Annotated in this window: 92 protein-coding genes and 1 tRNA gene (1 of these 93 cut by a window edge); 41 read left to right on the forward strand and 52 right to left on the reverse strand. The window is 61.9% G+C overall.

Annotated elements, in window-relative coordinates:
- Both VR71_RS19430 and VR71_RS19435 read left to right on the forward strand, forming a co-directional pair.
- On the forward strand, positions 1-1,923 hold the 3' portion of the coding sequence (locus tag VR71_RS19430; RefSeq protein ID WP_045682087.1) for a Hint domain-containing protein. Its footprint begins 330 nt before the window's first position; 1,923 of the gene's 2,253 nt are visible here — the last part of the coding sequence; the start codon falls outside the window, past its left edge; it ends in the stop codon at positions 1,921-1,923.
- 374 nt (positions 1,924-2,297) lie between these two features.
- Positions 2,298-6,581, forward strand: coding sequence for a Hint domain-containing protein (locus VR71_RS19435; protein ID WP_045682088.1), 4,284 nt, complete (start codon positions 2,298-2,300; stop codon positions 6,579-6,581).
- A gap of 32 nt (positions 6,582-6,613) precedes the next feature.
- Here the strand turns inward: VR71_RS19435 and VR71_RS19440 are convergent, their stop codons facing one another.
- The 3 genes from VR71_RS19440 to VR71_RS19450 all read right to left on the reverse strand — a co-directional run bounded on the left by VR71_RS19440 (position 6,614) and on the right by VR71_RS19450 (position 9,354).
- Positions 6,614-7,390 (reverse strand): gamma-glutamyl-gamma-aminobutyrate hydrolase family protein, encoded by a 777-nt coding sequence (locus tag VR71_RS19440; protein ID WP_045682090.1) that lies wholly within the window; start codon positions 7,388-7,390, stop codon positions 6,614-6,616.
- A gap of 181 nt (positions 7,391-7,571) precedes the next feature.
- Positions 7,572-7,766, reverse strand: a complete 195-nt coding sequence (locus VR71_RS19445; RefSeq protein ID WP_045682093.1) for a DUF2256 domain-containing protein — start codon at positions 7,764-7,766, stop codon at positions 7,572-7,574.
- A gap of 1 nt (position 7,767) precedes the next feature.
- Positions 7,768-9,354: an FAD-binding domain-containing protein gene (locus tag VR71_RS19450; RefSeq protein ID WP_296429959.1), complete on the reverse strand. Its 1,587-nt coding sequence runs from the start codon at positions 9,352-9,354 to the stop codon at positions 7,768-7,770.
- Between VR71_RS19450 and pepN the strand changes: the two genes are divergently transcribed.
- Entirely contained in the window at positions 9,353-11,905 is a 2,553-nt protein-coding gene (gene pepN, locus VR71_RS19455) for an aminopeptidase N (protein ID WP_045682095.1), read from the forward strand. The two genes, VR71_RS19450 and pepN, sit on opposite strands and share 2 nt — an antisense overlap.
- A gap of 63 nt (positions 11,906-11,968) precedes the next feature.
- On the opposite strand, the gene VR71_RS19460 is transcribed toward pepN, so the two are convergent.
- Entirely contained in the window at positions 11,969-12,619 is a 651-nt protein-coding gene (locus VR71_RS19460) for a transglycosylase SLT domain-containing protein (protein WP_045682097.1), read from the reverse strand.
- A 153-nt stretch (positions 12,620-12,772) separates the two neighbouring features.
- On the opposite strand from VR71_RS19460, the gene VR71_RS19465 reads away from it, so the two are divergent.
- The gene (locus VR71_RS19465) at positions 12,773-14,056 is read left to right on the forward strand and encodes a hypothetical protein (protein WP_296429961.1); all 1,284 of its coding nucleotides are present in this window, start codon (positions 12,773-12,775) and stop codon (positions 14,054-14,056) included.
- 12 nt (positions 14,057-14,068) lie between these two features.
- Here VR71_RS19465 and VR71_RS19470 read toward each other — a convergent pair whose 3' ends face one another.
- Both VR71_RS19470 and VR71_RS19475 read right to left on the reverse strand, forming a co-directional pair.
- A complete protein-coding gene (locus VR71_RS19470) occupies positions 14,069-14,437 on the reverse strand; it encodes a hypothetical protein (RefSeq protein WP_009815608.1) in 369 nt (122 codons plus the stop codon).
- Positions 14,438-14,483: 46 nt separating this feature from the next.
- Positions 14,484-14,798: an arsenate reductase family protein gene (locus VR71_RS19475; protein ID WP_040650810.1), complete on the reverse strand. Its 315-nt coding sequence runs from the start codon at positions 14,796-14,798 to the stop codon at positions 14,484-14,486.
- Between the two features lie 207 nt (positions 14,799-15,005).
- Here VR71_RS19475 and VR71_RS19480 point away from each other — a divergent pair, with 207 nt between their 5' ends.
- Complete coding sequence (locus VR71_RS19480; RefSeq protein WP_008280689.1) at positions 15,006-15,212, forward strand: cold-shock protein; 207 nt, start codon at positions 15,006-15,008, stop codon at positions 15,210-15,212.
- A gap of 145 nt (positions 15,213-15,357) precedes the next feature.
- On the opposite strand, the gene VR71_RS19485 is transcribed toward VR71_RS19480, so the two are convergent.
- From VR71_RS19485 to VR71_RS19535, 11 genes are all read right to left on the reverse strand, one after another.
- Positions 15,358-15,642 (reverse strand): hypothetical protein, encoded by a 285-nt coding sequence (locus VR71_RS19485; RefSeq protein WP_009815611.1) that lies wholly within the window; start codon positions 15,640-15,642, stop codon positions 15,358-15,360.
- A gap of 102 nt (positions 15,643-15,744) precedes the next feature.
- Positions 15,745-16,257: a hypothetical protein gene (locus VR71_RS19490; protein WP_045682102.1), complete on the reverse strand. Its 513-nt coding sequence runs from the start codon at positions 16,255-16,257 to the stop codon at positions 15,745-15,747.
- A gap of 77 nt (positions 16,258-16,334) precedes the next feature.
- Complete coding sequence (locus tag VR71_RS19495; protein WP_045682104.1) at positions 16,335-17,204, reverse strand: sulfotransferase domain-containing protein; 870 nt, start codon at positions 17,202-17,204, stop codon at positions 16,335-16,337.
- Positions 17,201-18,031: a sulfotransferase domain-containing protein gene (locus VR71_RS19500; RefSeq protein WP_045682105.1), complete on the reverse strand. Its 831-nt coding sequence runs from the start codon at positions 18,029-18,031 to the stop codon at positions 17,201-17,203. Before VR71_RS19500 ends, VR71_RS19495 begins: the two co-directional genes overlap by 4 nt.
- Positions 18,032-18,127: 96 nt before the next feature.
- Positions 18,128-19,294, reverse strand: coding sequence for a porin (locus VR71_RS19505; RefSeq protein WP_296429965.1), 1,167 nt, complete (start codon positions 19,292-19,294; stop codon positions 18,128-18,130).
- Between the two features lie 189 nt (positions 19,295-19,483).
- A complete protein-coding gene (locus tag VR71_RS19510) occupies positions 19,484-19,870 on the reverse strand; it encodes a carboxymuconolactone decarboxylase family protein (protein ID WP_045682109.1) in 387 nt (128 codons plus the stop codon).
- Positions 19,871-19,993: 123 nt separating this feature from the next.
- Entirely contained in the window at positions 19,994-21,169 is a 1,176-nt protein-coding gene (locus tag VR71_RS19515; protein ID WP_009815617.1) for a porin, read from the reverse strand.
- 207 nt (positions 21,170-21,376) lie between these two features.
- Positions 21,377-22,699, reverse strand: a complete 1,323-nt coding sequence (locus tag VR71_RS19520; RefSeq protein WP_045682111.1) for an FAD-binding oxidoreductase — start codon at positions 22,697-22,699, stop codon at positions 21,377-21,379.
- A gap of 81 nt (positions 22,700-22,780) precedes the next feature.
- On the reverse strand, positions 22,781-23,566 hold the full coding sequence (locus VR71_RS19525; protein ID WP_045682113.1) for a dimethylarginine dimethylaminohydrolase family protein: 786 nt from the start codon (positions 23,564-23,566) through the stop codon (positions 22,781-22,783).
- A gap of 24 nt (positions 23,567-23,590) precedes the next feature.
- Positions 23,591-24,778, reverse strand: a complete 1,188-nt coding sequence (locus VR71_RS19530; RefSeq protein ID WP_045682115.1) for a pyridoxal phosphate-dependent aminotransferase — start codon at positions 24,776-24,778, stop codon at positions 23,591-23,593.
- Complete coding sequence (locus VR71_RS19535; RefSeq protein WP_045682193.1) at positions 24,775-25,416, reverse strand: TetR family transcriptional regulator C-terminal domain-containing protein; 642 nt, start codon at positions 25,414-25,416, stop codon at positions 24,775-24,777. The genes VR71_RS19530 and VR71_RS19535 overlap by 4 nt, the downstream gene beginning before the upstream one ends.
- 92 nt (positions 25,417-25,508) lie before the next feature.
- On the opposite strand from VR71_RS19535, the gene VR71_RS19540 reads away from it, so the two are divergent.
- From VR71_RS19540 to VR71_RS19560, 5 genes are all read left to right on the forward strand, one after another.
- Entirely contained in the window at positions 25,509-26,306 is a 798-nt protein-coding gene (locus VR71_RS19540) for an ABC transporter ATP-binding protein (RefSeq protein ID WP_009815622.1), read from the forward strand.
- A 39-nt stretch (positions 26,307-26,345) separates the two neighbouring features.
- On the forward strand, positions 26,346-27,107 hold the full coding sequence (locus VR71_RS19545; RefSeq protein WP_045682116.1) for a transporter substrate-binding domain-containing protein: 762 nt from the start codon (positions 26,346-26,348) through the stop codon (positions 27,105-27,107).
- 5 nt (positions 27,108-27,112) lie between these two features.
- A complete protein-coding gene (locus VR71_RS19550) occupies positions 27,113-27,865 on the forward strand; it encodes an ABC transporter permease (RefSeq protein WP_045682119.1) in 753 nt (250 codons plus the stop codon).
- Positions 27,862-28,647, forward strand: coding sequence for an ABC transporter permease (locus VR71_RS19555; protein ID WP_009815625.1), 786 nt, complete (start codon positions 27,862-27,864; stop codon positions 28,645-28,647). The genes VR71_RS19550 and VR71_RS19555 overlap by 4 nt, the downstream gene beginning before the upstream one ends.
- A 125-nt stretch (positions 28,648-28,772) precedes the next feature.
- The gene (locus VR71_RS19560) at positions 28,773-29,636 is read left to right on the forward strand and encodes a DUF2189 domain-containing protein (protein WP_045682121.1); all 864 of its coding nucleotides are present in this window, start codon (positions 28,773-28,775) and stop codon (positions 29,634-29,636) included.
- A 5-nt stretch (positions 29,637-29,641) separates the two neighbouring features.
- On the opposite strand, the gene VR71_RS19565 is transcribed toward VR71_RS19560, so the two are convergent.
- Entirely contained in the window at positions 29,642-30,229 is a 588-nt protein-coding gene (locus VR71_RS19565) for a riboflavin synthase (protein WP_045682123.1), read from the reverse strand.
- Positions 30,230-30,367: 138 nt separating this feature from the next.
- On the opposite strand from VR71_RS19565, the gene VR71_RS19570 reads away from it, so the two are divergent.
- The 3 genes from VR71_RS19570 to VR71_RS19580 all read left to right on the forward strand — a co-directional run bounded on the left by VR71_RS19570 (position 30,368) and on the right by VR71_RS19580 (position 34,925).
- Positions 30,368-31,660, forward strand: coding sequence for a capsular biosynthesis protein (locus tag VR71_RS19570; protein ID WP_009815628.1), 1,293 nt, complete (start codon positions 30,368-30,370; stop codon positions 31,658-31,660).
- A gap of 98 nt (positions 31,661-31,758) precedes the next feature.
- Positions 31,759-32,907, forward strand: a complete 1,149-nt coding sequence (locus tag VR71_RS19575) for a polysaccharide biosynthesis/export family protein (RefSeq protein ID WP_040650253.1) — start codon at positions 31,759-31,761, stop codon at positions 32,905-32,907.
- Complete coding sequence (locus VR71_RS19580; RefSeq protein WP_045682125.1) at positions 32,904-34,925, forward strand: capsular polysaccharide biosynthesis protein; 2,022 nt, start codon at positions 32,904-32,906, stop codon at positions 34,923-34,925. Before VR71_RS19575 ends, VR71_RS19580 begins: the two co-directional genes overlap by 4 nt.
- 16 nt (positions 34,926-34,941) lie before the next feature.
- Here VR71_RS19580 and VR71_RS19585 read toward each other — a convergent pair whose 3' ends face one another.
- The 4 genes from VR71_RS19585 to VR71_RS19600 are packed head-to-tail and all read right to left on the reverse strand — an operon-like array spanning position 34,942 to position 37,898.
- Positions 34,942-35,877 (reverse strand): OmpA family protein, encoded by a 936-nt coding sequence (locus VR71_RS19585; protein WP_045682127.1) that lies wholly within the window; start codon positions 35,875-35,877, stop codon positions 34,942-34,944.
- A gap of 6 nt (positions 35,878-35,883) precedes the next feature.
- Positions 35,884-36,456, reverse strand: a complete 573-nt coding sequence (locus VR71_RS19590; protein ID WP_045682129.1) for a peroxidase-related enzyme — start codon at positions 36,454-36,456, stop codon at positions 35,884-35,886.
- A 3-nt stretch (positions 36,457-36,459) separates the two neighbouring features.
- On the reverse strand, positions 36,460-37,179 hold the full coding sequence (locus VR71_RS19595) for an N-acetyltransferase (RefSeq protein ID WP_045682131.1): 720 nt from the start codon (positions 37,177-37,179) through the stop codon (positions 36,460-36,462).
- Complete coding sequence (locus tag VR71_RS19600; protein ID WP_045682133.1) at positions 37,176-37,898, reverse strand: molybdopterin-binding protein; 723 nt, start codon at positions 37,896-37,898, stop codon at positions 37,176-37,178. The genes VR71_RS19595 and VR71_RS19600 overlap by 4 nt, the downstream gene beginning before the upstream one ends.
- 45 nt (positions 37,899-37,943) lie before the next feature.
- Between VR71_RS19600 and sfsA the strand changes: the two genes are divergently transcribed.
- Together sfsA and map are read left to right on the forward strand one after the other, a co-directional pair.
- The gene (gene sfsA / locus VR71_RS19605; RefSeq protein ID WP_045682134.1) at positions 37,944-38,675 is read left to right on the forward strand and encodes a DNA/RNA nuclease SfsA; all 732 of its coding nucleotides are present in this window, start codon (positions 37,944-37,946) and stop codon (positions 38,673-38,675) included.
- 40 nt (positions 38,676-38,715) lie between these two features.
- On the forward strand, positions 38,716-39,528 hold the full coding sequence (map, locus tag VR71_RS19610) for a type I methionyl aminopeptidase (protein ID WP_009815636.1): 813 nt from the start codon (positions 38,716-38,718) through the stop codon (positions 39,526-39,528).
- A gap of 168 nt (positions 39,529-39,696) precedes the next feature.
- Here the strand turns inward: map and VR71_RS19615 are convergent, their stop codons facing one another.
- Positions 39,697-41,121: an FAD-binding oxidoreductase gene (locus VR71_RS19615; RefSeq protein ID WP_045682136.1), complete on the reverse strand. Its 1,425-nt coding sequence runs from the start codon at positions 41,119-41,121 to the stop codon at positions 39,697-39,699.
- Positions 41,122-41,249: 128 nt separating this feature from the next.
- Here VR71_RS19615 and VR71_RS19620 point away from each other — a divergent pair, with 128 nt between their 5' ends.
- Genes VR71_RS19620 through VR71_RS19630 form a run of 3 tightly spaced genes read left to right on the forward strand, consistent with a single transcriptional unit; the run spans position 41,250 to position 42,789 of the window.
- Positions 41,250-41,702 carry a DUF3429 domain-containing protein gene (locus tag VR71_RS19620; RefSeq protein ID WP_045682197.1) on the forward strand — a complete coding sequence of 151 codons (453 nt, stop codon included), beginning with the start codon at positions 41,250-41,252 and terminating at the stop codon, positions 41,700-41,702.
- Positions 41,702-42,169 (forward strand): ribonuclease HI, encoded by a 468-nt coding sequence (gene rnhA / locus VR71_RS19625; RefSeq protein ID WP_045682138.1) that lies wholly within the window; start codon positions 41,702-41,704, stop codon positions 42,167-42,169. Before VR71_RS19620 ends, rnhA begins: the two co-directional genes overlap by 1 nt.
- Positions 42,166-42,789: a trimeric intracellular cation channel family protein gene (locus VR71_RS19630; protein ID WP_045682140.1), complete on the forward strand. Its 624-nt coding sequence runs from the start codon at positions 42,166-42,168 to the stop codon at positions 42,787-42,789. Before rnhA ends, VR71_RS19630 begins: the two co-directional genes overlap by 4 nt.
- Before the next feature lie 3 nt (positions 42,790-42,792).
- On the opposite strand, the gene VR71_RS19635 is transcribed toward VR71_RS19630, so the two are convergent.
- From VR71_RS19635 to def (VR71_RS19655), 5 genes are read right to left on the reverse strand one after another with little or no spacing between them, the layout of a single operon-like run.
- Positions 42,793-43,032 (reverse strand): GlsB/YeaQ/YmgE family stress response membrane protein, encoded by a 240-nt coding sequence (locus VR71_RS19635; RefSeq protein ID WP_009815641.1) that lies wholly within the window; start codon positions 43,030-43,032, stop codon positions 42,793-42,795.
- Positions 43,033-43,035: 3 nt separating this feature from the next.
- Entirely contained in the window at positions 43,036-43,278 is a 243-nt protein-coding gene (locus VR71_RS19640) for a hypothetical protein (protein WP_045682199.1), read from the reverse strand.
- 4 nt (positions 43,279-43,282) lie between these two features.
- A complete protein-coding gene (gene fmt, locus VR71_RS19645) occupies positions 43,283-44,191 on the reverse strand; it encodes a methionyl-tRNA formyltransferase (protein WP_045682142.1) in 909 nt (302 codons plus the stop codon).
- Between the two features lie 57 nt (positions 44,192-44,248).
- On the reverse strand, positions 44,249-44,743 hold the full coding sequence (def, locus tag VR71_RS19650; RefSeq protein WP_296429967.1) for a peptide deformylase: 495 nt from the start codon (positions 44,741-44,743) through the stop codon (positions 44,249-44,251).
- A 3-nt stretch (positions 44,744-44,746) separates the two neighbouring features.
- Entirely contained in the window at positions 44,747-45,265 is a 519-nt protein-coding gene (gene def / locus VR71_RS19655) for a peptide deformylase (protein ID WP_045682144.1), read from the reverse strand.
- 98 nt (positions 45,266-45,363) lie between these two features.
- Between def (VR71_RS19655) and VR71_RS19660 the strand changes: the two genes are divergently transcribed.
- The 4 genes from VR71_RS19660 (at position 45,364) to VR71_RS25275 (ending at position 50,737) form a co-directional block, all read left to right on the forward strand.
- Entirely contained in the window at positions 45,364-46,536 is a 1,173-nt protein-coding gene (locus tag VR71_RS19660) for a MalY/PatB family protein (RefSeq protein WP_045682146.1), read from the forward strand.
- A 19-nt stretch (positions 46,537-46,555) separates the two neighbouring features.
- On the forward strand, positions 46,556-47,569 hold the full coding sequence (locus tag VR71_RS19665) for an NAD-dependent epimerase/dehydratase family protein (RefSeq protein WP_045682148.1): 1,014 nt from the start codon (positions 46,556-46,558) through the stop codon (positions 47,567-47,569).
- Between the two features lie 109 nt (positions 47,570-47,678).
- Positions 47,679-48,722, forward strand: a complete 1,044-nt coding sequence (locus VR71_RS19670; protein ID WP_045682150.1) for a patatin-like phospholipase family protein — start codon at positions 47,679-47,681, stop codon at positions 48,720-48,722.
- Positions 48,723-48,856: 134 nt separating this feature from the next.
- Positions 48,857-50,737 (forward strand): GSCFA domain-containing protein, encoded by a 1,881-nt coding sequence (locus VR71_RS25275; RefSeq protein ID WP_296429969.1) that lies wholly within the window; start codon positions 48,857-48,859, stop codon positions 50,735-50,737.
- A 125-nt stretch (positions 50,738-50,862) separates the two neighbouring features.
- On the opposite strand, the gene VR71_RS19680 is transcribed toward VR71_RS25275, so the two are convergent.
- From VR71_RS19680 to VR71_RS19690, 3 genes are all read right to left on the reverse strand, one after another.
- A complete protein-coding gene (locus tag VR71_RS19680) occupies positions 50,863-51,153 on the reverse strand; it encodes a hypothetical protein (protein WP_045682152.1) in 291 nt (96 codons plus the stop codon).
- 51 nt (positions 51,154-51,204) lie between these two features.
- Positions 51,205-51,290, reverse strand: a tRNA-Leu gene (locus VR71_RS19685).
- 71 nt (positions 51,291-51,361) lie between these two features.
- The gene (locus tag VR71_RS19690) at positions 51,362-51,841 is read right to left on the reverse strand and encodes an Lrp/AsnC ligand binding domain-containing protein (protein ID WP_037273900.1); all 480 of its coding nucleotides are present in this window, start codon (positions 51,839-51,841) and stop codon (positions 51,362-51,364) included.
- Positions 51,842-51,946: 105 nt separating this feature from the next.
- Between VR71_RS19690 and putA the strand changes: the two genes are divergently transcribed.
- The 3 genes from putA (at position 51,947) to VR71_RS19705 (ending at position 56,609) form a co-directional block, all read left to right on the forward strand.
- Positions 51,947-55,378, forward strand: coding sequence for a bifunctional proline dehydrogenase/L-glutamate gamma-semialdehyde dehydrogenase PutA (gene putA / locus VR71_RS19695; protein ID WP_045682159.1), 3,432 nt, complete (start codon positions 51,947-51,949; stop codon positions 55,376-55,378).
- Between the two features lie 119 nt (positions 55,379-55,497).
- A complete protein-coding gene (locus VR71_RS19700) occupies positions 55,498-56,244 on the forward strand; it encodes a rhomboid family intramembrane serine protease (protein WP_045682161.1) in 747 nt (248 codons plus the stop codon).
- Positions 56,241-56,609, forward strand: coding sequence for a GFA family protein (locus VR71_RS19705; RefSeq protein ID WP_009815654.1), 369 nt, complete (start codon positions 56,241-56,243; stop codon positions 56,607-56,609). Before VR71_RS19700 ends, VR71_RS19705 begins: the two co-directional genes overlap by 4 nt.
- Before the next feature lie 29 nt (positions 56,610-56,638).
- Here the strand turns inward: VR71_RS19705 and VR71_RS19710 are convergent, their stop codons facing one another.
- Together VR71_RS19710 and VR71_RS19715 are read right to left on the reverse strand one after the other, a co-directional pair.
- Complete coding sequence (locus VR71_RS19710) at positions 56,639-57,424, reverse strand: inositol monophosphatase family protein (RefSeq protein ID WP_045682162.1); 786 nt, start codon at positions 57,422-57,424, stop codon at positions 56,639-56,641.
- A gap of 65 nt (positions 57,425-57,489) precedes the next feature.
- Positions 57,490-59,796, reverse strand: coding sequence for a DNA topoisomerase IV subunit A (locus VR71_RS19715; protein WP_045682164.1), 2,307 nt, complete (start codon positions 59,794-59,796; stop codon positions 57,490-57,492).
- Positions 59,797-59,955: 159 nt separating this feature from the next.
- On the opposite strand from VR71_RS19715, the gene VR71_RS19720 reads away from it, so the two are divergent.
- The 6 genes from VR71_RS19720 (at position 59,956) to VR71_RS19745 (ending at position 64,183) form a co-directional block, all read left to right on the forward strand.
- Positions 59,956-60,576: an SH3 domain-containing protein gene (locus tag VR71_RS19720; protein WP_009815657.1), complete on the forward strand. Its 621-nt coding sequence runs from the start codon at positions 59,956-59,958 to the stop codon at positions 60,574-60,576.
- Positions 60,577-60,615: 39 nt separating this feature from the next.
- A complete protein-coding gene (locus VR71_RS19725; RefSeq protein ID WP_009815658.1) occupies positions 60,616-61,446 on the forward strand; it encodes an SDR family oxidoreductase in 831 nt (276 codons plus the stop codon).
- Positions 61,447-61,547: 101 nt separating this feature from the next.
- The gene (locus VR71_RS19730; protein WP_040650262.1) at positions 61,548-61,754 is read left to right on the forward strand and encodes a twin transmembrane helix small protein; all 207 of its coding nucleotides are present in this window, start codon (positions 61,548-61,550) and stop codon (positions 61,752-61,754) included.
- 4 nt (positions 61,755-61,758) lie between these two features.
- Positions 61,759-62,331 carry a cob(I)yrinic acid a,c-diamide adenosyltransferase gene (locus VR71_RS19735; RefSeq protein ID WP_045682166.1) on the forward strand — a complete coding sequence of 191 codons (573 nt, stop codon included), beginning with the start codon at positions 61,759-61,761 and terminating at the stop codon, positions 62,329-62,331.
- Positions 62,332-62,498: 167 nt separating this feature from the next.
- A complete protein-coding gene (locus tag VR71_RS19740; protein ID WP_045682167.1) occupies positions 62,499-63,257 on the forward strand; it encodes an electron transfer flavoprotein subunit beta/FixA family protein in 759 nt (252 codons plus the stop codon).
- On the forward strand, positions 63,257-64,183 hold the full coding sequence (locus tag VR71_RS19745) for an FAD-binding protein (RefSeq protein WP_045682205.1): 927 nt from the start codon (positions 63,257-63,259) through the stop codon (positions 64,181-64,183). The genes VR71_RS19740 and VR71_RS19745 overlap by 1 nt, the downstream gene beginning before the upstream one ends.
- A 49-nt stretch (positions 64,184-64,232) precedes the next feature.
- Here VR71_RS19745 and VR71_RS19750 read toward each other — a convergent pair whose 3' ends face one another.
- The gene (locus VR71_RS19750; protein ID WP_045682169.1) at positions 64,233-65,066 is read right to left on the reverse strand and encodes a DUF6473 family protein; all 834 of its coding nucleotides are present in this window, start codon (positions 65,064-65,066) and stop codon (positions 64,233-64,235) included.
- A 161-nt stretch (positions 65,067-65,227) separates the two neighbouring features.
- Here VR71_RS19750 and VR71_RS19755 point away from each other — a divergent pair, with 161 nt between their 5' ends.
- Complete coding sequence (locus VR71_RS19755) at positions 65,228-66,103, forward strand: 3-hydroxybutyryl-CoA dehydrogenase (protein ID WP_045682171.1); 876 nt, start codon at positions 65,228-65,230, stop codon at positions 66,101-66,103.
- A 3-nt stretch (positions 66,104-66,106) separates the two neighbouring features.
- Here the strand turns inward: VR71_RS19755 and VR71_RS19760 are convergent, their stop codons facing one another.
- From VR71_RS19760 to VR71_RS19790, 7 genes are read right to left on the reverse strand one after another with little or no spacing between them, the layout of a single operon-like run.
- A complete protein-coding gene (locus VR71_RS19760; protein WP_009815665.1) occupies positions 66,107-66,994 on the reverse strand; it encodes a lysophospholipid acyltransferase family protein in 888 nt (295 codons plus the stop codon).
- Between the two features lie 48 nt (positions 66,995-67,042).
- A complete protein-coding gene (locus VR71_RS19765) occupies positions 67,043-67,318 on the reverse strand; it encodes an HPr family phosphocarrier protein (protein ID WP_009815666.1) in 276 nt (91 codons plus the stop codon).
- A gap of 16 nt (positions 67,319-67,334) precedes the next feature.
- A complete protein-coding gene (locus VR71_RS19770) occupies positions 67,335-67,727 on the reverse strand; it encodes a PTS sugar transporter subunit IIA (protein ID WP_009815667.1) in 393 nt (130 codons plus the stop codon).
- A 14-nt stretch (positions 67,728-67,741) separates the two neighbouring features.
- On the reverse strand, positions 67,742-68,671 hold the full coding sequence (gene rapZ, locus VR71_RS19775; protein ID WP_009815668.1) for an RNase adapter RapZ: 930 nt from the start codon (positions 68,669-68,671) through the stop codon (positions 67,742-67,744).
- Between the two features lie 11 nt (positions 68,672-68,682).
- Entirely contained in the window at positions 68,683-69,120 is a 438-nt protein-coding gene (locus tag VR71_RS19780; RefSeq protein WP_045682208.1) for an HPr kinase/phosphorylase, read from the reverse strand.
- Between the two features lie 4 nt (positions 69,121-69,124).
- On the reverse strand, positions 69,125-70,840 hold the full coding sequence (locus VR71_RS19785) for a sensor histidine kinase (RefSeq protein WP_009815670.1): 1,716 nt from the start codon (positions 70,838-70,840) through the stop codon (positions 69,125-69,127).
- A complete protein-coding gene (locus VR71_RS19790) occupies positions 70,840-71,541 on the reverse strand; it encodes a response regulator transcription factor (RefSeq protein ID WP_040650264.1) in 702 nt (233 codons plus the stop codon). Before VR71_RS19790 ends, VR71_RS19785 begins: the two co-directional genes overlap by 1 nt.
- Before the next feature lie 367 nt (positions 71,542-71,908).
- Between VR71_RS19790 and VR71_RS19795 the strand changes: the two genes are divergently transcribed.
- Positions 71,909-73,507 carry a phosphoenolpyruvate carboxykinase gene (locus tag VR71_RS19795; RefSeq protein ID WP_045686250.1) on the forward strand — a complete coding sequence of 533 codons (1,599 nt, stop codon included), beginning with the start codon at positions 71,909-71,911 and terminating at the stop codon, positions 73,505-73,507.
- 65 nt (positions 73,508-73,572) lie between these two features.
- Here VR71_RS19795 and VR71_RS19800 read toward each other — a convergent pair whose 3' ends face one another.
- The 4 genes from VR71_RS19800 to VR71_RS19815 form a co-directional block, all read right to left on the reverse strand.
- Positions 73,573-74,742 carry a DNA recombination protein RmuC gene (locus VR71_RS19800; RefSeq protein WP_045686251.1) on the reverse strand — a complete coding sequence of 390 codons (1,170 nt, stop codon included), beginning with the start codon at positions 74,740-74,742 and terminating at the stop codon, positions 73,573-73,575.
- On the reverse strand, positions 74,739-76,574 hold the full coding sequence (gene mutL, locus VR71_RS19805) for a DNA mismatch repair endonuclease MutL (protein WP_045686252.1): 1,836 nt from the start codon (positions 76,572-76,574) through the stop codon (positions 74,739-74,741). Before mutL ends, VR71_RS19800 begins: the two co-directional genes overlap by 4 nt.
- Before the next feature lie 125 nt (positions 76,575-76,699).
- Complete coding sequence (locus VR71_RS19810) at positions 76,700-78,031, reverse strand: ammonium transporter (RefSeq protein WP_045686253.1); 1,332 nt, start codon at positions 78,029-78,031, stop codon at positions 76,700-76,702.
- 25 nt (positions 78,032-78,056) lie between these two features.
- Positions 78,057-78,395 carry a P-II family nitrogen regulator gene (locus VR71_RS19815; RefSeq protein WP_009815676.1) on the reverse strand — a complete coding sequence of 113 codons (339 nt, stop codon included), beginning with the start codon at positions 78,393-78,395 and terminating at the stop codon, positions 78,057-78,059.
- Positions 78,396-78,650: 255 nt separating this feature from the next.
- Between VR71_RS19815 and VR71_RS19820 the strand changes: the two genes are divergently transcribed.
- Positions 78,651-80,798, forward strand: a complete 2,148-nt coding sequence (locus tag VR71_RS19820; protein ID WP_040650266.1) for a transglycosylase domain-containing protein — start codon at positions 78,651-78,653, stop codon at positions 80,796-80,798.
- 54 nt (positions 80,799-80,852) lie between these two features.
- Here the strand turns inward: VR71_RS19820 and VR71_RS19825 are convergent, their stop codons facing one another.
- On the reverse strand, positions 80,853-81,458 hold the full coding sequence (locus VR71_RS19825) for a phospholipid-binding protein MlaC (protein WP_296430645.1): 606 nt from the start codon (positions 81,456-81,458) through the stop codon (positions 80,853-80,855).
- Positions 81,448-82,248, reverse strand: a complete 801-nt coding sequence (locus VR71_RS19830) for a VacJ family lipoprotein (protein ID WP_296430646.1) — start codon at positions 82,246-82,248, stop codon at positions 81,448-81,450. The genes VR71_RS19825 and VR71_RS19830 overlap by 11 nt, the downstream gene beginning before the upstream one ends.
- 218 nt (positions 82,249-82,466) lie before the next feature.
- Between VR71_RS19830 and VR71_RS19835 the strand changes: the two genes are divergently transcribed.
- The 6 genes from VR71_RS19835 to VR71_RS19860 all read left to right on the forward strand — a co-directional run bounded on the left by VR71_RS19835 (position 82,467) and on the right by VR71_RS19860 (position 88,670).
- Positions 82,467-84,158, forward strand: a complete 1,692-nt coding sequence (locus VR71_RS19835; protein WP_045686254.1) for a type I secretion system permease/ATPase — start codon at positions 82,467-82,469, stop codon at positions 84,156-84,158.
- Positions 84,155-85,462 carry an HlyD family type I secretion periplasmic adaptor subunit gene (locus VR71_RS19840; protein ID WP_045686255.1) on the forward strand — a complete coding sequence of 436 codons (1,308 nt, stop codon included), beginning with the start codon at positions 84,155-84,157 and terminating at the stop codon, positions 85,460-85,462. The genes VR71_RS19835 and VR71_RS19840 overlap by 4 nt, the downstream gene beginning before the upstream one ends.
- A gap of 431 nt (positions 85,463-85,893) precedes the next feature.
- Complete coding sequence (locus VR71_RS19845; protein WP_045686256.1) at positions 85,894-86,355, forward strand: RidA family protein; 462 nt, start codon at positions 85,894-85,896, stop codon at positions 86,353-86,355.
- Positions 86,352-87,119 (forward strand): glycerophosphodiester phosphodiesterase family protein, encoded by a 768-nt coding sequence (locus VR71_RS19850; protein ID WP_045686257.1) that lies wholly within the window; start codon positions 86,352-86,354, stop codon positions 87,117-87,119. The genes VR71_RS19845 and VR71_RS19850 overlap by 4 nt, the downstream gene beginning before the upstream one ends.
- Before the next feature lie 67 nt (positions 87,120-87,186).
- The gene (locus tag VR71_RS19855; protein WP_045686258.1) at positions 87,187-88,371 is read left to right on the forward strand and encodes a GNAT family N-acetyltransferase; all 1,185 of its coding nucleotides are present in this window, start codon (positions 87,187-87,189) and stop codon (positions 88,369-88,371) included.
- Positions 88,368-88,670 carry a 4a-hydroxytetrahydrobiopterin dehydratase gene (locus VR71_RS19860; RefSeq protein WP_009815686.1) on the forward strand — a complete coding sequence of 101 codons (303 nt, stop codon included), beginning with the start codon at positions 88,368-88,370 and terminating at the stop codon, positions 88,668-88,670. The genes VR71_RS19855 and VR71_RS19860 overlap by 4 nt, the downstream gene beginning before the upstream one ends.
- A 70-nt stretch (positions 88,671-88,740) precedes the next feature.
- On the opposite strand, the gene VR71_RS19865 is transcribed toward VR71_RS19860, so the two are convergent.
- The 5 genes from VR71_RS19865 to VR71_RS19885 are packed head-to-tail and all read right to left on the reverse strand — an operon-like array spanning position 88,741 to position 91,803.
- Complete coding sequence (locus VR71_RS19865; protein ID WP_009815687.1) at positions 88,741-89,121, reverse strand: hypothetical protein; 381 nt, start codon at positions 89,119-89,121, stop codon at positions 88,741-88,743.
- A 13-nt stretch (positions 89,122-89,134) separates the two neighbouring features.
- Positions 89,135-89,437 carry a flagellar biosynthesis anti-sigma factor FlgM gene (flgM, locus tag VR71_RS19870; protein ID WP_009815688.1) on the reverse strand — a complete coding sequence of 101 codons (303 nt, stop codon included), beginning with the start codon at positions 89,435-89,437 and terminating at the stop codon, positions 89,135-89,137.
- Positions 89,438-89,497: 60 nt separating this feature from the next.
- On the reverse strand, positions 89,498-90,196 hold the full coding sequence (gene flgA, locus VR71_RS19875; protein WP_045686259.1) for a flagellar basal body P-ring formation chaperone FlgA: 699 nt from the start codon (positions 90,194-90,196) through the stop codon (positions 89,498-89,500).
- Positions 90,193-91,269 (reverse strand): flagellar assembly protein T N-terminal domain-containing protein, encoded by a 1,077-nt coding sequence (locus tag VR71_RS19880; RefSeq protein ID WP_296430648.1) that lies wholly within the window; start codon positions 91,267-91,269, stop codon positions 90,193-90,195. Before VR71_RS19880 ends, flgA begins: the two co-directional genes overlap by 4 nt.
- 15 nt (positions 91,270-91,284) lie before the next feature.
- Complete coding sequence (locus tag VR71_RS19885; RefSeq protein WP_045686261.1) at positions 91,285-91,803, reverse strand: LPP20 family lipoprotein; 519 nt, start codon at positions 91,801-91,803, stop codon at positions 91,285-91,287.
- Positions 91,804-91,967: 164 nt separating this feature from the next.
- Between VR71_RS19885 and VR71_RS19890 the strand changes: the two genes are divergently transcribed.
- A partial coding sequence (locus VR71_RS19890) for an FHIPEP family type III secretion protein (protein WP_045686262.1) occupies positions 91,968-92,997 on the forward strand: 1,030 nt, incomplete at its 3' end.

Raw genomic sequence — 92,997 nt, forward strand, 5'->3', positions numbered from 1 at the left:
CTGGTGCAGGACACCAATGGCAATCTCTTTCTGGCGCCGCCGCTCAATACCACGCCGGCGAATGCCGCGAATATCGCGGCCATGACCGCGCGCCCGATCGAGTCTGTCACCTTCAACTCGGTCAACACCTCCACCAATACCAATCTCGGGGCTGACCGGGCTGACATCGGCATTGATGATGGCATCGTGCAGGGCACCGGCGGCGCTGATCTCATCAACAGCGGCTATACCGAGCCGGTCGCCTCTGGCTCTGACCGGGTGGACAACAACGACGCACCGGGCGGCGGCAACGACGATGTCATCAACGCGGGCGCGGGCAATGACACCGTGCTGGCGGGGCTGGGCAACGATTCGGTCCAGGGCGGCACCGGCGCCGACAGCCTGAGCGGCGAGAGCGGCAATGACACGCTTTTGGGCGAGGGCGGCACCGATACGCTGATCGGTGGCGCGGGGGATGACAGCCTCGACGGCGGCACAGGCAATGACACGCTTTATGGCGATGGCGGCACTGCCGCACGCTGGAGCTATCAGGTCTATACCCGCGATTTCACATCGGCCAACGGGCAGGCGTTCGACATCGAGAGCGGCACGTTGGCTGGCTCTGGCACCTCTGCCGCGTTCGACGTCACAGGCCACGGCCAACAGGCGACAGGTCAGGGCGATCCGAACGATTACGGCGTCATCTATAGCTCGAACCTCATTGCCACGGCGGACGGGGTTTACCGCTTTGCCACCACCTCGGACGATGGATCGACCATCCGCATTCTCGACGGCAACGGCGATCCTGTCACCTTCACCAATCAGAACGGCACGACGGGATCGTTTCTCGACAACGATTTCCATCAGGGCGCGACGACCCGTTGGGGCGAGGTGACGCTTGAGGCGGGCCAGAGTTACACCATCGAGGTGCGCTACTGGGAAAACCTCGGCGGCAATGTGCTCTCGGGCACCGTGACCTTGCCGGGGGGGGCGGTGCAGGATCTGGCGACCAGCCCCTTGATCGTGGGCAGCGATAGCATTGCGGGCAATGATTACCTCGATGGTGGCGCGGGGGCGGACCTGCTCTTTGGCGAGGGCGGCACTGACACGCTGATCGCAGGCGAGAATGACACGCTATATGGCGGCGATGGCGATGACCTCTTTGTCATCGGCTCGCCCGCCGAGACCGGCACCGGCACGATCACCATCGTCGGTGGCGAAGGCAGCGAAACCGGCGGCGACACGCTCTTTCTGTCGCCCGAGGCGCGCAAGGCAGACATCACATTCTCCAACCCCGACGATGCGGCGGGTGGGCTATCAGGCAGTTTCACCCTGACTGACGGCACGGTGGTGAATTTCTCCGAGATCGAGAACATCATCTGTTTCACCCCCGGCATCCGCCTTCTGACGCCCAACGGCGAGCGCAACGTAGAGACCTTGCGCGCCGGGGATTTGGTACTCACCCGCGATCACGGCCCGCAACCCGTCCGTTGGACCGGCCGCCGGACGGTGCCGGGACTTGACCGCTTTGCGCCGGTGCGCGTGGCCGCGCATGTGCTTGACGGGGCGCGCGCGCCGCTCCTGGTCTCGCCGCAGCACCGCTTTCTGTTTACCGGCTACAAGGCCGAGTTGCTCTTTGGCTGCGATGAGGTGTTGATTGCCGCCACGCATCTGGTGGATGGGCAGGCCGTCACGCGGGTCGCACAGGCGGCGGTGACCTATATCCATATCATGTTCGACCAGCACGAGGTGATCTATGCCGAAGGCGCCGCAACCGAGAGCTTTCATGCAGGCGCTGTCGGACTTTCGGCCATTTCGGACCAGGCGCGCGAAGAGATGTTCGCGGTTTTTCCCGAGTTGCGCAGCAATCCCAACGCCTATGGCGACACCGCGCGGCCCTGCCTCAAGCGGCACGAGGCACGGCTTTTGCAACCCTGCGGATGAGATCCCTAAATTCTGCCAAACCCGTGCCGTTAAATAGTCTGACTCCAGACAAAGTTAGAGCAAGCCAGGCCATTAACAGAATTCCAAAGGGTTTTTCCTAAGATCAACGGGGCCATTTGGCGCCGGTCTGTGTGGTGTGCGGAAAGTGAGGTGAAATGAAATACGCGGTAGAGACAGCAGTTGGAATGCAGCCCGCCACGGGCGGGCGTGAGGCATTTTGCGCCCGACAGTCCGACGTCAGAGCAGGTCCGCCTGAGACGACCGCCGGATGACAGGATGGCATCCGACCTGCCCACTCTTCCCGCCCGACTTGAAACGACCCCGCAGAGCGACACCGTCGCGCCCCGCCCCGACAGACAGCGAGCATCTTGACCATGGCTACGACATTTGACCTTTTCTACCTTGGGGTTGCACCGCAGATCGACACGGTCGAGGGAAATCTAACCTCCGAAAATCATACAGCCCTGAACGGACAGGTGTTCGGCAGCGCGCTCGCTCCGGTGTCGAGCACTCTGACGTCGCTCTCTCCCGCAAAAACTCTTCTGGGTCTTGTCGACTCCTACACCGGCGGGGCCACGTCCAGCGCCTATGACTCGAACAATTTCTCGAGCAACGAACAATTCATCATCGGCGGCGTGACCTACACGCATGACGCGACGATGCGCTACACCAATTCGGTGATCACCTATACCGATGGCACCACGGCCATTGTCGAAGCCATTGTCATGCAGGACACCAATGGCAATCTCTATCTGATCCCACCGCCCTCCGGGCCAAACACCTATTCTGCCGCGCTCGAGGCCAAGCCGATTCTTTCGGTGACCCTCGGCACCGCAGCGCCCGCGAACGGCACGGATGTCTTTGGCATGACCGCAGATCGGTATGATCTGACCCTGTCGGATTACATGGTCGAGGGAACGGCAGGCAATGATCTGATCAACGCCGCCTATCTGGGTGACCCCGAAGGCGACAGGATTGATGACACAGACAATCTCGCCGGGACCAATGACGACCTGGTCTTTGCCGGTGCCGGCAATGACACCGTGCGCGCGGGTGCGGGCAACGACACGGTTTACGGCGAGGACGGCAACGACCTGCTGGATGGCGGCGCGGGCAACGATTTGCTCCAAGGCGGCAACGGGAACGACACGCTGATCGGCGGTGCCGGGGCGGACACGATGATTGGCGGCGTCGGGCTTGACATCGTCGACTACTCCACCTCCGGCGCGGCGGTGACGGTCGATCTTGCGGCTGGCACCGCAACCGGGGGGGATGCCACAGGCGACGTTATCAATCAGGGCATTGATGGGATAATCGGCTCGGCCTATGACGACACGCTCATCGGCTCGGATGCCAGCAGCACCTCCGGGACGGACATCTACACCACCTATATTGATGGCGGCGCGGGCAACGATTTCATCGACGGGCGCAACGGCGGGGACAGCCTTCTTGGCGGCACCGGCAGTGACACGATCCTCGGCGGCGGCGGCAATGACCTGATCGACGGCGGCGCGGATGGCGACTGGCTCGACGGCGGCGATGGCACCGACACGATCTTTGGCGGCGCGGGCGATGACACGATTCTGGTCGCAGGCGACAATGACAGCATCTTTGGCGGCGATGGCGCCGATCTGATCCATGCCACGGCGCTCAATCTCTCGGGCATCAGAAACTTCACCGTCGACGGCGGCTCAGGCGGCGTTGACAATGACACGCTCGATCTCTCTGAGCTGATCGCCGACGGTTGGGTCATCACTGGCATGACCCAGAATGCCGAGAACAACGGCAATCCCGGATTCAGCGGCCAAATCCAGCTCACGCGCGGATTCGAAGGCGCGACCATCAACTATACCGATATCGAAAACCTGATTCTCACCAATTCCGATTACATCGTCGAAGGCACGGCAGGCGCGGATCTGATCGACGCCTCCTATGCCGGTGATCCCGAAGGGGACAAGATCGACAATCTCGACCACTCCGATGGCAGCAATGCGGATTCGGTGCTGGCGGGGGCTGGCAATGACACGATCGTCGCCGGGGCTGGCAATGATACCGTGCTGGGCGAGTCCGGGGCCGAGGTCATCTTTGGTGGCGAAGGCGATGACTCGCTCTTCGGCGGGGCCGAAAATGACACCATCGCAGGCGACGCGGGCAACGATCACCTGTTCGGCGAAGGCGGCGACGATCGTTTCACCCTGCAAAACGGCTTTGGCGCGGATACCATCACCGGCGGCGAGACCGACGAGACGGCAGGCGACACGCTGGACCTCAGCGGCGTCACCGGGCCGCTCACGCTTAATCTGTCCAATGCCGTTTCCGAGAGCGGCACGGTCAGCGATGGCACCGCAACCGCCAGTTTCTCCGAAATCGAGAACATCCTTCTCGGGGCTGGCACTGATACGCTGGTGCTGGCCGATGGCTCGGGCAGCGACGCGGTCACCGGGTTCACGGCCCCCACCGACACTGGCAATGGCACCTATACCAGCGGCGATCTGCTGGATGTGTCGGGTCTGACCTCAGATGGCACCACCCCTGTCACCACGGCCGATGTGACCGTGACAGATACCAATGGCGACGGCACTGGCGATGCGATCCTGACCTTCCCGAACGGCGAGAACCTGACGCTGATCGGCGTGCCGATGACCGATGTCGACAGCACCGCCGCCCTCGTGGCGATGGGCATTCCCGACGCGCGTGATTTCGTGATTGAGGGCAGTGCCGGTGCCGACCTCATCAACGTCGATTACACCGGCGATCCCGAAGGCGACCGGGTGGACGCCGGGGATGCCGCCAACGGCTCTCAGGATGACGTGATCTTCGCGGGCGCGGGCAGTGACAGCATCGATTCCGGGCTTGGCAACGATCTGATCAATGCAGGCGCGGGCGATGACGAGATTTTCCTCGACGGCAGCCTGCAAAACGACACCATCATCGGCGGTGAAACCGAAGAGACCGTGAGCGAAGACGACCGGATCAACTTTTCCGCCATTTCCGACGGGCTGCTGATCAACTTCACCGCACCTGAAACCGGCACCATCACCGATGGCACCTCTGTCACCGAGTTCTCGGAGATCGAGCGTTTTCAGATGGGCACTGGCGCGGATACGGTGATCGGCTCTGACGGGGTTGAGGAAATCATCGGCAACTACGGCGATGACAGCATTCTTGCAGGCGGCGGCAACGACACGATCTTTTCCGGCTTTGACAATGACTATGTCGATGGCGGCGCGGGCGATGACTCGATCCTCTCCTCCTCGGGGGCGGATACGGTCTCGGGCGGCGCGGGCAACGATCAGATTGACCTCGGGCCGGGCGACGGCGAAACCGATCTTTTGATCTTTTCGGATGGCGATGGCGCTGATGTGGTCTCTAGCTTTGAGATCCCCATCGACAACGGCGACGGCACCTTTACGGGCCGCGATCAGCTTGATGTGTCGAACCTCACGGACGCGGCGGGCAACCCGGTCAACGTTGCAGATGTCACGGTCGGCAGCGATGGCAGCGGCAATGCCGTCCTCAGCTTTCCGAATGGCGAGAGCATCACCTTGGTCGGGGTCGATCCCGCCTCGGTGTCTAGCCACGATGCATTGGCCGCCATGGGCATTTTCCAGCCCGATTACATCGTGCAGGGCACGGCTGGCGATGATGTGATCGACGCAAGCTATAGCGGCGACCCCCAAGGCGACCAGATCGACAATGCCGACAGTCGCAACAATGACAACGCCGATGTGATCGACGCAGGCGCGGGCAATGACGTGATCATGGCCGGACTTGGGGCTGACACCATCTTTGGCGGCGCAGGCAATGACACGGTGTCTGTGGGTCAAGGCGACAGCGTCCAAGGTGGCGATGGCGACGATTTCTTTACCCTGACCGATACCGGCGAGACTGAGACCGGCGCAATTTCGATCCTTGGCGGCGAAGGCGACGAGACCATAGGCGATACGCTCTGGCTGGGCGAGACCGCGAAGAAATCCGATATCACCTTCTCCAATTCGGATGATGCGACGGGCGGGCTCTCGGGCAGCTTTGCGATGGTCAATGGCACGGTCGTGACCTTCTCCGAGATCGAGAACATCATCTGCTTTACCCCCGGTGCGCGGATCCTCACCCAATGGGGGGAGCGTCCGGTCGAGAGCCTGCGCTTGGGCGATATGGTGGTGACACGCGACCACGGGTTGCAACCGGTGCGATGGGTGGGCAAACGCACGGTGGCCGGTCTGGGCGATTTCGCCCCCATTTCCGTCGCCTCCAGCGTGATGGGCGGGCGAGACGCGCTCTTGGTCTCGCCGCAACACCGGCTGCTCTTTACCGGCTATCAGGCCGAATTGCTCTTTGGCGAGAGCGAGGTTCTGATTGCGGCCAAGCATATGGTGAACGGGCGTGATGTGACGGTCAGCCCCTGCGACGAGGTGACCTATATCCACGTCATGTTCGATCGCCACGAGATCATCTTTGCCGATGGCCTCGGCACCGAGAGCTTTTATGCCGGGGACATGGCGCTGACCGCCGTCGATGCCGCCGCGCGTGAAGAGCTGTTCGCCATCTTTCCGGAATTACGCAGCGCACCGGGCCAGCACCGCGACACCGTGCGCCCCTGCCTGCGCCGTCACGAGGCGCAGCTTTTGTGCGGCTTGGGCGAACGAGAGGTTGCCTGAGCCCGCTCAGGTCGACGATTTAGGCCGGCGATTCAGGCCGAACGGCGCAGCGGGGCTGTGTGCCCCGCGGCCCAGACCCGCACCGCATCGCCAAAGGCGGTAAAGAGCGGGCGACTGACCGGATCATGCGCGGCATTATATTCGGGATGCCATTGCACCGACAGGGTAAAGCCCGGTGCGCCGTCGATATAGAGCGCCTCGGGCGTTTCATCCTGCGCCCAACCGTCGATCACCACCCCTGCACCGGGACGCAGGATACCCTGACCGTGCAGCGTGTTGGTCATCACTTCCTCCGCCCCCATCAGCCGGTGAAACACCCCGCCCGGCGCAAACCGCACCTTGTGGCGCAGCGCGAATTGCTCGTCCATCGTGCCCTCGGGGGGCATGCGGTGATTGTCGCGCCCCGGCAGATCGCGGATTTCGGGATGCAGCGTGCCACCCATGGCGACATTCATCTCTTGAAACCCGCGGCAAATACCAAGGATCGGTTGCCCCCGCTCGATACAGGCACGCGCCAGCGGCAAGGTGATCGCATCGCGGGCACGATCGAATGCGCCATGCGCTTCGGTTGCAGCCTCACCATATTCCTCGGGATGCACATTGGGTCGCCCGCCCGTCAGCAGAAATCCATCACAGATCTCCATCAATTCTGCCACCGAAACATAGCGCGGGTCTGCCGGGATGATCAGCGGCATACAGCCCGCCACATCGGCCATCGCAGAGGAATTGATCGTGCCGCCCGCATGGGTCGGATAGCGATTGTCGATCTGATATTGGTTGGCGATGACACCAACGACCGGGCGTTTCATTTTCGTCTTTCTGGGTTGCGCCACACTTTCATTCATTTGCCTAAATTATAGTGCGAAATGGAATAACAAAACATCAATTCCCGCACATATTTCCGTGCGATGATGCGGATTTGCCCAAAAACCCTGCACCGTTTGTTGATCTTTCGGCGGCAAACTGGCCGCTGTGGGCGGGGCTACCCCGTCACCGGTCAAACGCATCCCGACCGGCCGGGTTCTCCCCGTCCACACCAGCCGTCTTGCGGCTGCGCCGACAGCGTTTGCTGCAATGGCGCACCTCGTCCCAGACGCGCGCCCATTTGCGCCGCCATTCCATCGGCCGCCCACAGGTGGCGCAGGTCTTGACCGGCAGATCGGATTTTCGGCGCGCGCGCGGCATATCAGAGATCCAAACGCAATTGCGCCGTCGCCGCCTTGGGCTTGGCCCGCCTTGGGCGTTTGCGGCTGGCATGGCGGGTCACGATCCGCGCTGTCTCTGCATCGCCGCGGTGCGCCCGCCGACAGGCCCAGACCGCCTCGCGCGCCACCCGCGCCGCCTCGACCGGATCGACAATCGGCGCGGGGTATCCCCGCCCCAACAGCGCCTCCGCCTCTGACCACGCCCACGGGCGTTGCAGATACGCATCCGGCACATGTGCCAGTTCCGGTAGCCAACGGCGAGTGAATTCCCCGCTCGGGTCCTGATCCAGCCCCTGTTTCACCGGGTTGTAAATCCGGATCGTATTCATCCCCGTGGTGCCCGATTGCATCTGCACCTGTGGCCAGTGAATCCCCGGCTCGTAATCCGTAAAGGCTCGCGCCAGAACCGGCCCGGTGCTGCGCCAATCCAGCCACAGGTGATAGGACGCCACCGCCATCAGCATCGAACGCATGCGGAAATTGAGCCAGCCCGTCGCCCTCAGGGACCGCATGCAGGCATCGACAAAGGGCAGGCCCGTCTCCCCCTTCGACCATGCCGCCAACCGCACGGCATCGGCCACGCGCGGGCGCAGCCCTTCATAGGCCGGGTGCAGGCAGCGGCGCTCGATCTCCGGCTCATCTTCCAGCTTTTGCATGAAATGATCCCGCCATGCCAATCGCGCCTGAAACGACCGCATCGAGCGCGCCCAATCCGGCCCCCGCCCGGTGGGGGCCGCTGCCCCCGCCTGCACCGCCTCGCGCAGCGACAGCGTGCCAAAGGCCAGATGCGGGCTGATCCGCGAACAGGCCCGCGCGCCTTGCAGCGGCGAAGACATCGCCCGCTGATAGCTCTCGCCGCGTGTGCTCAGGAAGGAGGTAAGCGCCCGTACCCCGTCACCGCGCCCACCCTTTTGCCGCAGCGGGCAAGCCTCCATCAGCCCCAAAGCCTCGGGGCTTGGCAGGTCATCACTGGCCACCGCCGCCCCTCGGGCACCCTGCACCGCCCCTAGCACCGGCGCGCGCATGACCCTATCGCGCGCGCCCTGCCAGGCATCGCGACTGCTCAGCCGCCGCACCACGCCCGATTGCGGCATCTCGTGCCAGCGCACCCCCTGCCCCCGCGCCCACTCCGCCACCTGCCGGTCGCGCGCATAACTCCAGAGATTGCCGGTTTCCTCATGGCTCACCAGATGCGCCACGCCCTGATCGGCGCGCAGCGCCTCGAGCACCGTCACCGCATCGCCCACCCGCAAGACGAGCGACAGTCCCAGCGCCGCCAGATCCGAGCGCAGGCTCTCCAGACACTCGCAAATAAACGCATACTGCCGCTCTGAGGCATCGGGCTCTGCCCATGCCTCCGGCTCGACGATATAAAGCGGAATGATCGGCCCCAACCGCGCGGCATGGCTCAGCGCCGGATGATCCTGCACCCGCAAATCGCGCTTGAACCAGAGAATGACCGGGCGTTCCATGCCACACGAAATAGCGGTGGACCGCCCGAAGGAAAGCCCATTGCAGCCCCCTTGCCCAACGCCTACCTTCGCGCCAAAGCCAAAGGAGAGCGCCATGAAAGATGCAGCCCCGCAGCCCGTTTATCTCGAGGATTACACACCCCCTGCCTATCTGGTGGACGCGGTGCATCTGACCTTCAGGCTTGCGCCCAAAACCACCCGCGTCCTCAGCCGCATCGAATTTCGCCCCAATCCAGAGGCCACGTCGCGCGATTTTTTCCTGCATGGCGAGGCGCTTACCCTCATCTCCGCCCACATCAACGGGGCCGAAATCACACCAGAGCTGACAGCCCAAGGCCTCCGCGCCCAAGTGCCCGACGCGCCTTTCGTGTTTGAGGCGGAGGTCGAGATTGACCCAGAGGGCAACACCGCCCTCGAAGGGCTATACATGTCGAACGCCATGTATTGCACCCAATGCGAGGCCGAAGGCTTTCGCAAGATCACCTATTACCCCGACCGCCCCGATGTCATGAGCATCTTCACCGTGCGGATTGAGGGCGACGCGCCGGTCATGCTCTCCAACGGTAACCCGACCGACAGCGGCGCAGGCTGGGCCGAATGGCACGATCCATGGCCGAAACCGGCCTATCTCTTTGCGCTCGTCGCGGGCGATCTGGTGGCGCATCCCGATACCTTCACCACCCGCTCTGGCCGCGAGGTCGCGCTCAACATCTGGGTTCGACCGGGGGATGAGGACAAATGCGCCTTTGGCATGGAGGCGCTCAAGAAATCCATGGCTTGGGATGAAGAGGTCTACGGGCGCGAATATGACCTCGATCTCTTCAATATCGTCGCCGTGGACGATTTCAACATGGGCGCGATGGAGAACAAGGGTTTGAACATCTTCAACTCCTCGTGCGTCTTATCCACTGCAGAGACCGCCACAGATGCCAATTTCGAACGTATCGAGGCGATCGTCGCACATGAGTATTTCCACAACTGGACCGGCAACCGCATCACCTGCCGCGACTGGTTCCAGCTTTGCCTCAAAGAGGGGTTGACGGTCTATCGCGACAGTCAGTTCACCTCTGACCTGCGCTCCGCCCCAGTCAGACGCATCTCGGATGTGATCGCCCTGCGCGCCCGCCAGTTCCGCGAGGATAACGGTCCGCTGGCGCATCCTGTGCGCCCTGAAAGCTTCATTGAAATCAACAACTTCTACACCGCAACCGTCTATGAAAAAGGTGCCGAACTGATCGGTATGCTCAAACGCCTCGTGGGCGATGCGGCTTATAAAGAGGCGCTCGATCTCTACTTCACCCGCCATGACGGACAGGCCTGCACCATCGAGGACTGGTTGCAAGTCTTCGAGGATGTCACAGGCCGCGACCTGAGCCAATTCAAGCGCTGGTATTCCGAGGCGGGCACGCCGCGCCTGCGCGTTACCGAAGAGTTCAACAATGGCCGCTACACGCTTCATTTCGAACAGAAAACCCCGCCCACACCGGGACAGGAGGAAAAACACCCCCGCGTGATCCCGATTGCCGTGGGCCTGCTCGGCCCCAATGGCGACGAGGTGCAGGCAACCTGCGTGCTGGAAATGACGCAGCCCCGCCAGAGCTTCAGCTTCGATGGATTAGCATCGCGCCCGATCCCCTCGATCCTGCGCGATTTTTCCGCCCCGGTGATCCTCGAGCGCGAGAGCAGCAATCAAGAGCGCGCCTTTCTTCTGGCGCATGACACCGACCCGTTCAACAAATGGGAGGCGGGGCGCGCCCTGGCCCGCGCAGGCCTCATCGCCATGATCACCGAGGGTGCTGCCCCCGATCCTGCCTATCTCGATGCGATTGCCCGCGTGGCGCGCGACGACACACTCGATCCCGCCTTCCGCGCGCTGGCCCTCGGCCTGCCCTCCGAGGATGATCTTGCACAGGCGCTGTTTGACGCGGGGCACACGCCTGACCCGCAAGCGATCTGGCAGGCGATCGAGACCCTGCGCGACGCCCGCGCCGCAGCGCTCGAAAGCATCGCACAGGATCTCTACACCCGCCATCAGGTCACAGCCCCCTACCGGCCCGACCCCGATCAGGTCGGCGCGCGGGCGCTGGCCAATGCGGCGCTGGCGATGCTCAGCCGCCGCGATGGCGGGGCCCGCGCGCAGGCGCAATATGACGCCGCCGACAACATGACGCAGCAATTGGCGGCGTGGTCCTGCCTGTTGCAGGCGGGGGCCGGCGACCGCGCCACCGGGGCATTTTATACCCAGTGGAAACACGACCGGCTGGTGATCGACAAATGGTTCAGCCTGCAGATCATGCAGGCCGCACCAGAGCACGCGGCAGAGGTGGCCGAGCGGTTGACGCGCCATCCCGATTTCACGCTGCGCAACCCAAACCGTTTCCGCGCCACGCTTGGCGCGCTCAGCAGTTCGCCCGCAGGCTTTCACCACGCCTCGGGACGCGGCTATCGCCTGCTGGCGGATATGCTCATCCGGCTCGATCCACTCAACCCTCAGACCACGGCGCGGATGTGCTCGGCCTTCGAGACATGGCGCCGCTACGATCCGGTGCGTCAGGGCATGATCGCGGCAGAACTCGACCGCATCCTCGCCACCCCGGATCTCAGCCGCGACACGACCGAGATGGTCGGGCGAATACGGGGGGATTGAGAGGCGGCATTGCCCCCGCGTCTTGTTCGGCGCGGGGCGCTGAGCCTCAAGCCACCGCGCGCCCTAATCCTCGACCTGCGCCACCCGTACCGGCCGCGCCCTTGGCCGTACCGAGGACAGCGGCTTGCAATAGGTCTGCGCCCGCGTCCAGCGCTGCATATCCTCACGCATGTTCACATTGCTCAGCGGTCCCCAATCGGCCGCCACCCCGCGCCGCCCCTCAGAGACGACACCGTCGCGCAGCACCGTATGCGCCATGATCCGGATCGCACAGCTTAGGTTGTCTGGCCCGTTGCGTAATGCCTCGCCACTGCCGGCCCGGCATTTATAGCCCCGCGCCGTCGCGGGCAGGATCTGCAACAGCCCGTGCCACCGCCCACCGCCTCCGACAGCTTTGGGATTATAGGTGCTTTCATACTTGGCGAGCGTTGACAGAAAGCCCACCCAAAAGGCGCGGCGGCGGGTCTCGCCGCCCGTGGCATAGGCGGGGCACCAACTGGCAATATCGCGCGGCACAGTCCGTACCAGCGGGGCGCCATGCGCCTTCAGCGCCGAGAGCGCGCTGCGCGTCAAGAGCGGCGCGTCGCTGCGATGCTCCCAGCGCGTGCGCGGAATATTGCCATCGCGGACAGGCGGAGCGAGCGGAACAAACCCGGAAACTCCCTCCTGAGCGACGCTCGGAAGAGAGAAAAACACAATGAAAACAATCGTCATAATTCTCTTCATCCGGCAATTTTGGCGCAAAGCGGATGACATGGCAATGTCCCCGTGCCGCTCGCTCATATTCCCTGCCTTCACCCAAGCATTGCCCTTTTTTGGTCGAAATCGAGAGGCAGATTCAGGGATAACATGCGAACCGGAGTCATCATGCCGTTTGAACCCATTGCCAAGCCAGAACCAAGCGAGCCCGCCCCGCGCAAGCGGCGGTCACAGGCAGCAGGACGCTGGCCGGATCTCTTGGGACTTTTGCGGCGCAAACCCGAGACAGACCTCGACAGCTTGTCCAAACGAATCCTGCTTCCCTCCCTGCCGGTGACGGATGAGGAAATGGCCCGCGCCATGCATCAGGACCGGGGGCAAAAGCTCGCCCGTCAAGAAATGTGGCCGGAACTGGCGCAGGTGATCGAATATACCGATGCCGCGCGGCTGCGCACCCCCGGCGGCGAAAACGCGACAACGCTTCTGGCCGTGGGCGCGCGCGCCGATGTGGTGTCCGCCGCCGAGGACGCGCTGCATGATGGGTCAGAACCGGACCCCTTCGGCATCGACGCGCTCGAAGAAATGCAGTCAGACTGTTCCGACAGCTACCCCTGTGCCCTGATCGTGGCGCTGGCGCATATCGACATCGGCTGGGCGTGGCGCGCCACCGCGACCGACCGCACCCGCGCGGCGCATGAATTGCGCTTTCTCGAACATTTCAAACGCGCCGAGGATATGCTTGCGCCCTTCGACGGGGTTGATCTCGATGCGCCCTCCTTGGCCGCCGCGCAATGCGCGCTTCTGGCGGCGCGGCGACAGCCCCGGATGCGCGTGGCGGACGATTACGAGCGTCTGATCGACCTTGATCCCGACAGCCCGCGCCACATGCGCGCCCTTGGCGAGGCGCTCTTGCCCGCGCGCTATGGCAGTTACGAGATGCTCGATCTCGAAGCGCGGCGCACGGCCTCACGCACCGGTGAGATTTGGGGCGCTGGGGCCTATGCGTGGGTCTATCTCGACGCTCTGGCGCTAGATCCCGATGCGATGGCCCGCTTGGACGCGGATTTCTTTGTGGACGGGCTGCGCGACATCGTGGCGCGGCGTCGCGATCAGCATGTGATCAACCAACTTTCGGCCTTTTGCGGCATCGTCATGGCCCCCAAGACCGGCAAACAGCGCGTCTCAGCCCCACAAGAGGCCGCGCGCCGCCGTATTCACGACTGTCTGGATTGGCTTCTGGAGAACCATTTGCAGGAATTGCATCCGCTCATCTGGTCGCAAACCCTGCTCAGCCCCGGCCTGACACCGTCGCTGCCCTCGCGCCGCGCGCTGGTTCTCAAGGGCCGTCAAACCGCTCTGCGCATCATCGCCCAATGCTTTGAAGAGGACATCGCGGACGGCAGTTCCATCGCCTTTTCCAGCTCCGGCATGTACCGCTTGCCCGCACTCTGAGAGCAGACGCGCTCAGAAATGCGCCTTTGGCTCATCCGGTTTGCCCGCCGCGATGGCCAGAATCCCGGCCAAGCCGGTAAAGCCCAGCGGGAACATGGTAAAGACGTTGAAGCCAAAGGCGTAATACATCAGCCCCGCCGACACGAGCAGCAACAGCCCACCCCATAGCGCACGCATCTTGGCCATCGCCCCCCCGGCAATCGCCAAAAGTGGCGCCAGAAAGCTCGCGGTGCGGATCAGCGCCGGATCATGCACCTGATAGAACAATCCGTCCACCTCGCCGACCCGGTTGATCACCTCGGTATAGCCATAGCTGAAAAACCCGACCAGCACCGCCAGACAGCCGCCGATTACCCCCAACACCATTGCCGCACTGCGCATTCACCCGCCTCCTTAACCTCGCCCCGATATAGGCGGTCACGCCGCCTTAACCAAGGAGCGCCTTCTGTGTCTCCTTGCTCCAGCCCAGATAGAGCGTGCCGTCATCGTCAATCAACGGGCGTTTCATCAACGCCGGATACTCGGCCAAGACTGTGAGAGTATCGCGCGCCCGCTCGTCTTCGCTCAGCCCCCGCCACGTCGTTGACTGACGATTCACCAGCGCATCCCCGAACTGCGCCAGTGCCGCCTCTGCCACATCCTTGGGCAAGCCTTGCGCCCGGACATCGTGAAACGTCACGTTTTCAAGCGCTTTCAATGCCTTGCGGCAGGTATCACAGGTTTTCAATCCGTAGAGGATCATCGCACAGTCCTTCATTTTTGCGTCATTATCGGTCAAAACCCCGCCCGTTATGGAGTTTTGCTTGATTTTTACAATGGCGATGCAATCATCGTCCTCGTAACGATGGGCATTCAGATTCCGCCTTTGCAACGCTTGGCCGGTCCCTGAGGGTCCGGAGTCACATGGCCCGGCATATTCCCGGGGAAGCGACGCAAAAGGAGAAGCGGAATGCCAACCGGCACCGTGAAATGGTTTAACACCACCAAAGGTTATGGATTCATCGCCCCTGATGGCGGCGGCAAGGATGTGTTTGTGCATATCTCTGCGGTCGAACGTTCGGGGCTGACAGGGCTCGCAGACAATCAAAAGGTCGGTTTCGAGCTTCAGGAAGGGCGCGACGGGCGGCAAATGGCATCTGATCTGCGGCTGCTTTAACGCATGTGACATCCTTTTGCAGTCCGGTGGGGTACCGTGCCAGCGGTCCCAAACCCGATGCAGCCAGAACGGTCAAGAAAACAAAACAGGGCGCGCCGAGGCCCGCCCTGTTTGGTGACTTTTTCTGCCACGGGCCTTTCAGGCCTCAGTAACAGCCCTTTGCCCCTTCTGGGCAATTGAGATGCGACGTGGCGCTATAGGTTTGATGCCGGACCTTGGTCACAGGATGGCGCAGCGCCTGTTGATAGCTCTGCGTCTGATTGGGTTGACCGCAACAGATCACGCCGCTGATCGTTACCGGCTGCAATCCGGCAGGGCAATAATTGGCTTGGGACTCATAGGCATAGACCTTGGCACTCTGCGCCATGGCCGGCGCGGCCAGTCCCGCAAGCGTCAGAGCTGAGATGATGGATTTCGTGGAATTACGCATCGTAACCTCTTGGGCAAACCGTGGAACATACTCCGGCAACCGTATGGGATAACCGTCTTCTGTCAATTTCTTTCCCGGCAAAAGAGGCGATTCAGTGTGATTTTAGCCCTCTGTTGCGGGCTTCGGTGCCCCGGCACCCGGTCCGGTCTGCGTGAACGTCACGACAAAATGCCCAACATCCCCTTCGACATGCACCACTTGGCGCGGCAGACGGATCACCGGCGCGGCCTTGGCATAGGCCGCCTGCCAGACCCGCTCGGTCAGCACGCAGCCCGCTTCTTTCCCTGCGTAATCAAGCGCGGGCGGCACCTCGCGCATGAATACCAGCCCACGCACCAGCGCATGATTTCCCAGATAGACCGCGCCCGAGCCCATGACATCGACGGCCTTGCCCTTGGTCAGCACCGATTGCTGATGGCTCTGCGCCCAGACACCGCAGACCAGCACGCGGCCCTGATGCTCTCGCAGATCCGCCGCCACACTCAGCCCACCACCGGAATCGTAATGGCCCCCAGAGACCACCGGATCAGCGCCCAGCCGCGCCACCATCTGCGGACCCACCGCCGTGCACCCGGCCAGCGCCACAGCTCCAAGGATCAAACTCTTGCGCATCATCTCAGACCCTCCCGTCAGGCGGTTGATATTCGTGCTTCAACATAGCGACACGGCCCGCGATTGCCAGCTATGCGGCTTCAGGCCCGCGCGGCAACAGCAGCAATTTCCTTGAGCATCTCAGGATACCACCGCTCCAGCGTCGGCAAAAACGCTTCGTGCAATCGCGCCACCTGCGCCGGCGTCAAATCCTCGCGCCAGACCCCGGCCTGCCCTTTGGCAAAGAACGCGGTCATGCCCTTGGGCTTTTCCGCGAATCCCAGCGTCTCTTCCTGCCGCTTCATCGCCTCGAAACTCGTGGCCTTGATGGCGCGCGCCAGCTTGGGACCGTCCACCTTGACCCTGAGGAATTTCTCCAGCAGGCCGCGCATCGCCTTACCGGGATTGTGCAGCATATCCTCGTATCGCACCACATGGATCGGCAAGCCCGGCGCATTGGTCCAGACGCGGATATGATCGTCCCAACGGCCAAGCAGGTCGATGATGCCATTCGGTGTGCCGGTGATCGTGTCGGCGTTGCACATCCGTTCAATCGCCAGATCCAGATCGCAATTCTGATGCCGGGCAAAGGACGGGGCCAGATCGAACGGGTTGCGGATGATATAGATCGCGGCGGCGGTCAATTCGGGCGGGATCACATCCTGATCGAAAATCCGAACCGTCTGGCAATGGGTCTTGACGAAATGATGGTCCGGTTTTGAGCCCGCAATCAGGCGCAGCGCGCGGCCCCGCACCCGCATCCAGTCTTCTACCCCCTGCCCTCGAAACGGTCCGCCATTGGCCGCGTCAAAGAAATCCTGCCGCGTGTCGCCAGTCGTAAACTGTCTCAAGTTGTTGATATCCGGCGCTTTTCCTGCGGGCATGAAATACTGCGCCAAGAGGCTACGCATCCATGTATTGCCCGACTTGGGATAGCTCGCCAGCCAGATGATCCGCCGCAAATCGTTCATTCCAGATACCCGTATCGCTTCATCGTCTGCCCCATCTTGGTGCGGATCATCTCCGCCAGCGCCGGGTCGAGATCGGTTTTCCACTGATCCTTCTGCCCCTTGCCAAAGAATTTCGCGCTCTGTTCGGGCCGCTCGATGAACCCCTGTTCGTCTTCCTGCCGCGACAACTCGTCAAAGCTGGAGAACCGGATCGCCCGTTGCAGGCGCTCCTTGTCCACCGGCACGCACACCAGATCCAGCACCTTGGCGAACTGCGTCTCGGGATCGTCCAACAGATCCTCGTAGCGCACAAGCAGGCGCTTCCACGGGGCATAGGCCATCCAACTCTTGACATGCAACTCCCACGAACTGAGGTATTGCGCCACGGATGTCTCTGTCGGCAGATTGCCATTGTCGGGATGGCAAATCTTATGGGCCGCGTCCTCCTGCGTGATGCCGTAATGGCGCGCATAGGACAGCACCATATCCAGCGGATTGCGGATGATATAAATCGCAGAGCGTGTGTAGCGGTCGGGGATCAGGTCGATCTTCTCCGGAGCCACCCGCGCGTTATGCGTTTTAACGAAATTGACATCGGCATTGTTGGCGACGATGGCGCGCAGGACCGGATCACGCAGACGCAAACACAGCGCCAGATCCTGCGGGTCAATCTCGCGCCCGGCAACCCGGTTGTACATCTTGACGACGGCGTCGCCCACGGCAAAGCGGTGCGCCTGATTGATCGGCACCGGCTCTTGCGCGTTCATAAGATAATTGGCGAGGAACAGCCGCGTCCACGTATTCCCGGACTTCGGATAAGAGGCCAGCCAAATGATGCTTCGCTTCATGCCCCGTCGGCCTCCGCAGTTTGCTCACATATGCGGCACACATAGAAAAGGCGGGGGGAAAAGTCACCCCCCGCCCCTTGTCTTGTTACCGGTCGATTAGAACGACAGGTTGATCGAGGTGCCGATGAGGGTACCTTCGGTCGTGGTGTTGGCGTTACCAAAGGTGCCGCCGACGTCTGCGTTCACAGTACCTTCAACATAGGCTGCGTACACGGCCCAGGTCACGCCAGCGCCAAGCGAACGGCTGCCGACCAGCTGGTAGGCTTCGTATTCGGCAGCGTCGCCGGAACCGGCGCCAACGCCATTGTACTCACCCTGGTAGGTGTCGAAACCAACCGACCACGGGCCAGCGATGTCATAGGTCACACCAAGGCTCCAGCCTTCGGAGTCGAATGCACGGATGCCACCGTTGTCGTTCTCGGTGTAACCACCGCCGATGACAAAGCCGCTGAAGCCAACGCTTGCGCCAACGCCCCAAACTTCGGGATCACTGGTGCCAGCAATGTTGGACTCTGCAGTACCCCAACGAGCCGACAGGTCGAGGTCAACGCCGCTGAACGACTGGCTGTATGCGATACCGATGTCGAAAATGTCGGTCACGCCGGCATTACGGTTCACACCAAAGTTGTTACCAGCGTTTGCACCGGTACCTGCAACGTTCGACGCAGCAGCGTAGGACACGCCGAGGGTCAGACCGTTGAAGGAAGGCGTGTAGTAGGTGATGCGCGGAACGTCGTTGTTTGCCAGAACTTCAGCATAGGACGAAATGCCCGCGTCACGAAACAGCCACGGCAGGTTGCCGCCGGCGCCGTTCGAGATCGGAACAAAGCCCGAGATCGACGGAGAGTTGATGCCGATGCCGCCTTTGACCTGCGGCGCAGCCACAGTCATCTTGTAACCAGCCGAGTTCTCGTTGCCGAGGTCGATTTTGCCGAGCGCGTCGCCCGAGATCGAGAGGTAGGTTTCGTCGATGCCGGTCGCGCCGCCACCGTTGTTGGTGCCTTCCATCTGGATGTCGACGCCGAAGGTCAGGCCGTTGTCCAGAGTAACCGAGGGCTTGAAGTGGATTTCGGTGTTCGCATACACGTCAACGCCGTCAAAGTCTGCGCCAGCATGGGCAGGGGTATCGGAGTCAACAGTTACATAACCAACGTGCGAGTTGTAGAACCCGCCCCATTTCATGTTCCATTCTTGTGCCGATGCAGGTGCGGCGAATGCTACGCCAAGAGCAATCGCGCTGGTGCTCAGAAGTTGCTTTTTCAAGGGTGTCCCTCCTCAGAAGCAGGTTAATCAGATCCGCCGCACCAGTCATTGGAAACGGCTTGTGCTATGAAATGCGCCATTCGCCCCCAAACTGTCAACGCAACCCCCCTGCTCTTGCCGCATCCCGCCCGGATTGTGACGCAGAAACCACACCACAGTTCCAGCGCCCTTTCAAACAAGGGGCTTCGCTCATCCCTGGTCCTCACTCAGGACTTTTTTTGCGGCCCGGAAACATTCAAGCGCCTGCGGCACCCCGCAGTAAATTCCCACGACATGAATGATTGCACGGATTTCCTCGGGCGTAACCCCGTTGTTGATCGCACCCCGACAATGCAATTCCCACTCGTGCATTTTGCCCAGCGCGCCCAGCATGGCCAGATTCATCATGCTGCGGGTCTTGGGGGGAATCACCTCGTCACCCCAGCCAAATCCCCAGCACCAGGCGGTCATCGCCTCTTGAAACGGACGGGTAAAGTCATCCGCCGCCTCCAGACTGCGCGCTACATACTCCGCCCCCAGCGTCGATTTGCGCTGCTCCAGCCCCCTGAGAAAGAGATCCTCGTCGAAAATGCTCATCACCTGCTCCTTTTGATGCCTGACGTAACGCATCATCGCAGGGCTGCGCGATAGGACAAGCTCCAGACATGCAAAACGCGCGGGGAATGACCCCCGCGCGCCTCAGTCAATCCAGATCCGGATTTAGAAGGTCAGGTTGATCGACGTGCCGATCAGAGTGCCTTCAACCTCGGTGTTGGCTGTTCCCGGTGCAAAGGTGCCGCCGGCGTTGCCGTTGACAGAGCCTTCGGCATAGACGGCATAGATCGCCCAGCTCACGCCCTCGCCAAGTTCACGGCTGCCGATGATCTGATAGGCTTCGAATTCGGCCTTGTCGCCAGAGGCCGCACCGGTGCCGCTGTATTCACCCTGATAGGTGTCGATCCCGAATTTCCAGGGACCGGCCAGGTCATAGGTGACGCCCAGCGCCCAGCCCTCTTCATCCGGCAAAAGCCCGCCGTTGTCATTCTCCGAGTAGGAGCCACCAAAGGCAAAGCCGTTGAAGCCGACGGTTGCACCGACACCCCAAGTCTCGGGATCATCGGTGCCTGCAAGGCCGGTGTTGTTCTCGGCAGTGCCCCAGCGCGCCGCGGCATCCAGATCGAAACCGCCGAATGACCCGCTATAGGCCACTGCGACGTCAAAGATGTCGGTCACGCCCGCGTTGCGGTTCACACCAAAGTTGTTGCCTGCGTTGGCACCGGTGCCGACAATGTTATCCGAAGCCGCATAGGAGATACCCAGCGTCAGACCGTTGAAGGACGGGGTGTAGTAGCTGATCCGCGCCACGTCGTTGTTGCCCAGAACCTCGGTGTAGGCCGAGATGGCCGACTGACGAAAGTTCCACGGCAGGTTGCCACCGGCGCTGACCGAAATCGGAATGAAACCCGAGATCGATGGCGAGTTGATCCAGATGCTGCCGTCGATCTGCGGCGCCGACACCATCATCTTGTAACCAGCCGAGTTCTCGTTGCCGAGGTCGATCTTGCCGAATGCGTCGCTCGAAATCGTCATGTAGGTTTCGTCGATGCCGGTCGCGCCGCCACCGTTGTTGGTGCCTTCCATCTGCACGTTGACGCCAAAGGTCATGCCGTTGTCGAGCGTCACCGAGGGGGTGAATTCGATTTCGGTTTCGCTGTAGACATCAACGCCGTCGAAATCAGCGCCAAGATGCGCGGCTGTGTTCGTATCGACCGTGGCATATGCCACATGGCTCGAGAAATAGCCGCCCCATTTCATATCCCATTCCTGGGCCGATGCGGGGGCGACCATGACGACGCCGAGGGCGATCGCGCTGGTGCTCGTGAGTAGGTGTTTCAAGGAAGTCCCTCCAGAAATATTCTGATACGTGCCGTCGCGAAAATTCGCGACCGGCTGATAATCACCATGACGCTCACGAACGGTTCACAGTCAAAACACCGATTAGTGAATGTCACGAATCTGTTGCATATGATGCAGGGCCGACACACTCCTGCCTTCCAGCCGCCCACAACGCTCGCAAAACAGGCAAAGCCTGTCTCAGCCGCCCTAGCGACCGGCCCGCGCCTGCCAGTCCTCAACCCGGTCCACCACCTGCCGATACCAGAGATTCGCGGCCCGCAGGAAATGTGGCCGCTCGCCCGGATGCAGCCAGCTCCGGCTGAGCGGCGTGGCGCTATAGGCCGTGGCCCCCCGGGCATCGCCAATCGCCTGATAGGCGGCTTTCGATCCCAACCAGGGCGCCATCACCGTCCCTGACCCCGAAAAGCCCATCGCGTAATGCACGCCCTCATCCTGCCCCACATGCGGCATATGCGAAAAGCTATAGCCGGTGAAGCCCTGCCACGAATGGCTGAGCTTGACGCCCGCCAGATCGGGCCAGATTCCCACCATGACCTTATAGAGCTGCGCCGCAGCCGCCTCCGGCCCCATCTCCGCCATCGAGGCGCGCCCGCCAAAGAGCACACGGCGGCCATCCGGCGAAATGCGGAAATAGCTGTGCCGTGCCCGCGTCTCGACCATCATCCGCCGCCCCGGCGCGATATGGCCGATCAGGTTCGACGGCAAGTCTTCGGTCGCGATGATATAAGACGGCAGCGGAAACACCCGCGCCATATGCCAGCGAAACGGGCGGCGCGTGTAGCCGTTCGTGGTCAAAACCACCTTGGCCGCGCGGATCACCCCCTTGGCGGTCTGCACCCGGTATCCTGCACCCTCGGCCTCGCGCGCGGTCACCGCCGCATGGGATACCACCGGCACGCCCCGCCCCCGCACCGCCCGCAACAGGCCCTGATGGAACTTGGCCGGGTGAATCGCACCATGCTCCGAGAACAACAGCCCGCCGTGATATTTCTCGGTCGTGATCTCCTGCCCCAGATCAGCGCGCTCAATGATCCGCACGTTCACTTCTGATTTCTCGGTAACGACCTGTGCCATCCGCCGCTGATTGGCGAAATGCGCGGGTGTGTAGGCCAGTTGCACCCGCCCGGTGTTCTGGAAATCGCACTCGATCCCCTCGCGCGCGATCAGATCCTTAGCCCAGTCGAGCGCCGGCTTCGCCTCGGCAAAGAGCGCATCCGCCACCCTGGCCCCGAACTTCGCCTCCAACTCGGACCAGCCCAGACGGGGATGCGCCCCGAACATGCCGCCGTTGCGGGTGGACGCCCCATGCCCCGGCTCCGCAGCATCGACCACAACAACCCGCGCGCCGCCATCATGCGCCGCCAGCGCCGCCGACAACCCGGCATAGCCCGCCCCGATCACCAGCACGTCACAGGTGTCGGGCAGGTCCTCCCCCGCCTCGGGCGCACTCAGCGCCGACCACCAGTAAGGGATGCCAAGATCGGCCTCCCGCGCCCATTCGATCCGCATGATCTTCTCCTGATCTCACGCCCGATTGGGCGCGTCTGAATTGCGTCCACAACCCGCGTACAAAACGTACGTCATGTACATTCAGAATCGCAGCGAAAGACAAGACATCCCGCCATCCAGCTTGGCACATTCGATATTGTCGATCTCCACGACCTCATAGCCATGCCCCACCAGCATCTCTGCCGTGCGCGGAAAACCGGCGGCCATGATCACCAGATTATTGAAGCGAATACAATTACTTGCGGCCTCCTCGCCGTCAGGAACAAGCAGCACCTCGTAGCCTTCAAAGCAGCCCGACGCCGATAGTCTGCGCGTGCTCAGGATCGTCTCGGGCCCGATCAGGCCGCAATCGGTCTTGAAATGCAAAACCCCCGCAGAGGTCTCAACCAACCTCAGAGTATATCCATATTCACTAACAATATCAGAGAGTTGGGCCACTCCTTCACGATTGGTCCGGGCTGACAGCCCCACCAGAATCTCACGCCCCGTCACCAGAATATCGCCCCCCTCAATGGTCCCCGGCGCGGCAATTTCTGCGATCCTGTCCCCATAAAACGCCGCAATCGCCGGGCGCATCTCGGCCACTTCGCCCATCCGCGTTGGCGCTCCGGGGCGCATGGTGATGGCCAACTCCGGCAGGCAAAGCATTGTATCTTCTACGAAAACTGCGTCCGGATAGTCCTCGAGCGGGGGCAGTTCCGCTACCTCCGCCCCGGTGCTGCGCAGGGTCGCGACATAGGCGGCATGCGCCTCCAGCATCCGCGTGAGATCCGGCGTGCCGATATCCTCGGCCCGCAATCCGCCCACAATGCTCTTGCCCGGCTTGCGGGTGATCGCCCGGCGGAATTCGTAGCTGGAATTCATCATCTAACCCTCTGATTATGTTTGATTTCAGGCGATCTTGACACGCCGTGCATTGGCATGTGCCACGATCCGGTCAATCGCTTGGGCAAAGGGCGCGTCGTCCACCGTCAGCGCCAAGCGCACCCATGTCTCCAGCGTCTTGCCAAAGGACGCGCCGGGCATCACTGCTACGCCGGTTTTCTCCAAAAGATCAAAGGCATAGCTCTCGCCGTCCATCCCCGTCGCGGCAATATCCACCATGGCGAACATTCCCGCTTCGGGCCGATGCGCAACCAACGCCGTCTCCCGCTCCAACCGCGTGGCCAAAAGATCGGCCCGCGCCGCGAACCTCTGCCGCATACCTGCTGCCACATCCGAACCCTCGCGCACCGCCTGTTCCGTCATATCCGCGATAAACGGTTGATTTCCAAAGAGCATTGTCTCGGACAACGCCAAAAGATTGGCCGAAAACTCCAACGACCCGACACACCAGCCACTGCGAAATCCCGGCGCGGCGTGGCTCTTGGAGATCGACGACACCGCCACCACCCGCTCCGCCAAACCCGGCTCGGACAGGGGCGAGACAAACTCGGATCCCTCGAACACCAGATCCTCATAGACCTCATCCGAAATGATCCAGAGGTCATGCTCAATCGCCAACTGCCCCAAGGCGGCAATATCCGCGCGGGTCAGAATCGCCCCCGTGGGATTATGCGGCGTGGTCAATAAAATCGCGCGTGTTCTAGGGGTTATCAGGGGTGCTATATCCGCCGCCGCCATCCGAAAGCCATTCTCAGGCCGCAGTGGAACCGGCACCATCGTCGCCCCCGTGGCGCGGATCACCCCTTCATAGGTGGCATACATCGGATCGCCGACCAGCACCTCCGCGCCCGCCTCCGCCACCGCCATCATCACGGCGAAAAGTGCTGTTTGTGTGCCCGGAAAACACATCACCTGATCGGGATGAAACGCACGGCCTCTGTTTTTGCTGTATTTTTCCGCCAGAGCCGCCCGCAACCCCGGCTCGCCGCGCCCGTCCGAATAGCCCGTGCGCCCCGCCTTCATCGCAGCATAGGCCGCGTCCTTGAGGTGCTCCGGCGTCGGCACATCCGGCTCTCCGATGGTCAAGCGGATCACGTCGCGACCTGCGCGCGCCATCTCCTTGGCCCGCGCATGAACCTTCCACTTGGCCCCGCCAAGCCCAGCAAGTCGTTCATTTATAGAGGAAAATCTCATGTCTTCGCCGCCTCTTCCAAATCCAGTTGCAAAATCGCCCCCACCGCCGTGAGGGCAATCCCTGTCAGTTCGTCCGGCCCAAACGCTTCGGGCAGCGCGCCACCCTCGAGCCAGAGCCCATCAATCACCGCGTTGCAGGCAATCGCCAGCCGCCGCGCCTGCCCCGCATCCGGCGCGCGCCCCGCTTCCTCCAGCGCCGCCACGATCAACCGCTCCAGCCGGTCGCGGAAATCGTGATACGTCTGCGCATGCACCGCGCGCATCCGCGCATCCTGCCGCACATGGTTGAGAAACCCGGCCCAGAGCCCGACCGAGGCCGCATCAACCACCGGCGGCGTCACCGAGGCCACCACCAGCGCCGCCAGCCGTCCGAGGGCCGTGTCCCGCTCTACAACCCCGGCAAAGGTCTGCTCTGTCAGCCCCGCCATATGCGCCAGATAGGCCTCCTGCACCAGCTCATCCTTGGTGGAAAAGTAATGCCGGATAAGACCTTGGGTCACATCCGCCCGCTCCGCGATGGCGCGCACCGTGGCCCCGCGCACGCCCTGTTCGGCGATCAGATCGAGCGTCGCCATGACCAGCGCCTGACGCCGGCTGTCGGCCCCTTCGCGCCTGAATTTGCGGCGTTCTCCGGTCATGAGCGCCTCCAACCTGCGCAGGTTCAATTATACGCTTGCATAATTACAACTCTTCCGCCTTACTACAAGCCGAAAGTGACCCTGCCGGAGACATGCCCTTGACCGCAGCGCCCCGACCGTCCGACGCGCCCGACCCGGTGTCGCCCGCGATCCTTGTCGAAAACCTGCACAAGTCATTCGGGCCGCTCGAAGTGCTCAAGGGCGTGTCGCTCACCGCACAAAAGGGCGATGTGGTGGCGATCATCGGCGGGTCCGGGTCGGGGAAATCGACCATGCTGCGCTGTATCAACTTTCTCGAAACGCCCAGCTCTGGCCGGATCGTGGTCAATGGCGAGGAAATCGCCATGCGCGCAGACGGAAGCCCCGCCGACCGCCGCCAGATCGAACGCATCCGCACCCGGCTTGGCATGGTATTTCAGGCCTTCAACCTCTGGACCCATCGCACCCTCTTGGAAAACGTGATCGAGGTGCCAATGCATGTCCTGAAAACCCCGAAAAATCAAGCGATTGAGCGGGCGCGTGCGCTGCTTGACCGTGTAGGCCTTGGCGACAAGGCCGATACTTTTCCCGCCTTTCTGTCCGGTGGCCAGCAACAGCGCGCGGCCATTGCGCGGGCCCTCGCCGTCGATCCCGCCGTGATGCTCTTTGACGAACCCACCAGCGCCCTTGACCCCGAGCTTGTGGGCGAGGTGCTGAGCGTGATCCGCGATCTTGCCGCCGAGGGGCGCACCATGCTGATCGTCACGCATGAGATGAAATTCGCCCGTGAGGTGGCCAATCATGTGGTCTATCTCTATCAAGGGCGGATCGAGGAAGAAGGCCCCCCCGAGCGCGTCTTTGGCGCGCCACAATCGGCCCGCCTCAAGCAATTTCTGCAAACCGTCGGATAAGGCGGGGCAGATCAACCAGAACCAACAAGGGAGACTAACATGACACTGAAAACCATCCTCGCCGCCGCCACATTGGCAGCCCTCGGCACCGGGCTTGCCGCGCAAGAGGTCAAGATCGGCATCGCCGCCGAACCCTATCCGCCCTTTGCCTCGCTCGATTCCTCTGGAACCTGGGTCGGCTGGGAGGTCGAGGTGATCGACGCCGTGTGCAAGGCAGCCGACCTCAATTGCGTGATCACCCCGGTGGCTTGGGACGGGATCATCCCCTCGCTCACGGGCGGGCAGATCGATGCCATCATGGCCTCGATGTCGATCACCGAGGAACGGATGAAAACCATTGACTTTTCAGACGCTTACTACAACACGCCGACCGTGGTCGTGGCTGGAAAGGCGATTGAAATGGACGCCAGCCCCGAGAGCCTGAACGGCAAGATCCTCGGCGTGCAGGCCTCGACCATCCATCAGGCCTATGCGCAGGAATATTTCAAGGACGCCGCCGAAATCCGCATCTATCAGACGCAGGACGAGGCCAATCAGGATCTGGTCTCTGGCCGGATCGACGCCACGCAGGCCGACAGCATCGCCATGGCCGATTTCGTTGCCACCGAGGCGGGGGCCTGCTGCGAGATCAAGGGCAATGTCGCCGATGATCCGGCTATTCTGGGCCTTGGCGTGGGCGCGGGCGTGCGCAAGGGGGACGACGCGCTGCGCGAGGCGCTGAATAAGGGCATCGCCACCATTCTGACCGACGGCACCCATGAGGCGATCACCGCGCGCTACTTCAAAGCCAGCATCTACTAAGCCCTTTGGAGGCGCTGCTTGACACATTGGGGCTGGCGGATGCCGCCAGCCTGCTCGCGCTCGAGCCTCCGGGCTGGGGTGCCAACCTCTTGCGCGGGCTGGCGAATTCGCTCCAGATCGCGCTTGGGGCCTTTGGTTTTGGCCTCGTGATCGGACTGGGCGGCGCCTATGGCAAGCTCTACGGCGGGCCGCTCTTGCGCGATCTTTTGGCGGTTTATACCACCGTCATTCGCGCCGTGCCGGAACTGGTGCTGATCCTGATACTCTATTACGTCGGATCGGATCTGATCAATCAGGCGGCTATCGCCATGGGTTATGGCCGTGTGGAAATCAGCGGAGTTGTTGCGGGCATCTGGGTCTTGGGCGTGGTGCAGGGTGCCTATGCCACGGAGGTGTTGCGCGGGGCCATTCAGGCGATCCCACCCGGACAGCTTGAGGCCGCGCGTGCCTTTGGCATGCCGCCGCTGATGACGCTGCGACGCGTAACAATCCCCGCAATGATGGGCTTTGCCACGCCGGGGCTTGCCAATCTTTGGTTGATCGCCACCAAAGACACGGCCCTCTTGGCCATCGTAGGCTTTAGCGAGTTGACACTGGAAACCCGGCAGGCAGCGGGCAGCACGCGGGCCTATTTCACCTTTTTCCTCGCGGCGGGCGCGCTTTACCTGATCGTCACGCTGTTTTCCGGCGTGATCTTTGCCCGGATCGAGAAATGGGCGCGGCGCGGCCAGCCGTCGCTTAGGGAGGGCGGACAATGAGTGACTTGCGCGCGCTTCTGATCCCACGCCGCCTGTTTCTCATGGCGCTTTTCGCCGGGTTCGTGCTCTGGTGCGCCCTGTCCATGCGGTGGGACTGGCTGCCGCAATACCTGCCTCTGGCGCTTGAGGGGCTGTGGCGCACGATCTGGATCTTGGTGGTGACGGTCGTGCTGGGTTTCACGCTCGCGGTGCCGCTTGGTCTCGCACAGGCGGCGGGGCCTTGGTATCTGGCCGCGCCTGCGCGCATTTTCTGCACCATCATTCGCGGCACGCCGCTCCTCTTGCAAATCTGGCTGCTCTATTACGGCCTAGGCTCTCTCTTCCCGCAATACCCGTGGATTCGCGGCTCTGAGCTTTGGCCCTATTTGCGGCAGGCCTGGCCCTATGCGGTGCTGGCGCTCACCCTCTCCTATGCGGGATACGAGGGCGAGGTGATGCGCGGCGGCTTTGCCAGCGTGCAAAAGGGCCAGCTTGAGGCGGCGCGCGCCTTTGGCATGCCGCGCTTCACGATATTCCGCCGCATCTGGCTCCCGCAGGCCATTCGCAACGTGCTGCCCACGCTCGGCGGCGAGACCATCCTGCAACTCAAGGCAACACCGCTGGTGGCAACCATCACCGTGATCGAGATTTATTCAGTCTCCAACCGCGTGCGCGCCGACACGTTCATTGTCTATGAGCCGCTTTTGTTGCTGGCCCTCGTCTACATGATCATCGCGGGCCTGATCGCCCTGATGTTCCGCTGGGTCGAAAACCGCGTGCCAACCCGCAGACAGCAGGGCTAATAAACCTGCGCGGCATCGCCCCATCGTGATGTGACGGAGCGGGTAAAACGTGGTAGGATGGCGCACGGCAACGCGACGGCGCGACGCCCCACTCTCGGCTTCCGCGCCATAAATGGGAGGCCATCATGACCAAGACCATCGGCAATCCGCTGACGTGGTTGGCGGGGACAACAGCGAGTGCAAGTCGTAGCGCCTCAGACGCCGCCGACGCGCTCGGCAGTGAAATCACCACACCGCCCGAAGTGCGCCAGCTTGACATGGACGACGTGAGAACCGCGCTTCGCAAGGGGCTCGCAGATTTCACCGCCTTTCGCAGCGACGTTTTCTTCCTCATCGCCATTTACCCGGTGATCGGCATCACGCTCGCGCTCTTGGCCTTCAACTCGGCGCGACTACCGATGCTGTTCCCATTGGCCGCAGGGTTCACCCTGCTTGGTCCGGTCGCCGCCGCGGGCCTCTACGAGATGAGCCGACAGCGTGAAACAGGACAAGACCCGAATTGGGCCGAGGCCCTGCATGCGTTGCGTGCCCATGTCTTGGGGCCGGTTCTGGTTCTGGCGCTCTATCTGATGGGGATTTTCGCGGTCTGGATGTTTGCCGCGACCTATATTTACAACATCACGCTCGGACCGCTTCCGCCCTTATCGGTCACCGGTTTCCTGAGCGATGTCCTGACAACGACTGCCGGCTGGCAGATGATCCTGCTCGGGATGGGAACGGGCTTCGTCTTTGCCGCACTGGTTCTGGTCATCAGTCTGGTGTCTTTTCCAATGCTGATCGACCGACGCGCAGGCATTCCGGTTGCGGTGATGACCTCCGTTGCCGTTGCGCGGCGCAATCCCCGCATCGTTGCGACATGGGGCCTGATCGTCGCGGTGAGCATGACGATTGGCATGCTGCCTGCGTTCCTCGGGTTGGTGATCGTGCTGCCGGTTCTTGGACATGCGACCTGGCATCTCTACCGCGCTGCCGTACCAAAGGAGGGATAGAGCGGTCAGCCTGCCTCAGCCAGCCGTGCCACATAGCGGGCCAATGTGTCGATCTCGAGATTTATCATATCCCCCAAGGCCACATTCCCCCAGGTGGTTACAGCCTTGGTATGCGGGATGAAGTTGATCCCGAAATCGCGGCCCTCTACCTCGTTGACTGTAAGCGAGGTGCCATTCAGCGCCACCGACCCCTTTGGCGCGATGAACCGCGCAAGGGCATCGGGCGCGCGCAGGATGACGCGGGTGCTGTCGCCCTCGTCGCGCAATCCCACCACCTCGGCCAGCCCATCGACATGGCCCGACACGATATGCCCGCCCAATTCATCGCCTACCCTTAACGCGCGTTCCAGATTGACCCTGCGCCCTGCATCCCAGCCTGACAGATTGGTCTTGGACAGGGTTTCAGCAGAGATATCAACGTCAAACCAATCGGACCCAAGAGCTACGACCGTCAAACAAACGCCGTCGCAGGCAATGGACGCGCCGATGTCGATCCGGCCCGTGTCATAGCCGGTGCCGATCCGCGCGCGCAGGTCGCCACGATGCTCGACCGCTTGAATGCGCCCCACATCGGTGATGATACCCGTGAACATGGCCGCTCTCCTCTTGCTCTCTCCCCGCCCTAGCGCCGCCGGGTCCGCATGACAAGACACCGCGGCGGAAGGGGCTTATTTTTGCCTGATTATTGCAGTATCAAAGCACGATTGAGCGCAAAGGCAAGAGACCCCAGCATGACAGGTCTGACCGGCGAGGAGCGTGCGTTCCTGTTTCTTCAGGGACCGCATGGACCTTTTTTCTATAAACTCGGGCAGATGCTGCGCCGGGCCGGTGCGGATGTCTGGCGCGTGGGGTTCAATGCCGGGGATCAAGTCTTCTGGCGTGACCGCTCGAGCTATTTGCCGTTTCTGAGCGACGCCGAAACTTGGCCCGCAACCCTGACCCAGATCCTCGACGACAAGCGCATCACCGATCTGGTGCTCTATGGCGATACCCGGCCCATTCATGCGCAAGCGGTCGAAATGGCCCGTGCGCGCGGCCTCAGGGTCCATGTGTTCGAGGAAGGCTACATGCGCCCCTATTGGGTGACGTATGAGCGCGGTGGCACCAATGGCAATTCCCGCCTGATGGAAATGAGCGTGCCCGAGATGCGGCAGGCGCTGGAAAACTCGGATATGGACACCGCCCTGCCCCCCGCCAGTTGGGGCGACATGCGCCAGCATGTGTTCTACGGCGCGCTCTATCACGGCTTTGTCCTTTTCCTGAACCGCCGCTACCGGCATTTCCGCCCACATCGCGCGCTGACCGTTGGACAGGAATTTAAGCTCTATCTCAAACGTCTGGTCCTGATGCCGGTTCAGGCGATCGAGCGGCGTCTGACGACATGGCGCGTCCGCACCGGCGGCTTTCCGTATCACATCGCCCTTTTGCAACTGGAACATGACGCCTCGTTTCAGGCGCATTCGCCGTTTTCCACGATGACTGAGTTTCTGGAAACCGTCATCGACGGCTTCGCCAAGGGAGCGCCGCCGCATCATCATCTAGTGATCAAGGCACATCCGCTGGAGGATGGTCGCGCCCCCATCCGCAGTGAATTGCGCCGCCTGATCCACACCTACGGCCTGCGTGGCCGGGTGCATTACCTGCGCGGCGGCAAGCTGGCCAAGTTGCTGGATGAGGCCAGATCTGCGGTCACGGTCAATTCCACGGCGGCGCAACAGGTGCTCTGGCGCGGCATTCCGCTGCGCACCTTCGGGCAGGCGGTCTATGCCAAGCCGCAGTTTGTCTCGACCAAACCCTTGCGCGATTTCTTTGCCGGGGCGGAGCGGCCGGATCGCCGTGCCTACACCGATTACCGCCGCTTTTTGCTCGAGACCAGCCAGATCGCGGGCGGGTTCTATTCCGCCAGCGGGCGGCGGCAATTGCTGCGTCAGGCCGTCGACATGATGCTCTCACCCGAAGACCCCTATGACGCGCTGCGCTCTGGCACCGCGGCCCCTCGGCAACAGTTGCGCCTTATCCCGTAAGCCATCCAGATAGAAATGCTGGATTTTCGTAAACATGTTCGGTAGTTTAAGAAAAAAAGACCCGAGGCAGAACAAAAACAGGTCGAGGAGACCGAGCAGTGATACCCCGACATTCCCGATGGGCGCGGTCTGTCGCGCTTTTGGCCATTGCATCCATATTGGCCGGATGCGCCCTGCCTCGTGTAGGTCCCAACAAGCGTGAACTTTACGCAGGCTCCGTGCAGAAGGAGGGGGATGCCTTTGTCGTCACGGTGAACGATCGCGTGACCCGCGCCACGGCTGTCCAACCCGCCCTTGGGTTCACGGATGAATTCAGAAATGCGGGGCTCCTCGGATCCGACATGATCAGTTCCGGCGATACTCTGGGACTGACCATCTGGGAAAATGTTGATGACGGGCTCTTGGCAGGAGAGGCCACAAACCAGACCCTCCTTGATGAGGTGCAGGTAGACGGATCAGGCTTTATCTTCGTGCCATACGCCGGGCGGATCAAAGCCGCAGGCAATACACCCGAAGGTGTGCGTCGCATCATTACCGAAAAGCTCGAACAACAAACCCCTGACCCACAGGTCGAAGTGCGTCGCCTCGCGGGCAACGGCTCGACCGTGTCGATCAGCGGGGCTGTAAGCGGTCAGGGCGTCTATCCAATCGAGGCCCCCACTCGTACGCTCTCGGCGATGATCGCCTCTGCGGGCGGGATCGCCATTGAACCTGAAGTGGCGCAGATCACGGTGATCCGGGGCGATCAGCGCTCCAAAGTGTGGTTTCAGGATCTCTTCAAGCATCCGCAGTTCGACATCGCGCTGCGCGGTGGCGACCGTATTCTGGTCGAGGCCGATACGCGCGCCTATACCGCACTTGGGGCCACCGGCGCACAGGCGCGCGTGACATTCGAGACCCAGACACTGAGCGCCTTGGAAGCGATAGCGCAGGTCGGCGGGCTGACAACCTCTGCCGCCGATCCGACGGGTGTGTTTGTACTACGCAATGAACCCGCAGAGGTGGCAAATCAGGTTTTGGGTCGCAACGATCTGCAAGGCGCGCAGCGCCTTATTTACGTTCTTGATCTGACCAAGCCAAATGGCATGTTCATGGCCCGCGATTTTGCCGTTCGCGACGATGACACCATCTATGTGACCGAGGCACCGTTCACACAATGGTCGAAAGTCATCGGCGCACTGACCGGCACACTTGGGGCGGTTGGGTCGATTTCAACGGCGTCCTCGACGCTCTCGGGCGACTTTTGAGGCAGCCCTTAGACGGTGAACCCGCTGGCGAGGCGCAGGCCTCCCGGCGGGTTTTCTTTTTCAACGGCGGGTTTCTTTGGCAAGGCCGTGTGCGCCGTATTCTGGCACTGGCGGGCTATAATCTGACCCTCGGCCGGCCCGACGCGGAGGATCTCATCGCCGTCTGGGGCCGCAGCCCCTTTGCAAAGCGTGGCGAGGCAATGGCCGAGCGGACCGGTGCGGGCCTCTTGCGGATCGAGGATGCGTTCCTGCGCTCACTTCATCCGGGGCGCTCGGGGGAACCACCGCTTGGCTTGGTGATCGACCGGCGCGGCATCTATTTCGACAGCAGCCGCCCGTCGGATCTTGAACATCTGCTCGCCACGCATCCGCTGGACGACACAGCCCTGCTCAATCAGGCGCGCAGCGGCATGGCCCGAATGCAAGAGACGCATCTGAGCAAATACTCCGGGTTCGATCCCCGCACTCCCTGCCCCGAACCGGGCTATGTGCTGGTCATCGACCAGACGCGCGGCGATGCGTCGGTGATCCACGGCGGGGCGGATGCCAATACTTTTCGTGAAATGCTCTATTGGGCACAAGAGGATCACCCCGGCGCGCGCATTATGATCAAGACACATCCGGAAACGGCACAGGGCCATCGGCCGGGCTATTTCACAGGTGCCGACGAGTCCGCGCGCATTACCCTGTTGTCTGCTCCCGTCAGCCCATGGGCGCTGCTCGAGGGGGCTGTCGCGGTCTATTGCGTGTCCTCTCAGATGGGGTTCGAGGCTATCCTGGCGGGGCACCGGCCTCAGGTCTTCGGCAAGCCATTCTACGCGGGATGGGGTCTCAGCGACGATCACCACCCCCTGCCCCTGAGGCGCCGAGGCCGCAAGCTGACCCGCGCGCAGCTCTTTGCCGGGGCAATGCTGCTCTATCCCACATGGTATGATCCCTATCACGACCGGCTCTGCGATCTGACAACCGCCATCGGAACTTTCGAGGCGATGACCCGCGCATGGCGCGAGGATCACGCCGGATGGGCAGCCTATGGCATGCGCCTGTGGAAACGTGCGCCTTTGCAGCGGTTCTTTGGTCAATACCGGCGGGTCTCGTTCCCCAAGCGGCCCCAGACCGAGCGCCCCTCAATGGTCTGGGCGTCTAGCGCGGCCAAGACCCCAGAGGGCGCGATCCGCATTGAGGACGGATTTTTGCGGTCGCGCGGCCTTGGGGCCGATCTCATTCCCCCTCTGTCGCTCGTCTGCGATGATCTGGGCATTTACTACGATCCGACCCACGACAGCAGGCTGGAACATCTGATTGACGCGCGCGCGCGTATGCGTCCCGATCAAGAGGCGCGCGCAGAGGCGCTGATTGCCGCGCTGACCCGGCATGGGCTGAGCAAGTATAACCAAGGAGAGCCTGCCCACGATCTGCCAGAGGGCCACCGAATTCTTGTGCCGGGGCAGGTTGAGGATGACGCCTCGATCCGGCTTGGCGCCGGTGCGATCACTACTAATCTCAGCCTTTTGCACTCTGTGCGCCTCGCCAATCCGAAGGCCGTGATCCTCTACAAACCCCATCCCGATGTCGAGGCTGGCCTGCGACCCGGAAACGTGCCCCCGGAGGCGCTTTACGAGCTTGCGGATATGGTCCTCATCCACACCGATCCGGCCCACCTCCTGCCACGGGTCCAAGAGGTGTGGACCATGACATCCTTGTTGGGCTTTGAGGCGCTCTTGCGCGGGGTGCGTGTGACCACGACCGGCGCGCCCTTTTATGCCGGATGGGGGCTGACCCGCGATCTGGGCGAAACCCCCGCAAGACGCAGGGCGCGGCCATTGCTCACTGGTCTCGTGCATGCCACGTTGATCGACTATCCGCGCTATTTCGATCCAAAGACGGGACGGCCCTGCCCGGTCGAGGTGGTGGTCCATCGGCTCGCGCATGGGCCGTTGCCCCGTCCCGGTCCAGCCAACCGGTTGTTGGCCAAGCTGCAAGGCGCTCTGGCCTCTCAGGCAAGTCTCTGGCGATAAGGCACATCAGCGCTATCTACTCGGCGGCGGTATCCAACAACACGGCTTCAACGCGACGGTTGCTCTCCCGTCCGTCGCCGGTGGTGTTCGGGGCCAAGGGTGCCAGATAGCCAATGCCATGCGCTTCGAGTTGGGTAGCAGGCACACCGTGAATTTCCGTCAGAACGCTCAGCACCGCCTCTGCACGCGACCGTGAAAGGGCGATATTCCCCTCCAACCCGCCCGTGCTGTCCGTATGTCCAACCAGCGCAACGCGGGTGTTTGGTTTTGTCAGCAGATAGGCAGCAAGCGCCTCAAGGCTAGGATGCGGTCCCGGCCCAAGCGCATTGTCCCCAGACCCGAAATCGAGCCCCTCCAGCACCGCATGCCCGTAGCGTTTCAATGCCTGCACGACATCAGGAGGGGACGTGTCGTCGACCTCAGGGCTGCGTGGACCCGTTGCATCTGACTCCTGACCCAAGCCTGTCAGTTGGATCGTTTGCACATACCCAGTTTGCCCACTCTGGCTGACGATCAGGGCGACGTGCTCCAACTTGGCCTCAGGTCCACGGCGCGCCACAAGATAACGATAATCAAAGAGATCGATGAACATGTCGGGCGCAGGCAAGACCGGCAGGGCAAAGCGGAAATCGAACCCGCCGCACTCCTCGGCCAGACAGTCGAACATCACCTCCCATCCGGAGTCTTCCAACTGGCGTCGCAATGGTATGAGGATTTGCAATGTCGTGACGCCCTGCGCCGGAAACCGCCAAGCGCGGCTGATGATCTGACCGTCCAGCCGCAGGCGTGGAGCGCCTTGGGTCGAGTATGGACCGATGGGCAGGATCAGCGTATCCGCCTCGCGGATCACCTCGCGTGTCATGCTGGCATTGGCAGGCAATTTGAGATCGAGCGCCTGCGCCGACCCACAGGCCAGTAACATCGAGAGCAAGAGAGTGCAGGCGCTTCGCATGCCGGATCAACGGGCCTGTGCGTGATAGTCGGGATTCGGCTGCATGCCCGTGGCCGAGGCAACACGATTGGTCATATTGAAGAACCCCGCGACATTGGCAATGTCCCAGATGTCGCGATCGCTCAAGCCCTGATCACGCAGCGCTTGACGGTCGGACTCGGTGATTTCTGCAGAGGCTTTGGTGACCTTTTCCGCAAACCCCAGCATGGCGCTCTGCCGTGCATCGAGCCGTGCGGCACGCCAGTTCATCACCATCGCTTCGCCCAATGCCGGATCATTCGACAATTGCCGCACCGCAGCCCCATGCGCCACCTGACAATACCAGCACCGGTTGATCGAGCTGACGACAACCGCAATCATTTCGCGCTCCAGCTTGGTCAGACCACTTGGGGCGAGCATGAGATCATTGTAGAGCGTGGTGAACGCGTTGAGCTTGTCGATGTCAAAGGCATAGGCCTTCAGCACATTGGGGATCATACCCAGCTTTTCCGCGCAGATATCGAAGTATTTCTGCGTCGCGTCGGGCAACGGCTCGATCATCGGCAAATCAAGTGCGGTGGGCTGGTCCGGTTTGGTCATCTCTCACTCCTTTTGCCGGTAATGATAGTCCCCGACATGGGCAAAGCCCATCGCCGAATATAGGCCATTGGCACCCTGATTGCTCTTGGTGCAGATGACGGACAGGTACTGTGCGCCGTGCTCCTGCGCCCAATGCGCGGCCTGAAGCATCATCAGCCGCCCCATGCCCGCGCGCCGGTGGCGGACCTGCACCTCGAGCGCATGCACCATGGCAATCCCTTGGTGAATGGCGGCAAAGCCGGTGGCGGCGGGCTGGTCCTTATGCCTGCCAAAGAGCCCGGTCTTGGGGCCGATGACACGCTCCATCACCGCGATCCGCGCCGGGCCGATCCCACCCTCGGCCCAAATTTCGCGCATGACTTCAAGGGGTTCCCAGATGGAGAACGTCGTGACGCGGGGTGGCTTTTCAACCGTCAACGCATCCAACGCGGCGACATAGAGATTAACCGGATCAACCACCTTGTAGCCTTTGGTCGCCAGCAACGCGTCCAGAGTGTCATCCCCTTGGCGCACCTGAAAGAGCGGGGTCTCACCAAGATCCTGCATCGCAGCCTCGGCTGCGGTCAACTCCTCGATGGTGATCGGCCGCGCAACAGTGGCGGCGGACACGCGTTTGCCGCCACCCTTCCCATCGCGAAGGGTCACGGGGCCAAGGTGCTGCGTCTGCGCGGACGGCCAAGTGGCCTCTGTCACCGCATAAAGTGTCTGCACATCAGGTGTCATGCCGGAAACATCCCCGCCAATTCGGATATAGCGGCATCAAGCCGTGCACCGTCCTGACCGCGCATCACGATCTGTGCCCCGTAGCAGCCATCCCGAATGAACGGGTAAGACCCGATGCTGAGGTCCGGATACCGCTCCGCCAGATCCGACAGTGGACCCGCGATATCACCTTCGCCACGTCGGATCTCCAGCGTTTGCGACAGGATCGGCGCACCGCCGGTGAGTGTTGGCAGCACTGAGGCCAGCATCGCCTGAAAGATCGCGGGCACCCCGGCCATAACATGCACATTCGCGATGGTGAATCCAGGTGCTGCGCTGATCGGGTTGTCGATCAGAACCGCCCCATCCGGAATACGCGCCATGCGCAGGCGTGCCGCGTTCAATTCCTGCCCACGCGCGTCATAATGTGCGGCCAATATCGCGCGGGCATCGTCGCGCACTGAAATGGGGCGATCAAAGGCCGCCGCCACATTCTCGGCGGTGATGTCATCATGGGTCGGGCCAATCCCGCCTGAGGTGAATACGTGGTCATATCCCGCGCTCAGCGCCCGCACGGCGGCCACGATGGCGCCGGGATCGTCGCTGACCACGCGCACTTCCATTAGGTCAATGCCCACCTTCGTCACCTCGCCCGCCAGATAGTGCATGTTGGCATCGCGCGTGCGCCCCGAGAGAATCTCATCTCCGATGACAAGCATGGCTGCGGTCGGGTTGGGCATGGCAGACTCCTTGATCCGGGAACAAACCCGGTATAGGCGCAGGCCATGCGCTTTCAAACCCCTCTTGTGCAGGCCGTGCTGCTGCGCCGCTACAAACGCTTTCTCGCCGATATCCGCCTGACGGACGGGCGCGAGGTGACGGCGCATTGCCCCAATCCCGGCAGCATGCTGGGGCTGGCTGATCCCGGCGCATCCATCTGGGTTGAACCCAATGAAGATCCCCGCAAAAAGCTGAAATTCGGCTGGCGGCTGGTGGACCTCTCAGGTGGGGATTTCGTCTGTGTCGATACAGGTCTTGCCAACCGGATCGTCAGAAATGCGCTTGAGGCGCGGACAATTCCGGAACTGGCCGCCTATGATCGGGTCCGCCCCGAGCAGGCCTACGGCACAGCCAGCCGGGTCGATTTCCTGCTCTCGGGCGCGGGCCTGCCCGATGCCTATGTCGAGGTGAAATCCATGACCCTGTCGCGCGCCCCCGGTCAAGCCGAATTTCCCGACAGCGTGACCGCGCGCGGCACGAAACATCTGGGCGAGTTGGCAGAGATGGCGCAGTCCGGACATCGCGCCGTGCTCCTCTATCTGGTGCAACGCACCGATACGCAGGCCGTGACCGTGGCCCAAGACATAGACCCCGCCTATGCTAAGGCGCTGCAAACCGCACGCGCGGCGGGGGTCACGGTTATGTCATATCGTGCCAATATCACCCCGCAAGAGATCACAATCGGTCACAGCCTGCCGTTTGGCGACGACCGCCCTCTGGTCCTTTCGCGCAAATAGCCCTAGATAAACGGAAAATGAACACCATACGAGGCCGGACGTGAACGAGACACACCGTGGAAGACTGACACGCGAGGGGATCCGCATCCATGAGGCTGCGGATTTCGCGGGCATGCACCGCGCCGGAGCCCTAGCGGCGCAGATCCTCGACGAGATCGCAGAGCATGTGTTCGTCGGCCAAACCACCGCCGCCATCGACAAGCTGATCGAGGACAAGGTCAACGCCTCAGGCGCGAAATCCGCCACCATCGGCTACAAGGGCTATCAGCACGCCAGCTGCATCAGCGTCAATCACGTGGTCTGCCACGGCATTCCCGGCGACAAGGTGCTAAAAGACGGCGACATCCTGAATGTCGACGTCACCGTGATCCTCGATGGTTGGTTCGGCGACACGAGCCGGATGTATGTGGCGGGCAAGCTCAGCCGCAAATCCGAGCGGTTGATCCAGGTCACGCATGACGCGCTGATGAAAGGGATCGAGGCGGTGCGGCCCGGCAATACCTTTGGCGACATCGGCCACGCGATCCAATCCTACGTCGAGGCGCATCGCATGTCGGTGGTGCGCGATTTCTGCGGGCATGGCCTTGGCCGCGTCTTCCACTCCCCGCCCAATGTGCTGCATTACGGGCGTGCAGGCAGCGGGCCGACCCTCGAAGAAGGGATGTTCTTCACCATCGAGCCGATGGTCAATCTGGGACGGCCCGAAACCAAGGTTTTGGCCGATGACTGGACCGCCGTGACGCGCGACAAATCTCTCTCGGCGCAGTTCGAACATTCGATCGGGGTGACGGCGAGCGGTGTCGAGATTTTCACCCTGTCGCCTGCGGGCAAGTTTCATCCGACTTGGGAGTGAACCGGGGCCAGCGATTGGCGTCGGGTGTGGTCTGAAGGGGCATTCGACGCGTGCGATGAGCCGCGCGGGGCCCGTCCGCCGGGTGGGCGCTGCGCGGCGGTGCCTGCGGCACCTTGAGACCGCGCATTGGCGATTGGGGCCAACTTCAGCAAAGGGCCATCCGCCCCTTCACCCCCGCAGCACCGCCCCCGGGTTCATAATCCCGAGAGGATCAAGCGCTGCCTTGATGGCCCGCATCGCGTCCAGCTTTACCGGATCGCCATAGCGCTCCAGATCCTCGACCTTGAGCCGCCCGATGCCATGTTCGGCGCTGACAGACCCGCCCATCGCATGCACCAGATCATGCACCGCACGCTTGATCTCGTCCCGCTCAGCCACGTGATCAGCACGGGCGCGCCCCGGCATGGGAAAGACGTTGTAATGCAGATTGCCATCGCCCAGATGCCCGAAACAGTTGATCCGAAACGCCCCGATCCGGGCGATCACCTCAGCGCCTTTCACAATGAAGTCAGGGATTTCGGACATCGGTAAGGAGATGTCATGCGAGCTGATCGAGCCGACACGCCTGTTGGCCTCGGGGATCTGCTCGCGCACCTCCCAGAACTGATGGCGCTGCACCTCGGATTGCGCGATGACCCCGTCGCTGACCAGCCCCGCCTCCAGTGCCTCGGCAAAAATCCCCTCAAGCGCCGTCGCCGGATCAAGCCCGCGCGCCAGCCCGACGTCGATCAAGACGAACCATTCGGGCATCTGCGCAAAGGGCTGCCGGATATCGGGCAACGTCTCGGCCAGAAACTCGAGCCCCGCCCGGTGCATGATCTCAAAGGCGCTTACGCCCTCGCCCATCCGGTCGCGCGCCAATGCCAAAAGGTCGAGCGCAGCGCGTGGCCCCTCCACCACCATCAGCGCCGTGCCCTCTCCCATTGGACGGGGATAGAGCTTGAGAGCGGCGGCGGTGATCACCCCGAGCGTGCCCTCGGACCCGATCAGAAGATTGCGCAGATCATAGCCGGTGTTGTCCTTGCGCAGACGTTTCAGACCGTTCCAGATGCGCCCGTCCGGCATCACCGCCTCCAGGCCCAGACACAAATCGCGCGCATTGCCGTAGCGCAGCACATTGACGCCGCCCGCATTGGTGGCCAGATTGCCGCCAATCCGCGCCGATCCCTTGGCGGCGATGCTCAGGGGGAAGAGCCGGTCCACCTCGGCGGCGGCCTCGTGGATGTCTTGCAGGATCACCCCCGCCTCAACCACGATCACATTTTCAGCCGGGTAAATGCCCCGCACCGCGCGCATCCGCTCAAGGCTCAGGATCACCGGCACCGGGCCATCGGGCGCGATCTGCCCCCCGACAAGGCCCGTGCCGCCGCCATAGGGCACCACCGGCACGCGCGCGGCGGCACAGGCGCGGACAATCGCGGCCACCTCCTCGGTGCTGCCAGGGGCCAGAACCACGCCCTGCCCCTGCCAGCGGCCACGCGGCTCCTCAAAGTAGCCGGGAGTGGCCTCGCGGAACACGGGTACAGGCAGATGCGCGCGCAGCGCGTCGATGAATGCGGGGGTGGCGGGGGCCAAGGTCGGAGTCAGGGTCATGGAATTTACCTATCACGTTGCCCACATCGGTCCAGCCCTTTGTGACCCGCAAGGGAACCGGCTTGCTGCGCAGAGATGGGCGGCTTTCCCTCTTGCCTCTGCCCGCCCTCCGGGCCATTTTGCGCGCCATGCAGATGATCCCCCGTGCCCCGCTCTTTCTTGGCCTTGCAGGCCTTTTGCCCTTTCTCTGGGGGGCACTGACCGTGATCATGCCCGAGCTGGGCCTCTGGACGGCCCAGACCATCGGGCCGCGCTTTGCCGGGCCATATGTCATGCTCTTTTATGGCGCGGTGATCCTGTCGTTCATGTCGGGCGTGCTCTGGGGTTTCGCCACGCGGGCGACGGGGGCCTTGGCGAGCATCTGCTACGGCCTCTCGGTGATCCCGGCCCTCTGGGCGTTTTTCATGACCGGTGGCGGGCCGATCTCGGCGGGAATAAGCCTCATTTTCGGGTTCGCGGGCCTCTTGGCGCTCGATTGGCAATTCTGGCGCTGGGGTCTGACACCGCCCTGGTGGATGGCGCTGCGGATGCTACTGACGGCGGTGGTCATCGCCTGCCTTGCGGTGGGGGTGCTGCTCTGATGCCCGCGCTCTATGCCTATACCGACGGGGCCTGTTCCGGAAATCCCGGCCCCGGCGGCTGGGGCGTGCTGATGCGCGCCATGGAGGGAGACACCATCGTCAAGGAACGCGAGTTGAGCGGCGGCGAGGCCGACACCACCAACAACCGGATGGAACTTTGCGCCGCCATCGCCGCGCTGGAAGCCCTCTCGCGCCCCTCGGCCATCACGATTGTCACCGACAGCGCCTATGTAAAGAACGGCATCACCGGCTGGATGCACGGCTGGAAACGCAACGGCTGGCGCACCGCCGACAAGAAGCCGGTCAAGAATGTCGAACTGTGGCAACGACTGGACGAGGCGCAGAAACGCCACACCGTCACTTGGGAATGGGTCAAGGGCCACGCAGGCCACCCAGAGAATGAGCGCGCCGATGAATTGGCGCGCGCAGGCATGGCGCCCTTCAAGCCGGGCAAGGCCAAGGGATGAGCGCGCTCACCCTCCTCGATTACGCCTCGGTGCTGATCTTCGCGCTGACCGGCGCGCTTGTGGCCTCGCGCCAACAGCTTGATATCGTGGGCTTTGCCTTTATCGCCTGCCTCACGGCCGTGGGCGGCGGCACGTTGCGCGATGTTTTGCTGGATCGCAACCCGGTCTTCTGGCTCGGCAATCCTAATTACATCCTGATCGCCTGCGGAGCAGCCCTCCTCGTGTTCTTCACCGCCCATCTGGTCGAAAGCCGCTATCGCCTCTTGCTCTGGCTCGACAGTTTCGCCTTGGCCGTGGCGGTGCCTGCCGGGGTGAGCGCCGCGATGGTGATGGAGCAAAGCGCGGTGATCGTGGTGCTGATGGGCATGGTCACCGGTTGCATGGGCGGCCTGATGCGCGATGTCGTCTGCAACGAGGTGCCGCTTGTGCTCAAACAGGGCGAGCTTTACGTCACCGCCGCCTTTGCCGGGGCGCTTGGGGCAGTGGGGGCGGCTATGTTCACTCACGAACCGCTTGCGATTTTGGGCACCTGCGCCGCCCTGACTTGGGCCTTGCGCGCAGGCTCGCTCAGCCTTGGGTGGCGATTGCCGGTTTACCGCGCGCGTCCACCAAGAAACTAGATTTCACCGCCGCTCGCCGATCATCTTCCACAGCCAGACCAGCAGCATCGCGCCCAGAACCGCGCCGATCAGTCCGCCCACAAGGCCTGTGATCATCAGCACCATGCGAATGACCACCGCCCCGATCAGCGTCCCGGCGATCCCAATCAGGATCGTCGGCACCACCCCCAGTTCGACCCGCATCAGCCGCGTCGCCAGAAACCCGGCCGCGATGCCCACGATCAAGAGCCCGAGGATGCCCATGCCTTACCTCCGCTTGCGCCAATGGGTCGGCACAATGATGAGCGCGCCGACCGAGGACAGGATCGCATCAATCCCCGGCGCACCAAAGCGGATGCCGAACATGATCCGGACAAAGTAAAAGAGAAATGCGCCGCCGATGCAGATGATGATTGAGGGCAGATAGCCATTGCGCGTAAAGCCGCTTTTCTCGCTCGCGTAGCCGACGATGCCCGCGATCACCACCGTGCCGAATAGCTGCATGAACATCGCGTCACCCCAATTGCGTGCCACACGGCAAGGGCATGCCGCGCAGGAACTCGTCTGCATCCTGCGCCGCGCGCCCGGCCCGTTGCAAGCGCAAAAGCCGCACAGCCCCCGTGCCACAGGCCACGGTCAACCCGTCACCGAGAACGACACCCGGCGCACCCTGCCCGTCGGCTACGGTCGAGCATAGCAGCTTGATCCGCTCTCCCCCCACCTCGCACCACGCCCCCGGAAAGGGCGAGAGCCCCCGGATCAAGCGGTCAATCTCTGCGGCGGGGCGCGTCCACTCCACCCGCGCCTCTGATTTGTCGATCTTGGCGGCATAGGTCACACCCGCCTCGGATTGCGGCACGGGCCGAAGATCATCTAGCCGCCCGAGCGCCTCAATAATCAATCGCGCACCAAGTCCAGACAAACGGTCATGCAATTCCCCCGTCGTCTCCTGCGGCCCAATCGTCATCGCCCCGCGCAACAGAACCGGCCCGGTATCCAATCCCGCCTCCATCTGCATGATGCAGATCCCCGTCTCGGCATCCCCCGCCATGATGGCGCGGTGAATGGGGGCTGCCCCCCGCCAGCGGGGCAAGAGGCTGGCATGGATGTTCAAACAGCCGCGCGCGGGCGCATCCAGCACCGCTTGCGGCAGAATGAGACCATAGGCCACCACCACCGCCACATCAGCCTTGAGTGCTGCAAATTCCGCCTGCGCCTCAGCCTCTTTCAAACTCACCGGATGGCGCACTGGCAGACCAAGCGCCTCGGCGCGCGCCTGCACCGGGCTGGGGCGGTCCTTTTTGCCCCGCCCCGCCGGGCGCGGCGGCTGGCAATAAACGGCGGCCACCTCATGCCCCGCTGCAACCAAAGCCTCAAGCACCGGCACAGAGAAATCCGGCGTTCCCATGAAGATCACACGCATGCCGCCCCTTTCACTGTTTCAAAAATACTCAAATCCGGCGCCGCCCCAGGCACCGCCTCAGCCGATCTTGCGCGCACGCCTCAGCAGCATGTCGCGTTTTACTGTGCTGAGGCGGTCGAAATACATCCGCCCCTGCAAATGGTCGATCTGATGCTGCACGCTCGTGGCCCAGAGACCCACGAAATCGCGTTCTTCATCCTCTCCGTCTGCATTCAGAAACCGCACCGTCACCGCGCGCGGACGCTCAATCACGGCAGACACACCTGGCAGGCAGGGGCTGGCCTCGTCATGGGGCCGCAATTGCACGCTCGCGTGCAGGATTTCCGGGTTGGCCATACGCACCGCCTGCCCGCGCGCCGTGCTGGCATCGACCACGGCAAGCGCCTGCATCTCGCCGAGTTGCGTGGCGGCAAGACCCACCCCCGGCATCGCCTCCATCACCGCGACCATCTTGTCCCAGAGGGCGCGCGTTGCATCGGTGATCTCAGTGACCGGTGCCGCAGCCATCCGCAGCCGTTTGTCTGGCCAACGCAGGCAGGCACGCGGCGCCACGGCCTAACCCCGCGCCAATTCGCGCTTGAGCTTTTGCATGCGGCGGGTGATGAGTTGGCGCTTCATCGCGCTCAGATAGTCGATAAAGAGCTTGCCATCGAGATGGTCGATCTCGTGCTGCACGCAAGTGGCCCAGAGACCGCCAAACCCTTCCTTGTGCTCAACCCCGTCAAGATCCATCCAGCGCACCTCGACCTCCGCAGGCCGGGTGACATCGGCGAATTGGTCGGGGATCGACAAACAGCCTTCCTCATAGACGCTCGTTTGGTCGGAAAAAGCGGTGATTTCGGGGTTCAACATCGCGATGGGGCGCGGTGTGGCCCCTTCGTCCTTTACACAGTCAAGCACGATCAACCGGTCCATCACCCCCACCTGCGGCGCAGCAAGGCCGATGCCCGGTGCGTCATACATGGTCTCGAACATATCCTGCGAGAGTTTGCGCAAGGCATCGGACACGTCCCTCACGGGCGTGCAGACCTTTCTCAGGCGTGGGTCGGGATGGATCAGAATAGACCGTTTCATGGCGGCTATTTAGGCGATGGTCGGGCATTCTGCAACGCCTCTTGCGCTCGGGCTGTGATCGGTTAGCTTGCCGCGCGAACCCAGACCCGGAGAACCCCATGAATTTCGACGAGATCATCGACCGCCGCGGCACCGGCAGCAGCAAGTGGGACAGGATGCACGCCTATGGCGGTGTTTCACCCGACGACGGAATTCCGATGTGGGTGGCCGACATGGATTTTCGCGCCGCCGATGTGCTTCAGGAGGCAATGCAGGACCTGATCGAGCGCGGCAACTACGGGTATTTCGCGGGCGACGAGGACATGAACGCGGCGGTTGCCTGGTGGATGCACGAGCGGCACGGCTGGACTGTGAATCCTGACCATATGTCCAGCACAGCCGGGTTGGGTCATGCCATCGCGCTGATTCTCGAGACCTACACCGATCCGGGCGACGAGGTGATCATCTTTACCCCCGTCTACCATGAGTTCACGCATAAGATCAAACTGACCAAGCGGGTGGTTCACGAGGCACCGCTGATCATCGAGAATGGCGTTTATCACATGGATCTCGACGCGCTCGAAGCCGGGCTGACGGGCAAGGAGCGGATGATGCTCATTTCCTCACCCCACAACCCTGCGGGTCGCATCTGGACACCGGACGAGCTGCGGCATCTGGCCGATATCTGCGCGCGGCACGATCTGATCATGGTGGCGGATGAAATCCACCACGATCTGGTCTATCCCGGCCAGACATTTACAAGCTTTCTCAAGGCGGCCCCCGAGGCCGCGGATCGCACCTTTGTGCTTACGGCGGCCTCAAAGACATTCAACACGGCGGGGGCGCGTCTGGGCACGGTCACAATTCCCAACCCCGAGTTGCGCAAGCGCTTTCGGCAAGCGCTGCTTGAGCATCAAACACAGCCCAATCTGATGGGAGTCGCGCTCACCCGCGCCGCCTATTCTCCGGGGGGCGCGGATTGGGTCGACGGGCTGGTCGCCTATATCGAGGGCAATCACCGGTTATTTCTCGATGGGATCGCGCAGATTCCGGCGCTGAAAGGCATGCCGATGCAATCGACCTATCTCGCATGGGTCGACTTTGCTGCGACCGGCATGGAGATGACTGAGGTGTTGCGCCGTGTGCATGAGGATGCGCGCGTCGTGCCGTCGGTCGGGGCGCATTTTGGCAGCGGCGGCGAGACGTTCCTGCGCTTTAACATTGGCACACCGCGTGCGCGTGTCGCCGAGGCGGTAGAGCGGCTCCAATCCGCCTTTGCCGATCTGCAATGACCGTCCGGGGGGCGGGCCGATGACACGGGTCTTCATCACCGGCACCGCAGGTTTTATCGGCTATCATCTGGCTGATCTCCTGCTGAATGAGGGCATGACCGTTCACGGGCTGGACGGCATGACCGATTACTACGACGTCAGCCTCAAAAGGCGCCGCCACCAGATGCTGCTGCAAAAGCCGGGCTTTGTCGCAACCGAGGCCATGCTCGAGGATCAGGCGGCGGTGGACGCCGCCATCGACGCCTGTGCCCCCGACATCATTGTGCATCTCGCCGCACAAGCGGGCGTGCGCTACAGCCTCGAGAACCCGCGCGCCTATATCGACGCCAATATCGTGGGCACGTTCACCGTGATGGAAGCGGCCAAGCGCCACGCGGTACGCCATCTGCTGATGGCCTCCACCTCGTCGATCTACGGCGCCAATACCGACATGCCCTATGCCGAGACCATGAAGGCCGACAGTCAGATGACGATCTACGCCGCCACCAAGAAGGCGACGGAATCAATGGGCCACGCCCATGCCCATCTGTGGAACCTGCCCACCACGATGTTTCGGTTCTTTACCGTCTATGGGCCATGGGGCCGCCCCGACATGGCCTATTTCAAATTCGTCGAGGCTATTCTGGCGGGCCGTCCCATCGACATCTACAACCATGGCGAGATGTATCGCGATTTCACCTATGTGGGTGATCTGGTGCGCGGCATCCGCCTCTTGATGGATGCCGCGCCCGTGCGGCCAGACGCACCCGAGGATATTGCGGCGGGCGACAGCCTGTCCCCCGTTGCGCCCTACCGGATCGTGAATATCGGCAACTCACAGAAGGTGCGGCTCTTGGATTTCGTCGCGGCCATCGAAGACGCGCTGGACCGTCCCGCCATCCGCAACATGATGGAGATGCAAAAGGGTGACGTGCCTGCCACATGGGCCGATGCACAACTCTTGAAGCGTCTGACCGGCTATCAGCCAAATACCGAAATCCACGACGGAATTGCCCAATTCGTAACCTGGTATCGTGCCTATTATCAGGTCTGAGAGGGATTGTGATGACACAAGACCGCCACAGGCATAGCGTAGCCCGGTCCGCACTGATAGCCTGTGGTTGAGCAGCCTCCGCGCGGGACAACGAAGGAATGACCACCCCATGAGCAACACAGGCAAACCGATCAACTTGGCGCTTCAGGGGGGCGGTGCGCATGGCGCGTTTAGCTGGGGCGTGCTGGACTACCTGCTCGAAGATGGGCGACTGCATATTGCTGGTGTATCGGGCACATCTGCGGGGGCGATGAACGCGGTGGCCTTGGCCGATGGGTATACCCGCGGCGGTCCGGACGGTGCCCGCGAGGCACTTGATCGTTTCTGGCGCGACATGAGTGGCAGCGTCAAGAACTCGCCGCTGCAACGCACTCCCATGGACCGGATCACCGGCAACTGGGGGCTGGAAAATAACCCGTTCTATCATTTCATGAATGCCCTCACCGGCATCGCCTCGCCCTATCAACTCAACCCGATGAACATCAACCCGCTCCGCGATCTGGTGGCAGAGAGCATCGACTTTGAGATGGTGCGCAAATGCACGGCGTTTCAGCTCTTTGTCTCGGCTACGAATGTCGAAACGGGCCGCGTCCGCGTGTTTTCCCGCGAAGAGATGACAGTGGATATGGTCATGGCCTCAGCCTGCCTGCCGCAAATGTATCAGGCGGTCGAGATCGACGGAATTCCTTACTGGGATGGCGGTTATATGGGCAATCCCGCACTCTTTCCGCTCTATGGCAAGACCGGAACCGATGACATCGTGGTCATCCAGATCAACCCGATCGAGCGCAAGGGCGCGCCGCGCACGGCGCAGGAAATCCAGAACCGCCTGAATGAGATCAGCTTCAACTCCAGCCTGCTCAAGGAACTGCGCGCGATCAATTTCGTTGACCGATTGATTGACCAAGGCAAGCTCTCGACAGATGAATACCGCCCGGTCAAGGTGCATCTGATCGAGAATGAGGCACTGCTCAATCCGATGGGGGCCTCGTCCAAAATGAATGTGGAATGGGCCTTTCTGACCCGTCTGCGTGACATCGGGCGTGACACTGCCAAGGCGTGGCTAGATAGCAGTTTCGACCGGATCGGCACCCAGAGCACAGTCGATCTCTTCAAGATGTTTCAAGGGATTGGAGCAGAGCACCAAGGATAGAGGTGACCGAAGCCGTCAGCGGTTTCATGTACGGGATCCCACGCCAGGAGCGTCAAACACGCCACGCGGACTTGAACTCGTTATCAATGTAAGCGATGGGGCAATACAGGCCATACCAGTTGGGAGTATTCCAGTTGAAGGACATCCGAGCCTTGAATCGGCTCTTGCGACGGTTTCAGAAACCCGCGGAGCCAGGACGGAAAGAAACCAAAGGCAGGGCCGAGACGCCCCATCACAAGGATGGAAATCCCTACACTGGGCTCTCGCCCGACCGGTTTTGGCGCACGGGCGTCCAGCAGTCTGACCCGGCGAACATGCCGGGCATCCACACTCCGAAATTCCTGATCACCCGCCAAGATACAATCGTGACGATGGGAAGCTGCTTTGCGCAGCATATCGCCAACTGGCTGCGCGACCGGGATTTCAACGTTCCGTTCTATGACTCTGTCGACAACATCAGGGCAAAGTCCTTTTCCGCAAACTACGGCAATATCTACACGGTCAAGCAGGCACTTCAGCTTGTGCAGGAAGCACGCAGCGCGCGTGTCCCAAGCGAGGCCGCATGGTCCGTCGACGGGGGCGTCATCGACCCCCTGAGACCCGCGCAATTCGAAGCCCCCTTTCAGAACGAAAGTGCCTTGCGGTCAGCGCGTGCCACGCATTTGAAAGCGGTCCTGGCCGCACTGAATGACCTTGATGTTCTGGTCTTCACCCTCGGACTGACCGAGGCGTGGCGTGTCAAATCCTGCGGCACCGTTCTCCCGGTGGCGCCCGGCGTGATCGCGGGCCAGTTCGATCAAAACGCGCACGAATTTGTCAACTTTCGCTATGATGAGATCTTAACGGACCTGCGTGCCCTTTGCGCCGAAATCCGTGATCTGCGCGGTGGTCGTGAGTTTCGCATGGTCCTGACTGTTTCTCCGGTTCCCTTGACGGCAACAGCCGCACCACAGCATGTCTTATGCGCCTCAACCTACTCCAAATCCGTTCTGCGTGCCGTTGCCGGAGACTTCTGCGAGGATCACGACGACGCGGATTACTTCCCGTCGTTCGAATTGGTCACGAACCCGGGTGCATATTCAGCGAATTTTGAGGACAACCTGAGATCCGTGCGACCTGCCTCTGTTGCCAGCGTGATGACGATCTTTGAGCGGCTCTGTCTGGAGGGGGAGTCAGACACCCCGGCCACATCTGCCGGAATAGGGGATGTGGACTGTGAAGAGGCACTGCTTGACGCCTTTGCAGGAAACACTCGGACGGCAGGCCGCCCAAACACCACGCCCCTGCTCGTGGTTGGCAACAGCCATCTGGGCGGGGCAAGGGACCATGCTCTGGCAAACCCTTTTGGCCAAACCGCGCAATTTGCGATGCTGAACTTCTTGAGAACCGATCCTTTCGCAAAGATCAAAACCACGCGGTTCCGGACCTTCAAATATCGTGACAATGTGCGGGACCAATTTGCCGATGTGGTCGCGGACGAGGCCCGCACCTTGATCATTGTAGGCTGTGGTTTGATGGGCGATGGAATCATTCGGGCACATGGTGACCTGCGTGCCGGATTTCCGGGGTGCAACGGACGCAAGATTTCACCGAACGTGCCGATCGTTCACGAGGTCTCGGCTAACCTGATAAAATTCTACGACTCCGCCACACGCCAGATCGCGCAGAATATTCGCAAATTGGAAGATTTCTGCGATTTCGAACACGTCTTCTGGATTGCAGCTCCGGATATGTGCGAAGCAACCGCCCGTTTCCGGCTAGGAGATGAATTCGTCGAGTCCGGCTCACTTGTCCATCATCGCGAGGCGTATGCCCGGTCCCTCCGCGCAGCGCTCAAGTCTTCCAACCGAGTTCAAGTGGTTTGTCATCCGACGCAGGAGCTATGCGAGGCCAGCGGCTTTTCGAAGGACAAGTTTGCCGCGCATAGGCACCCGTGGGACGTCCACTGCAATACCGCCTACTTCGACAACGCCTTTGACCAAGTCTGGACCGCACTCAGGACCGGCGCACCCTGATGCAAGCCGGTCATCTGCCATCTTTTCGTACGCTGGTCTGCGCGTTTTTCCGCGTCGATGACGGATTTAATGATCTACAGGGTTCAGTCCGCTCTTGATGACATCGACGGAGCGCAGGAGATAGGTCAGGGGTTCACAGTAAGACCCATCCACATCGACACCCGTTGCGAGGAGGTCAAACTGGCCAAGCCGCTCCTTTGCAAGCCCGATACTGCGAAGAACAGGCAGGCCAATTGCGTCGCCTCCAGAATGCGCGACTGTAACGCTTCCGGCAGGAGTCGGTCGAACTCCATCACCTTTTCGAGACCCATCGTCGTCGAATGATTTGGAACAGGCGGCCTCTCACTGCGGCTGGCGCCGCCTCGCCAAGTGCTCAGCAACAGAAGCATCGCGCCCGTCAAACCAAGGCAATCCATCACAGATTTCTCATTCGGAAAGCTGCAAACCTATAATTCTCTAAGATATCATGGTGCCCGCGGCCGGACTCGAACCGGCACGGCCATACGGCCGGGAGATTTTAAGTCTCATGTGTCTACCATTCCACCACGCGGGCACGGGGTCTGCGGAGCGGACAATATCCGCTTTGACGGGGGTGTAAAGCCAAAGGCGGGCCGGGTCGGCGGATCAGATCACATCCGAGAGCGCATTTTCCTTGACCGCCTGCATCGCCACATAGGTCGAGGTATTCGCCAGATGCGGCAGGGTCGAGATATGTTCGGCCAGCACCCGGCGATAATCGGCCATGCTCTGCGTGCGGATTTTCATCAGGTAGTCAAAGTTCCCTGCGATCAGATGCACTTGCTCGATCTCGGGGATTTTTGACACCGCGGCGTTGAACTCTGCCAGCGCCGCTTCGCGGGTATCATGCAGGCGCACTTCGACGAAACTGACGTGATCGAGCCCGAGGCGGATGGGATCGAAAAGCGCGCGGTAGCCGGTGATGACGCCGTCGCGCTCCAGCCGCCGAAGCCGCGCCTGCGTGGGCGATTTCGACAACCCAATCTCGCGCGCCAACTCGGTGACGCTGATCCGTCCATCCCCCGCGAGAACCCGCAGAATCGCCCGGTCAAAGCGGTCGAGGTCAAGCTGCTCGTTTTGATCCATCGACCCCTCCATTTTCAAACCATCCGGCCTAAAAATTCATTCTAATCAGGAAAAGTCACTTGTTCAATGATGCTATGATGCACCATCGAACCATTGGGGGCCTCTATGCCATACGACACCGATATCCGCCGCGCCATCGACCTTTCCACCTACGCGGATGAAGCTGAAACACTGGCGCGCCTCAAAGCCGCTGCTGCCCTCTCTGACGCGGACCGGGCACGGATTTGCGCACGCGGCGCGGGTTTGGTGCGCGATATTCGTGGCCAGTCGAGTCCCGGACTGATGGAGGTGTTTCTGGCCGAATACGGTCTCTCGACCGATGAGGGCATTGCGCTCATGTGTCTGGCAGAGGCGCTCTTGCGCGTGCCCGATGCCGACACGATCGACGCCCTGATCGAGGACAAGATCGCGCCCTCGGACTGGGGCAGGCATATGGGCCATTCCACCTCACCTTTGGTCAATGCCTCAACCTGGGCTCTGATGCTGACCGGCAAGGTGCTCAAGGACGAAAAACCTGGCCCCGTGGGCCATCTGCGCAGCGCCATCAAGCGGCTGGGCGAGCCGGTGATCCGCACCGCCGTGGGCCGCGCAATGAAGGAGATGGGCCGCCAATTCGTGCTGGGCGAGACCATTCAGGGTGCCATGGACCGCGCGGCAGGCATGGAGAAAAAGGGCTACAGCTATTCCTATGACATGCTGGGAGAGGCCGCGCGCACCGATGGGGACGCCACCCGCTATCATCTCAGTTACAGCCGCGCGATCACCGCGATCGCCACTGCCTGCACCAACCCGGACATCCGCAGCAACCCCGGCATTTCGGTCAAGCTTTCGGCGCTGCACCCTCGCTATGAGGTGGCGCAGCGCGAGCAGGTCATGGCGGTTCTGGTGCCGCGCTTGCGCAGCCTCGCACTCTTGGCGAAATCCGCCAAGATGGGCCTCAACATTGACGCCGAAGAGGCGGATCGCCTGTCGCTGTCGCTCGACGTGATCGAGACCGTTCTGGAAGAGTCGGCGCTTGCCGGATGGGACGGCTTTGGCGTTGTGGTGCAGGCTTACGGTCAACGCGCCAGCCATGTGATTGATTTCCTTTACGACCTTGCCACCCGCCTCGACCGCAAGATCATGGTGCGCCTCGTCAAGGGCGCCTACTGGGATACCGAGATCAAGCGCGCACAGGTGGCGGGGATCGACGGCTTTCCGGTCTTCACCTCCAAACCGGCGACGGATGTGAGCTATATCGCCAATGCGCGCAAGCTCCTGTCGATGACGGACCGCATCTATCCGCAATTCGCCACCCATAACGCCCATACCGCCGCTGCCATCCTCGACATGGCAAGCGACAAGAGCACCTTTGAATTCCAGCGCCTGCATGGCATGGGCGAGGCCCTGCATGACATCATTCTCAAGGCAGAAGCCACCCGGTGCCGCATCTATGCCCCCGTCGGCGCGCATCGCGATCTCTTGGCCTATCTGGTGCGGCGTCTGTTGGAAAACGGGGCAAATTCCAGCTTTGTCAATCAAATCGTTGACGAAGAGGTCAGCCCTGAAGACGTTGCCCGCGATCCGTTTGTCGCCGTTAACGATCCGCAACCGCACTTACCCAAGGGTCCGGAGCTGTTCCAGCCCGAGCGTCCCAATTCGCGCGGCTTTGACCTGCGCCACCAGCCAACACTCGACAGCATCGAAGCGGCGCGTGTGCCCTATGCCCAGCACCGCTGGGAGGCCACACCGCTGATCGCAGCCACGCCCGCGCCGCACGCGCCGGACGCCGTCGAGAACCCCGCCGATCCCGCCGACACGCCCGGCAGCGTGGCCTGGGCCAGCAAGGACGATATCGAGGCGGCCCTAGCCGCTGCGACGCCTTGGAGCGCCCAAGCCAAGGAACGGGGCGTGATCCTCAACCGCGTGGCGGACCTCTACGAGCAGAATTACGGTGAGATTTTCGCGGTCCTCACCCGCGAGGCCGGGAAATCCATCCCCGATGCGGTGGCCGAGTTGCGCGAGGCGGTGGATTTCCTGCGTTACTACGCTGCCAATGCGCCCGAGGGCACGCCCATCGGCACCTTCACTTGCATCAGCCCATGGAATTTCCCGCTGGCCATCTTTACCGGCCAGATCGCCGCCGCACTGGCCGCTGGCAATGCCGTCCTGTCCAAACCGGCGGAGCAGACGCCGCTGATCGCACATCTGGCTGTGGGTCTGATGCACAAGGCGGGCGTGCCTGCCACAGCGCTTCAACTTCTGCCCGGTGCGGGCGATGTAGGCGCGGCGCTTACCTCTGACGCGCGCGTCGGTGGCGTGGCCTTTACCGGCTCGACAGAAACCGCGCTGAAAATCCGCGCGGCCATGGCCAAGAACCTGCGTCCCGGCGCGCCGCTCATCGCGGAAACCGGCGGCATGAACGCCATGATCGTGGACTCTACAGCGCTGCCCGAACAGGCCGTGCAGGCGATTGTCGAGAGCGCGTTTCAATCGGCCGGTCAACGCTGTTCCGCGCTGCGTTGCCTTTATGTGCAGGACGACATCGCGCCACATTTTCTCGAAATGCTGACCGGCGCGATGGATGCGCTCACTGTCGGCAACCCGTGGCACCTTGCGACCGATTGCGGCCCGGTGATCGACGAAGAGGCGCGCGCGGGCATTGCCGCGCATATCCAGACCGCGCGCGCCGAGGGGCGGCTCTTGCATGAGCTGAAGACCCCCAACGCGGGCACCTATATTGCGCCAACGCTGATCAAGATCGGCGGGATTGGTGATATCGAGCGCGAAATCTTTGGTCCTGTCCTGCATGTCGCCACGTTCAAATCAGGCGATCTTGACCGCGTGATCAGTGCGATCAACGCCACCGGCTATGGCCTGACCTTTGGCCTAATGACCCGGATCGACGACCGCGTGCAGCACGTGACCGAGGCCGTGCACGCGGGCAATATCTATGTCAACCGCAACCAGATCGGCGCCATCGTGGGCAGCCAGCCCTTTGGCGGCGAAGGCATGTCCGGCACCGGCCCCAAGGCGGGCGGGCCGCATTACCTTACGCGCTTTACGGCGCACCCCGCGCCGGAACAGGGCGAAAAGTGGACTGAGGCCATGTCGGCCAATGCGGCCCAAAAGGCACTCGATGCCGCCAATGCCGCCGCCCGTGCGCCCCGCGCCGCCCTTGTTCTGCCGGGGCCGACGGGGGAATCGAACCGGCTGACCAGCCATGTGCGTCCCGCGCTCCTTTGCATGGGACCGGGGGCGGATCTGGCGGCGGCGCAGGCGCGATCGGTCGAGGCGTTGGGCGGTGTCGCGGTGATCGCCACGGGCCGCGTCGATCCCGAGGCGCTTGTGACCATGGGCGGCCTCTCGGGCGTGCTCTGGTGGGGATGCGAGAGCGAGGCGCGCAGCTATGCCGGGGCCATGGCACGGCGCGCAGGTCCGATCCTGCCACTCATCACCGGCTTGCCCGATACCGGCCACGCCCTGCACGAGCGTCATGTCTGCGTGGATACCACGGCAGCGGGCGGAAATGCGGCGCTTTTGAGCGGCATGTCCTGAAGCAAAGACTAGGGTCCGAAATCTTCAAGAGATTTCGGACCGCTTTCTTTTCAAGACAGCGGTGCATACCTCGCGATTTGGCGCTTTCCGACCGGGCGAATGCGCGCTAGCTTTCGCTCATGTTCCCGATCCGCGATCATAACCCTTCGGGGCGCAGACCCTATGTCACCTACGGGCTGATTGCGCTCAACGTGGTGGTTTTTATGGCCTATTCGCCGCTTTTCGCGGATGAGCGGGCGCTCAATCTCTTTTTCTACGACTGGGCGATGATCCCCGCCAAAGTGACGCAGCTGGGCGATTTCACCGGGTTGCTGACCTCGATGTTCCTGCATGGGGGCGTGCTGCATCTGGCGGGCAACATGCTGTTTCTCTGGATCTTCGGTGACAATATGGAGGATCGGATGGGCCATCTGCCTTATCTCGCCTTCTACCTTGCCACCGGCGTCGCGGCGGGGCTCGCGCATATCTTGGGCGGCCCGGGGTCGATGGTGCCAACCGTGGGGGCCTCGGGAGCGATTGCCGGGGTGATGGGCGGCTACCTCCTGCTCTTTCCCAAGGCGCGTGTCGATATCTTGCTCATATTCATCGTGTTTTTCCGCGTCATCACCATTCCGGCAGCACTCATGCTGGCGCTTTGGTTCGCGTTTCAGGTGATGGCTGGTCTCGGCAGCGATCCCGACATGGGCGGGGTTGCCTATTGGGCCCATGCTGGTGGCTTTGTGGCGGGCGTGGTCCTGACCTTGCCGGTATTTCTACGGCTTGGAGGGCCGCGCTTTTGGCGCGAAACCCATGGCACCCCGCCCCATCCCGAAGCTGACTATCGCTTTCGCCGCAGTTCCATTCCAAAGGTGAGCAAACGCCGATGACCCATCCCCTCAAGGCCACCTGTCATTGCGGTGCTGTAGAACTGCGCGTCACGCTCTCGGAGGGGCTGAATGCGGCGCGGCGATGTGATTGTTCATTTTGCAGACGGCGTGGCGCTGCGGCGGTCTCGGCCCCCCTCAGCGGGGTAGAGATCGTCAAGGGTGCCGACAATCTCACGCTCTACCAATGGGGAACCGGGACGGCAAAACACTATTTTTGCAAGACCTGCGGCATCTACACCCACCATCAGCGTCGATCCGACCCCAATGAATACGGCATCAATCTGGGGGCGCTTGAGGGCGTGAATCCACGCGATCTGGACCCGATCGGATGGGTGGACGGGGTCAACCATCCCTCGGACCGCTAAGAGCATCCACGCGCTGCAATTTTAGCGTGTCAGCCCCGGATCACGCCCGAAAACTTATCGAAAATCGCCTCGTTTCCACAGATCACCTCGCCATCGGCGAGAATATTCCCAACGGGGCGCAACGGCTCAACAAATCCGCCCGCCTCGCGCACGATGATCACGCCTGCCGCCAGATCCCAAGCGTTCAGCCGCCGCTCCCAGAACCCCTCGTAGCGCCCCGCCGCCACATAGGCCATATCGAGCGCCGCCGATCCCCACCGACGCACCCCAGCACAGGTGGGCATCAGCCGCGCCAGATCCTGCAAGGTTTCGGGCAGGTCGGCCCGCCCGCCAAAGGGCAGGCCAGTGGCAAAAATCGACTCGATCATCTTGCTGCGCCCCGAGACGCGCAAACGGCTCTCGTTCATCCAGGCGCCGGCACCTTTTTCGGCAAAAAACGCCTCGTCCTTGCTGGCATCGTAGATCACGCCCGCCACGACCTCGCCCTTGTGCTCGAGCGCAATGGAAACGGCCCAATGCGGCAGGCCGTGCAGAAAATTCGTGGTGCCATCCAGCGGGTCAACAATCCAGCGGCGCGTGGGGTCCTGCCCCTCTTCCTCGCCGCCCTCTTCGGCCAACCAGCCATAGGTCGGACGCGCGCCCATCAACTCGGTCTTGAGGATCTTCTCGGCGGCGATATCGGCGCGGCTGACAAAGTCGCCGGCCCCCTTCATACTGACCTGCAGGTTCTCGACCTCTCGGAAATCCTTGGCCAGTGCCCGCCCCGCTTTGCGCGCGGCCTTGAGCATGACGTTGAGATTGGCACTACCTACCATTGCAAGGGCTCCTTTTGGGTCAGGCCGGGGCTATACGCCGCCCATCCGCAACAGACAAGGGCCGATCAGGTAAAGCGGTTGTCACGGGGAAAACCGCGCGGTGCCATACGGCCCGATCCTGCGCGCTTGCCCAGCCATTCCTCAAGATTGCTCTCGGTGCGGGTGCGCCCCGCCGGATCGCGCCATGTCAGCCCCTCGGCCAGATTAAAGGTGGTTGCATCACTCAGCCCACCATCCTTGTATTTCTGAAGCCGCACACCCTTGCCGCGCCCAAGCTCCGGCAATTCATCCAGGCTGAAGACCAGCACCTTGCGGTTGTCACCCACACAGGCGACGTGATCCCCCGTCACCGGACGACAGACAGAGGCCCGTGCCGGGTCCTTGAGGTTCAGCACCTGCTTGCCGCTGCGGGTCTGGGCGATCACTTCATCTTCGGGCACGATGAATCCATCTCCAGCAGTTGAAGCAACCAGCAATTTGCGCCCCGGCTTGTGAATGAGCAGGTCGACGATTGCGGCCTCGTTGGGCAGATCGACCATCAGGCGCAGCGGCTCACCCATGCCGCGCCCACCGGGCAGGTTGGCGGCGCTCAGCGTGTAGAAGCGCCCATTGCTGCCAAACACCAGAATCCGGTCGGTGGTTTCGGCATGGAACATGAACCGCGGCGCGTCGCCATCCTTGAATTTCAACTCGCGGCTCAGATCAAGATGCCCGGTCATGGCCCTGATCCACCCCATTTGGCTGCACACCACGGTAATCGGCTCGCGGTCGATCATCGCCTCGAGCGGCACCTCCTCGACGCTACCCGCCTCCGCGAATTTCGTGCGGCGCGCGCCGATAGGGTGGCTCTTGCCAAAGGTCTTCTTGACCTCTCGCAACTGATCCGCCACCGCCGCCCATTGCAGGGATACATCCTCAAGCAGATCTTCCAACCCCGCACGCTCTTGCATCAGCGCATCACGCTCGGCCCGCAATTCCATCTCTTCCAGCCGGCGCAAGCTGCGCAGCCGCATGTTGAGGATCGCCTCGGCCTGCACATCGGTCAGCCCCGGCTCATCGGTGGGCGGGGGCGACACATAGTCGGCCTCGGACATGGCGCGCGGCACCGTGCGTCCCCAATCCTCGCGCATCAGCGCCGCCTTGGGGTCGTCATCATAACGGATGATGTCAATCACGCGGTCGAGATTGAGGAAAGCGACGATGAGCCCTTCCAGAACCTCAAGCCGGTGGTCGATCTTTTCCATCCGATGCGCCGAGCGACGCAGCAACACCTCTTGGCGGAAATCGAGAAAGGCGCGCAACACCTCCTTGAGCGAGCAAACTTTGGGCGTGACCCCGTCAATCAGCACGTTCATGTTGAGCGAGAACCGCAATTCCAATTCGGAATTGCGATACATCATGCCCATCAACACCTCGGGATCGACATTCTTGGAGCGCGGCTCGAGGACCAGCCGGACATCATCGGCGCTCTCGTCGCGGACATCGGCAAGGATCGGCACCTTGCGGGTCTGGATCAACTCAGCAATCCGCTCGATCAGCTTGGATTTCTGCACCTGATAGGGGATTTCGGTGACAACGATCTGCCATTGACCGCGCCCCAGATCCTCCAATGCCCATTTGCAGCGCAGGCGGAACGCACCTCGCCCGGTCAGGTAAGCCTGCGCAATGCTCTCGGGCGGCTCGACGATCACACCGCCGGTGGGGAAATCGGGGCCGGGGATATAGGTGAGCAGCGTCTCGTCACGGGCATCGGGCGACTTGATCAGATGCAAACACGCATCAATCAACTCGGCGATGTTATGCGGCGGAATGTTCGTGGCCATGCCCACGGCGATGCCTGACGATCCATTCGCCAAAAGGTTCGGAAAGGAGGCGGGCAAAACGATCGGTTCGCGCAACGTGCCGTCGTAATTGTCGCGAAAATCCACCGCGTCCTCGGCCAACCCATCCAGCAGTGCCTCGGCAAAGGCGGTCATCCGCGCCTCAGTATAGCGGCTGGCGGCAGGGTTATCGCCGTCGATATTGCCGAAATTGCCCTGCCCGTCCACCAGCGGGTAACGCACCGCGAAATCCTGCGCCAGACGCGCCATCGCATCGTAAATTGCGGCATCGCCATGCGGGTGATAGTTGCCCATCACATCGCCGGAAATCTTGGCGGATTTTCGGAACCCCCCCGTGCTCGACAACCGCAACTCGCGCATCGCATAGAGAATGCGGCGATGCACCGGCTTCAACCCGTCGCGCGCATCGGGCAGCGCCCTGTGCATGATCGTGGACAGCGCATAGGTCAGATACCGCTCGCCAATCGCGCGGCGCAGCGGCTCCGACACAGCTTCGGGCTGCATATTGGGGTCGTCCAGTAAATCACTCATGGATATGGTGATAGCCGCGCCACCTTGCGGCGTAAAGCACCCAGAGAGCACAGGTTCCAAACTTTTCCGATTTCCCCCTCATTCAAAGGGGCGAATCGGGTATAATGATCGGGCTGCCAAGCATTTATTCAAACGTATGGTAATTGGGGGGAACGCGCGATGTGGCGCTTAATTCTTGTGAGTTTTGCATTTCTAGGATGGTCTTTTTATGAGTTGAGCGGCGGAGCCGACTATCGTCCCTCAGCCGACTCCTTTCAGGCGCGTGCGCTGCTTGACAACCAGCGGCCCAAACAGCGCCCGCTTCGGGTCAATGTGATCGAACTGGCGCAGGATGGCACAGCTCAACCGGACGCAGAGGTCACCCGCACGATCACCTCGCTGCATGATCTCGGCCTCAGCATGGGGCAAAAGGTCATGCTGACCCTTGCCTCTGCAGAGGGCGCTGCTGCGCCTGCGCCCATCGAGCTACACCTGCCAACGGTCAAAATGACAATTCCGGCGCAGATTCCGACGACGCCAGAGGTTGCCGCAACCGCGCAATTGCCCGCCGCCACCGACGAAACATTGGCGACCTCGCCTGATTTCCGTCAGGTCTCGGGAAATTCGGTCAATCTGCGCACCGGGCCGGGCACCCGCTTTGACCGCATCACCAGCCTTGCACGCGGGACCAAGGTCATCGTTCTGCACAATCCCGGCGAAGGGTGGATCAAACTGCGCGTTGTGGACACGGACCGCATCGGCTGGATGGCCGACAGCATGGTCACATTGGCCTCCGACTAGCGCTTGCATCGCGGCCCAGCGCGCGCCACAAGGTCGGGCATGACACAACGCTCCATTCTGATCACCGGCTGCTCCTCTGGCATCGGCTATAACGCAGCCCACGGCCTGCGCGCACGCGGCTGGCGGGTCTTCGCCGCCTGCCGCAAGGAAACGGATTGCGACCGTCTGCGCGCCGAAGGGTTTGAGAGCCCGCGCATAGATTATGCCGATGAGGCCAGCATCTCGCAGGCTGTGTCAGAGGTGCTTGCGGCCACGGGTGGCCAGCTCGATGCCCTTTTCAACAACGGCGCCTATGCCTGCCCGGGACTGGTCGAGGACCTGCCACGCGGCGCTCTGCGAGAGATCTTTGAAAGCAATTTTTTTGGCTGGCATGACCTGACCCGGCAGATCATCCCGACCATGCGCACCCAAGGACATGGGCGTATCGTGCAATGCTCCTCGGTGCTCGGACTGGTGGCCCTTGGGTGGCGCGGGGCCTATGTCAGCACGAAATTCGCCCTTGAAGGGTTGACCGATACGCTGCGGATCGAAATGCGCGGCACCGGCATCCATGTCAGCCTGATCGAACCCGGTCCTGTCACCACCAAGATCCGCGAGAATGCCCGCGCGCCCTTTGAGCGTTGGTTCGACTGGGAGAATGCGCATCGCGCGCCGGAATACCGCGACAAACTCCGGCCCCGGCTCTACGGCGATTACAGCAAGGACAATTTTGAACTTCCCCCCGAGGCAGTGACAAACAAGCTCATTCACGCACTCGACTCCGCGCGCCCCCGCCCCCGCTATTACGTCACCACGCCCACCTATCTGATGGGAACCCTGCGCCGCGTCCTGCCAACCGGCCTGCTCGACTGGGTGATCTCGAAAGGCTGAAATATCTTGATGCGCGCACGGCCCGCGTCACATCTTCTCTTTCGCTTTTTGCCCCGTGCCGCCTAGATGTGGCCCAATTGACCAACCGAAAAGGACGCCTCATGCTGCAAGACCCGCTTTTCATCCTCGTGGCGATTGGCTGCATCGCGGTGGCGGTGATCCTGATCCGGGGCATTTCCACCTTTGGCAAAGAAGGTGTGGAAAATGCCAAACGGTCCAACAAACTCATGCAATGGCGGTTGATCGCACAGTTTGTAGCGATCATTCTCATTCTCATCTTCGTCTATTTCCGCAGGCAGGGGGGGTAATCCTATGGTCGTTCTCAACCGAATCTACACACGCACCGGCGACGCCGGCGAAACAGCTCTCGGCAATGGCACCCGCGTGGCCAAACATTCGGCGCGCGTCACCGCCTATGGCACTGTCGATGAGGTCAACGCGACCGTCGGTCTGGCGCGGCTCTATGCCAAGGACGAGACTGACGAAGCTCTGGCGCGCATCCAGAATGACCTCTTTGATCTCGGTGCCGATCTCTGCCGCCCCGAAATGGACCGCGACGCAGATGCCGAATACCCGCCACTGCGTATGGCCCCCAGTCAGGTTGACCGGCTGGAGGCTGAAATCGACGCCATGAACAAACACCTCGAACCTCTGCGTAGTTTCGTGCTGCCCGGAGGCTCGCCGCTGGCAGCACATCTGCATCTTTGCCGCACCGTATCGCGTCGGGCCGAGCGGCTGACGGTGGAATTATCCGCGCTCGAACATGTCAACGAGGCCGGGCTCAAATATCTCAACCGCCTCAGTGATTGGTTTTTCGTCGCCTCGCGCATGGCCAATGACAGCGGTCGCGCCGATGTTCTCTGGATTCCGGGTGCGAACCGCTGAAATACTCTGGCAACAATGTTGCGTGCAAAACCGAAAACGCGACGTCGCCGGACTCTAACGTGACGATTTTGCCCTGTTTTCCCCGCGCCTGACCCGGTATCAACGCGCAGGATAGTTAAGCCGAAGAGTCGTTCCGGCTCTTCACCACCATAAGGGAGACCATGCCGATGAAGGTACTCGTGCCTGTCAAGCGTGTGATCGACTATAACGTGAAGGTTCGTGTGAAGGCGGACGGGAGCGGTGTCGATCTTGCGAATGTGAAGATGTCGATGAACCCGTTTGACGAGATTGCGGTTGAAGAGGCGATCCGTCTGAAGGAAGCGGGCAAGGCCGATGAGGTCATCGCGGTTTCCATTGGCGTCAAACAGGCGCAAGAAACGCTGCGCACGGCGCTGGCCATGGGGGCGGATCGCGCCATCCTGGTGATTGCCGCTGACGATGTCCATCAGGACATCGAACCGTTGAGCGTGGCCAAGATTCTGGCGAAAATCGTCGAAGAAGAACAGCCCGGCCTCGTGCTCTGCGGTAAGCAGGCGATCGACAATGACATGAACGCTACCGGCCAGATGCTCTCGGCGCTCTTGGGCTGGTCACAGGCGACCTTCGCCTCGAAACTCGATCTGGACGGCGACACAGCCCTTGTCACCCGCGAGGTCGATGGCGGTTTGCAGACCATCAAGGTCAAGACGCCCACCATCGTCACGGTCGATCTGCGCCTGAACGAGCCGCGCTATGCGTCGCTGCCGAATATCATGAAGGCCAAGAAAAAGCCGCTGGACGAGAAAACCGCCGCCGATTACGGCGTCGATGTCACGCCCCGGCTTGAAATCACCAGCACATCAGAGCCCGCCTCGCGCGCAGCCGGTGTGATCCTCGGCTCGGTCGACGAGCTGGTTGCGAAACTCAAGGAAGTGGGAGCCGTATGATGTCCGTTCTTCTTCTCGCCGAAGTCACCGATGGGGAACTGGCGCTCGACGCCACCGCCAAGGCCGTCACGGCCGCGGCCAAACTGGGCGATGTGACCGCGCTCTGCTGTGGGGCCTCGGCTGCTGCGGCAGGGGCCGCTGCGGCCAAGATCGCCGGTGTGAAAAAAGTGCTGGTGGCCGAGGATGCCTCGCTTGGGCACCGTCTGGCAGAGCCAACGGCTGCGCTGATCGTGTCGCTCGCCGGGGACTACAGCCATATCGTGGCCCCCGCCACAACCGACGCCAAGAACGTGCTGCCGCGTGTCGCCGCGTTGTTGGATGTGATGGTGATCTCCGACGCCTCGGGCGTGGTCGATGCCGACACATTCGAGCGTCCGATCTATGCTGGCAATGCGATCCAGACCGTGAAATCGCGTGACGCGAAAAAGGTCATCTCCTTCCGCACCTCGACCTTTGACGCGGCGGGCGAACAGGCGGCAGCCCCGGTTGAGACCATTTCAGCGGCGGCCAACCCCGGCCTCTCCGAATGGATCGAGGACAAGGTTGCAGCCTCGGACCGTCCCGAACTCACCTCAGCCGGGATCGTGGTCTCGGGCGGGCGCGGCGTTGGCTCCAAGGACGATTTCGCGTTGATTGAAAAACTCGCGGACAAACTTGGGGCCGCTGTCGGCGCATCCCGCGCGGCAGTCGACTCGGGCTATGCGCCGAACGACTGGCAGGTCGGGCAAACCGGCAAGGTCGTGGCCCCCAACCTCTATGTCGCCGTGGGCATCTCGGGCGCGATCCAGCATCTGGCCGGCATGAAAGACAGCAAGATCATCGTCGCCATCAACAAGGACGAAGAAGCCCCGATCTTCCAAGTCGCCGATTACGGCCTCGTGGCGGACCTCTTTACCGCCCTGCCGGAATTGACCGAGAAGCTCTGAGGCGACTCAAAGCCGCATTGAGACCCGCGCCTCACCGGCGCGGGTTTTTTCATTGAGCCAGCAGTGCTTCCAGAATAGGCGACACCGCCCGCGACGCCTCGGAATGCGCCAGAAGACCCGGCAGGTCGGCGGCGACGGATTCCTGCATCGCGCCAAAGCGCATGCCGCGCGTACCCTGCGCACAGGCCTCGTCACTGATCACCACCTCGACCACATGGGCCGCCCCGCCGCCCACCGCGCGCAGCATGGCACGGCTGACAAAGGCCGGATCATCCGCCACACCAGAGGACTGATATCCCAGACCCGGCGCGTGCCGTGAAAACCACATCAGGATCACGGGCGCGTCGATCTCTTGCAGGAGGACCTGCATACGCTCCACCCACACTTCTTGCAGCCCCTCGCGCAGAACGGCAAAGCGGTCGGTCGATATATCTTCCAGCCGCCGCATCATGTGCCGTGTGAAATGAAACTCGGTGAAATCGACCTCTGGATAAAGACGCCGCAACCGCGGTGTCGCCTCGAGAAAGCGGTCGTTCCGTCGCGGATGCACCTTGTAGAACGGATTGGAAAGATTCATGGCGCCGGGCACCTGCAACACCACCGCCCGCCCGCGAGAGACCATCCGCAGCAGCCCCTCATCCTTGAGGAATGCATCAACCCCGGCATTGGGCCAGCCGAAGTTGACACAGGACAGACCCAGCGACCGTTCCATCAGATCAGGATAGGGCCGGTCGATAAAGGTGCCATAGGTTTCTGTGCCGCCAAGACAGGCGATGAAATCCCCACTCAATGTCCGTTGCGGACCACGAAACTCCAACTTGGACCCGTCGTAGCGGACAGGCCGATAGTCGAGGGGCCGTAGCCCCATGCGTTCAAATGCCATGAAACCCACCTTGATATACTCACCCGGATTAAGGAGTGACCGATTCATCTTGCTAAAAAGCTAAACGACCAATTCTCGGATTATTTTACCCATCACCGACCCTTGCGGCCCGCCCCCGCCGAAGCCTATGCTGGCGCAGCAATCGGACGAGGATCTGGCAGATGGAAATCGCGAAAATCGGTGTGGTCGGGGCAGGCCAGATGGGCAACGGAATCGCCCATGTCATGGCCGTCGCAGGCTATGACGTGCTGCTCAATGACATCAGTGCCGAGGCGCTGCAGCGTGCCTTGGCTGCGGTTCGCAAAAACATGGAACGTCAGGTCAGCCGTGGCAAAATCACGCAAGACGACATGGAAGCAGCCCTTGCCAGGATCGTCACCACCCAAACCCTCACCGATCTGGGCAAAACCGATCTGGTGATCGAGGCTGCAACGGAACGTGAAGCGGTCAAACAGGCAATCTTCGATGAGCTTTTGCCGCATCTCGAGCCCCATACGATCCTGACCTCGAACACCTCATCAATCTCGATCACGCGGCTGGCCAGCCGCACGGACCGGCCAGAGAAATTCATGGGGTTTCATTTCATGAACCCAGTCCCCGTGATGCAATTGGTGGAACTGATCCGGGGCATCGCCACCGACAAGGACACCTATAACGCCTGTCTCGCCGTGGTCGAGAAGCTGGGCAAGACCGCCGCGTCAGCCGAAGACTTCCCGGCCTTCATCGTCAATCGCATCCTGATGCCGATGATCAACGAGGCGGTCTATACGCTCTATGAAGGGGTCGGAAACGTCAAATCCATCGACGAATCCCTGAAACTGGGGGCCAATCACCCGATGGGACCGCTGGAACTCGCGGATTTCATCGGGCTCGACACCTGCCTTGCGATCATGAATGTGCTGCACGACGGATTGGCGGACACGAAATACCGCCCCTGCCCCCTGCTGACCAAATATGTCGAGGCGGGCTGGCTTGGTCGCAAAACCGGGCGCGGCTTTTACGATTATCGCGGCGAAACGCCGGTTCCCACGCGCTAGATTCTAGCTGCGGCCCTCACCGAGCGAGAGCGTGTGGGCCCGCAGCCATTCCATGAACCCGCGTGGGTCGCTGTCCAGCATGGCCATACGCTCGTCGCTGATCGGCGCGCCGACGATGGGCTTCTGCGGTCGGTTGCAGCTATGGACCACCTCATGTAGCAACAACCCTTGCCGCAACGTGGCCGAAATGCGATTGGCCATCTGATACCAGCGGGAATTGGCCCCCGGAAAGAAGATCGGCACCACCTTGGCACCCGAACGTCGGATCATCTGCGCGGTAAAGACATTCCATTCCCGCTCGACCGCAGGTCCGAACATCGTATCGCTCGACGCCACAACCCCGGACGGAAACACGCTGATCACTCCGCCCTCCTTGAGATGGGCCATCGCCTTGGCCCGCATCTCGACCGATTTTCGCTGCGCATCGGGTTCATGCGGAAAGGGCACGGAAATCATGTAAGAGGCCGCAACCTCATCGATTCCGGTCAAAAGAGCGCGTGTCAGGATCTTGTAATCGCTGCGCCGCCGTCCAATCAGATCGGCCAATATCATGCCATCCACCAGACCATGCGGATGATTGGCCACCACCACAACCGGCCCGTCCAGCGGAATATGCGCCACCTCGGCATCCGGTGTCAGCAACGGAATGCCCATCGTATCAAGCGCCGCCCGCCAGAATGCCTGACCTGTCGGCGCGCCCCGCTTCTCAAATTTGCGGATCATGCGGACGATGGTGATCTTGCCCGTCATCCATTCCATCATGCGAATGATAAAAGAGGTCGGCCCACTGTCAAAGCTGTTGGCATAGGTCAGGCTGCGACGGTCATATTTGGTAAAGAGGACCGTTTGACCGGCGTCTGCGCCGGGATCTGGCTGTGCCTTGGAATTCACTGCTTTGTTCCTGTCCCGCTCATGTCACCGCCGATTGATCTCGTGCGCTTACATGGTCTCACCAAATCTGTCAGCCACCAAGGCCGCAACCGCCTCGGCCAAAGGTGCTGCGTCCGGCCCCACGATTTCGACGTCAATAGTGCTTCCTTTGGCCGCTGCCAACATCAAAAGCCCCATGATGCTATCCCCCGAGGCCGACTGCCCGTTGCACGACACCTCGGCGCGGGCGTCAAATCCCTCGACCACTTCCACCAGTTTTGCGGCAGCGCGGGCGTGTAACCCCTTTTCGTTGACGATCTTCATCTGGCGCGTCACCTTGTCCATACTCACCCTCGCCTCCTCACTCTTCTGATACATTATGACTGTCGATGTATTTCCGGCCCGCCTCCAGCGCAGCGCGCACCGCATCGGATAGCGCCATGTGTCGACTTTTGGCCAGTTTGATCAACATCGGCAAGTTTGCCCCATAGAGGATACGGCGATCATTGGGACGACAGGCGCGCAGCGACAGATTTGAGGGGGACCCGCCAAAAATATCCGTAACCAGAACCACACCCCCGCCCGTATCAACCGCATCCGCAGCAGCACAGATTTCGTTCTGCTTGGCAGTGCGGTCGTGCTCGCTCTCGATTGAAATGGCAAGGATTCCAGTCTGCGGACCGACCACATGCTCAACGGCCTTGAGATACTCACTGGCCAGCCCGCCGTGCGCCACGATCACGATCCCGATCAAGACTGTCCCACTCCTCAGACATCAGAGGCGTGACTCGAGGCCTCCGCCCCGCCACGCCGCTCCAGTTCCCGGTGTCTTATTGACACCTGCCAGCTGTCTTTCGCAAGGGTCGCCGCCAAAGTTTCTGCCATGACAACACTGCGATGCTGCCCGCCCGTACACCCAAACCCGATAGACAGGTAGGCCTTGCCTTCAGTCTCATAGGCTGGCAGCAAGAGCGCAACCAACTCTGTCACCTGACGGCGAAACTCCGCAAAGAGCGGATCTCCCTCGACATGCGCCGCCACCGCTTTGGCGCGCCCATCGAACCCACGCAGCGACGGCTGCCAATAGGGGTTGCGCAGGAACCGACAATCGAAAACCATATCGAGCCCGCGTGGCAAACCGCGTTTGTAGGAAAAGGAATGGACCGACACCGCAAGCCGATGCGCCCCACCCGCGCCATACCAGCGCTCCAACTCGGCGCGCAGATCATGCGGTGACATATCGGATGTGTCGATCAACATATCAGCCCGTGCGCGCACTGGAGACAACAAATCGAATTCACGCGCAATCCCGGCGTCCGCAGTCTCGTCGGGTGCCAGAGGATGACGCCGCCGCGTTTCCGAAAACCGACGTTGCAGGATCTCGGCGCGGCAATCGAGATAGAGCACCTGCAAGGGCACGCCGGGATGCCAATCACTCCGGTCGATCACCTCGATCAGCGCAGTTGTAGAAAAGTCCCGGTTGCGCACGTCGATCCCAAGCGCCAGAGGCTTGTCCGGGTGCGGCCTTTCCAGCAGTCGTGGCAAGAGCGACAGCGGCATGTTGTCGATGGCTTCATAGCCCATATCCTCCAGCGCACGGATCGCCGTGCTGCGCCCCGCTCCAGAGGGACCCGTGACCAGAACAAGACGGTGGCGTGCCTCCTCCGGGTCGGAGGCCGTGTCAGAGGCGGCGGACATGAATGGCTCCTTCAGACAAGCGTTCCGTGTTTCAGATATAGCAGGATCGCAGCTGGAAAATGCGCATGCGCGGTTTTTTTCAGAATTGGCACACTCAGGCCCATAATTTCGGCCTGCGCCAGCGCCGGCACCCGCTCGCTGGTTTCGGCATCCATATCGACGATCAGAGAGACTGGCTGCGGCCCAACGCAGGGCAGACACAGGATTCCCACGCCGCGCGCCTCGATCTGGCCACGAATGGTGTCGGGCGCATCCGCCATGATACGCCCGTTCTCTGGCCAAATCCGCGTGCGGTCATCGGCGACCAACTCGGCCCCAAGCGCCAGAAGTTGCAGCGCAAGGCCGGACTTGCCTCGCCCCGAGGCACCCCGGATCAACACGGCACGCCCTGAATGTGCCACGCAGGTGGCGTGGATGATTTCGTCTTTTGGGTCACCTGCGTCCGTCACCGGTTCAGACCGGCAAGCCCACGACAAACCGCGCCCCGAGCGGATCAGAAGTGGCATCAGCATGGGTAGGCCGAATATTCTCGGCCCAGATCACGCCATCATGGGCCTCGACGATCTGCTTGGAAATCGCCAGACCAAGACCGGAATTATTGCCGAAATCGCCCTCAGGTCGCTCGGAATAGAACCGTTGAAATACCTTTTCCAGCGCCTGTTCGGGAATACCCGGCCCGGTATCCTCGACCACCACAAGCACCCGATTGGCCCGCCGGCGCGCCCAGACCCGGATCGCGTCTCCGTCTTCACAGAAACTGATGGCGTTGGTGATCAGGTTAACGAAAACCTGCGCCAATCGCCCCTCCAATCCGGTGATCACGATGGGTTGAGACGGGAAATCCATGATGAACTCGATCCCGTTCTTCTGCGCCTCTTCCCCCAGATAATTGCCAAGGTTCTGCAACATCTTGAGCAGATCAAAGGATTCCTGCTCTTCCTTGACCAATTCGCTGTCGAGCCGCGAGGCGTTGGAGATATCGCTCACCAGCCGGTCGAGACGGCGCACATCATGTTCGATCACCTCAAGGAGCCGCTCACGCTGATCCTCGCGTTTGGCAATCCGCATTGTGCCCACTGCCGACCGCAGGCTGGCCAGCGGGTTCTTGATCTCATGCGCCACATCTGCGGCGAATTGTTCATTGCCGTCGATCCTGTGATAGAGCGCTGAAACCATGCCACGCAATGCGCCGCTCAGACGACCAATCTCGTCCGGGCGCGCGGTCAGGTCCGGAATGCGAATGCGCCCCGTTGCACCTTTTCCACGATTGCGGTCCCGCCCGATTTCGGCCGCCGCAGCCAGATCGGCCAGCGGGTTGGAAATCGTCGAGGCCAGGATCAGACTGAGCCCCACCGACACAAGCGTGGCGATCAGAAACATCTGCAACACGCGCTCGCGCTCTACACGGGCCAGCTTGTCGATCTCGCCGCTTGCATTCACGAGGGCCACCACGGCAATGGGCGTATCGCCCTGCATGACGGGGGCTGCCACGGTCAGCACAACGCCATGTGCGGTTTCCGCAGTTTGCATCTGCACGCCACCGCCTCCGACCGTAAGGTCGACCATGTCACGGGCCATATCCTCGACACTGCGGTTGCCATCTGCCCGGTCAAGCCCCGAAAACGGGCTCGAAATTCGCTCCCAAAGTCGGCTGAGAAAATCCGTCATCGGCGTCGCGGGCAGGTCTGCGGCACGATCCATCCGCCGGGTTTCACCCTCTTTGCGCCCGACCAACATGCCGGTGCGATCAAACAGCAATAGTTCCGTTCCCGTCTGAATATCGAGATGTTCCAGCGTTGAGGTCATATCCACCCCGTCGCCGGTCACAAAACTCACAGGTGCCCCTTCGGGGATACGCGCCTCGACCACGTTGGCAATCAACGCCGTTTGCACCATCAGACTATCGGCGCGCTGCATCGCCAGATTGTCGCGTGAGGAATTGAGATAGAGGATACCGACAACCAGCACATTGAGCGCAATCAGGTTGAAGGTGATGATTTTGCGCGTGAGCGAGGAGTCGCGAAAACTGAACCAGCCGCGCTTGGCGCGACGGGCGTTCAATTCGCCTTCATCCAGACGATCGGGTGCGACAAAATCATCGCCAAGAACAAGATCATTGTCCTTACGCGGCTGCACGTTCCGCACCCCTATCCTCTCGGCAAGCGCCATTATTCCTCGTTGTACCGGTACCCGATACCATACAACGTCTCAATCGCCGAAAACTCGGGATCGACCATCCGCAGCTTCTTGCGCAGACGCTTGATGTGGCTGTCGATGGTGCGATCATCGACATAGACCTGATCGTCATAGGCGACATCCATCAGTTGATCGCGGCTCTTGACGAAACCGGGGCGTTTGGCCAGCGCCTGAAGCAGCAGGAACTCTGTCACCGTCAGCGACACGTCCTGTCCCTTCCAACTCACCGAATGCCGCAGCGGGTCCATCACCAGATTGCCACGCTCGATCACCTTGGTCTCTTCGGTCTCGACCACGACATGGCCGTTGACGGCATCCTGTCGACGCAACAACGCCCGTATCCGCTCGACCAGCAGACGCTGGGAAAACGGCTTTTTCACATAGTCGTCCGCGCCCATGCGCAAACCCAGAACCTCGTCGATCTCATCATCCTTCGAGGTGAGAAAGATCACTGGCATCTGCGATTTCTGCCGCAACCGCTGGAGCAGGTCCATCCCATCCATGCGCGGCATCTTGATGTCAAGAACAGCCATATCGGGCAGCTTCTTGCTAAAGGCGTCAAACGCCTGTTGTCCATCATTATACGTTTCAACCTCAAAGCCTTCGGCCTCAAGTGTCATGGAAACGGATGTCAGAATATTCCTGTCATCGTCCACGAGGGCGATCCTAGACATAACTCTATTCCTTTTACTGCTCAGATTACCTGCATTTTTTATGCCACTATGCTCTGTTTCCCGCTTCGTTATCAATCCAAATCTGCGAATCAGACCCAAGGCCATCGGCTATTGACGCAAAAATATCTTGATAATGGCTAAATTGACTCACTTAACCCGTCAAAGCGGTGACGCGTTCTCGCTAACATACGTCTGGTTGCGCTAACTTGCGCTTGGTTGCGCTAACTGCATGAAACCGCCCTATTATTTCACATAAGCGTCATGCTAAGAGCCGCCCAGCCGGGCAGATCGCCCGACCGACGCCGCTCGGCGGCGCCTGAAATGACACCGCATTTCCTGCGGGTCTGGCTAACAGGAGCTTGGCATCATGACATTTGGACGGGTCAACCCGCAATTTCGGCTCGAAGATCAAGGCATCTCCGACCTGGGCAATGTCTATTACAACCTGATCGAACCGGCACTGATCGAGGCCGCGCTCACGCATGGCGAGGGCACCCTCGGTCAAGGGGGCGCATTGCTCGTGACCACGGGCAAATTCACCGGCCGGTCGCCCAAGGACAAGCATATCGTCAAGACCGACAGCGTTGCCGACACCATCTGGTGGGAGAATAACGCCGCCATGTCGCCCGAAGGATTTGAGGCGCTCTACGAGGACATGCTGACCTATCTCAAGGGCCGCGATGTCTTTGTTCAGGATTTGATTGGCGGCGCGGACCCCGCGCATTCGATCAATATGCGCATGATCTCGGAACTGGCCTGGCACAGCCTGTTCAACCGCACCATGCTGCGTCGCCCCGAGCGCGAGGCACTCGATGATTTCACCGCCGATTTCACCGTGATTAACTGCCCCGGCTTCAAGGCCGACCCCGTGCGCCACAACTGCCGCTCGGAAACCGTGATTGCAATGAATTTCGACCGCAAGCTGATCCTTGTGGGCAATACCGAATACGCGGGCGAGAACAAGAAATCGGTCTTTTCCCTGCTCAACTACCTGCTGCCGGAAAAAGGCATCATGCCGATGCATTGCTCGGCCAACCACGCGCAGGGCAATCCGGTGGATACGGCCATCTTCTTTGGCCTCTCGGGCACCGGCAAGACCACGCTGTCCGCCGATCCGGATCGTATCCTTTTGGGCGATGACGAACACGGCTGGTCGGATCGCGGCACCTTCAATTTCGAGGGTGGCTGCTATGCCAAGACCGTCAACCTCAGCGCCGAAGCAGAGCCGGAAATCTACGCCACCTGCTCGATGTTCGGCACCATCATCGAAAACATGGTGTTCGATCCCGAGACGCTGGAGCTCGATTTCGAGGATGACAGCCTCACGCCCAACATGCGCTGCGCCTACCCGCTGCACTATATCTCCAACGCCTCGGATACAGCGCTTGGTGGGCATCCCAAGAATGTCATCATGCTGACCTGCGATGCCTTTGGCGTGCTGCCGCCGATTTCGCGGCTGACCCCAGCACAGGCGATGTATCATTTCCTCTCGGGCTTCACCTCCAAAATGGCGGGCACCGAGCGCGGCGTGACTGAGCCGCAGCCGGTGTTCTCCACCTGTTTCGGTGCGCCCTTCATGCCCCGCCGCCCCGAGGTCTATGGCAACCTCCTGCGCGAAAAGATCGCCAAGCACGGTGCAACCTGCTGGCTGGTCAATACCGGCTGGACCGGCGGCGCCTTTGGCACCGGATCGCGGATGCCGATCAAGGCCACCCGCGCGCTCCTGACCGCCGCCCTCGACGGCTCGCTGAACGATGTCGAGTTCCGCAAAGATCCGAATTTCGGCTTTGAGGTGCCCGTGAACGTTCCCGGCGTAGCCGAGGTGCTGCTTGATCCCCGCCGCACATGGGACAATCCAGACGCCTATGATGCCCAAGCCGCCAATCTGGTGCAGATGTTCACGGACAACTTCGCGCAATACCTTCCGTTCATCGACGAGGATGTAAAGGCGGCATCGCTGCGCTGACCCCGCTTAGCACAGGGCCCTCGCCGTCGATGGCGGGGGCTCGACCATCTGCCCATTTGCCGCCGTCAACTGCCCTTTGCCAGCGGCACAATCGCAGGCTCGGTCTCGGGTGCCAATTCTTCGAAATCGAAATTGTCCAGCCGCCGCGCCCGCCGCCCGGCCTTGTCGGCCGAAATCTTGATTTCCGCCACATCCTTGGACGCTTGGCTGAAATGTCGGTCCAGGTTTTCCACCCGCGCCCCCAAACGATCCACATCCGCAAACAAAAGACCCAGCTCCCGCCTGATCGCCCCCGCCTGCTCGCGCATCCGCGCATCCTTGAGGATCGCACGCATGGTGTTGAGCGTGGCCATACAGGTTGTGGGCGACACGATCCACACGCGCGCGGCAAAGCCATCGCGCACCACTTCCGGGAAATTGGCGTGCAACTCGGCATAGACCGCCTCTGAGGGCAGGAACATCAGCGCCCCATCGGCGGTTTCGCCCTCTATAATGTATTTCTCGGAAATATCTTTGATATGCTTGCGCACCGCCGTGCGCATACCCCGCGCCGCCTCGGCCAATTCTCCATCGGTCGTGGCCCGGCGCAGCGCCTCATAGGCCTCCAGCGGGAATTTGCTGTCGATACAGATCGGCCCCGGCGGATTGGGCAGATGAATAAGGCAATCCGCCCGCCGCCCGTTCGAGAGCGTCGCTTGCAACGTGTAGCTGTCCGAAGGCAGCGCCTTGGTCACGATATCCGTGAGCTGAATTTCCCCAAACGCCCCGCGCGTCTGCTTGTTCGACAGAATATCCTGCAACGACAGCACATCACCCGACAGCTTGGTGATATTGTCCTGCGCCTTGTCGATGGCCTGCAACCTCTGCTGCAATTCCCCAAGCGATTGCGCCGTGCGTCGCGAGGTGCCTTGCAGGTTCTCGGTCATCGCATGGCTCACCTGCGCCAGCCGCTTTTCCATCAGTTGCAGCAGATGCGATTGCGCCGCCGCCTGCGCCTCGGACACATGATTGAGCCCGCCTGCCAGTTGATGCTGCCCATCCGACAGCCCCTGCACCCGCTGCCCCAACTGCCCCACCTGATAGGCCAGCGGTTCCGCCAACCGCGCCGACCGATTGGCGGCCCGCAGCGCGAGGATCAGAAGGAGAAGGATCAGAAGCACCACCCCTGCGCCGATCACCACCGCCAGAACAGCCGGATCGTCAAAAGCATAAGACTGATCACCGATCTGAATCATGTGCGCCCGAACAGCCGTTCAATATCCGACAGCCGCAACTCCACATAGGTGGGCCGCCCGTGGTTGCACTGCCCCGACATCGGTGTGCGCTCCATCTCGCGCAAAAGCGCGTTCATTTCCTCGGCGCTCATCCGGCGGCCAGACCTGACAGAGCCATGACAGGCCACCCGGCTCAGGATCGCGTCGATCCGCAATTTCAGCGTGCCGCTTGCGCCCTGATCCTGCAACTCGTCAAGAATATCGCGCAAGAGCGCACCCGCGTTGACCGGCCCCAGAATGGCCGGGGTTTCACGCACCGCGAGGCTCCCCGGCCCAAATGGCTCGATCCCGAGCCCCAGCCCAGCCAACGCCTCGGCATGCTCCATCAACAGCGCGCAATCGGCCTCGGACAAATCAACAATCTCAGGGATCAAGAGCGCCTGCGCTGCAACCCCGCTCTCCGCCATTTGACGTTTCAGCCGCTCATACACCAGCCGCTCATGGGCGGCGTGCTGATCGACGATCACCATGCCGGTTTCGGTCTGGGCGATGATGTAATTCTCATGCACCTGCGCCCGAGCGGCCCCAAGCGGCAGCGCCGTGGCAGGTGGTTCCTCCACCTGCGGTTCGGGCGCACTCTCAACCCGCGCACTCCAATCCTCGGCCATATCGGCAAATCCGGGCGCCTGCGCGCTGTAGGCCAGGGCCCGCGCCTGAGGCGACGGGCGATCCATCTGATAGATGCGCCCCACCGGCTCTGCCCGGAACGCGCCCAAGGTCGCCCCCGCCACCGTGGTGGACGCCCGATGCCCCGCCTCCGCCAAGGCATGCCGCAGGCCCGACACGATCAGCCCCCGCGCCAGCCCCGGATCGCGAAACCGCACCTCGGATTTCGCCGGATGCACATTCACATCGACCAGCGTGGGATCACAGTCCAGAAACAGCGCCACCGCAGGATGCCGGTCCCGGCTCAAAACGTCCTGATAGGCGGCGCGCAACGCGCCATAGAGCATCTTGTCCCGCACCGGGCGGCCATTGACAAAGAGATACTGCGCCACGGCTGATCCCCGCGAATAGGTGGGCAGCGCGGCATAGCCGGTCATCCTCACGCCCTCACGCGTCGCATCAATCCTCAGCGCATTCTCGGCAAATTCCGCCCCCAGCACCCGCGCCAACCGCCCGTGCAGCGCATCAAACAAATCGCCGCTCTCAGGGTCCGCGCGAAACACGATCCGCCCCTCGCCCCCGCCCGACACATCGCGCAGCACAAAGCCGACAAACGGCTCGGCCATCGCCAGCCGCTTGACCGTATCGGCAATCGCCTGCGCCTCGGCCCGGTCTGTGCGCATGAACTTGAGCCGCGCCGGCGTGGCATAGAAAAGGTCGCGCAGCGTCACCACAGTGCCCGCATTCAGCGCGGCAGGTTTCACCGCGCCCGCCTGCCCGCCAGCAACCGTAATCTCCGCGGCCGCGTCGCCCGCGCGTGACGCAATCGTCAACCGCCCGACCGCCCCAAGCGACGGCAACGCCTCGCCGCGAAACCCAAAGGTATGGATATTCAGCAGGTCCGATCCGTCAATCTTCGACGTCGCATGCCGCGCCAAGGCGAGCGGCAGTTGATCCGGCGCCATGCCACAGCCATCATCCATCACCCGGATCAATGTCTTGCCACCATCCGCAAAACCCACTTCGATCCGGGTGGCCCCGGCATCAAGCGCGTTCTCCACCAATTCCTTGACCGCCGAGGCGGGCCGCTCCACCACCTCACCGGCGGCAATGCGATTGACCGCAGCCTCGTCCAATTGACGTATTTGCGGCTGAGCGGCGCGTATATTGGGGTTTGGGCTGTTCATACCGCTAGACTTAGCACAGATCGCCGCGATTCTGCCAGAGACGCGATATCGGTCACCGCACAATAAAAAGCCCGGGCGCGAACGCCCGGGCAAGCTCTCTCAAGATCTGTCAGGAAGAAGAAGGATCAGCTCTTGGAGAATTCAGGATAGGCTTCCATGCCCATCTCCGCCATGTCGAGCCCGTTGATCTCGGTCTCTTCATCGACCCGCAGACCCATCGTGCCCTTGATGATCAGCCAGACCACGAAGCTGATGACAAAGGTGAAGGCACCGTAGGCAAAGATCCCCAGAAGCTGTGTGCTGATGCTGGCATCGCCGTAGAACACGACAGCGATTGTGCCCCAGATCCCGCAAAACAGGTGAACCGGGATCGCGCCGACGACATCGTCGATCTTGAACTTGTCGAGCATCGGCACGGCAAGCACTACGATCACACCGCCAACCGCGCCGATCCAGAGCGCACCGAACAGGCTGGGCGCAAGTGGCTCAGCGGTGATCGACACAAGGCCAGCCAAGGCACCGTTGAGAACCATGGTGAGGTCAGGCTTCTTGTAGAGAACCTGGGTCATGATCAGCGCAGCGATCGAACCCGCCGCCGCCGCCATATTGGTGTTGGCAAAGATCCGCGACACGTCCGAGACATCGCCGACGGTGCCCATGGCAAGCTGCGAGCCACCGTTAAAGCCGAACCAACCCAGCCACAGGATGAACGTGCCTAGAGTGGCCAGCGCGAGATTCGAGCCCGGCATTGGCGTGACCTTGCCATCCTTGCCATATTTGCCAAGACGCGGCCCCAGAATGATCGCCCCCGCCAGAGCGGCCCAGCCACCCACGGAATGCACGATGGTCGACCCTGCAAAGTCAGAGAATCCCGCCTCGGACAACCAGCCGCCGCCCCACTGCCAGGACCCGGAAATCGGATACATAAAGCCAGTCAGAACGATGACAAAGGCAAGAAACGGCCAGAGTTTGATCCGCTCGGCCAGAGCGCCCGACACGATCGAGGCGGTGGCCGCGACAAACACCAACTGGAAGAAGAAGTCAGACCCGATCGAGGCATAATCCAGCGCCGCATCCGCCGCCGCAACACCCACCGGGTCAAGCTCTGTCATGGAAAAGAATGGTCCGACCCAACCGGCCATCAGCCAGCCGTCACCGGGATACATGAGGTTGAAGCCAACCAGCCAATACATGATCGTCGCAAAGGAATAGAGAACGATATTCTTGGTCATCTGCATCGTGACGTTCTTGGAGCGCACCAGCCCGCCTTCGAGCATGGCAAAGCCCGCCGCCATGAAGAAGACCAGAAAGCCCGCCATGCAGAACAGCAGCGTCGTCATGATGTAGGGGCCGATTTCATCAAAGCTCGGCGCAGCCTCCGCTGCGTCCTGAGCCAGCCCCATCTGCGGCAACGCGATCAGCGTTGCGGCAAGGCCGAGTTTTAACATGGAATTCATGGTAAGTATCCTTTCCCCTGCGCGCTCAGAGCGCGTCATCATTGGTTTCGCCGGTGCGCACACGCACGGCTTGCTGGATGTCGAGCACGAAAATCTTGCCGTCACCGATCTTGCCGGTGCGCGCGGTCTTGGTGATGGTCTCGACCACCTGATCGGCCATCCCGGCAGAAACCGCGATTTCCAGTTTTATTTTTGGCACGAAGTTCACGGCGTATTCCGCACCGCGATAGATTTCCGTGTGGCCGGACTGCGAGCCGAAGCCCTTGATCTCGGTCACCATCATGCCGCGCACGCCGATATCGGTCAGCGCCTCGCGGACCTCTTCAAGCTTGAACGGCTTTATCGTTGCAATGATGAGTTTCACGTCTGCCCCTTTCGGTTTGCGGTGTCTCAGCGCGTTGTTTGCACATGCAGAAAAGGCACAGATGGCAGAGTCTGGAAGGGTGAAGGCGGGAAATCGCCTGTTAAATCACCCCTGCATGCTCAAAATATGTGCATATAAATTAGTAAGCCTAAAATTTATGCAAACTAGAAATCACGATCTGTGCTCAGCAGGTCTCTACTTTTGCGATCCCGCACTATAAACTGTGCCAAAGACACAAGGCCGAGCAGGGCAAGCATGAGCACGTCAGGACCGAGAAAACCGCCTTTGGTGGCCCCCAAGCGCACGCGCAAGGAGCCACCCAAAGCCGCGCGCAGAACCAAAACCAAGACCAAGCGCACGTCGCGCCGCCCTCGCGCGCGCAGCCGCAATCCCATCGTGCGAGTCCTCGGAGGGATCATCCGCTGGGTTCTGCGCCTGATTTGGGGAATCGGTTGGCGACTGACCGCCGTCGTGGCTCTCGTTGTGGCGACATTCGTGGGTTACACCTACATGACCCTGCCCGATTATCAGACCCTGATGGACGGGCGCGCCAAAGGCTCCGTCACCCTGCTGGACAGCGCGAGCGAGGTCTTTGCCTGGCGCGGCGATCAATTCGGGGGCGTCGTCACCGCCGAGACCATCAGCCCGCATCTCAAGAACGCGGTCATCGCCACCGAGGATCGCCGCTTTTACCTGCATCCCGGCGTTGACCCCATCGGTATCGCCAGCGCCATTCGCATCAATCTCAGCGAGGGGCGCGGCCCGTTGTCGGGCAACGGTGGCTCGACCATCACGCAGCAAACCGCAAAACTCTTGTGCTTCGGCACCGCCTATAAAGAGAGCGAATGGGAGAGCGAGGCGGATTATATCTCCGACTGTCGCCGCACATCGCTGGCACGCAAGGCGCGCGAGGCGATCTATGCCATGGCGATGGAGGCGAAATACTCAAAGGACCAGATCCTTTCGGTCTATCTCAACCGCGCCTATCTGGGCGGCGGCGCTTACGGCGCCGAGGCGGCGGCGCAGCGCTATTTCGGCAAATCCTCGGCCAATCTCAACCCCGCCGAGGGGGCGATGATTGCGGGCCTCCTGACCGCACCCTCCACGCTCGCTCCCACCGCCAATCTGGAACGCTCGCGCAACCGCGCCTCGGTCGTGGTCGGGCTGATGCGTCGTCAGGGCTATCTCAACGATCAAGAGGCCGCGCTGGCCCTCGCCAATCCCGCAGAACTCTCCGAGGCGGCAGAGCGGCAGGCAGGCGGCTACTTTGCCGATTGGGTGATGTCCTCGGGACCAGAGTTCTTCACCCGTGACACCACCGAAGATGTGATCATCCGCACCACGCTTGATCAACGCGTGCAACGCGCCGCAGAGGACGCGCTGACCTATATCTTTGACGAAAAGGTCCGGGACGGCTCCAAGGCGCAGGCCGCTATCGTTGTCATGTCCGCCGATGGCGCGGTGCGGGCCATGGTCGGCGGGCGCAAGTCAAAGGTCATCGGCGCCTTCAACCGCGCCACACAGGCCAAACGCCAGACCGGATCAGCCTTCAAACCTTTCGTCTATGCCACGGCATTGGAACTGGGCAATTCCTACGATTCCGTCGTGGTGGACGAACCCTATTGCCTCAACATCCCCGGCTCTGGCCGTTGGTGCCCGGAAAATTACACCCGCAACTACAAGGGCCGCGTCACCCTCACAGAGGCCCTCGCGCAATCCCTCAACATCCCCGCAGTCAAAATCTCCGAGAGCGTCGGGCGCGACCTCGTGCGCAAGGTTGCCAGCGATTTCGGGATCGACAGCGATCTGGCCGCTGGTCCCGCCCTGGCCCTCGGTGCCTCCGAGAGCACGCTTCTGGAAATGACCGGCGCTTATGCGGGCATCCTGAACGGCGGCTCTTCCGTGACGCCCTACGGTCTGATCGAATTGAAGCTGCTGGGCGAAGACACGCCGCTGATGGGCACCGGCGGCGGTATCGGCGAGCGCGTCATTCAGGAAAGCGCGGCGCAGGAACTCATCTATATGATGACGAAAGTGATCGACGGTGGCACCGGCAGCCGCGCCCGCTTGCCCGACCGTGAGGCCGCAGGCAAAACCGGCACGACACAGGCCGCCCGCGATGCGTGGTTTCTGGGCTTTACCGCCGATTACGTCGCCGGCGTCTGGATGGGCTATGACGACAACACCCCCCTCAGCGGTGTGACAGGCGGCGGTCTCCCGGCGGAAATATGGCAGGAAACCATGGTGCGCGTGCATGAAGGGATTGATCCCAAACCCCTGCCCATGCTGCGCCCCAAACCGCGCCCAGCCCCGGTGCAACCGGCCCCACAGCAGCGTCGGGCCCCCCAGCGCAGCAACAACCCGATTGAAAACATCCTGCGGGGGCTCTTCGGCGGCAATTGAAAACGGCGCCCGGAGAGGGGCGCCGTTCACGATAGAACCGAACAGGTAAAACCCTTACCCGGCTTGTTTGAGATCCGCGATCAGGGCGTTCACGTCACCATTGCGACGATCCAGCATCGCCCCGATTTCGGTGCGTTCGCTCAGGCGCAGGCTGATCCCCTCGATGATCATATCAAAGAACAGATCCTTGCCCGACCGGTCCGACACCAGAAAACTCACCTCGAACGGCGATTGTCCGCGCAGATAGGCGGTGGATTTGACCTCGTGCCAGGATTTCACCTGCTTGACCGAGTTCACTTCGATTCGGCCACCGACGAATTCATTGAACCGCTTGCCGTACTTCCGCGCGATGTAGCCACGGAACGCCTCGGTAAAGGCACGCAATTGCGCCGACGACACCCGATTGGCATCCGCACCCAGCGTCGAGCGCGCAATGATGTTCACATCAGCATAGGTGTTGAAGATGCGTTCAAAGTCCGAGATCATCCCCGACAGCGGCTTGCCTGAGGCGATTACACTGTTGATATTGCTCACAACAGCATCCACAAGCGTGCGCGCACGTGCATCGTCAAGTGCCCAGACAGCGCCGGGGAATGAGGCAAGGCCAGTCACAGCCAGACCTGCAGTGACAAAGTGGCGACGGTTCATGTTATTCAGCATAGGGATCCTCCAACGTGACGGATGGCTCAGATGTGCCGTAGGGGTCATCATAGACATTATCAGATGTACCGCCCAGCTTGAACCGCCGGTTTTGCAGGAAGATCGAGCGTGACTGCGCGTAACTGTCAGCACTCTCATAGAGGATCGCATCAATCGTCTCGGTGAACCTATCGCGCTTGGACAGCCCTGCGGCCACCCCGGCCCCTGTGCCGATCAGGCTCTCGGGGGCTTCGACGATATAGCTGAGCGGATTGGTAAAGAGATCAACGGCAATGCCCCAGGTGTCCCGTTCAGTCGACGGGCCCAAGAGCGGCAGCTCCACATAGGCCCCCTCGCGCGCGCCCCAGACATGCAGGGTCTGACCGAAATCGGTATTTGTGCCCGCAGGCATCCCCATCTCGCTCGCCGGATCAAAGAATCCCCCAAGGCCAAAGGTGGTGTTGACCACCAGCCGCGCGGTATCGTGAATTGCGCCCCGCATATTGAGCTGTAGCACATTGTTCACGATGTCGCTCGGCAAGGACAGATTCGTTGAAAACCGCCCAATGATGGTTTCAATATCGTCGGGAATAGCGGCACTATAGCCCTTGGCCACCGGGCGAACCAGGGATCTGTCCAGACCACGGTTGAACTGATGCACCCCCCGGTTCTGCGACTCGTAGGGATCGAACACCCCTTGTGTGGTCTCCGACGGATCAGGTCTCGCGCAGGCGGCCATCAAGGAAAGACCCACCAACGCGGTGACGCGCAGTGCAGGTCCGGAAGCGGAATTGAAACGTGACAGCAACAATGGAATATCCGTTATTATACGAGTCAGAGATTTACATAAACCATAGCTTGAACAAACCCATCATCCCAACGCCCATGTTCACAATGCTGTGGCAGAATGGTGACAGAGCCTGTATGGCAGGATCAGAAACGCTTTGGATCAACAGAACACTTAAACGATGACGGCAGGACATTCGATTGGATAAGTTGAAATTAGAAGCAGGTCGCGAAGAATTGCGCATGGCTCGGCGCGAAAGTCGTGGTCTCTACTGGTTCGTGGGCATTTTCAGTTTTTTCGTGAATCTGCTGATGCTGACCGGACCCATCTACATGTTGCAGGTCTATGACCGCGTCCTGAGCAGCCGCTCTCTCGAAACACTGATCGCGCTCTCGGTTCTTGTGCTGTTTCTCTACACGATGATGGGATTGCTTGATTATGCCCGTGGTCGGGTCATGGGTCGGGTTGGCGCGCGGTTTCAGGCCCGCCTCGATCGGCGCGTGTTCGACGCGGTGATTCGCAAATCCGCGGTGCAGCCCGATGCCAATACCGCCACCGGCCTGCGCGACCTCGAATCCATCCAGCGTCTGATGACCTCGCCCGTGTTGCTGGCGATTTTCGACATGCCATGGGCTCCGTTCTTTCTGGCTGCGATCTGGGTGTTTCACCCTTGGCTCGGCATCCTTGCGCTGGTCGGGGGCGCGGGTCTGGTCTTGGTGACGATGATCAATCAGGTGGTGACCCGCCGCCCCACCGGACAGGCCAATACCGCAAGCGTCGAGGCCGAGGCGATTTCGCAGCAATTGCGCAACGAATCCGAGATGATACAAGCCATGGGCATGCGCGACGCCGCCTTTGACCGCTGGCAGGCCGTGCGCGGCCGGGCTCTCTCGACAGCCATTCAATCCGCGGATATCGGTGGCAGCTTTACCACGTCGACCAAGGCGCTGCGCCTGCTGCTGCAATCGGCGATGCTCGGTCTTGGGGCATGGCTCGTGCTGCGCGGAGAATTGACACCCGGCGCCATGATCGCAGGCTCGATCCTGATGGGGCGTGCGCTCGCCCCCATCGAGCAGGCCATCGGCCAATGGGCTCTGGTCCAACGCGCGATGAAAGGCTGGGACAGTCTCGCGGAACTCCTGGGCACCGTGGCACCTGAACAGCCCCGCACCCCCCTGCCCCGCCCGAAGGCGCGGCTTGAGGTGCAGCAACTGACCATGGTTCCCCCCGGCGAGAGCCTGGCCGTGCTGAAAACCCTGACGTTCAAGGTGGAACCCGGTCAGGCCGTCGGCGTGATCGGCCAGTCCGGCGCGGGCAAATCCACCCTGGCCCGCGCCATCACCGGCGTCTGGCGGCCTGCTGGCGGCAAGATCCGGCTCGAGGGTGCCACGCTTGACCAATATTCGCCGACCGTGCTTGGCCAATTGATTGGCTATCTGCCGCAGCGCGTGCAGCTCTTTGATGGCACCATAGCCGAGAATATCGCCCGGCTCGCCACCCAACCCGATGCCGCCAAAATCGTCGAGGCGGCGCGCAAGGCCGACGCCCATGAGATGATCCTCAAACTGCCCAATGGCTATGACACCCGCGTCAGCGCCAGCGGCGGACGGCTCTCGGGCGGGCAAATGCAGCGCATCGGCCTTGCCCGTGCGATGTATGGCGATCCCATGATCCTCGTTCTGGACGAGCCGAATTCCAATCTCGACAATGAGGGCAGCGAGGCGGTCAATGCCGCAATCCGCGGCTTCAAGGCCGAGGGCAAGGCAGTGATCGTCGTCGCTCACCGCCCCGCCGCAATCAAGGAATGCGACATGCTTCTGATGCTCGAAGGTGGTGTCATGCGCGCCTTTGGCCCTCGCGAAAAGGTCCTCAAGGAAGTGCTCCAGAACCATGAACAACTGACCAGTGCGACCAGTGCCGGAGGTGTGCAATGAGCGCCCCCGCCTCCGGTGCATGGTCCGCCCGCACACCGCTGATCATCGGGCTGATCGGGCTTATTCTTCTCGTGGGAGGATTCGGCACTTGGGCGGTCTTCACCCAGATTTCCGGCGCGATCATCGCACCGGGTCGCATCGAGGTCGATCAGAATCGTCAAGTCGTCCAGCATCCCGACGGCGGCGTGGTCTCCGCCATCGAGGTCAAGGAAGGCGACCGCGTCAGCGCCGGTCAGGTGCTCGTTCGCCTTGACCCCACCGACCTGCAATCCGAACTCTCGATCATCGAAAACCAGCTCGCCGAACTCATGGCCCGCCGAGGCCGTCTCGAGGCAGAGCGGGATGGGCGCGACACGCTCAAATTCGATCCGTTGCTGATCGAAATCTCTGCCCAGAACAGTGACGCCGACGATCTCATGGCCGGGCAAAAGACCCTCTTCGAGGCGCGCGCCCAGACCGTCGCAGCCGAGATTGACCAATTGCACAAACGCCGTAGCCAAATCACAAATCAGATCGACGGCATCGACGCGCAGCAAGTGGCGCTCTCACGTCAACTCGACCTGATCGAACTCGAGTTGACCGACCAGCAATCACTCTTGGATCGTGGCCTCGCACAGGCCAGTCGCGTCCTCAACCTGCAACGCGAACAGGCGCGGCTCAGCGGCACGATGGGCGATCTTGCCGCACAAAGAGCCGAGGCAGAGGGCCGCATCACCGAAATTGAGATCACCATCCTCAAACTCGGCACCGACCGGCGCGAAGAAGCGATCACCACCCTGCGCGATCTGCAATTCCGCGAGTTGGAATTGCGCGAACAGCGCCGCGCCCTGATCGAACAAATGGGACGGCTCGACATCCCGTCCCCGGTTTCGGGCGTGGTCTACAACCTTCAGGTCTTTGCCCTGCGCTCTGTGATCCGACCGGCTGATCCGGTCCTTTTCGTCGTGCCACAGGACCGCCCTTTGGTGATCAACGCCCGCGTGGACAGCATCCATGTCGACAAACTCTTTGTCGGGCAGGAAGTGACCCTGCGCTTCTCAGCACTCGATCAACGCACCACGCCAGAACTTTTCGGGCGTGTCACCCAGATTTCCGCCGATGCCTTCGAGGACGAGGCGACGCGCGCCAGCTATTACCGCGCTGAAATCGTGCTGAGCGAAGGCGAACAGGCCCGTCTGCCCGAGGGCACCGCCCTCATTCCCGGCATGCCAGTCGAGGCGTTTATCCGCACCGCCGACCGCACCCCCATCGCCTATCTGGTCAAGCCATTCACCGACTATCTGGCTAAGGCGTTTCGAGAGTAGAAGCGGCGTTGTGACGGAAGGGTTTGGCCTGAAGCGGACGTTGGACCTGTGCGATGAGCCGCGCGGTCGCTGGGCCGGGGACTAGCGATGCAACGGCGGCAACTGCCCCTTAATGCAAGCAACCTCCGTATGACTTCAAAGAGATGCACTACATCTCAAAATCGCTAGGCCGTCACGCCGAAGGCGTGCCGAGAAAAAGCGGCGCACCTTCGGTGCGACGGACGGCCCAGCGATCGCGCGGCGCCCTTCGGGCTTGATTCCGCGCGTAAGCGCTTGGGACCAATGTCCCCTTCAGGCCCAAAAGTCCCCCTCACCCCGCCCCGCCAAAACGAAACCCGCCGCGCAATTCAGACAGAGTCAGGATTTTCGATTTCCTTCCCCGCGCTCTGCGGCTAGCGTCGCCGCGACACATCCACAAGGGAGACAGAGAGATGAGCCAGTTCGAGAAGAAACTTGCCGAAATGGGCGTGACCCTGCCCAAAGCCCCGGCCCCTGCCGCAAATTACGTACCCTATGTTCTGGCGGGCGACATGCTCTTTGTCTCAGGCCAGATCGCCAAGGACGGCGACACTCTGCTGACCGGCAAACTCGGCGCTGATCTCGATATCCCCGCCGGGGCCGCGGCTGCCCGCGCCTGCGCGATTGCGCTTCTGGCTCAGGTCAAGGCGGCCTGCGGTGGCGATCTCGACCGCCTGGTGCGCGTCGTGAAACTCACCGGTTTCGTCAATTCCACCGCCGACTTCACCCAGCAGCCCGCCGTCATCAACGGGGCGTCCGATCTCATCGGCGAGGCGTTGGGAGAGACGGGTAAACACGCCCGCGCCGCTGTGTCCGCCCCGTCGCTGCCCTTTGGCGTCGCGGTGGAAATTGACGGGATATTCCAGATCAAATGAACGTCCTCCCCGACGCGTTCCGTCGCCTCCCTCTCGCCCATCGCGGGCTGCATGATCTGACCCAAGGCCGCCCCGAGAATTCCCGCGCAGGCCTCACGGCGGCCATCGCCGCAGGCTACGGGATCGAGATCGACCTGCAACTCAGTCGCGACAATCAGGCGATGGTGTTTCACGACTACGACCTTGGCCGCCTCACCGCTGCCAAAGGCCCCATTCGCCAACGCGACGCCGCTGATCTGGCGCAGATTGCGCTCTTGGGCGGCGACGAGGGCATTCCCGATCTGCCCGAAATCCTCAGCCTTGTCGCGGGTCGCGTGCCGCTGCTGATTGAACTCAAGGATCAGCACGGCCAGATGGGCGAGAGCTGCGGCACGCTCGAGGCCGCGACCGCCGCGGCCCTCACCCATTATGACGGTCCCGTCGCCGTCATGTCTTTCAACCCGCATATGGTGGCGCGGATGCTCTCGCTCGCCCCGGACGTTCCGCGCGGCATCGTCACCTGCGCCTATACGGCCAAAGATTGGCCGCTCCTGCCCGAGGCCGTCCGCACCCACCTGCGCGACATTCCCGATTATGACGCCACCCGCGCCTGCTTTGTCAGCCATGACATCGCCGATCTGGACAGAGCCCGCCTTGACGCTCTGCGCTCTGACGGCGCGACACTCCTTTGCTGGACCGTCCGCAGCCCGCAAGCCGAGGCAAAAGCCCGCAAACGTGCAGACAATATCACCTTTGAGCGCTACCTGCCGGATTTCCCCGCTTGAACCGCCTCCCGCGCAGTCCAGATAACCCAGCGGGCAATGGCAATCGGGGCAAGGGCAGTCACCGCAGATGACGAACGATCAAATCACCATCACCCTGCACAATCGCCTGTCCGACATTGGGCAGGCCGCATGGGACGCCTGCGCCTGCCCCGAGGCCGCAACCGGCAGGCCAGAGGATCCCTTCACCACCTATCGCTTTCTCGCGGCGTTGGAGGACAGTCACTCGGTCGGCACCGGCAGCGGGTGGCAACCCCATTACCTGAGCGCCGAACAGAACGGCCAAATCATCGCCTGCGCGCCGCTTTACCTGAAATCCCACTCTCAGGGCGAATATATCTTCGATCACAACTGGGCGCATGCCTACGAGCGCGCGGGCGGGCGCTACTATCCGAAGTTCCAGATCGCCGTGCCCTTCACCCCGGCCACAGGCCGCCGCCTGCTCACCCGTCCCGGATATGAGGATATAGGCCGGGCCGCGCTGATCGAGGGCGCGGTCGATGTGGCGACACGCAATGCGCTCTCCTCGCTGCACATCACCTTTTGCACCGGGCAAGAGGTCGAGACAGGTGCCGCCCATGGTCTCATGCCCCGCCGCACCCAGCAATATCACTGGCTCAATCGCGATTACGCCGATTTTGACAGCTTTCTCGCGGATCTGTCCTCTCGCAAACGCAAGGCGATCCGCAAGGAACGCTCCCGCGCCGCAGAGTTCGGCGGCGAGATCGTGACCCTTACCGGCGATCAGATCCAGCCCGAACACTGGGATGCGGTCTGGACCTTTTATCAGGATACCGGCGCGCGCAAATGGGGCACGCCCTATCTGACCCGCGCCTTTTTCAACCAGGCCCATGACACCCTGCGCGACGATATCCTGCTTGTCCTCGCCCTGCGCGACGGACAGCCCGTGGCTGGCGCCCTGAACTTCATCGGCGCATCGGCGCTTTATGGCCGCTACTGGGGCTGCATCGAGGATCACCCCTGCCTGCATTTTGAACTCTGTTATTACAAGGCGATCGAATTCGCCATTGAACAGGGCCTGCAAAGGGTAGAGGCTGGGGCACAAGGTGAACACAAACTGGCGCGCGGCTATCTGCCAGTGGCCACACATTCGCTGCACTGGCTGCGCGATCCGGGCTTTGCCGAGGCGGTCGCGCAGTATCTCAAGGCCGAACGTGCCGCCGTCGACGAGGATATCGACATCCTCACCAGCTATGGGCCCTTCCGCAAGACGACACAGGAGGATCACGAATGACCGAAAAACTCAGCGACACCGCCCGCAAGACCACCCTGGAGCCCTTGCTCGGGAATGGCTGGGCCATGACCGAGGGCCGCGACGCGATCCACAAAACCTATAAGTTTGGCGATTTTGTCGAGGCCATGGGCTTTATGACCCGCGCCGCCCTCTGGGCAGAGAAATGGAATCACCATCCCGAATGGTTCAATGTCTACAACCGGGTCGAGGTGACGCTCACCACCCATGATGTGAGCGGTCTCAGCAGCTTGGACGTGAAACTCGCCCGCAAATTCGATGGGTTGGCGGCGCAGACCTAAAACGAAAACGCCCCGGCACTTGGCCGGGGCGGATCACTTCGTGGTCCAGACAGGCCCCACTGCCCCGATCTCAATGCTTGCGCAACTTCCGGATTGCCTCCAGTTCCGAGGCACTGATCCCGGTATTGCGTGTGATGGCATCGGGCTTTTGCCCAAACCGCGCCATGTCGATGGCCTGCTCGATCATACGGTCACTCACCAGCCAGTCGAAATCACGGCGCATCTCGTCCATGCGATCCGCGATGCTGACCAAGGACGCCTCTTCTCCCAGCCCAAGCCGGGTCCCCAAACGTCGGGCGATATGCTCGATCTCAGCCTCGCTCAGCCGCAGCACCTGGCCGCTCAAATGCGCCACCATCCGCGCCATCCGGAGCGACACGGCAAGCAAGAGCGGCAGCGCGATCATGCAAAGCACCGTCAGCGCGTAGAGGGTAATCTCAAAATTAGTCATGTCTGCCCTCGTCTCAGCGCATCATCGCGCTGTAATCCTGAAAAATACTGTCGGCGATGCGCTTGGCATCCACCGGATAGTTGCCATTGGCGACCGCGTCCTTGATCCGCGAGACGCGTTCGGCATCAAACGGCGGGCCTTGGTCGACCATGCGCTCGATCACTCCGATCGAGGCAGACGTGCTGAGCTTGACGGAATCCACGGAACTCACAGGCTGATGCGCTCGCGTGCCGCTGGCACCGCCCGGCGCGCTCTCGGTCGAAACCGGCATCAGCCGCGGTCGCGCGGCGTGGGAAGAGTTGACTGAATCGACCATTGGATCTCTCCGGTGGGACGCCATCAGGGCGCGGTTCTTATAGTCAAGAACGGCGGGGGTTCAGCGGATGTTAGGCCGAACTGTCACTTTGTTGCGCCCCGTCACCGTCACATGCACCACGTCACCGCTCCCGGCATTGGTCACACGGATTGCCTGCCCCACCTGTCCGGCCTCAAGCGCGACACCGGCCGCCTCGATCCGAATGCCGCCCATAGCCGTGACAATGGTCACGGGACCGCCCTCCTCCACCTGCCAGTCATGCTCCAGATGCCGCACCAAGAGAGGTTGCCCGCCACCCAGATTGCTCTTGAGGCGGCGACCGATCGCCGTTTCAGCGGCCTCCACCAGATCACCCTGACCCTTTGTGGCGATCTCGGCCTCGCGCAGATGCTCTGCCCGCAACACTGTGCCGCGTGGCAGGCTCTCGGCCAGCACCAGCGCGGCCCGCTGCTCCCTGGCGCCAGAGGCACCCGGTAAACGCGGCGCGGCCTCGCCACCCTCAATGCGGATCACGCGCGTCCAACCGCCCGGCCCGTCACAGCTCAGGCTCACCGCCTGCCAGCCACCCTGATGCGGTGCAATCTTTGGCGCAACCGGACAGGGGGGATAGGCGCGATGCGCCGACAGCACCGGCCGCCCCCCCTGCCCAGCCGCCGTCAGCGCCTGCTCGACAAGCACCCGAACCTCGCGCCCGTCCAAGGCCATAGCCGCCATCGGCACGAGACACGCCACAGCCAACCCAAATCCGATCCGGATCATAGGCCCGCCTCGACGAAATAGACCCGCAAACCATTGAAACTCGCCAGCGCGCGGCTTGGGTCCAGCGGACGCAGCGTGGTCCGGCTCTTGTCCAGCGCAACCACTTCCAAGAGACCAAAGCCATCATTAGGATCATCCACAAACGCAAGGCTGGCCCGCGTCAGGCCATGACGCCGCCCCAGCGGCACGCTCAGCCCGTCAGACCCGAGTGCCAGACGCGCCTCGGCGGGCTGACAGACCAGACCATCGAGCATCGCGCGCACCTCCTGCAACACGCCAGCGGTGAGATCCGCCTCGGCACTGCTGCGGTTCTGCCCCGAAACAAGACCCGCGACCCCACCGCGCGGCACCGCCGCCTGACGCTCAATCCGGCGTCGCACACCATTGCCATCCGGCCCGATCACCGCCACCTCCAGCGCCAGACGCAGCGTCTTGCCCTGTCGCTCCACAGTGATGCTCTGGTTCATCCGATGATCCCCCGCAGCAGGCAGCGATTGACCGCGCGTGAGCGTGTTATAATCCAGCGCCGCCGCCACAGGTGCCGTGGACATCGGCGCGATCCGCTCCAGATCCGTGTCGGGATGCGCGCGCAGCAGCTCCATCAGATCGCGCGCCAATCCCTCCGCCAAGGGCTCAGCCCAGGCCGAGGCCTCAGGCGTCACCCGGATTTGCGGCCGCGTTGCGCTGACTGTCATGCGCCGGCGCGACGCACAGGCCCCGACCGGCATCGGCCCGACCTCCGCCGAGACCCGCACTACCCATTGCCCGTCCTGAAGGGCCGCAGATAGAATCCGATGCGTCAGGATGCGGCCCGTCGGGCGCAAGATCGTCAGATCGGCCGTGATCCGGCCCTTGTCCATGGCGGTATGTCCCTTCAGACTTGCGCCCCCTGCGAGGGCCGCCGAGACCAGCGCCTCGCCAATCGCGCGGCGACGGGCGGCATCCTGATCAGCGGCAGAGGCGACATAGGCCCGCCCCTCCGCCTCGACCCAAAGTGTCGCGTCCTTCGCCTCTGCCGCCGTACAGAACACGGCTCCCAACAGGACCAGAAACCAGAACTGCAAACGTGTCACATGCCCCCACATGGCTCAGCCTCGCTGACCCACGGCGCGCAGGATATAGCTGACCGTATCGGGATCGAGCGCCATCACCACTTCAAAGGAATCGTCGCCTTTGGGCGTGATCCGCAGCGTGCGCGCGCCCCGGATTTCACCGGCCACCAGCCCGCGCACGGTATCGCTGCGCAACACCTGATCGCGTAACGTGCTCTCGGAACTGATCTGGAGACCGTGAATCTGCTCGGTCAGATCGCGCATCGCCTCCAGCCGCGCGGCACGGATCGCCATCAGGCGGCGCTCGTTGATCGACGTGCCCGGCTGGGTCGAGACCTGCGACAGGCCCAGCCCGGTGAATTGCACCGCTCGGGGTGCCGTGCCTGCGGCGCTGACCGGCGCACCTGACAGATCGTCCTTGAGTTGCGCCACCGCTTGGGTGCGCGCACTGGCATCGTCCGGCAGGGCATCGACCGCGCGCGAGGGGGCCATGCAGGCCCCAAGCGGCAACAGTGCCAGCGGCAACAGAATGGAACAGAGCATCTTGGGCGACATGGGGAACCTCTTTCGACAGGGCCGGACGGGCCGGGTTTTCATCCCTTTGCGTGCAAGGCTCGTGCCACCCCTGAAACCACCTGTCTCGCGCCCGCTCTAACCGCGCGATTTGGCACGCGATTTGCACCGATCCCTGCGATGCGACGCAACACAAGGATCACCCAATGGCCACGCTGAGCCGTGCCTCACACCGCCCGAATTTCGGGGCTGGCCTGCTGCCCGTGGGGATTCTCGCCATCGTGGCGATGATGGTGCTGCCGCTGCCCTTGGCACTTCTGGATATCTTCTTTGTTTTCAACATCCTGCTCTCGCTCTTGGTGCTGATGGTCTCGCTCTACAGCTACCGCCCACTGGATTTCTCGTCCTTTCCCTCGGTCCTTTTGATCGCCACCGTGTTCCGCCTCGCGCTCAACGTGGCCTCGACCCGTATCGTTCTGACCTCCGGGCACGAGGGCAGCGGGGCTGCGGGCAAGGTGATCGAAGCCTTTGGCAATTTCGTGATCGCAGGCAATTTCGCCGTTGGTCTGGTGGTCTTTGTCATTCTCGTGATCATCAACCTCATGGTCATCACCAAGGGGGCTGGCCGCGTGTCCGAGGTTTCGGCCCGCTTCACGCTCGACGCCATGCCTGGCAAACAGATGGCCATCGACGCCGATCTGAACGCGGGCCTCCTGACGCCTGAACAGGCCCGCGCCCGCCGCGCCGAAGTCGGCGAAGAGGCCGATTTCTACGGTGCGATGGACGGTGCCTCTAAATTCGTCAAGGGCGATGCGGTCGCCGGTATCCTGATCCTCGCCGCCAATATTCTGGGCGGCATCGTCATTGGCACGTCGCAACACGGGCTCTCCCTCGGGCAGGCGGCGGAAACCTATGTGCTTTTGTCCATCGGGGACGGCCTTGTGGCTCAGATCCCCTCGCTCTTGCTCTCCATCGCCACGGCTGTGATCGTCACCCGCGTGGCCTCGACGCAGGACATGGCGGGCCATATCGGCACCCAGATCGGCATGCACCGGGCATGGCTGCCAGTGGCGGCGGTCATGGCCATCATGGGTCTCATTCCCGGCATGCCCAACCTGCTCTTCATCGTGGCAGCTCTCGCAGCGGGCGGCGTGGCCTGGGTCACTCGCCATCAGCGCGCCCCCGGCGAGACCGCCGCACCCGCTCCCGCACTGGGCGCACCGCCCCGGCGTGCCG

This window comes from Roseovarius sp. BRH_c41, assembly GCF_000961715.1.
Classification (GTDB): domain Bacteria; phylum Pseudomonadota; class Alphaproteobacteria; order Rhodobacterales; family Rhodobacteraceae; genus Roseovarius.

What these genes read in the sequence shown, in the direction of transcription:
- VR71_RS19435 (WP_045682088.1), top strand. Translation starts at nt 2,298, where the DNA reads ATGGCTACGACATTTGACCTTTTCTACCTTGGGGTTGCACCGCAGATC.
- VR71_RS19440 (WP_045682090.1), bottom strand. Translation starts at nt 7,390, where the DNA reads ATGAAACGCCCGGTCGTTGGTGTCATCGCCAACCAATATCAGATCGAC.
- VR71_RS19445 (WP_045682093.1), bottom strand. Translation starts at nt 7,766, where the DNA reads ATGCCGCGCGCGCGCCGAAAATCCGATCTGCCGGTCAAGACCTGCGCC.
- pepN (WP_045682095.1), top strand. Translation starts at nt 9,353, where the DNA reads ATGAAAGATGCAGCCCCGCAGCCCGTTTATCTCGAGGATTACACACCC.
- VR71_RS19450 (WP_296429959.1), bottom strand. Translation starts at nt 9,354, where the DNA reads ATGGCGCTCTCCTTTGGCTTTGGCGCGAAGGTAGGCGTTGGGCAAGGG.
- VR71_RS19460 (WP_045682097.1), bottom strand. Translation starts at nt 12,619, where the DNA reads ATGACGATTGTTTTCATTGTGTTTTTCTCTCTTCCGAGCGTCGCTCAG.
- VR71_RS19465 (WP_296429961.1), top strand. Translation starts at nt 12,773, where the DNA reads ATGCCGTTTGAACCCATTGCCAAGCCAGAACCAAGCGAGCCCGCCCCG.
- VR71_RS19470 (WP_009815608.1), bottom strand. Translation starts at nt 14,437, where the DNA reads ATGCGCAGTGCGGCAATGGTGTTGGGGGTAATCGGCGGCTGTCTGGCG.
- VR71_RS19475 (WP_040650810.1), bottom strand. Translation starts at nt 14,798, where the DNA reads ATGATCCTCTACGGATTGAAAACCTGTGATACCTGCCGCAAGGCATTG.
- VR71_RS19480 (WP_008280689.1), top strand. Translation starts at nt 15,006, where the DNA reads ATGCCAACCGGCACCGTGAAATGGTTTAACACCACCAAAGGTTATGGA.
- VR71_RS19485 (WP_009815611.1), bottom strand. Translation starts at nt 15,642, where the DNA reads ATGCGTAATTCCACGAAATCCATCATCTCAGCTCTGACGCTTGCGGGA.
- VR71_RS19490 (WP_045682102.1), bottom strand. Translation starts at nt 16,257, where the DNA reads ATGATGCGCAAGAGTTTGATCCTTGGAGCTGTGGCGCTGGCCGGGTGC.
- VR71_RS19495 (WP_045682104.1), bottom strand. Translation starts at nt 17,204, where the DNA reads ATGAACGATTTGCGGCGGATCATCTGGCTGGCGAGCTATCCCAAGTCG.
- VR71_RS19500 (WP_045682105.1), bottom strand. Translation starts at nt 18,031, where the DNA reads ATGAAGCGAAGCATCATTTGGCTGGCCTCTTATCCGAAGTCCGGGAAT.
- VR71_RS19510 (WP_045682109.1), bottom strand. Translation starts at nt 19,870, where the DNA reads ATGAGCATTTTCGACGAGGATCTCTTTCTCAGGGGGCTGGAGCAGCGC.
- VR71_RS19520 (WP_045682111.1), bottom strand. Translation starts at nt 22,699, where the DNA reads ATGCGGATCGAATGGGCGCGGGAGGCCGATCTTGGCATCCCTTACTGG.
- VR71_RS19525 (WP_045682113.1), bottom strand. Translation starts at nt 23,566, where the DNA reads ATGATGAATTCCAGCTACGAATTCCGCCGGGCGATCACCCGCAAGCCG.
- VR71_RS19530 (WP_045682115.1), bottom strand. Translation starts at nt 24,778, where the DNA reads ATGAGATTTTCCTCTATAAATGAACGACTTGCTGGGCTTGGCGGGGCC.
- VR71_RS19535 (WP_045682193.1), bottom strand. Translation starts at nt 25,416, where the DNA reads ATGACCGGAGAACGCCGCAAATTCAGGCGCGAAGGGGCCGACAGCCGG.
- VR71_RS19540 (WP_009815622.1), top strand. Translation starts at nt 25,509, where the DNA reads ATGCCCTTGACCGCAGCGCCCCGACCGTCCGACGCGCCCGACCCGGTG.
- VR71_RS19545 (WP_045682116.1), top strand. Translation starts at nt 26,346, where the DNA reads ATGACACTGAAAACCATCCTCGCCGCCGCCACATTGGCAGCCCTCGGC.
- VR71_RS19555 (WP_009815625.1), top strand. Translation starts at nt 27,862, where the DNA reads ATGAGTGACTTGCGCGCGCTTCTGATCCCACGCCGCCTGTTTCTCATG.
- VR71_RS19560 (WP_045682121.1), top strand. Translation starts at nt 28,773, where the DNA reads ATGACCAAGACCATCGGCAATCCGCTGACGTGGTTGGCGGGGACAACA.
- VR71_RS19565 (WP_045682123.1), bottom strand. Translation starts at nt 30,229, where the DNA reads ATGTTCACGGGTATCATCACCGATGTGGGGCGCATTCAAGCGGTCGAG.
- VR71_RS19570 (WP_009815628.1), top strand. Translation starts at nt 30,368, where the DNA reads ATGACAGGTCTGACCGGCGAGGAGCGTGCGTTCCTGTTTCTTCAGGGA.
- VR71_RS19585 (WP_045682127.1), bottom strand. Translation starts at nt 35,877, where the DNA reads ATGCGAAGCGCCTGCACTCTCTTGCTCTCGATGTTACTGGCCTGTGGG.
- VR71_RS19590 (WP_045682129.1), bottom strand. Translation starts at nt 36,456, where the DNA reads ATGACCAAACCGGACCAGCCCACCGCACTTGATTTGCCGATGATCGAG.
- VR71_RS19595 (WP_045682131.1), bottom strand. Translation starts at nt 37,179, where the DNA reads ATGACACCTGATGTGCAGACACTTTATGCGGTGACAGAGGCCACTTGG.
- VR71_RS19600 (WP_045682133.1), bottom strand. Translation starts at nt 37,898, where the DNA reads ATGCCCAACCCGACCGCAGCCATGCTTGTCATCGGAGATGAGATTCTC.
- sfsA (WP_045682134.1), top strand. Translation starts at nt 37,944, where the DNA reads ATGCGCTTTCAAACCCCTCTTGTGCAGGCCGTGCTGCTGCGCCGCTAC.
- VR71_RS19615 (WP_045682136.1), bottom strand. Translation starts at nt 41,121, where the DNA reads ATGACCCTGACTCCGACCTTGGCCCCCGCCACCCCCGCATTCATCGAC.
- VR71_RS19620 (WP_045682197.1), top strand. Translation starts at nt 41,250, where the DNA reads ATGCAGATGATCCCCCGTGCCCCGCTCTTTCTTGGCCTTGCAGGCCTT.
- rnhA (WP_045682138.1), top strand. Translation starts at nt 41,702, where the DNA reads ATGCCCGCGCTCTATGCCTATACCGACGGGGCCTGTTCCGGAAATCCC.
- VR71_RS19630 (WP_045682140.1), top strand. Translation starts at nt 42,166, where the DNA reads ATGAGCGCGCTCACCCTCCTCGATTACGCCTCGGTGCTGATCTTCGCG.
- VR71_RS19635 (WP_009815641.1), bottom strand. Translation starts at nt 43,032, where the DNA reads ATGGGCATCCTCGGGCTCTTGATCGTGGGCATCGCGGCCGGGTTTCTG.
- VR71_RS19640 (WP_045682199.1), bottom strand. Translation starts at nt 43,278, where the DNA reads ATGTTCATGCAGCTATTCGGCACGGTGGTGATCGCGGGCATCGTCGGC.
- fmt (WP_045682142.1), bottom strand. Translation starts at nt 44,191, where the DNA reads ATGCGTGTGATCTTCATGGGAACGCCGGATTTCTCTGTGCCGGTGCTT.
- def (WP_045682144.1), bottom strand. Translation starts at nt 45,265, where the DNA reads ATGAAACGGTCTATTCTGATCCATCCCGACCCACGCCTGAGAAAGGTC.
- VR71_RS19660 (WP_045682146.1), top strand. Translation starts at nt 45,364, where the DNA reads ATGAATTTCGACGAGATCATCGACCGCCGCGGCACCGGCAGCAGCAAG.
- VR71_RS19665 (WP_045682148.1), top strand. Translation starts at nt 46,556, where the DNA reads ATGACACGGGTCTTCATCACCGGCACCGCAGGTTTTATCGGCTATCAT.
- VR71_RS19670 (WP_045682150.1), top strand. Translation starts at nt 47,679, where the DNA reads ATGAGCAACACAGGCAAACCGATCAACTTGGCGCTTCAGGGGGGCGGT.
- VR71_RS19680 (WP_045682152.1), bottom strand. Translation starts at nt 51,153, where the DNA reads ATGGATTGCCTTGGTTTGACGGGCGCGATGCTTCTGTTGCTGAGCACT.
- VR71_RS19690 (WP_037273900.1), bottom strand. Translation starts at nt 51,841, where the DNA reads ATGGATCAAAACGAGCAGCTTGACCTCGACCGCTTTGACCGGGCGATT.
- putA (WP_045682159.1), top strand. Translation starts at nt 51,947, where the DNA reads ATGCCATACGACACCGATATCCGCCGCGCCATCGACCTTTCCACCTAC.
- VR71_RS19700 (WP_045682161.1), top strand. Translation starts at nt 55,498, where the DNA reads ATGTTCCCGATCCGCGATCATAACCCTTCGGGGCGCAGACCCTATGTC.
- VR71_RS19705 (WP_009815654.1), top strand. Translation starts at nt 56,241, where the DNA reads ATGACCCATCCCCTCAAGGCCACCTGTCATTGCGGTGCTGTAGAACTG.
- VR71_RS19710 (WP_045682162.1), bottom strand. Translation starts at nt 57,424, where the DNA reads ATGGTAGGTAGTGCCAATCTCAACGTCATGCTCAAGGCCGCGCGCAAA.
- VR71_RS19715 (WP_045682164.1), bottom strand. Translation starts at nt 59,796, where the DNA reads ATGAGTGATTTACTGGACGACCCCAATATGCAGCCCGAAGCTGTGTCG.
- VR71_RS19720 (WP_009815657.1), top strand. Translation starts at nt 59,956, where the DNA reads ATGTGGCGCTTAATTCTTGTGAGTTTTGCATTTCTAGGATGGTCTTTT.
- VR71_RS19725 (WP_009815658.1), top strand. Translation starts at nt 60,616, where the DNA reads ATGACACAACGCTCCATTCTGATCACCGGCTGCTCCTCTGGCATCGGC.
- VR71_RS19730 (WP_040650262.1), top strand. Translation starts at nt 61,548, where the DNA reads ATGCTGCAAGACCCGCTTTTCATCCTCGTGGCGATTGGCTGCATCGCG.
- VR71_RS19735 (WP_045682166.1), top strand. Translation starts at nt 61,759, where the DNA reads ATGGTCGTTCTCAACCGAATCTACACACGCACCGGCGACGCCGGCGAA.
- VR71_RS19740 (WP_045682167.1), top strand. Translation starts at nt 62,499, where the DNA reads ATGAAGGTACTCGTGCCTGTCAAGCGTGTGATCGACTATAACGTGAAG.
- VR71_RS19745 (WP_045682205.1), top strand. Translation starts at nt 63,257, where the DNA reads ATGTCCGTTCTTCTTCTCGCCGAAGTCACCGATGGGGAACTGGCGCTC.
- VR71_RS19750 (WP_045682169.1), bottom strand. Translation starts at nt 65,066, where the DNA reads ATGGCATTTGAACGCATGGGGCTACGGCCCCTCGACTATCGGCCTGTC.
- VR71_RS19755 (WP_045682171.1), top strand. Translation starts at nt 65,228, where the DNA reads ATGGAAATCGCGAAAATCGGTGTGGTCGGGGCAGGCCAGATGGGCAAC.
- VR71_RS19765 (WP_009815666.1), bottom strand. Translation starts at nt 67,318, where the DNA reads ATGGACAAGGTGACGCGCCAGATGAAGATCGTCAACGAAAAGGGGTTA.
- rapZ (WP_009815668.1), bottom strand. Translation starts at nt 68,671, where the DNA reads ATGTCCGCCGCCTCTGACACGGCCTCCGACCCGGAGGAGGCACGCCAC.
- VR71_RS19785 (WP_009815670.1), bottom strand. Translation starts at nt 70,840, where the DNA reads ATGGCGCTTGCCGAGAGGATAGGGGTGCGGAACGTGCAGCCGCGTAAG.
- VR71_RS19790 (WP_040650264.1), bottom strand. Translation starts at nt 71,541, where the DNA reads ATGTCTAGGATCGCCCTCGTGGACGATGACAGGAATATTCTGACATCC.
- VR71_RS19795 (WP_045686250.1), top strand. Translation starts at nt 71,909, where the DNA reads ATGACATTTGGACGGGTCAACCCGCAATTTCGGCTCGAAGATCAAGGC.
- VR71_RS19800 (WP_045686251.1), bottom strand. Translation starts at nt 74,742, where the DNA reads ATGATTCAGATCGGTGATCAGTCTTATGCTTTTGACGATCCGGCTGTT.
- mutL (WP_045686252.1), bottom strand. Translation starts at nt 76,574, where the DNA reads ATGAACAGCCCAAACCCCAATATACGCGCCGCTCAGCCGCAAATACGT.
- VR71_RS19810 (WP_045686253.1), bottom strand. Translation starts at nt 78,031, where the DNA reads ATGAATTCCATGTTAAAACTCGGCCTTGCCGCAACGCTGATCGCGTTG.
- VR71_RS19820 (WP_040650266.1), top strand. Translation starts at nt 78,651, where the DNA reads ATGAGCACGTCAGGACCGAGAAAACCGCCTTTGGTGGCCCCCAAGCGC.
- VR71_RS19825 (WP_296430645.1), bottom strand. Translation starts at nt 81,458, where the DNA reads ATGCTGAATAACATGAACCGTCGCCACTTTGTCACTGCAGGTCTGGCT.
- VR71_RS19835 (WP_045686254.1), top strand. Translation starts at nt 82,467, where the DNA reads ATGGCTCGGCGCGAAAGTCGTGGTCTCTACTGGTTCGTGGGCATTTTC.
- VR71_RS19840 (WP_045686255.1), top strand. Translation starts at nt 84,155, where the DNA reads ATGAGCGCCCCCGCCTCCGGTGCATGGTCCGCCCGCACACCGCTGATC.
- VR71_RS19845 (WP_045686256.1), top strand. Translation starts at nt 85,894, where the DNA reads ATGAGCCAGTTCGAGAAGAAACTTGCCGAAATGGGCGTGACCCTGCCC.
- VR71_RS19850 (WP_045686257.1), top strand. Translation starts at nt 86,352, where the DNA reads ATGAACGTCCTCCCCGACGCGTTCCGTCGCCTCCCTCTCGCCCATCGC.
- VR71_RS19855 (WP_045686258.1), top strand. Translation starts at nt 87,187, where the DNA reads ATGACGAACGATCAAATCACCATCACCCTGCACAATCGCCTGTCCGAC.
- VR71_RS19860 (WP_009815686.1), top strand. Translation starts at nt 88,368, where the DNA reads ATGACCGAAAAACTCAGCGACACCGCCCGCAAGACCACCCTGGAGCCC.
- VR71_RS19865 (WP_009815687.1), bottom strand. Translation starts at nt 89,121, where the DNA reads ATGACTAATTTTGAGATTACCCTCTACGCGCTGACGGTGCTTTGCATG.
- flgM (WP_009815688.1), bottom strand. Translation starts at nt 89,437, where the DNA reads ATGGTCGATTCAGTCAACTCTTCCCACGCCGCGCGACCGCGGCTGATG.
- flgA (WP_045686259.1), bottom strand. Translation starts at nt 90,196, where the DNA reads ATGATCCGGATCGGATTTGGGTTGGCTGTGGCGTGTCTCGTGCCGATG.
- VR71_RS19885 (WP_045686261.1), bottom strand. Translation starts at nt 91,803, where the DNA reads ATGTCGCCCAAGATGCTCTGTTCCATTCTGTTGCCGCTGGCACTGTTG.